The following is an 82,611-nucleotide window of genomic DNA, read 5'->3' on the forward strand; positions in this document are numbered from 1 at the left end:
AAAGAATCATTTGTATTTAAATAATGTTCAACGGCATTTCTTTTTAATTCGAATTTATATTTTCTAGACATAATAAAACCGCACCTCCAATTGTTAGTTATTTGTCTAACAAATTGGGTGCGGTTCAGTTTGAGGTGGTTTTTGTATTGTTAATCATGTTGAAACTTAGAAATAATAGAAGGTCTTCCTTGTCAAGTCTTCTAAAATTCTTGAATGATTTTTATATAGATAAAGGTGAGGGGAATTCATAATTAGAGAAAAGTTTAGTGTTTAAAGAGTATGTATATAGTTGATCTTTTAATTTAGTGGGGGGTATAATAAGAGAATCATAAAATTGAAAGGAGGAAGAGTGTTGAACTTTATGATTCTTTTGACCGGTATTTCAATTTTATTTCTTCTCTATTGGTGTGTTGTGAATCAATATATTGTTGTTAAATGGAATTTTATTGTTAAGAAATTTAATGAAAATATAGCGTTTGGGATGTTTATTACATGTATGTTATTTTGGCTGCAGTATGTATTTCAAATGTTTTTTGATAGATGATTAGTTTTTTATGAGGTAAATAGACACAATGGAGTATGTAAGATACTTCATTGTGTCTATTTTTTCAGAACTAATTATAGTTTATTTCTTGCACCTTCCCCAACGTCACCCCCTAACCTAAAGAAGACAAATCAAAAAGGGGGGACGAAACCACTTATGAAAACCACCACAAAAGAAAAAAGAAACACCATCATCATGCTATTACTCTCAGCTGTAATAGGAATCTTTTCACCACTACTCATGTACATCACACTGGCACGTAAAAATGAGGTGTACAAATATCATTGCCGAAAGGCGTTCAACTTTCATTTGTTAATCTTTCTTCTATTTAATATTAGTTCGCGTATTAGTGATGTTTTGTTTTGGATTGTATTTGTTCTTGAGGTCGTTCAAGTGATCATTATTGCGTGGAAAGTAATACGCGACGAACCATATCGTTATTTCATTCGAATTCCGTTATTTAAAGAGGATAAGTACACGGTGGAAGGAGAATAGGTGATGAAACAAGAAGTGGAGATAAGGAGAAAGCGAATTTTTATTATGATTGCCGTGTTGTTTATTGCTATTTATATTGTTTTACGAAGAAGAAAGTATGAGTACTTTTATGATGGTATTAGTGAGTATGAAAATCGTTATAGAGGGAATGTTTCTTTTGTATTATTTGTTGTAGGTTTGTTTCAATACTGTAGGCAGAATGAGATGAGTTTTTCTCATATGCTTCAGTACGTGAAAGAGAAGTTATCGGAGTAGGTGATGATATGGCTTGGATGATTAGTGAGTTTGCAAGTGTTGGGGATGTTACGGTGCGGACGCTTCGTTATTATGACAAGATTAATTTATTGAAGCCGAGCGATTATACTGAGGGAGGTCATCGGTTATATACGAAGGATGATTTGTATGTGCTACAGCAAATTCAATCGTTTAAGCATCTTGGTTTTTCGCTTGGGGAAATTCAAAATATTATATTGCAGCGTGATATAGAGAAGGAAGAATTTTTAAGACAAATGCATTTTCAAAGAGAGATGCTGTTGGCAGAGCAAGAAAGAATTGCGAAGGTGCTTTCGCATATGGATGAGATGACGAAGAAGTTTCAAAAGGAAGAAAGAGTAAATGTTGCTTTGTTTTCTTCTTTTCTGCAAACTTTTATTTGGGAGAAAGAAAATAAGGAATGGTTAGAGGAACATTTTTCAAAGGATAGTGTTCAGTCGTTTTATAATAATAAGGAACTAAAAGAGAAGTTTGATCGGCGCTTTATGGATGTGATAGGGAAGTTAAAAAAGTATAAGGAAGAAGAGAAGGATCCGAGTCATCATGAAGTTCAAGTTACTTTGAAGGAATTTTTCAATGTAATAGAAGAGGTAACGAACTATCTTGATACACCTCAAAGTGATATAGAGGATATAATCCAAAAATCAAACCTTCCACTATCCGAATTCCCAACCCTCTTCACAACTGAAGAAGAAAACTATATAAAAGAAGCAATGCAGCAGTTTAACAACTAGTTAAGCTGCTTTTCCATTATAATAGAAGAAAAACCAAACGGAGGAAAACCACATGCCAACCTACAACAAACTAATCCGAGACAAAATCCCACAAATAATAAAAGCGAACGGAAAAACACCCACAACAAGAATCCTACCCCAAGACGAATACATAAAAGAAATCTGCAAAAAAACACAAGAAGAATTAATCGAATACCTAGAAGCAACAACGAAAGAAGATAGGCTAGAAGAGCTATCCGACCTCCTAGAACTAATAAACGCCCTAGCCGAATACGAAGGCACGACACTAGGAGAAATAGATAAAATTCGTAGAAAGAAAGCAGAAGAGCGGGGCGGATTCCAAAATAGAATCTTCTTACAAGATGTTAAGTGATAGATTTAACTGGCTGTAAAAGCCTGATTGACTTAATTCACAATCCGTGAGTGATGGATACTCCGCACGGATTCAAGTTCCATTTTATTATTTAGAGGTTCTTTTATTTTGTATGGAAATGTTTTTCGTTTAATGTCCTTGGTGATTATAAGTGGAATTAATTGTAATTAAACTAAGTCAGGAGAGAATTTATATTGTATAATGTGTATAAAATGATAATCGAGATGAGGGGTTAAGTATGAATAAAAATTATAAGAAGTTAGCTGGAGTTGCAGCAACTGCTGTAATGGCGGTTACGATGGTAACAGGCGGAGTACAGGCACAAACAGTAGATACTATGCAGGTAAGCGAGGTTGCAAATGTACAAGGGATTAAGCTGTACAACGTACCTATTACGTTTGATAAGACAGAATATACAATGAAAAAGGGTACAACGGGTGTTTTAAATAATTTACTAGATTTACTTGGTGTGAAGGCAAAGGTACAGACTCCAGAGGGGCTTCGAAGTCTAGAATATTATGTAGATTATGAGTTTAGTTCTGTGGATGTAGACAAAGTAGGAGACTACCGTGTTGTGTTTGTCTTGGATAGAAAAGATGATGATGGGAAAGCAAGGTTTGTAGGTAAGGGAGAGGCTGTTATCCATGTTGTAGATAATAGAGTTCCTACTTTTACGTTTAAGAATGGAGAGATGGTTGCCCATGTAGGTGATACGTTCAATCCTTCTGATTACGTTACAGCTACAGATGTTGAGGATGGAGATATAACGAGTCGGATTAAGGTATTTGATTCTAAAACGGGTAAGCTATTGGGAGATTTAAATCAAGAAGGGACATACAAAGTACAATTTACGGTTAAAGATAGTGATGGAAATCTGACTGTGGAAGAGAGAACGTTAAAGGTGCTACCGAAGAAGGAAGATGGAAAACAATCCGTATTTAAAGATGTCCCGAAAGATCATTGGTCTGAAGACGCAATTAACGATTTAGCAAAAAAAGGTTTGGTTAACGGATACGGTGATGGAAGATTTGGACTTGGAGACAATGTAACGCGAGGTCAAGTGGCTTCATTAATTAGTCGTTATATGAATTTAGGGGACGTACAGGGTAGTTCAATGTTTACAGATACAAAAGGTGATATGTTCGAGAAGGATATTGAAAAAGTAGGTCGTATGGGAATCATGGTAGGTGACGGTACTGGGGAATTTAGACCGAAAGATACTTTAACGCGTTATGAAATGGCAGCTGTAATGAAGAAGGCGTTTAACTTAGAGACACAAAGTAATGAAAACTATGTAGATGTACCAAAAGGTCATTGGGCATATGACTACACTCGCATTTTATATGGAAACAAAATTTCGATAGGTGTAGGTAATGGTAAGTTCGCAGGAGATGCAGTTGTAAAACGTGAACAGTATGTACAATTCCTATATAACCAAATGATAAGAAAAGCTTAAGTTACATATTAGGAGAGAAGCGGGAGTAGAGATGCTCCCGTTTTTTTATTAGGCCATGTAAAGAGTGTTAATTCATAAATAAGAAAATGAGTATGTTTATAAAAACGAATGATGCTAACCCCTCCTAAGCCCCTTACAAGCCCCTACCAAGTAATAAATCACTAAGAAAAAACATAACAAAACAAAAACACCAACAAACACCGTAGTAGTAGTAGTAGTAGTAGTCAAAAAAATTTAAAATAACACGCCAAAAACTCAGCCCTCCTTCCTATATATAGTACAAAGAGGAAATTTTCATTTTTGAATTAGGACGGGAGGAATTAGGATGGCGGTGTATCGTACTGTACAGGTGAATTTTTGGCAGGATGATTTTGTTTTGGATTTGACGCCGGAGGAGCGGTATTTTTATGTGTACTTATTAACTTGTTCGAAGACGACGCAGTGTGGGATTTTTCCTTTTCCGAAGCGGTTAGCTGAGATGGAGACTGGTTATAATCGGGAGACTGTTGATAAGCTTGTGCAACGCTTTGTTGATTATGGAAAGATTCTTTATGATGCGGATACGCGGGAGTTATTCGTTTTGAATTGGCTTCGTTATAATCCGGTAACAAATACGAATGTGGAGAAGTGTGTGCTTCGTGAGCTTAAGGGTGTGAAGAATAAGGAATTTGTACATATGTTTCTTCAGAAGTGCGTAGAGGAGGAGCTGAATGTTCCGATGCTTTTAGCGCATTTCGGTATGCCGAGTGAATTGGCTGTGGATGATGTTGAGCCAGTTTGCGAGGAGACAGAGGCGGAAGGAGAGGTTATAGAGGAAGAGGCGGGAAGTCGCGTGTTTTCTTTTTATGAGCAACATTTCGGAAGTTTGTCTCCGCATACTGTGGAGGAACTGAGTGCGTGGATGGAAGATTTGTCAGAGGAGCTTGTGCTGAAGGCTCTTCAGATTGCGTTTGAGAATAATAAGCGGACGGTTGCTTATGTGAAGGGGATTTTGAGAGGGTGGCACGGGAAAGGGTTTACGAAAGTGTGTGAGGTTGAGGCGGATACGGCGAGCTTTAGGAAGAAGGAGTCGTCTGTTAGTACGGGGGAGACGGAGGAGTTTTTGGCGAGGTGTGAGGAGTGGGAGAAGAATGCACCGTCAGAGGAAGAATTGCAGCGCTTTTTAGCGGAGCGCGGGTGGCGTCCATGAGTATTCAAAATGTGGAGGCGGAGAAGACGGTGTTAGGTTCTCTACTACTTGATGGAGAGCTTATTAAGGAGTGCCGTTTGACGGAGCAGTATTTTTCTCTGTCGGTACACAAGTCTATATTTCAGTTAATGCGAAAAATGGAAGAAGAGGGGCAACCGATTGATCTTGTGACGTTCACTTCTAGAGTGGATCCGAATTTTTTGAAGGGGATCGGGGGACTGGAGTATTTTATAGGGTTAATGGATGGTGTGCCTACTACTAGAAACTTCCCGTATTATGAGGGGCTTGTTCGAGGTGCCTGGAAAATGTATCAGGCCGGTGTTCTCGGGCACAAGATGGGAGAGCGTCTTATTGCGGAGAAGAATGAGAAGATTATTGGTGAGACGATTACGGCACTTTGTGAGTTAGAGGAGAAGGACTGTGTATGTGAGTTTGATTTGAAGGATGCGCTAGTTGATTTATATGAAGAGCTGCATCAAGATGCGAAAGAGATTACTGGTATTGAGACTGGTTATACATCGCTAAATAAAATGACGTGCGGATTGCAGGAAGGTGATTTTGTTGTTCTTGGTGCGCGTCCTTCTATGGGGAAGACTGCGTTTGCGCTAAATGTTGGACTGCATGCGGCGAAATCTGGAGTAGCAGTTGGATTGTTTTCATTAGAGATGAGTAGTAAGCAATTGCTGAAAAGAATGGCATCTTGCTTAGGGGAAGTGTCAGGAGGCAGATTGAAAAATCCGAAGCACCGTTTTGCGATGGAAGACTGGGAAAGGGTGAGTAAGGCGTTTGCGGAGATTGGTGAGTTGCCACTTGAGATTTACGACAATGCAGGTGTTACGGTGCAAGATATTTGGATGCAAACTCGTAAGTTAAAGAGGAAGCATGGAGATAACAAGATTTTAATTATTGTAGATTACTTGCAGCTTATTACGGGCGATCCGAAGCATAAGGGCAATCGATTTCAAGAGATTAGTGAGATTTCTCGTAAGCTTAAGTTATTAGCACGTGATTTAAATGTTTGTGTAGTAGCGTTGTCGCAATTGTCTCGTTCTGTAGAGTCACGCCAAGATAAGCGACCTCTTTTATCTGATTTAAGAGAGACAGGACAAATTGAGCAAGATGCGGATGTCATTATGCTTATGTATCGCGAAGATTATTACGATAAGGAAACGAAGCAGAAAGAGATGACGGAGATTTACGTGGCGAAGCATCGGAATGGGCCTGTGGGGAGTTTTAAGCTGCGGTTTTTGAAGGAGTTTGGACGGTTTGTGGAGGGGAAATAGTGAAAAGACTTGAGTATTACTTTGCATATAAAATAAAGCATAAGTTTTCCATTGTATTCACTTATGCTTTATTTTTTGAATATGTTCCTTATTTCCCCATAAAGAAAGATTTTCTCTCCGCAGTAATCCATTGCTCCAAGTCATCTTGGCTACGTCGGACAAGTCGATTCACTAAAACATCATGCCATACATAATCCTCTAATAAGTATATATGAACGGGGTCATCTGTATAAAAAGCAACATTACGCTCTTCAAGTGATGGGCCATAAATCATTTCTTTAGAATCTATTGATAAAATAAACCAATGCTCTGTAGAGAGGGTTTCTGTATAAGTTGTTATACGATGGGCTTCTAGATTTTTAATAGGATTTTCAACATGCAAGGTAATGCCTTGTACTGTGACTTTATCAGCTACCTCAGCTAGGTCCTCTTTTAACGCTTCATACATTTCATCCCACATCGAAATGACAATACGTTTTTCTGCTTTTTTTATTAATGTTTGACAGTAGCTAATGATTGTTTGATTGTCTTTTAACGTAATTACTCGATTATCCGTTTTTTCCTCAGAAGTTTCTAGTTTTTTTAATGAATCACTAATTCCCTCATAAGTAGACTGCCATTCTGATTGAGCCTTCTGTAAAAAGATTTCAACAGGTAGAGGTGAATAGCGAGTAGTGTCATTTATTTCTTCTTTCATGACAATTCCTTTTTCTACAAGGTTACCTAAAATCTCATAAATTCGCGCTCTTGGGACACCCGAATCTTTACTCACTTGATAGGCTGTGACAGGCCCCTGTTTCACAAGAGATACATAAGATTTAGCTTCATATTCATTAAAACCAATTTTTTTAAGCTGTTGCACTATGTAGTCCACTTTTTTTGTCCTCCGATGTTTGCTTTTATCCCGCTTTAACGGGCAGTAAGACCCCCACCTCAAAATTCAGCGGAAGCAAAGAAGTTAGGTGGGGGTCGGGCTGCCCGTAAAAGCCCGATTGGTGAGGGCTGATAATCAGTGGGGATGAACAAAACCCCCACTGATTAAAATTTCACTTTATATTTCAACGTTACAATAACTCTTTACATTTAGCAAATTCGTAGTTACTATTACAATAGTGACTAAAGGGGAGGCTACTAGTATGGATTTTTATTTAGACCCATCTGTATTAATGATTTTGATTGTTTTTGGATTTGTAGCTGCATTTATTGATTCAGTTGTAGGTGGTGGTGGATTGATTGCCTTACCAGCTTTATTATTTACAGGATTGAATCCAGCAAGTGCAGTAGCCACAAATAAGTTAGCATCAACAATGGGAAGTGCAACTAGTAATATTGTGTTTTATCGTTCTGGTAACCTTGATTTGAAATCGGCTTTTAAATTATTTCCAATCACTTTTATAGGTTCCATAATAGGGGCATGGACCGTTCATTTAATGAATCCAGAAGTGCTGAAGCCATTAATGCTGATCATGCTTGGTGTGGTCGCTATTTATACGATATTCAAAAAGGATTGGGGTAGTATTTCCACTCATAAAAAATTGTCTGGTCGACACGTCATTATTTTTACCTTTTTTATTTTTGCTATTGGTTTTTATGATGGATTTCTAGGTCCTGGTACAGGTTCATTTTTAATGTTTTCTCTTTTATTTATTGGGTATGATTTTTTAAAAGCAGCAGGTACGGCGAAGTTTCTTAATTTAGGAAGTAACGTTGGTGCATTGTTGATGTTTATGTATGTAGGGCAAGTAAACTATGTGTATGGTTTTATAATGGGGATTGCTCAAATTGCTGGGGGAATCGCCGGCTCCAAATTTGCTATAAAAAAAGGCAGCGGGTATGTTCGCGCCCTTTTCATTACAGTAACTTGTTTGTTGTTAGCGAAAAATCTGTATGACTATGTGCAGTAAGTAATCAAAGGACGTAGAAAAGGTCAAATATGTAGATTACATAAAATATAAGAAGATATTAGGAGGAAATTCCTTTTAACATTTTTCATTTGAACGTTGTAGCCATCATATAGCTATAACGTTTCACATTTTTAAAACAAGTAATATTTTATTGGAAACTGCTGTAACCCTTAAGCATGTGGATCGATACATGTGAAAGCTCACCATATGTATTACATTTTTTATGAAGAAATAGAAATACTTCTAAATCAGCATTTGTAATACCGTATAGCTTATGTTTTCTGCCTTCGTTTTTATCAAATGCACTTATTTCATCTACAATTTTTTTCATTTTCAGTGAAACAGATGGCTTTGCTTTTGCAACAAATCCCTCTTCATCTGCAATTCGTTCTTCGTAGGACATTAACTTCACAATGTCTTCTAGGTAAGTATCTTTAAAATTGTAATACTTACCTTCTAAAGCGTCTACTAACCTTTGCCATGATTTAATTGTTACAATTACTGGTGTTGTTGTTTCACCATTCAAACTACATTTGTTCTTTATAATGAAAGATCTTGCCATCTTTTTCACCTCCTTTTATTTTGTTCACATAATATCTTTACAATTATTTGATAAAATAAAGTCAACTGCATATTGTGAGGGTGGGTGGTTATCCCTTCTTTCTATTTGGAAGGAAAGGAGGTGATAATATGGACTTTTTGTTTGATCTTGTAAAAGAGTTTGTCAAAGCGACTGTGCGCGAAGTTTCAGCGTATTTTTTGCGGAAGCAACTTCTAGATAAGGACAACAAAAAACCCACTCCGCGCCGTAGGAAGCAGAAGGGTGGGTTTCGTAAAAAGAAATAGCTTATAATAACTACCACCCATACGGTAGCAGTTAGGGAAGAGATGTTAGCGCATCTCTTCTTTTATTATATGCCATTTTAGTGGATGTCATACTTATATAGTACTCTACCGAAAATATATCATATTCCTATTTTATGGTCAATTTGATTGCATGATTGAAAAGGTGTAGTCCTATTCCTTTTCAAACTGAAAAATATCCCGATTAATAAGTTGATGGAAATACTTATCCATTTCAGCTGCAGGCAATTTCCTTTCATTTTGAAACCACCATGAGCTTAATGAGTTGATTACCCCTGAATAAAATTCCGTTATTAAATCGTTTGGCATCGTATGATTTTTACAAAGGCGATTTAGCGCTTCGGTTTCTTGTTTTCTTGTTTCGTGGCTTAAATACTGAATGCAGCTATTGAATTGTTCATCAGACATTTGTGTCTCTAATATTTTACCGATTTCTTCATGGTGAAGGAATTGTTCCATCACTTGAAATGGTTTGCTTAATCGATCTAAAAGAGGTATTTCGGCAACTATCTTGCTGTATCGTTTAAATCCAAATGTTAATAAAGCATCTTTATCTTCAAAGTGTTTATAAAAGGTTGTTCGGTGTACCATTGCGCGTTCACAAATTTGGTTAATCGTGATCGTACTATATTTCTGTTTTGATTGCGTCATTAATTCGAATAAGGAATCCCATAGTAATTTATGTGTACGTCTAATACGTAAATCAATTTGTTTTTCATTATCGTTCATCTACAATTCTCCCTTTTTGTAGATTAAGTATACAGTGGCTGAAAATTGATTCTCCCTTTTTAATCTACATATGTATATTATATTACATGTGTTTGGGTTTATATAAAGCTTTTTGATTAAGAAATAGGAGGAGAATCTGCAAATGAATATGACAACTAAGAGCCCTGCAAGTGGCAAAGTTGATACTTCTAATATGAAACATACCCCCATTTTAATCGCATTACTTTTAGGGGCAATGGTTGCATTATTAAACGAAACGTTACTTGGTAATGCATTAACAGTATTAATGAAAGAATTTGACGTAACAGCTTCAACGATTCAATGGCTTTCTACAGCTTACATGTTAGTAGTTGGGGTTTTAGTCCCAATTACAGCGTTACTTCAGCAATGGCTTACAACGAGGCAGATGTTTTTGATCGCTATGGTAACATTTTTAGTCGGTACATTAATTGCGGGATTCGCACCGACATTTTCCGTTTTATTAGTCGGCCGTATCGTCCAAGCTGTAGCGACCGGGTTAATTTCACCGTTATTAATGAATACGATTTTAATTATTTGTCCGCCTGAAAAACGTGGTGCCACAATGGGGTTGATCGCACTTGTGATGATGTCCGCTCCAGCAATTGGCCCTACATTATCTGGAGTAATTGTGGATTCATTAAATTGGCGCTGGTTATTCTATATTGTTATTCCTATCGTGATCATTTCAATTATGATTGGAATGAAGTACATTCAAAATGTTTCTGAGTTAACAAGACCAAAAGTAGATTATCCATCTATCCTTTTATCGACATTAGGATTTGGCGGGCTTGTGTATAGCTTTAGTGCATCAGGTGATTTAGGGTGGTCTGATACGAAAGTGTATGGTGCTTTAATTGTTGGGCTTATCTCATTAGGTATTTTTATCGTGCGACAATTAAAAATTGATAATCCAATTTTAGAATTACGAGCATTTAAAGTTCCGATGTTTACATTATCAGTCGGATTAATTGTCATTGTGATGATGTCGTTATTTTCAACGATGACTTTATTACCGATGTTCCTACAAACAGTTTTACTCGTTACAGCTTTTAAATCAGGAATCATCATGCTTCCAGGAAGTGTTATTAGCGCCATAATGGGACCAATCGCAGGTAAACTATTTGATAAATTTAGTCCGAAAGTTATTATCGTTCCCGGCATTGTGTTAGTAGGAATTGCAATGTTCTTATTTAAAGGCATTACTCCTGATACATCAATAGTACAAATTATTGTGATGCATAGCGTATTAATGGTTGGACTCATGTTTGTCATGACAGCACAGACATACGGCTTAAATCAATTAACACCAGATTTATATCCGCACGGAACAGCGTTGTTTAATACTCTGCAGCAAGTAGCTGGCGCAATTGGTACAGCTATCTTTATTTCGAAAATGTCTTCAGGAACAGCTAGCTATATGGAAAGCTCCGCAAATCCAATGGACCCAGTAGAGAAGTTAAACGGTTTAACATCAGGGTTCCAAGGTGCATTTGCACTTGGGTTAATCTTTATTGTTGTTGCTTTTATTGTATCCCTATTCTTAAAAGAAGAGAAAAAGGGAGTAGAAGTAAAGGGAGTTTTACAGAACGAAAATTAAGGTTTATATAAAAAGACATCTTTCAGAGGGAAAGATGTCTTTTACATTTCCTCCATAACATCATACCGAAGCAACTCTCCCTGATCATAAAACCTCTCAAAAATAATCCCCATTACATAGAAAAATACTAGCCCGAAACCAATATGAATGAGTGTAAAAGTTGCTCCAAATGAAGAATATTCATACACGAGAATTGGCAATTTCGCAGTTGTCCAAACGCCTAAGAAAAATACGATGTACCGAATGCTTGCACCTTTTTTTAAGAGTAGTGCTGCGATTGGAAAGGCGACATAGAGGGGACCAGCTGCAATGCCTCCTAATAATAGAGAAAATAAGATTCCGTATATACCTGATTTTTTGCCCATATATTTCATGAGCGTTTCTTTTTTCACCCACTGATCAAGTAGCCCTACAAATAGTAAGACAGGAGGGAGGAGAAACAGCATATCTAAAATGCTATTTCCAGTTAGTTGCAATGCAGTCCATCCTAAAGATTGATTTATAAACGTTAATATGAAGAGCCCGAGTAGTAAGATGAAAAAGAAGCGATATCTTTTTAATTCTTTCATACCATCACCATCCAAATGATATAGGAAAATAGAAGTGACATGAGTAATGCGGCTGCATTACGTGCATAAGCAAAGCTTCGCCCGAATATCTTTTGTTCCATTGGCAATGTTGTAATTCCTACTGACATGAGTGTAGACATAAGTGCCGCAACTTGAGGTAGGCCTGCACCGTGTTGGACTAACGTATGACCAAGAGGGAACACGACAAAGCTTGGAATAAGTGCAACGGAGCCGAGTATTGCTGAATACACAATGCCGATAAACCCTGATTGCTCCCCAATAATAGAAGAGATAAAGGACGGCGTTAATATAGAAAGCGATAAGCCAACGAAAAGCATGATGGAGAGCATCGCAGGGAGAAGGTTGCGAAACATTTTCCATGACTTCATTAAAGCATCTTTCGTTTTCCTGCGGTCCTTCATAAAAGAAATCCCAGTAAGGATAATGGCTAAAGTGTAAAGAATCACGCCGTTAATCATGATCGGATTCCTGTAAGTCTTTATATTTGCCCAGGAAAAAGGATAAGTTCTTCATTTTTTCTTCAATATCCATTTGAAAATCTGCCAGTTGTTCTTTTCCAGCAGGCGTAATTTTGTACATCTTTCTCGGTTTGTCTTGATAATCTGTACTTACATAAGATTCAATCGCACCTTCGTTTTCTAATTTTTTTAGCGTACGATATAAAATGGCACTATCGATTGGATTGATGGGAAGTTCTTCCTCGCACTTTTGCAGTAATTGCCCGCCATAGTTATCACCCTCAGCTAGAAATAACAAAAGAAATGCACCTGTGTGTCTTCCTGTATGTTTCATGGATCTTCCTCCTAGAATGAATTATAATTAATACTGTTAATGACAGTATACTGTTGTTAACAGTATATGGTGCATGATGTGTTATGTCAATTTTAAAAAGTTTAATTTTTCATAGTAGTTTTTAGCACTTGTAAGCTATTAATATGTATAGGGCCTGTACATCCAAAAACAAAAAAAGACACTCTCAAGAGTGCCTTCCTTTAGCAGCCGAATCCGCCGCCCCAACAGCTAGCGCCAACGATGATTAATAAGATAAAGAGTACAACAAGTAAAGCGAAACCGCCGCCGAAACCGCAGCCTCCACCACAAGTACCGCCATAGCCCATATTAACTCCTCCTTCCATAAAGACCATTAATTAATGGATTTAATTCACTTTATGTTTTTACAGATAATCTTGAGCAGGTCCTTTTGAAAAATAAAGGTGTTTGGAATTTTATAAGAGTTGACGACATTATTTTTGTCACCGCTATTCGGCTGATGACATATTGTATTTTATTCTGTGTATTGGGGGAAGGAGGATCTTTATGGCCAATTCTGAAATGATTTTACGATTACTTACGGATTTAAAGATTGAACAGCAAGCTTTAAAAGAGCAGTTGGAAAAAATACAAACAGCTGTGAATACTCTTGAAGAAAAATCAGCGATTGTGGAAGAAAAACCAAAGGTTATTAAAGAAAAACCAATGATTATTGAAGAAAAACCAGCTGTTGCTGCTGCAAAGCAAAGAGCTCATTCTGGACGCCCAACATCTTTTCGTGCTTGGAGAGCAGCTGCTCAAAAAAATTCATAAAACTATAAGAAAAGAAGACATCAATTAAGATGTCTTCTTTTACTTGTACAATCCAAATGATGTTAAGAAGGTATATCCATATTGCTTTAAAAATAAGAAGAAAATAACGATTGTCGACTCCTTTTTTAGTATAGCATGTAATAATAAAGATTTTTTATGAAATAATGCATATATATTAATTATAGGATTTTTTGTATATATTTTAGTTATCTTTTATTTCTCTTTACATATTACATGTAAAGGATTTCTTATGAAAAGAAAACTATTGAATAAAGAATCGGAAACGTATATTCAGGACAATACAGACAGTAGGTTATCAAAAGTTGTCTAGTGTTGAAACAAAACTTATCGGTTCATTGGCTATATTACTTGCTGAAAAAATTATCATCCTTATAATTAAGATGAAAGCATTCGTAATATATGGGGGAATAACAAGTAATGAATAAAAAGGCAACATTTAAAATAGGGGCAATGTTTACCATTTTATTAATGGCATGTTTGTTTTATGGATATAGGAGTTTAAATAGTTTTTTAGTCTGGAATGAACTCGGTGATATACAGATGATTTCAAGTGAAAAAGAGGCTGCAAATGGTATATATTTTGTAAGGGGAGAGATATATTCTGAACGTGTAACAGGAGATGAAACGCTACTTGCTGATGGATATGCGGTAGTGAATCGAATTCAAAAGAAAAAAACGACATACTATACACAGACTTCTGCACCAAATCGTTCGTTATGGAGTAACGGCCAAGTAACAGCTTTTTATAATGAACCAATACATATCGGAAATAAAGAATTAAAATTAATAAATAAAGAAAATGTGTCTTTGGAAACTCCCTTTATGGAATTAAATGATCAGAATGTAATTTCAACAAGAATAAATGATATTCAGGCGAATGCTACAAAGTTAGCAGATGGAAAAAAACGCTTTTATTCATTTAGAGCAGTAGAAAATAAAGAAAATGTAGTTGTACTTGGAACAGTAGATGGAAAAGTAATAAAAGAATTACCTAGTAGGTACGGGAAATTTGTTCATATAGGAAATACGAAGGAGCAAATTATAGATAGCTTAAAGACTGGTAATAACAAAAATTGGATATATTTCGCTGTGCTTATTATACTAACTAGTATTAGTGGATTCGTATTTTATATGTATGGGAAAGGAAAATGGACAAAAGATGTTTTTGTTTTTACATTTTTCGGACGGAAGATAAATTAAAGAGGATGCATCTTTGCATCCTCTTTAAAAATTCATATGAGTTCTTTTCGTAAGGAAAGTTCTTCTTCATTTTCGTATCCAGTAAATAAAATTTCTTCAATTTGTATATGATCGAAAAAAACATTATAATCTTTTGAAAGGTTACCATAAGGATAAAGACAACCAACATAATCCCAAATTTTTTTTTCGTTAGATTGTTGTTGTTTTCTTCCATAAATCATAACTTTTTGTTCTAGTCCATAAATTGTAATAACAGTGCCAATTGGAAGGAATTCTTTTGTATTCTCCATGATATATCTCCCTTAGTATTTTTTACGAATTTCATATTTTTTATAAATAAATGCAATTACTTTATAAAGGATAAACCAAATGATAAGGAATAAAATTAATACAAAAGCTATATTTTTAATTTTCGAACCAATATCTAAATCGGATAAAAATGAAATAGAAATAATATTGATTATACAAATTAATGTTCCAAAACCGATAAAAATTTTTTTTATAGTTTCAAATGAAATCATGAAAGTACCCCTTTTTTACATTAATTGTGTTTATTTACGCCTAACTTAAGTCCTAATCCAAAAGGACCTACTCCCAGGCTTCCGTGTGCTTCTCCGCCAGAATTACTTACTTTTCCTCCAGCTGCGATACCTAAACTACCGTAAGAGGCATCTCCACCAACAGTGATTTCCCAATTCCCCCATATAGGTATTTTGAATTCACCTTCTACTTTAGCTCCATCTATTTTTGCTGCTAGTTCTCCTCCGCCAGCACCTAATTCTGCTTTGGCTTCACCATGTAAAAATTCTGTACTTACACGCCCTTGTTCGCCATCATATGAAAAATCAATGAGGGATGCATCGGCAGATGCTTCAAATTTCCCCTGTTCCATAGCTAATTTAGCTTCGCCACTTACCAATTGTTCATGAAGTGTACTTTCCTCCGAAAATTTATATCCAGCATCTACTACAGCCCCTTTAGCTTCACCACCAATTTGTTCACCTGCTAGGATTTTAGAGGGGATTGAATCAAAATTTTTCGGGATTTCTCCAGTTACTTCATATGTTAAGGTGTCCCCATACAGTCCACTTTCTATATAATCTTTACTAGTTTTTAATAGATTAGAACTCTCTTCAAATATATAACTTTCATCTGTATCCCTAAATTTTTCGGCAATTTGCGCAAGTTTTTTTTCAATATATTCTAGCTTGTCTACGTATGTATCAAGTATGCCTTTTGAAAGATTGAAAGATATAAAAAAGTTTTGCGATGATAAACCATACCAACAGTTATATAGCATATCAATATCTTTTTTGAGATTTTCATGTTTCATTTTTGCTTCTATGCCTGCATGGTGAAAATTTTTTGAAATTCTTTCAAGTTCTTCAGGCGGAACTTTTATTTCATTTAGTAACATGTTTAATCCTCCCTTAATAGAAAAATAATAACATAATAAATTTTCGGAATCTATATATTGTTATGATAATTATTTTTGAATAGTAATAGATGAAAAATAAGGGAGTAGTGTGAAGTATATACGAACTAGTGAATTTATGTTTTAGCTCTTGAAAATTATGTGTTAAAAGGTTAAAAATGGTAGGGTTATTCAAAAAAACCTCTCCCCTCAATCATATTATTGAGGGGAGAGGTTTTTTTGAGAACGTTTCTAATGATGCGATTCATCTTCGTTTTAAACCGTTCCCCACAAATGATAAACCATACCGAAGACAAAAAATGCGAGTCCTACAAATAAAACGATTAAAGCAAGCATTCCATTTTTATTATGTTCCATACAGTCAGCTCCTTTTTAGTTATATAGAAAAAAGCCTTTAGTCGTAATTATGGCTAAAGGCTTTGATCTTCATACTGTGTATTTTATAAAAAAGTTGTACTTCTGTATTAATTTGGAATATGATTATTTAAAGAGTAGGTGATGAGTACATGCAGGAAACAAAACAATTCCCGCTTATATCTGGAAATCTCTCATTAGATTTAGTGAATACAGAGCTAGTTAGGCGTGGACAACGTTATGATTTATTAATAACAGATGAAGATGTATTAGAATGGCTACATGTAATAAAGGTTAATCTGCCTTTTTGGAATGAAAAAACACTTATAGGAATTCAAGAACGAATGGATCAAGTTACATCTAGCATATTAGAGGCAAGAGAAGTACTGAGAAAACAGTTTGAGACAATTGCTGATCAGCACGAAATTTCTAATGATTTTATTACGTATTTGGAAAAACAAGTTGAGAAGGCACCATTTACATATAAAGTAATTGAACAGAGTCTAGTACCTATCCCAGTTGGAGAAATTGAGGATGTACTCGTATCGATAATTGCATTTGATGCTTTAACCTTAGTAGCAGAAAATAAACTTATTTTCCTTAAAAGGTGTTCAAATCCCGACTGTGTTTTATTATTTATAGATAAAAGTGGGAAACGAAAATGGTGTTCTATGAAAATATGTGGGAACCGAAAAAAGGTAGCAAAATTCCAGGATCGAAAATGTGAAGAAGTTTAGGGGATCAACTTATAGCAGTTGATCTTTTTTTATGTATTTTAAAACTAACCCCTAAAATTAATATTGACCGGTTAGTTTGTTTGAAATATAATTGTTGGTAAATAAAGGAGGAGAACGATGGATAATATAACAGCAGCTAAGCAGAAAGAGGCTCCACCAATAAGTGTACGATATTTTGCAAAAATGAAAGGGAAAGGAAGAAGTCCGTTACAAGTGAACATAAAGGACTCTTTGACGGGACTATTAGGAGGGTTTTTAACAATTCTCACCTTAACATATTTAACGAGTATAACTTCTACAGAATTGTTAATGGCTCCATTTGGGGCGAGTTGTGTATTAGCGTTTGGAGTTTGGAATGCACCGTTATCACAGCCGCGTAATATTATTGGAGGACATTTAATTTCAACTTTTATTGGTCTATCAATATATCATTTGTTTGGGAATGAATATTGGACAATTGCTTTAGCAGTTGGGATGTCGATTGCTATTATGATGCTAACAAGAACAACGCATCCTCCGGCAGGGGCTGATCCAATTGTCGTTATTTTAGGGGCATACAGTTGGAGTTATTTAGTAACACCAGTTTTAGTTGGTTCTCTTGTTATTGTAGTTATTGCTCTATTCATTAATAATATGAGTAGTAAAAGAAGCTATCCAACATTTTGGATATAATTTGTAAAACGAAAAACAATTTGAGTAAGTATTCCGTTTTTACTATGTTTTAATTTTTATATAGAAAAAAGCCTTTAGTCGTAATTATGACTAAAGACTCCATTTCTCAAACTTTTTAATTTAAAGAGAAAAGACACCTTAAGGCGCCTTCCTCCGAATTGAACCATCTTAATTTTAATAATATGTATTGGACTCCCATCCGAATATTATTTTACCCCTAGAACGAAAAATTGTGCTTACTTGTAATAAAAATCTCATTTTTTCGTTTTGGGGTGTTATAAAATCTTGAAGTTGATGGGCATAGGGTGGGGCCCAAAAACAGTACGATTTTATTTCAAAGACACAACGATCTTACTACACACTTTTATTTATCCCACACTCTCATCTGCTAGTATTACTATTTTTTATTACTAATGTTGCCGTTTCACTCGGATGGCTAAGAGGAAAATGATGGCCATATGGAACAAAATCAACCTTACCAAGATGCGATGGAGCAGAATAGGCTCTGTCATAATCCCCCCAAATAATGTGAAGATTATACTTTGTTACTTCATTGAAATCACCTTGATCGTTTTTCAGTAGTAAACTGTTAAGCTGAACCGTAGTATTTAAAATTCTAGGAGAAGTAAAACTGTTACTTATTTTTTCAATATAATGCTCAGGGATGCTCTCCATACTTTCAAACAAACCATTACTTAATAAATAACGCCCTATCAAATTAGTAGTTGCTAATTTTAATGTCCATTTGTTCATAAATTGAGGAACATTTAGCGATTTAGCATTTTTTTTAGCAACAGGTGGCTGAAGTAAAGTGATTGAATACTTCTTATCTATGTACTCTTGTACCAATGCTTCCAGAAGAATAAACGCACCGAATGAATGTCCAATTAGATGTGCACCATTAGTAGCTTTCTCCAATAACCTTTTCACTACATTCAAATAGATATCTAGAAGATTTTTCTCTCGTTTAAAAGGAGAACGTCCCAAACCTGGAAGATCCAAGATCCATACAGGTTGACCAGTTTTTTCATGAAGCTCTTGTGCTAAAGGAAATAAATCCTCTCCATCACTCAATAAACCATGTAATAAAATAAACGGTTTACCCTTTCCTTGTAATTGGTAAAAGGTAGTGTTATCGCATAATGTTCGTTTAAATAAATGATTATGCCGGCCATTTTGATACATCATTCGATAATCCAGATCAGCTACTACGGCAGGGAAAAATTTCATTACACTCGTCTTCTTAAACCAATCTCCTCCCATAATTTTTTTCGCTGAAACATTTGAAAATTTTTGTTTTGTAATAAAAGTCAGTCCATCAGAAGGAATTTTTGTTATTTTACTTCCTCCACTATTCATAATTGCTTTCATAAATGGCATTGGAACAGAGATTTTTGGTGCCCTCATATTCATACTTTCCGACATAATACTTAATAATTCAGCAATGTTTTGATCGTGCTGTTTGTCTTCAACAAGTGTATATGTTTGAATAGTCGGTTGCTCCAATCTGAAAACCTGTACAATAAACTTCGCAAGCTCATCGTTTGAAATAAGTGGTAACCTATATCCCTTACCTCCAGGAATCACTGGCATGAGCCCTCTTCGCATACTCATCACCAGCAAACCTAATCCTGCTATCTGCTCTGTACTCCCTGTTTTACTACTACCGACCACAGTTGGCGGATTAATTACAGAAAGCGGATAACCTACTGCTGATGCCTGCTGACGGATATAAAGATCTGCTAAAAATTTTGTTCTCTCATATGGATTTTTTATTTTCAAATAATTGTTTCCTTCTTGAAACACATCAATTGCAATCTTACTATTTGTATCATCAAAGGGACTCATATAACCTACAACATGAATAAATTGTTGCAAGCCCTTCAATTGATGAATACTTTTAGCTAATTCATTAATATGTTTGGCGCCATTTAAAAATACGGAAGCTGCCTCTTTACTTGTTGCTTGAATATCCATGGGGCCTCCTGCGTGAATAATCACATCCGTTTTCAATACCCGCTCCTTATCTTCAGCGCTTAGACCTAAATCTATTTTCGTCAAATCACCTTCAATAAAGTGCATGAATGCCTTTTTTAAGCTGCCTCTTTCTTGAAAAATGCGTATTGCTTTGCTTTTCGACCTTACTAAAAGAAGAATTTTAACATCCTCTTTGGCTAATTCTTTCACTAATTGCTTTCCAATAAAGCCTGTTCCACCAGTTAAAAATACTGTTCTCATATAAAATCCCCCTTATAGTACTGTTTAGTACTAATTTGATGTAAAAAAAAAGCTTCTTTTATCGAAGCAATTTAAAAAAATGATCTGCTGTTTTCGTGATTACAGTTGCATCTTTCAATGTTTCTGAAATAAATAACGCTCCTTCAAGATTTGTAATAAAAAGTGATGCAACCTCATCAATATTAATCGTATTTCTGAATTCTCCATTCTCTACCCCTTGTTTAAGTAATAGAGAAACTTTCTCTTGTAATCCTGTAAAAAAAAGACCTATTTTTTCTTTTATTTGCGTGGCCTGTGTAGGACTTTGAATATAAAGAGTAATAAATGGACAGCCCCCCTTATACTCTCTCGACTGAACTCCTTGTGATAATTGCTTTAAAAACAGTTGGATACGATCTTCAACCAAAAATTGGTTCTGAGAAAGTACGTCATCAATTGCAGATTGATACATTTCAATCCAATAATCAACGACTCCTTCTAATAATTGTTCCTTATTAGAAAAGTGATAATACACATTAGACTTTGAAACTTTGCTTACACGTACTAATTCATCCATACTTGTATAAGCAAACCCTTTTTCTAAAAATAATGTTGCAGCTACTTCAATCACACGTTTTTGATTCATTAATTTTACCTTTGTCATAACTAGAACTATATAGTACTAATTTAAATATTGCAAGTATTTATGTTAATTTTTAAAAAAGTTTGATTAAAAAAGTTCCACCAACATTGATTTTACTGCAAAAAAATCTTATTTTGAATAAAGTTGAACTGAACCCCGAAATTGTTAATTTACTATCGTCTAATAGGGGTCACCATACATGTCCATCAACTTAAGAAAAAATGCCCGGCTTCTCAGAATAACTATCTTTAGAGAAAGAAAGTTTTAATTTAGGGGGATATGAAAATATTAGCTTGATGGTGATGGAGTATTACCAACGAGTCGCTTAGAATTGTAAATCTGTCTTTTCATAATCCTACTCCATAAAGAAAAGACACCCTAAAGTGCCTTTTATCAATTTGAATTATTTATTGTATATAATCAATATTCGTTAGCATAAAACTCTTTTATTAGTTTTATTTCATTTGTATCTGGATCAAACTTAAATATTTTAATTTGATTAGATTCGTCTTTGTATGCAAATGTATGATCGCCAACTTGGGTCATATTACTAGTGTTTAACATAGGATCGCTACTATGGTCAGTGATTTCTACAGGTTTCTCACGGTCCCAAAATGCGATGACGATAATTAAGATGATAAGGCATATACGTATGTTACGTAATTCTCTTGCAACAGGATGTTCCATTTGATCGTCTCCTTTGTCACGTAATAGATTTTGTTTGTAAAAGAGAGAGTTTATTGGAATAGAATATAAATAAAAAAGACACTTTAAAAAGTGTCTTTTTTATTTGAGTTATGCGCATTGCTTAATAAGACGCTAGTTCCTCAATCGGAATATGAGTAACTATGTAGGATGATTTCATTATAACATTTTAACCAGTAATGGGTCTATATGGGATTTTTGTAATTATTACGTTTATTTATTCGGAATGATAGATGTATAATCCGGAATTTGATCTATTAAAAGCAGTGGAAAAGCAAAGGGCATATTTTATTCCGTGTTATAGGAATGTATAGAGCTAGATTTCCCTTTACACAAACATAACGGTATAATATAGTTAAGTTAAGTGAACTTAACTATTGGACGAAACAAAATAACAGCATGGAGGAAGAGTGCTATGACGAGAACATATAAAGAAATAATTAATGAAATGAACCGAGCCTATAATGAATTCTACATTTTACTATTTCAGGAGTTGAAAGATGAGTACGGTCTTACAGGACAGCAAGAGAGTATGTTATTTCATATTCATTTAAATGAAAACACGACAGCAAATCACATCGCGACTACTTTTAATATATCGAAAAGTGCTGTGAGCCAAGTTTTATCGAAATTGGAAAAGCAGAAGATGATTTCAAAGCAAGTAAATCCTAATAATAAAAGGGAGTATTTCCTTACACTTGGTCCAAACGGTAGTAAGTATATGGAGCAGTTGTCTGAGTTAGATGATGTATTAATTGAGAAGTATTTTTCAAAAATCGATATCGGTGCTTTAGAACAAATGACGGATACGCTAAAGAAAATAAATAAAGTGATATTGGAAGAAAAACAGAAGGATCTTAATTGTAATGAGTAAAAAGGAGGGGAAGCATGTGATGAGTCACATACCAAATATGATTACGATAGCAAACTTTGTATGTGGACTTCTCGCTATTCACGCTGTTTTCGTTCACGATATGTATGGTGCAGTTATGTTCATTATTACAGGTATGGTATTTGATCTGTTTGATGGCATGGTTGCTCGGAAACTTGATTCTGTTTCGGAAATTGGCGGAGAGTTAGACTCATTTGCGGATTTAGTTACCTTTGGTGTGGCGCCGTCTATTCTTGCCTATAGTGTCGCTTTAAAAGATTTGCAATTTATCGGGATGATATGTGCGCTTGCATATAGTGTGTGCGGAATGCTTCGGCTTGCGAGATTTAACACGCAGCAAAGCAAACTCCCGACATTTATCGGCATGCCCATTCCATTCGCAGCAATTTGTCTTCTTATTTTATGCCTCCTGAATAATCCAGTTTCCGTGGCGTTTGGCACATGCGTACTCGCTTATTTAATGGTAAGCAAAATCAAATTCCCTCATTTTAAAAAAGATATATCTGAAAGCTTGAAGTCCGAAAGATGGGACTAATGAGAAAGATAAAGGAGCATAACATGATTCGTATGGCATTAAGATCATTCAACATACAAATGTATTGTTTGCTAGGCGTGATGTTATTAGGATGGCTTGTGACACCTTTTCGAGCCCAGTTTGTAGGGATGGGCATTGGCCTTTTAGTAAGTATGTACTGCGCCTGGATTTTAGGAAGGCGTATTGAAAAGTTCGGAGACAGCATTGTAAAAAAAGAAAAGGCACCGATGCTTGGCATGATGAATCGATTTGCAGCCGCAATACTTGGCGCAATTATTATGTATGAAATTGAACACCGTGAGTACATGTGGACATTTGCAGCTGGAATTATGGGTGGGTATTTCTTGATTATTATTAATTTGGGGTATTACAGTATGAGGGATGAGAAGAGATAGATGAGTAAACCCTCAAGTATAGAACGATATACTTGAGGGTTTTTATTATATAAAAAGTTTGCTCATTTTAAATTTATCTATTACTTGTTGCAACATATCCATTAGAAAAACCCCCATTTCAGTACTGTTTATCTTTTTTAGTACGTCTAACAATATAACATATATATTCATTATTTTCGGAAATCTTAATCTATTAAATGTCCCTTTTTCGGGGGTACTCCATTTATATAGAATTATTTTCTATATTTACCAATAATGAACAGTAATGTATAATTTAAATTCCATGAATGTAATAGGGAGGCAGTGAAATTTGAACAGGAAAATTTGGTATGTATTTACTTGTTTTGCTCTTTTAGTATCTAGTTATATTGTTGTCCAATATTTTATTATGAATGGATTTCAAACAGGACTTGTAAAAGCGAAACTTATGTATGGATCTAAATTAAGTGAGTTTTGGTATATGATGCTATTTATACATATTACAACGAGTATAGTAGCATTAGTAATTGGTCCGTTTACATTATCCACTAAATTTAGAGAAAGGAATATCAACCGTCATCGAATAGCTGGGAGAATCTATATGGTTGGTATATTATTAGGAGGCATTTCTGGACTATACCTATCCTTTTATGCTACAGGGGGATTGGTAGCGAAGCTAGGTTTCGGTTTGTTATCCGTATTTTGGCTAACATCAGCATATCAAGCGTTACATAGAGTTAAGAATAAAAAAATGAAAGACCATCGAAATTGGATGATCAGAAATTACTCTTTAACCTTTGCGGCAGTTACATTAAGAATTTGGCTACCGTTGTTTATCGTTCTATTTGGAATAGAGCGGTTTGAACTTAGTTACGCGGTTATTGCTTGGTTAGCGTGGGTACCCAATTTAATTGTTGCAGAATTATTCATAAGAAAAAGACTGAATAAAGGAAAATACGAGGGGAATGAGGATTTACATTTTTGATGTGAATCTGCTGTCATATTGAGGGCAGAATTTTTCAGTAGTTCAATGTTTTTATAGGTGTAAGCATGTTGCTATCTAACAACGAATAGCGGATTCCTAACGAGAGTAATAATAAAACCCAACATAAAATTTAAGAAAAATTTTATATTTACCCCACTTTTTATTTTAAAAGTTTTTCCTATCCTATAAACAAGTTACATCAAGGAGGAGACTGAAAATGAAGAAGTGGGGATTTTTTATTTTTAATATATTCCCTATATTCGAAGACAAAGTAGAAGATTAAATATATGAACAAAGTACCGATTCTTAAACTATGTTCTAAATAATAGATGAAAATGTAAAGTTAGGGGATTCCACATGCATACAGGAGTTTTAATGAGTTATTTGTATACTTATTTTTTTACAATTATGTTTTGTATTTTATTTCAAATTGGATTTTATTTTAAAGCGAAAAACAATATATCTATTCGACATTTTTTATGGGTATATGTTTTTCTATTCTACCTTTCGCTAGTGTATAAGGTGACGCAGATTGCGACTGTATGGGATATAAGTAGATATGAAACGTGGATTCGTGTAAATCAAATCAACTTGACTCTATTTGATACGGCAGGTAGTACTACGTATCTTTTGAATATTTTACTGTTTATGCCTTTAGGTTTTTTATTACCGACCATTTGGCCGCAATTTAGAAAAATAAAAAACACCGTATGCGCGGGATTCTTTTTTTCATTAGCAATTGAGTTAAATCAATTGTTAAATAATAGAATTACAGATGTTGATGATTTATTTACGAATACCCTCGGGGCGATTATTGGGTATGTATTATATACAGCGTTATTTAAATTAATATTGAAAAGAGAGGAAAAAAAGCTTGATAAGAACTCTTCACTAGTCATAAAATACGAGGCTATTTTTTGTTTAGTGTGTTCCTTTGTAGGTGCGATGTTAATTTATTATCCAGCTTTATTTGGAAGACCTGTCATCCTTCAGTGAGGTGATTACGAATTTCTTTTGAACGCTCGTGCGATATTTCAATTTGCAAAAAGCCTTTAACTTGTTATAGTTAAAGGCTTTTATCATCATAATTTTTACTTACCAACTACCCACTCGAGTATCCGCCTTTAACCACTTCACCCAATCCCAATCTTCTATCTTAAGCAAACTGAGTGAAACACCTTTCATATCTAAAGAAGTTAACAGTGTACCGACCTTTACGAATGTAATCTGTAATCCTTCCAGCTCACACAAACGGCGAATGTCATTTGCGAAAATGTATTGTTCCATTAATGGAGTGGCGCCGAGTCCATTAATGAGGATGGCGAAGTTGTCGCCTTTTCTCCAACGGTAAATACTTTTTAGTTTGTTCATCAGTTCAATCGCTAATATTTCAGAAGAGGATAGTGCTTCTTTACGGTAACCTTTTTCGCTGTGAATACCGACCCCGTAAAAGACTTCATCTTCGTTTAATGTGAAGGAAGCTTGTCCTTTCACTGGATTGTTGGCAGGTGAAAGGGCGACTCCTAATGTGTGTAAGTTTTCAGTGATAGAACGGCCAATTGTTGTTAGTTCTTCTAAAGAATGACCTTCAAGAGCAGCCGCACCAAGTATTTTTTGAACGAAAACAGTACCAGCAACACCGCGTCTTCTTTTATTAAACGAAGCATCATCTTCAATTGAAACGTCGTCATTTACGATGATGTGGTCAATTCGTCTTCCTTCTTCTTTAGCGATTTGCTTTGCCGCTAAAAAGTTCTGAACATCATCTTTAAAGTTTTTAATGATGAATAAAATGCTTTTCTCCTTCGGTATGAGGCGAGTTGCCGCCACAATTTGTTCTACTGTAGGCGGAGTGAAAATACTGCCGTTTACTGCCGCTGTAAGCATTCCTTTTCCTACATAACCAATATCAGCTGGTTCATGTCCACTACCACCGCCGCTTATTATAGCGACGTCTTGCTTCAGTTTTTCGATATCTTTTACATAAATGATGTTATTTATTTCGTCATAATTTACTTTGTCGTTATGTTCAAAATAAAAGCCATGCAGCATATCTTGAACGATATTTTGTACATCATTCATAATCTTTTTCATTGCTTTTGCCACCCTTTAATTACTTTGCTGATTGCTCCAGTAATAGTAGTAATTGATTGTTTATCATATTTTTCATGAGAGAAGACATAATGGAAGGATCTACTTTGCATTTGCTTTCAATCCAATCTTTTATCGTTCCAACGAAGCCGTGACTATAAAAGGAGGCAATCGTATTTTTTGTCTCATCAGAAAGGCTGAATCCACAGCTCACAGATAGTTCATCAATAATTTTCATATATAAGTTTTTCGTATGCTCAAATAAATAGTGATTAAACGAGTTTTGTTCAATGACTTTAAAAGCGTTTTGATAAAATTTTTGATTTTCGTAAAAGTAATCAAATAATAAATCAAAAATGTTTTCCCACGTTTCATAGTCGAGAAAGTCGATAATGTTCTCTTTCGTTTCTTCTCTATAGATCCAGCTTAATAGTTCAAATTTATCTTTAAAATGATAATAAAAAGTTTGCCTACGCATTTGACAGTGTAACATAATATCGCTCACTGATATTTTATGAAACGACTCTGTTTCCATTAAATACTTCAATGAATTCGCGATTATCTTTTTAGAAATTATAGAAGAGGTCATCTGAATCATCCCTAGAATGTTATTAATATAAAAATCCTATCTATAAATGAGAGCGGTGTCTTTAGACAGATTGTCCATTTTGTCCGTTTACTATAAAACGCTTTCATTTTAACATGAGTAGTAAGAAGAAGATTTCAAATATATCACAATATATTAAAGGAATTGAGGGAGAATCACAATGAAAAAGATTATAAACAAACCAGAAACATTAGTAATGGAAATGTGTAACGGAATGGTTATGGCTCATCCAGAGCTTGAGCTTTTGAAAAAATATAAAGTCATTAAGAAGAAAGAAATGAATGAAAATAAAGTAACGTTAATTAGTGGCGGTGGTAGTGGTCATGAGCCGGCACATGCAGGATTAGTCGGAAAAGGAATGTTAGATGCGGCAGTGTGCGGAGATGTGTTTGCGTCACCTTCACAAATTCAGGTATATCAAGCAATTAAAGCAACAGCTAGTAAAAAAGGTACGTTATTAATTATTAAAAATTATAGCGGCGATATTATGAATTTCAAAAACGGAGCTCATTTAGCGACGGAAGATGGAATTGAAGTCGACTACGTAAAAGTAGACGATGATATTGCGGTAGAAGATAGCCTGTACACAGTAGGACGCCGCGGCGTTGCGGGCGTTATTTTAGTTCATAAAATTGCCGGAGCAGCAGCGGAAGCAGGTATGGATTTAGGAGCGGTGAAAGCTGTAGCGGAAAAAGCAGCGGCTAACGTGCGCACAATCGGTTTAGCGTTAACGTCTTGTACAGTTCCAGCGAGCGGATCACCTACTTTCACACTTGCGGAAGATGAAATGGAATATGGCGTTGGTATTCACGGCGAACCAGGTATTAAACGTGAAAAAATGTTGTCAGCTGATGAATTAGCGAACCGTATGACAAATGATTTAATGAAAGATTTAGGAGTAAAAGATGGCGAGGAAATCGCACTTCTAGTTAACGGTTTTGGCGGAACACCACTACAAGAACTTTACTTATTTAACAACGCAGTTACGAGAGAATTAGCAGCTAGAAACATTAAAATCAATAGAGTATTTGTCGGTAACTATATGACGAGTATCGATATGGCAGGTATGTCTTTAACAGTGATGAAGCTAGATGATGAGCTAAAAACATTACTATCGAAAGAATGTAATACACCAGCGTTTAAAGTAGACGGGCCAGTTGAAAGTGTTGAGTATGTAAATGTACTTGAAGAGGCAGAAGAGAATGAAGTTTCCTTTGAACTAGAAACGGCGGAAGAGCACGCAGTTATTAAAAATAATGTCATCACATTAAACAACATGATCTATCTCGTTGATAAAATGAGCGATATTATTATTAAAAATGAAGTACCGTTCTGTGAGTTAGATACACATGCAGGTGACGGCGACTTCGGAATGAGTGTGGCAAAAGGATTTAAGCAATTAAAACGTGAGTGGCATTCTATCGTGGAGCAAGAAAACGTAACAATCGGATCATTCCTTGACGGTTGTTCGATGATTATTATGGAACATTGCGGCGGTGCATCTGGCCCAATTTGGGGCGGAGCATTCCGCGCAGCTAGTAAAGCAGCAGGCGAGAAGCGTGAGCTAACAGTGAAAGAATTCGCTGAAATGTTACAAGCAGCACTGCAAGGCATACAATCGATTGGTGAAAGATCATTCGGCAGAGGAGCGGTAGTTGGTGATAAAACGCTTGTTGACGCACTTGCTCCATGTGTAGACTCATGGTTAGCTAGCGCTTCAAACGAAGTAGACATGAAAACTGCCTTTGAAAAAGGAGCAGAAGCAGCGGTTAAAGGAGCAGAGTACACGAAAGAAATCGTAGCTCGCATGGGCCGCGCCGGTACAGTTGGTGAAAGAAGTTTAGGCTATCCTGATGCAGGTGCGCATGCGCTTGGAGTTATCTTTACGGAGATTGCGGGTAGTTTGAAATAGGAATTATGTTAGTGTGATAGAATCCCCTTCACGGTAAGTTGTTTACTGTGGAGGGGATTTTTTTAGTTGATATATATAATTTCATTAGATGTTCTCTCCACAAAGATATGTATTTTATAAATACTGAGATAAGAATTTTAAAAGAAGTAATATGAGTCCGTATTTTTTACAGTACTTGTTAATCTTTTTTCATCGTTGGCTTAGTAATACCGAGGGTTATTATAAATATATTAATTACATAATTTGTCCCTATCAAAAGGAACGTCTTTTGCATTTAATATATTGTAAATATATATTATTTCGAAAGGATGTGATGATATGGCTCATAAATCTACCGGAGTGTTTCGAGTTCCAGTTTCTGAAAATGGGATTATTCCAACTGCTCTCAACATTATGTTAAACAATGATTCACGCTGCCATACTAGTAATGTAACGGTAACTGTTAAGAGAAGTCCAAACACTTCTTTCCCAACTCAAAATGAATTAGTTGAAATCTCTCGTACTTTTGTTTCTTTAGGACCGAACAGAACAACTAAGATTGTGTTGTTTACTCCAGAATTCCAAATAGAAGATTTTCTTGATGTTATCATCAGTGGAAATAAAGATGATGTTAAGGATGTTCTTGTATATTCTTTCTTAGCAGATTCAGCAGGTCACAATCTGCCATCTACTGTTTTCAGAAATGCAGAATACACTTTTGCTTGCTGACAACGTAATGATGTATTCTTTACTATCATATCAGGGTGCCATCTTGCAGCTTGAATCAACTTAATTTTATTGTGTTGTTATTATATAAGAAAAGAAGACATCAATTAAGATGTCTTCTTTTACTTGTACACTTGGTGTTAAGAAGGTATCATATTGCTTAAAAACCATAAAAAAATATAACAATCATCGAGTAAGCCTATTATAGCATCAATAAACAGGTTTTAATATGTAATATTGCATATATATAGATTTATTTATATTTAATCTATATAGTTAAATTGTCTGTTATTTGTTTTAATTCATTTACTTATTTTATTTTTGAGCGCTCCAGCAATGGAGCCTTTTTTTATGAAATAAAACATTTTCTTTGCGTTATTTAGTTGATCTATATTAACTTTACCTCTTAAAAAAATATCCATATTTAACAAAAGTAGTGTATAGATAACTAGTTTTTTCAAGAATCTATTGGATTAATAGTTTTAATGATATTTTACTAAGTTGAGGTTGCGACACATCACCATTAATCTATCCCCTATAACGAAAGTTTTATGCATCGTTGACTATCGGCAATGAGACGCTATGTCTACTAATTTTGTATAGAGCAAGCATGTAAAAACTAAAAACTATTACTAAATCGAATCCTGTTCTTTATTAATAATTTTTTTGATTTTATTTCCATATAAAACTTTCTTTGGATTTATAACTATAAGTAAAATTGCAACTATTAAATAAAAAATTGCAGTATACATAATTAATTCAATTAATTGTCCATTTATTATGCCAATAAATAAATTAAAGAAAAAGTGGATGATGATTGGAACAATTAAATTTTGATTTAAATTATAAAATGTTGTCATGATAATTGTAGTAGATATAATTGCAATCATAAAAAATAAAATATATTTAATTAAATTACTGCCTGTAAAACCTGTAGTAAACCATATAGGTAGATGCCACATTCCCCACCAAAAACCAATAATGATTGAAGATTTTAATGGCGAGTATTTTTTCTGGAGCTCCATTAATGCAAAACCCCGCCACCCTAATTCTTCTCCTAGTGGTCCGGATACAATAGTTTTAACAACATAATAAAGTAATACGCCCCATGTAGTTCTATTAAAAATAGAGTTTGCTTCACTGTTAGTCGAAATGAGAAACAACATCGTCAAAAATATAATTATTTGAATCATACTTACAGTAAGAACTATAGAGTAGTTAAGTTTATTTTTAAATCTACCTTTTACGAATTGGATAAAACTCTGTCCAGGATAAATTCTTTTAAATAGAAACATAAAAGCAAAAGTGGAAGACCAAGCTGATATGCAGAGCATTACATCAAAAATCCAAGTTGGAAAATGTAATAATTTTGTAATTCCTACAAGAAGAAAAAGTGGCCAAAAAATAATGTTGGTTAGTAATATAAAACTTACCACCGGCTTTTTCAGTCTTTTACCTTCAGTCATATACAATCCCACCTTAAGCTAAATTTTTAACCTACTATAATGTACTTATTCAGCACACCAATATAATACACCGAATTTTCTATTTATATTTTCTATGAAAATATTATTTAGTCAATTAATAAATGATATTGGTGTAGATCATGAATATGGGAAATTAAACGGTAAACTTGGAGGTGCTGAACTGAGTGTTGTAGCTAAAGATGGTTATTACGATTTTAGTGCAAAAATTGATTTAGCTAAGGCTGAGGGAGAAGTTAAAGTACCATTACCTTTTACTGATTGGAAAGTAGTCGTTGGTGGAGAGGCTAAATTTGGATTAAAAAATGAATTAAGTGTCGGCCTTGGTATTGGATTAGAAATAAAGTTTGGCGTAGAGAAAGGTTAAATTGTTGTATTTATTAAGGAGGAAGAGTTTTGCTTTCATTACAGGTATTTAGGAAAATCTTAATTATTTTTGGTGTTATTGCTGTTCCTCTTAGTTTATTAGCCCTTTGGTTTGGAGCAGATGCTACATTTAAAGAGAAAATGATGTTATCTTTAGTTTTTGGTATAGTTATGCCATTAACTGGTTTTATTTTTTATAAAATTACGTCTTTATTTTTAAAGTAACAATTCTTTTTATTTAGGAGGAACTTCGTATGGAAAAAATATATATACCAAAATTACCGATTGGAAATGAATTATTACCTATTGTTCCTGTAGTTTTTGTAGAAGAAATTAATCAATCTCTTATGATTTATAGAAGAAAGCAATAACAATCTGATAATAAATTAGGGGATTATGTTGCTTGTCCAAATTCTCATGGTAATTTATCAAAAGAATATAATGTGTTTTTTAACCATAATCACATTGTTCATTTATTATTTAAGGGTTTTGAGACAGAGGATGAATTAAGAAAAAAATTATCCGAGCTTTAATGGAAATGGAGAATTATTATATGATTTTAGGGATTTCATATTTTGATATTTTTTGTATTGTAGTGATTGTCTTGTTTTTCTTTATTTTTTGGAGATTGCATGTATGGTATAACAAGAAACATAATGTTCCTAAGGTTTTTCAATGGTTTCCTAGAAAATGGGGTAAAAGAAAAGTGTCAGAGCATTTATCACAATTGAATGAAAAGCTAGCGGCTGAAGGTAAAGGTATTTGGGTTACAATCTATGCTATAGATTTATACATTGTAACTATTCCTTGTACAGTCAAAAAATATAAATCTTAATAAGTATATAAAAGAAAAGACCTTTTATTGATATTATCCCCTTTAGGTAGACAGTGTGAAAAAGACCATGTATACACATGGATGCTACACTATTACTTAGAGGGGATTTTTCATGGCCAAAAAAGGTACAACATTTAATACATACTCAAATGAGATAAAGTTATCAGCTGTTCAAAGTTATTTAAACGGTGAGGGAAGCTACGATTGAAGAAAATATTTACTTTTATAACTATAAACGTTTCCAAAAACGACTCAACCATCGAGCTCCGATAGAATATCGAATCTCGATGGCTGCTTAGTCTTTTTAATACTGTCTACTTGACAGGGATAAGACCAATCATGGGGCTTTTTTTTAGTGTCCATGATTTGGGGTACAGTTCAGTGCCTTCCGACTTGAACCACTTTAATTTTAATAATAGAGTGCTAAGTTTAAAAACTATAGGGACTTTTCTTGTGGGCTTTGTAAGTAGTTTTTACGAAATTATGAGTGTTTTTTATTCTGTATTTCAATAAGTTTTTCTTTAATCATTTGTATATAATGTTCTTTTTCTGTTAATTCAAATATAAATAATGCTTTTTTCATGTTATTAACAACAGCTTCTTCATTAGGGTGTTTAAGTTTTAATAAATTCGAAGCTTTAAAATAGCATAATTCACCTAATAGGTAGAGAGTATTTAGATTAATAGCTATTTTGATGCCCTTGTCACTGTATTTTATTGATTCTTGATATTGATCCATTAGATTAAAACATTTCGTTAAATTAAAAACGATTTTTAATTTAATTTCTTTATCTCTAGGGAAATCCAAATTATCAAAATTTCTTAAACATTTTTTTAATATATTAATAGATTTTTCATATTCTTTATTTTCCGCATATAATATAGCAATTGACTGCATAATATCTATTTCTCTTTCTGATAAACAATCAACATTCGTTACAGTTAGTTTTAATGCATTATTTAAAAGAGTTAAAGCCAATTTTGTTGCGTTATTCACACGATATATAGCAATTGCTTCATAAAATAGTAGAAATTGTTTATCCTCTCTTGATTGGAAATTATTTTCGTTTTTCTCTTTTTTGACTATTTCATAAAGTTCTTTATATTGTTTTTGCTTTGTACAATCAATCATTACATATTTTACATTTTGTACGTATTTTAATTTTTTGTTTTGAGTTAGTGCAAATATATTATTTGGATCAACACCAAGTCTTTCAGATAATTGATATAACAATATACTAGATGGATAAATCACACCTTTTTCGATCTTGCTAATTTGACTTTGTGAACATATGCCATGACATAATTCAGATTGTGATATATATTTTTTTATTCGAAGTTCTTTAATGGTAATACCCAAATCGTTAAATTCCATTTTCTCCACCTACTATTTAGCGCTTTATTAGTATAATATTATTTAACCTTAATGTAATGTAAAATTAATATAGTTGCAATTATTATTTGTTGGTGCTACCCCATGCCTATCAAGCTAAGAAAATACAACTTCAATTGTAGTAGAGGTTGTTTCTTTTTCTATAATCTTATTCATCTCTTTATACATTCCTATCATGGCGGTACCCCATTTATAGGTTATGAGAAAGGGTATTTTTTGCACTATTATCTATTCTTGGATATTATTAATAATATCTATATGAACTTATGTTTTTATTAAAAAGGTTTGGCGGTGTGTAAAATGATGAAAGGGATTAAAAATATTGAAACGAAAGAACCGATAAACATGTTTCTATTTATTCCCTGTAGTACTCTTTTGTTTGATAATATTTATCAACATTTTATTCTTGGAAAGGATTTTACACTAGAGAAGCTTTTATTTGAACTCGTATTTTTATTTATTTTCATTTCATTTTTTTTATGTAATAAGTGTTTACAAAAAATGAATAAACAAATGTTTACAAAATATATTTTTCTTGGTGTTAGTATTATTTATCTTTTGGCATATGATCTTATGTTTATACGTGATCCAGGTTCTTCTTTACATATCCCATATTTAGAGTGCTTCTTAGTAATTTCTGCTCCTTTATTTTTAAGTATTCATTATCTTCTAACGGTATCTATTTGTATGGTATGTAGATTTTTAATTGCTATTTATTATTTTGAAATTAATTATCCAATATCATTAATATTATTGTTTCTAATCATTTTTGTTACGTCATTTTTTGTATTTCTTTCATTAAAATTTTTAGTCCAAAAAATTAAAGCATCCTATGAAAAACAAATGAAAGAAACAGCTTTATCGATAATGAGGATAATGGAATTAAAGGATCAATATACGAAAGGACATAGTGAACGTGTAGCCAATTATGCTACGATTCTTGCTAAAGAAACAAATGAATATGATGATAATTCTTTAAAACAATTTCATTTTATTTGTTTATTACATGATATAGGAAAAATAGGTATTCCGGATGAGGTTTTAAAGAAAGCATCTTCTCTTACAGAAGAAGAATATAATCTTATTAAGACACACCCACAATTAGGATTAGAAGTTTTTAAAAATATATCTTTAATAAAAGGTAGCGAAGATATAATTCTTTCTCATCATGAAAGATGGGATGGAAAGGGCTATCCTCAAAAACTAAAAGGAAATCAAATACCATTATGCGCAAGAATTGTTGCAATAGCAGATGCATTCGATGCAATGACTTCTTCAAGAGCATATCGTTCGGCTCTATCTCCTGAAGAAGCTTATAGACGTATTATAGAAGGATCTGGTACACAATTTGATCCTTCGATGGTAGAGGTTTTCAAAAAGGTATTTCCTTTGTGGGAAAGAATGGTCCCGAATTCTTTTCGTTAAAAACGCATGTCTGAAATCGATTCTTATTTGAGGTGTGATGAATGCGAAAAATGAAAAACCAAATTCAATTTTGATAAAAGTTTGGAACTAGATCATGAATAAGGCACATAAAGAGAAGGTACCCATATAGGTACCTTTTCTAATAGTTTTTTAGCAGAAACAACTACATCCGATAATGATTAATAGAATAAATAATACAACTAATAAAGCAAATCCTCCAGCGAAACCGCAGCCTTCGCCGCAACTACCACCATATCCCATAACAATAGTGCCTCCTTTAGATAAAAGGGTAAAACTAGGGTTCATTCCATGGATTTTAATGGGTTCACTTTACCTTATGTTTTAAAGAATGAATGGAGCAGGTCCTTTTGAAAATAAAGAAAAGACGCCATTAGGCGCCTTCCTTTTAGGTAGATAAGACTTTAGTTTTCCAATCTAAAGAAATTTTGTATCAGTTCCTTGTGAGTATATCATAATATCTGATTGATTTATTATGCATTGTTACATACTTCTCTAAATCCCTCTATTTTTTATTTGATAAAATAAAATCCTAATATTACCAAAAGTTAAATAAATATTTCTACATATTCAAGATATTTACATAAATTACAAAAGTGATACATTTAAGTTGTAAGTTATAAAAACTATTAAAGGGGGATTTATTATGTTCAAGAAATTAGTAGTAGGGCTATTGGCAACTGGTATTGCATTAACAGGAGGAATTGGAGCGGCTTCAGCTGATACGCAAAAAGCTGTGAGTTCTCCGAAGCAAGCAACATGCTCAATTCCTTATGAGTATTCTAATGGTAAATTCAAAAGAACTCTGTATTACTCAAATGGAGTATATGCTAATAGTTTTACTGAAAATGTTTGTGGCGGGACGATTACATGGTATTTAAAACATGTTCAACATGGAGTTGCTTTTTACGAAGGTAATTTAAAATAGTGGATTTTTTGAACCTCATTTATTGAGGTTCTTTTATTTTTAGTTTTCAAACTGATTCTCTATAAAAAAGCTAGGATTTCTCTTAGCAAAAGAGTTATATGTCGTACAGAAAGGCAGTTGTATACAAACTGGATGTTCTTGATTTCATTATATAACGTTTATCGGGTGGAATGATTGAATTATAGCAATCTTTACGTAAGTTTTATGTGATATTAAAGTTTTTGAGAGAGGCTGAATTAGAATTTTGTACAAATAAGCAGGAAGTATGGGGATAATATTATAAATAAACGGCTCAATTCTCAAAAGGGAGAGAGTTGAGCCTGAGGATGTAATTACTAAGCTCTCGGGTTGATGAAAACTAGTAATTAAATAAAATCGCCCTAGGTTTAGGGGGTCTAGGGTTTCATGTTTTGGTATATCTCACACGACATTATAAAAAGAATAGAACGTACTGAAGATAACATATGAATGTTTCATAAATGTATCAAAAAAATGAACAAATTGTGATTGAAATAAAAAAGAGTTCTTACTATTATGTAAGAACCCCATAAACAAAGAAAAAAGTCGTATGTGCCTCAATATTATTGTAATGAAATTAAATGAAAACGTTATTTTAATATAAAGTGAAATTGAAAGTTAGTAAGCAATACTTAAAAAAGTACAAGCGGCAAATCCGTAAACTAATAAGCTACTAGTAGCAAGGAATTTTATAATTTCATTTGTAGAAATAATAGTTAAACATAGTGCTATAGATGCACCTATAAAGAATTGGTACTTCGTATGTATATTTGTAAGATTAATTATTACAAGTACAGTTAAGAAAAGTGAAATGAAGTTAAAATATCTTTTCATTGTCATATTTCCTTTCAGTGTTTGATCTGTATCTATTATACCAGATTGTACCAGTAATAACATACTTTGTAATGAAGCTTAATAAAAATCTCATTTTTCATAAATAAAAAGGCGGTTGTTTCCGCAACCACCTTTCAGCAAAATAAAGCACTTTTTCAGAAATAAAATATGGATAATTCCTGAAAATGTTATAGGATATAATCCCATTTTTATAATTCAAGTGACGAGCTTAATTTATAAGAAAGGAATGACTACATTATATGAAAGCTTGTCTAACAAGGTTACAAATAAAAGAGCAGCTAGCAAGTGCTAACTGCTCAATACAAGGAGATACAGAGAAAACGAAATGAGTTTTGGCATACAGCCTATCAACATTATGGACATAATATTGAGTTTTATTCGAAGGAATTCATATTTTATAAATTAGATTACGATAGTCGATATTCTCCATATTGACCAGACAAGAACCAAGAATTCTAGTGAAATTCCAAGTGTTCTTTTCCTAGTTTTTTGAAATTCTTTTATTAAATAGCCAATAGCACTAATTGCTATAAGAATGAAAAGAATAAGTTCTAGTGTAACTGGCATTTGATCCGCTCCTAATATGTTTATTTGTTATATAAAGATTATAGGATATTTTTGTGGTTAGTAGTGAAAAATTTAGTAAAACTATCTCTATATGAAAAAAGATTCTGCTGTCTCCAACAGAACCTTTTCTAAAATGGCAAAGAGTAACTCTTACCTTACTCTTTGTTTATATACTACAGGAGTGTTAATGAAAATCCAAGGTTTCTTATATTGAGAAATAAAGAAGAATTATTTTAAAGAATTTGATCATTGTTATAAATAAAGGAGCAGTTAGCAAAAACTAACTGCTCATCTCCAAGGGGAAACCAAGAACAAACAGCTATTATAGACGATTTAAAAAATCATACTATTGGTTTAGGATTAGTAAGGAAATACATTGCTCTCCAGAAATTAGAAAAGGCTATAGCTTGTATAATGAAATAAGTGATGATATGGAAAGGAAGCAAACGCGAGAGTCTCTTATTATCGTACTAGATAAAACGATAAATAAGTTTATAAAAATAAGGAATATAAGAAAGGACCCGCTGGAGTTTGGGTCCTTTTAGAAGTGATGATGTTTTCTCGGATTAGGAAACTGAGAAAATACAAAAATATAATACATCGAGATTTAGAGAATTTCAATACTAAATTAGAGATTACCATGAGGGAGTTATAACGAGTTACTACTTATATATTCGCAAGTAAAACAACATAAAATTAATACGGAAAAATATATTAATATGAGTTTTTGCATATTTCAAAACTTAGTGTATCCTTCAAAAAGTTTTAATTGTATAATATGTTTTGTCATATTCTTTTAGATTTTTCGACAAAAAATAATATAAATAGAAACGATATTGGGAGAAGGAATTATGTACACAAAACTACTAAAATCAATTACATCATTATCACTTATAGGCGGTGCTTTACTATATACAAATGGTAGTGATGTGAGAGCAGCTGAGGCAAGTATTTTTTCTGATGTGCCTACGTCGCATTGGTCGTATCCGGCGATTAAAGATTTATCGAGTAAAAATATTATTTCCGGTTATGGAAATGGGAAGTTTGGTTTCGGTGATGTTGCGACGAGAGAGCAAGTTGCAGCTTTAATTTATCGTGCGCTGTTACCGAATAAGCAAGGTGGTACGTTCAGTAACGAAGGTGCTCGTTATGTATTAAAAGATGGATCTACTTTAAACAATCCATATCGAGATATTCGCGCAGGATCTACATTGTTTCCAGAAGAGGTTTTAACATTAACGAAATTAGGAATTTTTAACGGGGATGGAAACGGAGGGTTTAGACCGAAAGATTCTGTTAGCCGTGCAGAAATGGCGCAAATTATTAAAAATGCTTTTCAAGTTTCAGCTAAGCAAAAGCATACATTTAATGATGTTCCGAATGGTTTTTGGGCAGAAGGCGCGATTAGTGCGGTGCAGTCAAACGGGATTGCATCTGGGACAGGCGACGGGAAATTTGAACCTGCTAAAACGGTAACGCGTGAACAGTATGCACAGTTTTTATATAATGCTTTGCAATATAAAAAGCCTGCGGTTGCGGTGCAAGATACAGGAGATGCGGCATTATTAGCAGCATTCAAAGATGAAGTGCAGAAGCGTATTAATACGTACGAAACGAATATTACACTTCCGTATAAAACGACAAATAGTAATACAAAAGAAGTGATGAATACACTTTTTAACGCCTATAAAGAAGTGGCAAGTAAAAATGAGTATACAAATAATAATAGATCGAATGTTTCATATGGACTTTCTGGATCACCTGGTAATTATACGTTTACGTTAAAGATTACATACCGTGAAACGAAGGAACAAACGGAATATGTAATGAAGCAAGCAAAGGCAATCGTTTCTTCAATTACGCAAGCTGGAATGGATGATCACGAAAAAGTGAAAGCGATTCATGATTATGTCGTAAAACACGTTTCTTATGATACGTCTTATAAAGCTTACACAGCATATGAAGCACTTGTAAATCGTTCTGCGGTTTGCCAAGGTTACGCACTATTAACCTATCAATTATTAAAAGAAGCTGGAATTGAGAATCATTTTGTAGTAGGAACTGGAGACGGACAGCCTCATGCTTGGAACTTAGTGAAAATCGAAAACAAATGGTATCACCTTGATACAACATTCGATGATCCTGTGCCAGATGAACAAGGCCGCGTAACATATTCTTATTTCAACTTATCAGATGAGCAAATCGCAAGAAATCATGAGTGGAACCGCGGGGACTATCCGCAAGCTACAACAAATTATTATAGTACATTAACAAATAAAATTGCGGCAGGTAGTACGAAAACTCCTGCATATCAGCAAATATTAAAAGATACAAAGCTAAACTATTTAGGAAATGAATACATCGCAAATAACTATAATGAATTCAAAAATAAAATGCAGCAACGTTATAACGAAAAGTCACCAAAGATTGAAATTCTTTATAAACAATCAATGGATGGTGCATTGCAAGATGTAAAAAAAGTAATTGGAGAAATCGGTTATCCGCAAGGAGCAAGCCGTGTTTCTTATAAAGCTGAGCCATATAATGCGAAAGAAGGATATTCTTTAGTGACGATTACGTTTATGTAAAAAGCAACCTAGATCCCATGTTGGATCTAGGTTGTTTTTTATAACTTAATTTGACATATACAGTATAACTGTATAAAATCAAAATATATAGTTGAACTATATAGTTTAGCTATATATTTATCGTTACATTGGAGGTCTTTATGAATAGAGATAAAAATTTACCATTAACGGAAACAACGTATTACGTTCTTTTAGCTTTATTAGAGCCAGCTCATGGTTATTTAATTATGCAAAAGGTGGAGGAACTGAGTAATCATCAAGTAAAGATCGCAGCGGGTACATTGTATGGTGCGGTTGAAAATTTATTAAAACAAGGGTTAATAGAATCGGTAAAAAGTGAAGATAAACGAAGAAAAGTGTATGTCATTACGGAACGCGGGAAAGAAGTATTGCACTTAGACTTTATGAGAATGCAGCACATTATTGAGGTTACAAAAAGTTTATTACATGTATAGTTAGGGGGAAACGATGATGTGGAGATTGAAATTCTTTTTAGACTTTGAGAAAGAGGAAAAATGGTTAGAAGAGATGGCTTGGAAAGGCTACCAACTAGAAAGCAATACATTTGGTTATACATTTAGATATACAGAACCAGAAGATGCAACGATTAGAATAGATCATAGAGTATTTAGTAGAAAAAGTGAATTTATTAATTACTGCACATTATTTGAAGATAGTGGCTGGGAGCATATAGCTGGTAATTGGTGGTCAGGTACGCACTATTTTAAAAAGGTAAATGAGGAAAGTGAAGATGATATTTTTTCAGATCAAATGTCACGAGCAGGGAAGTATAAACGCCTATCTAAAACATTTTTAGAATTAGCTATGTGCTCTATTCCGATATTAATCCTATTTATGTTTAATGACACGATTCATTTAGGAGCACTTGCAAATCCGAAAGAACTATATTTTACGCCAGGTCTATGGGATAAGCAAGGTGCATCATTTCTATGGTCATTCTTATTTGAAACACCATTTGCATTGATGAGAGGCTTAGCATGGTTATTTATCCCTGCAGCAATTGTTATGTATTTAGTTTGCTCGTATAAAGCAAATCGGTTGTATGAAGAGAGAAGATGATAGAAAGCATAAATTTTATTGGTATGTTACACCGGCTTAGCATGTGTTTTTCCCTTTAATTAATAGCTTGTTCTCTTGTTATTCGCTGCATGAACTACAAAAAGATCTAATACGGAAGACCAGCCTAAATAAACTATTGTATTTCTCAATAAACAAAACAATTTAATGTGGTAAAATAATAGTTGGATGGGAGTCCAATACATATTATTAAAATTAAGATGGTTCAAGTCGGAGGAAGGCACCTTAGGGTGTCTTTTCTTTTTTCATATGGTGCTCCCATCGCTATTAACTTAAGAAATTGATTCTCCCCCAAAACGAAAGAAACGGTTCTAACACATTAGATTTCGCATTTAATGCTTCTTGACAATACTACTATTTACTTTAATATTAATTGCACTTTCTTATTGTAATCTTACATTCTTGTAAGGTAAATGTAAGGCAATTCAATATGAAGACTATAACACTTTAGATTAAATTATAGATATCTAATAAACGAACAGGAGATAGCAACAATGAGTATATTAACAGTCCGTAACTTAAGTAAAATTTATAATACAGGAGAAGTATCTTATAAAGCTCTTTCCAATATTGATTTGACAATACAAAAAGGAGAATTTGTAGGGATTATGGGAGCATCAGGGAGTGGAAAATCAACTTTGCTGAATATGATTTCTACTATTGATGCACCAACATCTGGGGAAGTATTTATTAACGAAAAAAATCCCTATTGTTTATCTTCTAATGATTTAGCTCTATTTAGACGTCGTGAACTAGGATTTGTCTTTCAATCTTTTAACCTTATGAATACTCTAACTGTAAAAGAGAATATTGTTTTACCACTTACATTAGATAATGTAAGTTTGAATGATATGAATGAAAAGGTAGAAGTTATTTCTAAACAACTGGGGATTGAACAGATTTTAAATAAAAGAACCTATGAAATTTCAGGAGGTCAAGCCCAACGAACTGCCATTGCTCGTGCACTTATTCATTCTCCTCAATTAATTTTAGCAGATGAGCCAACAGGAAATTTAGATTCAAAAGCGGCAAATGATGTGATGGAACTTTTAAAGAAATTAAATAAAGAAGAACAAGTAACTATGATGCTAGTGACACATGACCCTGTAGCAGCGAGTTACTGTGACCGAGTAGTTTTCATTAAAGATGGATCTTTTTATAATGAAATTTATTACGGTGAAAATCGTTCAATATTTCACAAAAACATTATGGATGTAATATCTTTATTAGGAGGCAATCAACATGAATTTGCGTCAGTTCGCGCTTAATAACGTCATTCGTAATAAGCGATTATATTTAGGCCATTTTTTAAGTAGTACATTTGCCGTGATGATTCTATTCATTTATGAATTACTTGCATTTCATCCTAATTTCACTGGTAATCTTGTATCGACAAGTGCGGTCATAAGTGCCTTAAGTACACAAGGATTTAAAATTACTCAATATTTAATTATATTTTTCTCCTTCTTTTTCATTCTATATTCTATTACTATGTTTTTAAAAACAAGGAAAAAGGAATTTGGTATCTTAATACTCCATGGCATGTCTGATACACAATTAAAAAAGTTAATCTTCATGGAAAATATGTTAATTGGATGTTCTGCAATTATTGTAGGGATTGGAACTGGATTAGTCTTTGGGAAATTAATCTTACTGATATGTAGTTCACTTTTCCTATTAAAAGGTGGCCTGCCATTTTATTTTCCTACTAAGGCAATTTTAATGACATCTATTATGTTTTTTATTTTATTTATACTTGTCTCTTTTTTCACTTTACGAGTAATGAAAGTATCCCAGGTAATTGAACTCATGAAATCTGAAGAAAAACCAAAAACGGAACCAAAGTCATCTAAATGGCTAGCTTCCTTTTCAATTCTTTGTATTATCATTGGATATGCCTCAGCATTTTATTTAGATACAGCATTGGAAAAAGGAACCGATTATATATATGTTATGTTAATATGCGTTTTCTTATGTGTATTAGGAACATATTTTTTATTTACTCAGCTCAGCTTTTATGTCATTACAATATTGAAAAATCGTCAATACACTTTCTTTAAAAAAACAAATATGTTAACGATTTCGGAGTTAGCATATCGAATGACAGATAACGCAAGAACACTATTTCTAGTAAGTATACTTTCGGCAGTTGCCTTTACCTCTATTGGTGCTTGTCTTGCTATTGGAAATGGAGCATTAGCGGAAGTTGACAGCCCTTATGCGTTTGAGTATACATCATTTAAACGCAACAAGCAGGAGTCCTCTCATATTTCTCAAATCGAGAAACAATTACATGATGCTGGATTCTCATATAAGTTAGTAACTTCTACTGGTTTTAATACAGAAGGAGGTGCAACAATTATGAGCCTGACTGATTACAACGCAACTGCCAAAACACTGGGATACCCAGTAGAAACATTAAAAAAGGAAACGGATAGTCTGATTCTACCATCAAAAAAATATTTAAGAACAACTTCTCAAGAGGAATTAAAGAAAGTGTCTTCATCTCTTAAAATAAAACAGGGTAATATGAATTTTAATCTTTCGAGGAATAAGATATTAAGGGATAATATTATTGGCCCATCTTATCATTTTTCTGTTGTTGTTTCAGATTCAATATATGAAACAATACTAAATACAAAGCAATTAGCAGAAGGAAAGGCTGATCAGCATAAAGTCTATCGTTTTTTAATTAAAAATATGCATGAAACAGCAGATGTTGCTAAACAACTTGAGAAGGTAATTTTATATGATTATCAAAGTGGACAACCACCTTTTATGTTTGATTGCTCGGTCTTACAATGGTTAGAACGTAAACAAATGAATGCAATGCTATCTATTCTTAGCGTACTAGTGGGGGTTGTATTTTTTATATTTGCAATTAGCTTCTTATACTTCCGTTTATTCACAGATTTAGATCGAGATAAAAGCCAATTTCAAATGCTTTCTAAATTAGGGTTAACTAAAAGAGAGTTAAAAAAAATTGTAACCCAACAAATTAGCATATTATTTTTTGTGCCTATTGTGATTTCTGTTATTCACAGTAGCGTAGCCTTTTTGGCAATAAGGGCTTTAGCGCAGAGCAGGGTGGGCGTAGACTTACCTGTTGCAGGGAATTCTATTCTCATATTCACAACCTTTATTAGTGTACAAATAATTTACTACCTTATTATTAGAAGAAATTACTTGCGTCAAATACTTCATTTTATAAAATAAAGCAAAAAGTATTATATTAGTTAGATGGACAAAGAAATAGTATTTAAATTTATAAAACAATAATTTGATTTAATAGATTTTAGCGTATTGTTAAACGTGATAAAGAAATTCTCATATAAAAATAAGTACATCTGTTTTTTAACGAGATGTGCTTATTTTGATTTTAATAATTTATTCCTACTATTGATTCATACTTACCTGAAGTTCGTAACAGCTAGGGTAGAGACTTAGACGTAGTTTAGTTTTGCTTTGAACGATATAACCACACTGTTTACAAGTCCGTTGCTCCAAACTTACTTTTCTACCATTTGGTAGTGCAAATTTTTGCTTATCAGATAGTTGTTTTTTTCTGATTTTGAGCGTTTATATACCTATTATTTACTCCCTAGAATACATTAGCTACAGGGCTTCTAAAGGATTTAAACCTTCTTTACTGGGTTTTAGTTTTGTAAGTTCTAATGGAACCTCATTCTAATTTTTATAACTTATCATTTATCTTCACCCCATTGATTAAATTAGTTTTTGAAATAAATATGTGAATCTTTTTGGGTTTGTTATTAATCTTATATAAACTCTAACCTTATTCTAATTTATGGTAAAATTAAATGACATATAGGAAGAAAAAGGATAAATGGTAAGAGATTATTTGCATACCGGGGGAATAAAAATGTTAAACAATAATGTATTAGATGCACTATTTAATGAGGTAGCATATGAAGATGAATTGTATTTTTATTATTTTTACACTATGAAAATGGCAGCAACATCAGAATATCTTAAATTTGGACCTGGTGCATTTTTAGAAAATCAACATCAAGTGATTTGTTTTACTAATAAGAGGATAATGATGCTTGAATTGAATCCTTTAACTGGTAAGTTTAATGGTAATAAAATAATAATTAATATTGAAGATGTAGAGGATATAAAAGTAAAAAGAGGGCTAATAAAGTCTAAAGTTATTGTTACATTAAAAGGTAACAAAGGAGATATCGTTATGAATCCCAATAGTTTTACAATTGGATTATCAAATCATAAAAAAAACTTAGTGAAACTCCAAGAGATGTATAGCTAAAAAACAGTTTCTATAAAGTTAAAAAATTCATTTTGATTATGATCTTGATAAAAGACTAATTAGAATGGATTTTTTGTTTCTTTTGGAGGATGGATAACAATGAACTTGGCTAGATATAATTATGAGCATATTGCTACGGCTAGTTTATTGGACCCAGTTTTTGTATTTGCACAAATATCCATAAAGATGATTCTAGCATCTATTCCAGCTTCTATTCCTATTGTACCTAAGTTAATCGAGTCGGGTATGCGTAATTATAAACTGAAAACACGAGCACCTGATTTATTTAGTAAAGAAGACTTAAAAAATATCAATATTCCAGTGCTTGCATTAATGGCTGAAAAAAGTACAATGCATAATTCGGTAAAAGCAGTTGGAACTGGAAAAAATATGTGAAAGATATAGATATAGTGAACTGGAAAAATGCATCTCACGCAATTAATGGTGAGTTCTCTAACGAGGTTAATGCTAGAATTCTTGATTTTATAGAAAAACATTCTAGTGATACCTAAGATGAACACGGGAAATATGTTGTAATGACAATTTTACTTCTTCTATTTTCATGAATATGTATAATTACATAAAATTTCAGTGAAAAAGAGAGTATACTTTCTTATTGTGTAATAAAGATAAAGCTCGCCTACGGAAATAGGCGAGCTTTTTTAACATATAAAGAAAAGACAACTTTTCAAGTACCTTTCTTTGAGTTAAAACATTTTACTAGGTTAAGTTTTGTGATGATTATTTCTTTTCATTTAAATGAACTAGAGTAGTACATTACTTTATTTTTAAGCATCCTTCTCAACAAATATGAATATTTTCATTATTCTTTTCACTACAAAGGGTAGTAATTTAGAAGCTAAAAATGCAAGCATGAAAGCAATTGCCCATGTTTTCAGCCATGATTTGAGAAATAAAGCTGTATACCCAACGTTCATTGAAACCATGACGAAAGAGATAATACTAGATATACCTAAAATCATAAAGAGATTAAAAATGATTGGTTCAAATTTTTTATTGATTTTCAAAATTAACACCTATTTTCTATATATGCTTTGCTGCCCGATTTCACCAACATCTAATCTTACAGTTTGAAATCTAGGTTGTCCAGCTTGTTGTACTTTTCTGCAATAGTAACAATACGTATATAACTACAGCGTAAATAAACGTTATAATTAATAGTTTTGCTTTGAATGATAAGGAGTAGAACTTAATAGGCTGTATGAAGAGAAAAAGGATTTCCTTAAAGGAGATCCTTTTTACATTTTAAAAAAATCTTTCATCATTTTAGTATTTTTAATGTTCACCGTTACACCTTCAACTTTATCTTTTTTCTCATCTTTAGCAATTGTAATGTGTTCCTTATTATCAACCCACACAAGAAATTCTTCTTTTGCGTCATCTTTATATGTAACGGTTATAGTAGAATGTGCAGATTTTCGCTTTTTTTGATCTAGTGTAATTGTTTTAGGCGTGCCTTTTTGAACTGCTGAAACGATAGGTTGTATCATTTCTTTGTTGTCTGTTTGAGATTTAGAGGTAGTATTATTGGTTGTCTGAAGTATTTCGATATCTGTAATATTTGCGGAATTTAATTGAAAGGCATTTTGTTTCTGTTCTTGTTTAGCTTGTGGAGATTTGTCTGTAGCTGAGGTACTGGCACAGCCTATTAAAGTGAAAGATAGAGCGGTTAGAGCGCATATATAAGTGATTTTTTTCATTATATCCCCTCCTTAATTTAATTATAACAATTTTCTGTTAATTTAGGTAGTTATTGTAAGGAGAAGATGTTTTAAAGTGGTAAATGATGTTGTTCATTTTCTATTAAAATCAAAATTCACATAACTTTTTTCATATTTTATGTTTAACATTTCGAAAATAGGTGTACTACATATAATATAACAAATAATTCATTTTAAAGGAGGAAGTTAAAGATGGAAACGAAGTATAGTAAACCTTTTGTATATGAATTTATTACGGAGAAAGAGGTCATGAATGCGGCGAATGATCTAGTGAAGAAAGGAATAGACCAAAAAGATATTTACGTATTAACACACGAGAAAGAAAGGACAGATAGAATCGCAGACAATGCAGACGTAAATACAATTGGTATAAAAGAGGAGGGACTTGGGACAAGCATTATTAACGTTTTTCAAAACACGGGAGATCAGTTAAGAAATAAGATGCAAGAGTTAGGACTTAATGAAGAAGAAGCAAACTTCTACGAAGAAAAGCTGGATGAAGGGAAAATCTTGTTATTCGTTAAAGATTTAGAGAGAGTCGGTGAATGGTTACAAGAAAGAAGATGCATGTATTCTATTTAAGTTTGTATCCTGTAAATCTATAAATCTATTACGAAAAGGAGATGGGAAATATGAGTGAGAGCGGACTAAAAGAACAAATTACGGGTAAAGTGGAAAAGACAAAGGGACAAGTAAAAGAAGGAATTGGTGAGGTTACAGAAGATAGAAAGTTGAAAAATGAAGGGAAGTGGGACAAGACGAAGGGAACGATAAAAGAAAAAGTCGGAAAAGTGAAACAAAAGATAAGTGATGGGTTGGATAATAAAGAATAATACATGTTTATCAAGCTTTGGTTACATACCAAAGCTTGATAAATTCAATATAAAACGAATATAGGAGGGTTAATTGTGGGACTTATTATTACGTGTATTGTAGGTGGACTTATTGGTGCGTTAGCTGGAATGATTACGGGAAAAGACTTTCCTTTAGGTATAGTTGGTAATGTGATTGCCGGATTAATCGGATCTTGGGTAGGTAGTGCATTATTTGGTCATTGGGGTCCTGAATGGGGAGGCATTTTCGTTCTTCCAGCGTTATTAGGTGCAATCGTCTTTATTTTAATCGTTACATTCTTCTCTAGAATGCTACGGAAAGCGTAAGTATGATAATGAATAGTAATCTCAAGTTTATTATATATGGATATAAAGTTAAAAGAGTGATAAATATACATAAAAAAGCATCCAATTAAACTAATTTGGATGCTTTTTTATGTAATCTGCATAGGAATAAGCGGGGGATGAAGGCCCCCGCTTATTGAAATTACACTTTTTTATTATGTATTAAACCATCGTTGCTTTCTCACAATTATTTATTCTTACGACTTGCCTTGGTTCTATATGAGATACGTCTTCGTTATTACTTATATCAACTACGATTGTATTCGTTAGTATGTTAATAATGGAACCAACTAATTTTGTAGCATGATCGTGTCGATAAGAAAATTGAACGAAATCTCCCTTTTTAAAGTTGTGCTCTTCCATAGATAGATCCCCCTAAAAATAATGTTTATAGATTATATATACACAAATTTATAAGGTTTAAACATTTGGTAGTATTTTTTTAGTGTTAAGCTGAGAAAGATATAGAAAATTTATTTATAATAAAAATAAAAAAATATGTTTAAAACTAATTTTTATGGGTAATTAAGATAGTAGTAGTTTGAGATAAGGGGGCGGAAATGATGAATTTGGGAATAAATATTTTGCAAAATGATGTAGGTTATACGGTACAACTTAATGGTGAAATTGATGCATATACAGCATCAGATTTGAAAAATAAGATCATGCCTATTGCAAGCGAAAAAGAGGTTCATATTGTCGTAGATTTTAATAAGGTAGATTATATGGATAGTACTGGTTTAGGTGTTTTTATAGCGCTATTAAAAGCAGTTAAGAAAAATGATGGAAAACTAGAGTTTATTGGTGTATCTAAAAGGTTAAAAAGATTATTTGATATTACAGGGTTAACAGAAATATTAAATTTGAATTCCGATTTTGAAAAAGTAGAAAGAAGGTGACTAGGGATGATGGAGAGATTTGAAAAGATAGAAATGAAAATTCCTGCAAAGGCAGAATATGTGGCTATTATTCGTTTAACAATGGCTGGTGTTGCAAATCGAATGGGCTTTGCTTATGACGATATAGAAGATATGAAAATTGCTATTAGTGAAGCATGTACAAATATTGTACAACATGCATACAAAGAAGACGTTGGAGAAATTGCAATTGTCTTTGGGCTATATGAAAATCGATTAGAAATTATGGTTGCGGATAATGGGGTTAGCTTTGATTTTAATAACTTAAAAAGGAAAGTTGGTCCGTATGATATTAGTAAACCTGTAGAACATTTGCCGGAAAATGGTTTAGGTTTGTATTTAATCAATACGTTAATGGATGATATACAAATCATGCATGATGAGGGCATGACAGTTTTAATGACAAAATATATACAAAGAGAGCAGGTGGAGAATGATGGAAATCCAATCTCAACCTACGAATCTTACTAAAGAAGACGTTATTGAACTAATTGCAGAATTTCAGCAAAACCAATGTAATGAAGCGCAGGAAAGGTTAGTTGATCATTATAAAAATCTTGTATATTCCATTGCATATCGCTATTCAAAAGGCGGGCCGATGCATGAGGATATTATACAAGTAGGCATGTTAGGGCTCTTAGGCGCAATAAGAAGGTATGATTATTCGATAGGGAATGCTTTTGAGCCTTTTGCAATACCTACGATAGTAGGGGAAATAAAGAAGTATTTACGTGATAAAACTTGGGGCATTCACGTTCCAAGGCGAATTAAAGATTTAGGCGGGAAAATTAAACTTGCGATAGAGGAACTAACAGATCACCTGCAACGTTCACCGAAGATTATAGAAATCGCAAATCATTTAGGGCTATCCGAAGAGGAAGTGCTAGAAATTATGGATGCGAAAAATAATTATCGAGTATCTTCCTTAGATGATGTAGTTGAAAATGCATCTGATGGCAGTTCGGTAGCGAGAATTGAATCTGTAGGTGAAGTAGAGAAAGGATATGAAGAGACAGAAAGGCGTCTCGTTTTAAAGGATATTTTTAACGTATTAAATGAAACGGAAAAGAGTGTTATTCATTATATATTTGAAGAAAATTTAAATCAAAAAGATACAGGGGAACGGTTAGGTATTTCACAAATGCACGTTTCTCGTATTAAAAGACAAGCGATAAGTAAGTTGAAACAAGCCGCATTTTTAGATACATAAAAAATTTAAAATAATGATGTTTAAAACATGAGAAAAGGGGTACTTATTAAGTATAGGAGGAGATATGAAATGTCACACGATGTGAAAGAACTAATCGAAGGATTGAATGAAGATTTAGCAGGAGAATACTCAGCAATTATTATGTATAACCATAATGCAGCTACAGTTTCTGGTATATATAGACAAGTGTTAAAACCTTTCTTTGAATCTGAAATTAGTGATGAACAAGGACATGCCCTATATTTAGCGGAGAAAATTAAGACGCTAGGTGGTACACCTACTACGATCCCTTTACGAGTGAAACAAGCAGAAGATGTTAGAGAAATGTTAGAATATGCTAGAGAATCAGAATATGAAACAATTAAGCGTTATGAAAAGCGAAAAGAACAGGCTGCGAATTTAAATATGACAGAGTTAGTTGTAAAGTTAGAAGATATGATTGCAGATGAAACCAATCATATGGAAGAATTGGATCGTCTTTTAAATGATAAAGCAATGGTGCTAAATTAAAAGTGGAAATTTATAGAGTGAAAGAACAAACTCTCATTTCTGGGGGTTTGTTCTTTTGCTGTATAAAAAATAGGTATGAGTAGGAAATTTTCATTTTATAACTGAGTATGTAATACTAGAAAAATAGAAAATGATAACAGATTTACATTTTAAATAAGAAAAGGGGAAATCACTTGTGTCCATTTTAATTGTAGATGATAATCCGGTTAACATCTTTGTAATTGAAAAGATTTTAAAACAAGCCGGATATCAGGATCTTGTATCGCTGAATTCTGCACAAGAGCTTTTCGAATACATACAGTTTGGAAAAGATTCTTCCAGGCATAATGAAATTGATTTAATACTATTAGATATTATGATGCCTGAAATTGATGGACTTGAAGTTTGTAGGCGATTACAAAAAGAGGAGAAGTTTAAAGATATTCCTATTATTTTTGTTACAGCTTTAGAAGATGCAAATAAATTAGCTGAAGCTCTTGATATGGGGGCAATGGATTATATTACGAAACCTATAAATAAAGTTGAGTTGTTAGCGCGTATGCGTGTAGCATTACGCTTGAAATCGGAATTAAATTGGCATAAAGAACAGGAAGAAAATCTTCGGAATGAACTGGATTTAGCTACGCAAGTACAAAGAAACTTATTAAGTAGCCCATTAAGAGAAGAGCATATAAAAATTGAAGCAAGTTACTTACCTTCATTTAAACTAGCTGGAGATATGTATTACTGGTATAAAATCGATGAAAACCGCTACGGTATTATATTATTAGATGTGATGGGACATGGTGTATCTGCTTCCTTAGTTTGCATGTTCATTTCGTCTGTATTACGTGAAACGATTAAATGTTTAATCGATCCAGAACTTGTCATGAAAGATTTAAATAAATATATGACTCTTTTACATAATGAGAATGACAATATTCCATATTATTTTACAGCGATATACTTAGTAGTTAATACAGAAGATAGAACGATTGAATATGTAAATGCAGGACATCCTTCTGGATATGTTTTAGTTGATGAAACAAATGTAGTGGAACTAAATCGCGGGAGTTGTGCGGTAGGATTTTTTGATGAAATAAAAGTTGAAAAGACAGTTATACCTTTTGAGAAGAACGCTCAAATCGTATTGTTTACAGATGGTGTACTTGAAGCAATAGCAAATGATGAATTTGAGGCTGAAGAGAAATTACGTACTTTTACAGAAAGAAAATGGGGAGAGTTAGAAGAAGAGATAGAAGGGTTTTATAAGGAAGAACAGAAGGAAGCACAATCAGATGATATGTGTCTCATTATGATACAAATGAATGCGAAATAAAAAGCGTATGAAATCCAAATAGAGGATTTCATACGCTTTTATTGTATTTTTTGATAGATTTGTTCGTGTGGATTAAATTGCGTATAATGCGGCATGATATCCGAGAAACGAAGAGTTTCTTTATTCCCTAAACATAGGAATCCATTGTGACTTAAACTTTCATAAAAGAGTTGCTGTACTTGGTTTTGAAGTTTACTTGTAAAGTAAATTAAAACGTTACGGCAAAGTATAATATGAAATTCGTTAAAAGATTGATCAGTTACTAAATTATGTTGTGCAAAAATAATGTTTTGTAACAGTGAAGGATTAAAATAAGCAAAACGACTATCCGTTGAATAATAGTTAGAAAATGCTTGTGTACCGCCAGATTGTAAATAATTTTTCGTATAAGTTTGCATTTTATTTAATGGAAGAATTCCTTGTTTTGCTTTTTCTAACACATCTGTATTCATATCTGTTGCGTAAATAACAGCTTTTTCACTTAACCCTTCTTCGTGAAGTAAGATGGACATGGATAATACTTCTTCACCAGTTGCACATCCAGCATGCCAAATTCTAATTTCAGGATGCTTTCTTAATTCAGGAATAACATGCTCTCTTAGCGCCTTAAAAAAGATAGGGTTACGGAACATCTCAGTTACATTGATTGAGAAATCATTTAATAACTGTTCTAAAACCCCTTCCTCATGAATTACTTTTTCAATTAATTTTGAAATGGTAGGGATATTAGAAATCTGCATTCGATTACAAATTCTTCTATAAATAGATGTGCGAGCATATTGGCGAAAATCAAATCCTGATAGTTTAAATACCGCTTCTAATAGTAAGTCAATTTCTAAGTTCGTACGCTTATCCGTATCTACTGATGGATCAAAATTATAATACTTATTTTCCACTGAAACGAAACCTCACTTATTTTATTAACCATACACTCATTACCGAATAGAGTTGATGTAAATTTAATGGTTTACTTATATAATCTGAAGCGCCAGCAGATAAACATTTTTCCTTATCATTTGGCATTGCTTTAGCAGTTAATGCGATAATAGGTATTTCATGTAATCCTAAGTTCATTCGGATATGTTCCATCGTTTCATAACCGTCCATATTTGGCATCATAATATCCATTAAAATAAGGTCGATATTTGTATTGTTTTTTAGTATTTCTAAACACTCTAGGCCGTTTTGTGCAGTAATGATATTGGCATGTTGTTTTTTTAATGCATTTTGTAATGCAAATATATTTCGATGATCATCATCGACAATTAAAATAGTTTTCTCTTGGAAGACATTATTTGCTTCTGGGAGAACGATAGTTTCTTCAATAACTTCAGCAGGAATAACTTCATCTACCGTTGCTGCGACTTCTAAATTGGATAACTGTACATCATGTAATCCATTTGGAAGGTTGGGAATATATACGGTGAAAGTACTGCCTTCTCCTACATGACTCTGTAACGTAATCCAACCACCTAATAATCTAGCAAACTCTTTACAAATAGATAATCCTAAGCCTGTACCACCATACTTCCGAATCGTTGCGCCATCAGCCTGTTGAAAGGCTTCGAAAATAAGTTGATGTTGTTCTTTAGCAATACCAATACCAGTATCTTTTACTGAAATTGTAATCCAGTCTTTACTTATAGATTGCATATCATGACTTAAATTGCTTGTTTCGATTGAATCGAAATGTAAAGAGACGGATCCTTTTTCCGTGAATTTAAATGCATTGGATAATAAGTTTTTAATAATTTGTTCAATCCGTTTTGCATCTGTATAAAACAAATCAGGAATCGTATCACTGTCTTCAACAGTAAATTTAACATTTTTTTGTGCAGCGATATGTAAAAAGTTTTGCTGCATACTTGCAGCCATATCACTTATGTTCGTTGCTTCAAAAATGACATCTAGTTTTCCGGCTTCTACTTTAGATAAATCCAGTATGTCATTAATTAAAGTAAGCAAATCTTTCCCTGATGAATGAATGACGGTTGCTAATTCAATTTCATCATCGGATAAATGATTATCATGATTTTCTTTTAACATTTCAGATAATAGTAAAATACTATTTAACGGTGTGCGTAATTCATGCGACATATTTGCTAGGAACTCTGATTTGTATTTTGAGCTACGTAACAACTCACTTGCTTTTTCTTCTAATTCTAATTTAGTAATTTGTAAGTCAGCTGTCTTTTGTTCAGCCTCTTCCGTTCTAGATTCTAACTGTTCATTCGTTGTTCGCAATTCTTCGGCTTGCATTTGGAGTTCTTCCGCTTGTGTTTGCAATTCTTCTGATTGAACTTGCAACTCTTCTGTCATTGCTTGTGATTCATGTAAAAGAGTTTGGATTCGCATGCGTCCCATAATACTATGGATTGTTAAACCTAGATTATCAACAGTTTGGTGAATTAAATCTTGATGTAAATCTGAAATGTCAGTTACACTTACTAACTCCATTACTGCAATCACTTCATCCTCAAATAAGACAGGGATGACTAGTAAATTTTTAGGGCGTATTTCTAATAATCCAGTAGTAACGTAACGAAACTCTTCAGGTATGTCCCTAAGAATAAAACTTTTCTTTTCTAAAGCAGACTGTCCAATGAAACCTTCACCCATTTTAATAGATTGTTTTCCAATATCAACACCTTGATCGGCAAAAGAAGCTTTTTTCACATAGTAGACAGTTTCTTCAACTTCTTCACGTACATAGAATGCACCGCAAGAAGTTTGCGTTTTTTGTATAATGCCACTCAAAATTTTGTTACCTAACATCTCAATAGAAGATACACCTTGATACATTAAAATTAATTCTGCAATCTCCGTTTGTAACCACTCTCTTTTCGATATTTCGTCTAGCAGATGGTTCGTCGTATGAGCAAGATCTTTTATTTCATCATGTGTATTTACATGAATTCTTTCCGTAATTTTTTCTTTAGAAGAAATGGATTTAATAGCTTGAATTACATTTTTAATCGTTTTTGTAATGGAATTCGAAATATAAAGTGAAACGATAATAGAAATACAAGATAGTAAGAACAATAAACTGTATAACCAAAGCTCTAATTTATTATTTTTAGTATCTAATTGTGCAGCTCTTTTTTTCGTTAATTGCTCCTCAGTGCTGCGGAAGTCAGTTAGTTGTGATTGTAATGATTGGATTTCGGTAGTGTCGATTTCTTGTATTTTATTACTATTATGATTTGCAATTAACGGGTGAATCTCTTTATTCATCCAATTAGTAATGTTTCCGTTAATCTCTTTTAATTTTTCTTGCTGAGATGGATTGTCTTCTAATAAAGAAAAAAGATCATGGTAATGCTTTTCATAATCTCTTTCGGCAGAGTTAAGAGATTGCAAATAGTTCGCGTTATTAGAAGTGATAAAGCCTTTCGCTTTATTTTCAATTGTTAGCAAGTCTTTCTCCACTTGGTTCGTTAAATTGAGAACTTTAAAATCGTGATCAATAATAAAATTACGAGATTTTTGTAAATTGGAAATCTGATTGTTTAACATAATAAAAGAAATAAGTAAAAACAAAATGATAACTAAATAACCAGCCATAATTTTGTAGCGAATACTAAATTTTGCTTCCGATTTCATTAAAAATTCCTACCTTCAAGGTTATTAAAAGTTTTCTATTTTAAAGAATGAAAAACGTAATATATATTATATCAGTTTTCATAGGGCTAAACTAGAAATCCCCCTATTGTATTAGGGGGTCTCGTTTTGAATAGAGGAAATCATTTTGAAGTATAAAACTATGTATGAAAAGTAACAATCGAGGGAATAGGGGGTAATAAAACCTTTAAGAAGGAAAGAGTGTTCTTAAAGCTCTTTTTGCATCTATTCCTTCAAATATAAATAATACAAGCTCTCTCTTTTTTACAGTAAGGAAAAATGATACTAATGTGCTTAAGTTTTTAATAGAAGTAAGTGTTCCTTGTTTACTTATAAATACATTCGTTTGAAATGTTGTCATTAAAGCATAAAAATGATGAATCTGCGTTATTGTAGGTGTTTCATTATAAAGAATAGTAGTAGAGTGAATGGCGTTCATCGTAATTTTCCTTTCCATATAATAAGCATAACAATATAAACGTACCCGTTTTAAAAAATGTTAAACATATAAATAAGAAAAAATATAATTATAGTTTTTTTACGTTTAGAAAGGGTTAAGAAGGGTATACATATACCATAAAGAGATTGACCGAAGATGAATTGTAAAGTTCTAGTCTATAAAAATATACTTTTACTTTAAATAAAAAGGAGACTGTTACATATGGATAAAATGATAACGGATATTACATTTGATTTCATTTACTTGTTAAGTAGTTCTCTTGTAATCCTTTTATTGTTAGCGTTTTTCGTAAATGGTTATGTGAATAAAAAAATTAGTGTATATAAAAACGAAGAGTAATAAAGATGTATGATATAAAACTTTAGGAGGTTAATAGTTATGAATATGGATAGAAAAATAGTAGGTGTTTTTCCAACAATTGATGATGCGGCACTCGTTATTAATGAATTAAAGGAAAAAGGATACCCGGCAGATAACATTTCAGCTATTGCGAAAGATCAAAAGGAAATTGAACATCTGGAAGAAAAATCGGGTGAAAAAGTGAATAGCGAAACTGCACATAAAGCAGATATCTTTTCAGCAACAGGGCTTGTAGCAGGAGGAGTAGCAGGCGGACTCGGTGGTTTATTAACAGGTCTTGGTGTACTTGCCGTATCTGGAATGGGCCCAATTGTAGCCGCAGGACCGATCGCAGCAGCTATTGGGGGAGCTGGTATTGGCGGAGGAGCTGGAAGTTTAATAGGAGCATTTATAGGATTAGGAATCCCTGAAGAACATGCTAAAAAGTATGAAGAATATATTTACGATGGAAATATATTAATTTTAGTAGATGCAAAATTAGATGATAAGTTAGAAATCTACAAAATATTTGATAAGCATCATGCTTATAACTCTGATTTCTTTAAATAAAATGTAAACAAAGTAAATATCGTTTTTGGTCTTACAATTTTGGCGCGACCGAGGAGTCGTATGACTATAAGAGAGGAAGGGCTTATAGTAAAAGATCAAGTTCTATTCTATTATTTAAAAGGAAAGAGGTGTCTATTCGTGATTGTAAAAATATTAAAGGATAGTAGTAATAGCTTCCTTTGCACAGTCCAAAATAAAAATGGGGATCAGTATGTGAAGAAATGGTTTCGTAAACATGAAAACAATGAAGAATTAGGACGACCAACTTTTAAAGAAGTAGAATGCGACTGGAAAGAAAATAGGGAATCGTTTATGTATCCAAATGTTAAAGCGCTTTATTAAAATGAAACATAATGTGCGGTTCATTCTTACAAAACTGTCACATTCCTGTAAGGTAATTCAATAGATTCGTTGCTTGTTCCATGTCATAATAAAGACATAAGAAAGCTAATTAAAACTACAACTTATTAGGAGAGTGTCAGTCATGATTGTAACAACAACGTCTGGAATTCAAGGTAAAGAAATTATTGAGTATATCGATATTGTAAATGGTGAAGCTATTATGGGTGCAAATATTGTCCGCGATTTATTCGCTTCTGTTCGTGATGTTGTCGGTGGTCGTGCTGGTTCTTACGAAAGTAAGCTAAAAGAAGCTCGTGATATCGCAATGGATGAAATGAAAGAACTTGCAAAACAAAAAGGTGCGAACGCTATCGTTGGCGTTGACGTAGATTACGAAGTAGTTCGTGATGGAATGTTAATGGTTGCTGTAAGTGGTACAGCTGTACGTATATAAGTAAATAAAAAACAGGCTCACCCCTCGAAGATTATGCTTTGAGGGGGTTTTTTTTGTTCATAACTAAAGTTAAGAGGGAAAAGAGCTGATTACTAGCCTAATTATTTTAAGTGTAGTATATTATTTTTAAGATATAAAGTAATAATATGGAAAATTTGTATATATTTAATGAAGGTGTTAACTTTATGACAAATAATAAAATTGCTATTTGAGGTACGGAGAGAATTAGTGGTATGAATAATTTTAGAGAATGTATAGTTGATAGAAATAAACGATGAAGCATGTAAAGAGTTATATTACATAAAATTTATTATGAATGGAGGCGGTTACAATATGTTTTGGTTAGGATGTTTTTTAGGATACATTGTAGGTTCTGTTATTACATGTGCGCTACTTTACTTTGGATATAGATCCCATGAAAACAAAAAAGCGGATATACAACAGAGGGAGGAGAGGAAAATCAATAAAAAAGGTGTATAGGATGTGGAAGGTAGGGTGGTGATAACGTTGATGCAAAAATAAAGGGCAGTACATATTTTGATGACTACTATGTACTGTCCCGTTTATTCTTTTTGGATTATGAGAAGTTGTTTCCTGGCTTGCTATAAATTTCATAGGCGAAATAACCAAATAAATAGCCTATTCCAGATCCTAAACTAACTGAAAGCAGGGAGAAGTCCGGGAAAAACATACCGAAAATCAAACCGATTATACAGCCAACAAGCATTCCTATAGGTATGAGACTATCTAATAAGTTTTGAGCTTCTTTTGATTTTTTCTTACCTAATTTTCCGTTCTTATATTTATGTTCCAATCTTTTTATTACAAATACTACAATTCCCCCGACTAGTATAACAGGCCAAATTGCCGAAATTAACCACATGTGAAAATCTCCTTTCACCTTTTAATAGAATTATACCAGATACTTACAAATGTTCGCTCTTAAAGGTATTATCTAGTCTATTTAAAAGGCCAATCAAAAAGCCCACTTCAATTGTAGTTAATAACTAGTCAAAAATACTTTCCCTTTCGTTTTCTCAGCAGACTGCACAACATCAACTGCCGCTTTCACATCCGCTAAGTCATATGTAGAATGTACCGTCATAAAACGTAATTGCTTATTTTCTACTAAGCGAATTAAGTGACGAAACGTTTCTTGCCATTTATATGGTGATACCTCTTTATTCCAATGTCGTAAATGAAATATGTTCGCGTGTACTTTTGCTTTGGTGACAATCTCTGCCCAGTTCACTTGTATTCCTGATAGAAGGCCGATCGTTAAAAAGTGCCCGTTTGGACGTAAGGAGAAAGCTAATTCATTTCCATCCGGTCCTCCGATAGAATCAATCGCAGCGTCCGCACCGAGCCCGTTCGTTAATTCCATAACGGTTTCATAAAGCGGGGCAGTGGAAGTATCAATTACATATGCAGCACCAAGGCGCAGTAATTCTTCTGTATGCTTATTATTTCTTGTAACGGCAATTAATCGGAAGTTCAATATTTGTGATAACTGCGCAAATAGATGTCCAATAGCGGATCCGCAAGCATTCACTAATAAAACATCATTACTCTGTAAGTTTAGCGTTTCTGTACAAGTGACCCACGCCGTAAGAGGATTAATATACATTTGTGCCGCTGTGAAATCATCGATGGAATCGGGAATAGGAACTACAAAATCAGCTGATGTTTTCACATATTCTTGCCAAGTACCTTCTCCGCGTAACGGTAAAACACGTTTGCCGATAAGTTCTCTAGAAACAAAAGCCCCTACATCTTCTACAATGCCAACACCTTCATAACCAGGTATGTTAGGTAACGAAATTCTATGGGCATACGCTCCGGTAACAGGAATTAAGTCAGACGGATTAATCGGTCTAACTAACATACGAATTAGTACTTCATTCTCTTTTAATGGTTCTATATTTTTATATTCCACTTGTAATACATCTTTTGGGTTGCCGAACTTGTGAAATTGAATGCATGTTCCGTGCAACATAAATGTTCCCCCTTAGTTTGATTGGTATTATTATAACATTTGCAGTTCAATTGCTTGTTTCATTTACATGTAGGAGGGAAACATAAGCAAAATAAAAAGGAAGCAACCGTAGTCGCTTCCTACATCTATTAAGCTGAAGCTTTCTTCATTCTCTCAAGTAAACTAGATAACACATGCGTACGATACGATTCTAGTTTTTTACCTTCATAAGTACGGATACCTAATTTTTTAAGTTCTTTTACATACCAACCTTTGCTTCCGAAATACATGTAATCGCTCCCCTTCAACTTTGTTTTTATTTGTTCTGATTGCATATGGAGGTACAGGTAATATAATGAAGGAAATGAATTTCGCGCGAAAATGGTTAACTTTGTTGCAAAAGACATATATACTAAAGATAGTATACAACGAGGTGGACAAGACGTGATTATAGAGAAGCACGAAATTCAAATTGACCAAATTACGAGCGGTAAAGTGAATATCTTTACTTTCTATCGAAATAGAAAGCAAATTGATGATCAGTTTTTACGATTGCAAGAACCATCGCTTACAGCAAACTACTTCTTCCATTTTCATTTTGATGCAGAGAGTTTGCATCTACTGCAGAAAGAGTTTCCAAGCGTATATCCGTACGACGGTAGTGAAACGATTCACGACTGGACGGAAAAGATGAAAGCAGAATTGCAACATCAGATCCAAACAGGAAAATGGAATAAGCGCGTACGTATCGGTAATCGCATTCTAGATGTGGTGTTTACGTGGTGTGACGAAGATATAGTAGAGTGAAAAAGAAGCGGATGACGCTTCTTTTTTTAGCGCTGGAATAAAACGAGCTTACCTGCAGAAGATGTGCAGCGATGTGTTTTTTCATACAATCCTTTTTCTTGTAAAATAGATTCACCTTTTGCTTTCGCTTCTTTTTCAGTTGCCGCCTCGAATGATTCGTCTAATGCTTTTGAACCATCTTTTTCAAAGACTGTTAGAACGTATACTCCCATGAAAATTCCCTCCAATAATAAAAATCAGAATCTTATAACTATTTTGGCATAAATCAATAGAATATGCAAAGAAATATATGACATTGCGTGTTAAAATAGAGTGAAAGTTTTATGGACACTAGATTTACTATTTGTAGTAAAGTACGGAAAAAGAAAGGATCGTTATTTGTGAAACAAGTGAAGTTTATACATGCGGCTGATTTGCATTTGGATAGTCCGTTTAAAGGAATGGAGATGAATGTACCGCAGTCTGTTTGGGAGAGAATGAAGCAGAGTACGTTTGAATCGTTCGAACGTATTATTGATAAAGCGATTCAAGAGCGCGTTGATTTCGTATTACTAGCCGGGGATTTGTATGATGCGGAGACGAGAAGTTTGAGGGCGCAAGTGTTTGTGCGCGAGCAAATGAAGAGACTTTCGCAGTACGATATCCCTGTTTTTATTATTCACGGTAACCACGATCATTTAGGGGGAAGCTGGGCAGCAATTGAGTTTCCGGAAAATGTTCATGTGTTTACGGAGCCTTATGTAGAAGAGAAATCCTTTTATAAAAATGGTGAGCTATTCGCTTCTATTTACGGATTTAGTTATTTGCAGCAAGCGGTAACGGATAATATGACAGTGCAATATACGAAAATGAGTGATGCGCCTTTTCATATTGGCATGCTTCACGGAAGTGTGGAAGGCGATGCAGAGCATAATCGCTATGCACCGTTTCAAATTCGTGAGCTGAAAGAAAAGCAGTTTGATTATTGGGCTCTTGGCCATATACATAAACGTGAAATTTTATTAGAAGAGCCATACATCATTTATCCAGGTAATATACAAGGGCGTCATCGTAAGGAAACGGGCGAGAAGGGTGCATACCTAATTGAACTTACGAAACAAGGATCGCACTGTTCCTTTTTCCATACGGCGGATGTTGTGTGGGATGAGATAGAAGTGAATATTGATGGACTTGAAACTGTTGATGAACTTATGACAAGTGTGTCAACTGCGATGAATGAGTGCCGAAGAGAAGAAGAAGGTACGCTATTAACTGTCGTATTTACAGGGCAGGGACCAATTTCTCCTTATTTACGTGATGAAAAGCGTGTAGAAGAAATTTTTCATATTTTAGCATCTGGAGAAGAGCGAAAGGATTTCGTATATACGATGAAGTGGAAAAATGAGACGGTTTCTTTTGCAGAAATCGAGCGTTTGAAAGAAGAAAATCATTTCGTCGGTAGTGTGCTGAAGGAGTTAGAAGCTTTCGCCAATATGGACGGCGTGTTGCGCAGTATTTGGACATCTCCTATAGCGCGTAATAGTATTGAATCTTTTACAGAAGAAGAGAAGAAAGAGATTCAAAAGGAAGCGGAAAACATTATTTTAGAACAATTATTCCAGCAAGAGAGGGATAAGAAATGAGAATGGAAAAACTCCATATTTATGGATACGGAAAATTAGAAAATGTGGAAATGGATCTTTCAATGCTGACGGTGTTATACGGTGAAAATGAAGCAGGGAAATCAACAATTCGCTCGTTTATGAAAAGTATTTTATTCGGTTTTCCGACGAGAGGACAGCGCCGTTATGAGCCGAAAGAAGGCGGGAAGTATGGCGGTGCGATCACTGTGCAAACCGAGAAGTACGGCCGTTTAAAAATTGAACGATTGCCAAAGACGGCTGCTGGTGAGGTAACTGTTTATTTTGAAGACGGGAAAACGGGCGGCGAAGAAATTTTACACGATATATTAACCGGGATGAATGAAAGTTTATTTGAATCGGTCTTTTCTTTTGATATGCATGGTCTTCAAAACATTCATCAGCTAGGCGAAGCGGATATCGGCAATTATTTATTTTCGGCAAGTGCAGTCGGAAGTGATGCATTATTGCAGCTAGATAAAAAGCTAGAGAAAGAAATGGATCAGCGCTTTAAGCCGAGTGGGCGCAAACCAGAAATTAACGTGTCACTGCAAGAGATGAAGAAGCTGGAAGAGAAGATGAAAGAGTGGCAAGGGAAAATTGGCACGTATGAAAAACAGGTGAAGCAGTTAAAAGAAAGTGAAGAGAAATTGGCGTTTGTTCGCGCAGAAAAAGAGAGTGCAGAAAAACGAAAGCAAGATTATGAAATATTAGCAGCGCTTGAACCTCTCGTTATTGAAAAGCGTGCGCATGAGAAAGTGTTAGAAAAAGAGAGCGGGCAATTTCCGGTAAACGGAATGGCGCGTTATGAAGCGATTAAGGCAAAAATGGAGCCGCTTCAGTTACAAGTTGATTCCTTTCATAAAAAAATAGAAAACGTGCAATCGGAAATGGAATCGATTCAAATAGATGAAGAGTTTTTACAAAAAGAAAGTTATGTAGAAGAACTTCGAATGCAGCATATGTCTTACGAAAATGCACGTCAAGAAATGCGTGATATAACAGGAGCGATTACGAATATAAAAGAAGAGCTTGCAGAACTCGAGCAACAAATCGGCACTACTTTTGAAGAAGAAACAGTTCTTTCCTTTGATATGAGTTTGGCAACGAAAGAGTTAATTACGCAAACTGTGCAAAAGGCACGCGAATTAGAAACGCAAAAAGCGCAGCTTGATGACCGTTTTAAAGTAGCGCAGGAGCAATTAGAAGAACAAGAAGAAAACATAAGACAAATTCAGAAACAAATGTTAGCGGATGAAGAGCGAAATACGTTAGTTGAGAAAGAGAAGTCGTTCCAAGATGCGGCGTTTATCGGTATGGGCGCTGAGAGAATGAAGCGCAAGTACGAGGAAAAAGCAGGAGCAGCGATGCAAAAGAAAAAACAGTGGCAAAGAGTTTGTCTTCTGTTACTTCTTATTAACACAGGCGTTTTATTCACAAGTTTATTTATAGATAACCGCCTACTCTTATTTATTAGTGTCATTGTTTTTGTAGGGATTGTTCTTGCCTTCGTTTTATATAAAGATCCGTCAAGTGGATTACAAGAAGAACTTCTTACTCTTCAGCAAAGTGCTGGCGGGAGACAAAGTGAAGAAGCGATGACTGTACGCTACCAGTTAGAAAAAGACGAAGAGATTCGTAAGTTATTTGAGCGTGAGTCATATAAGTTACAGCAAATGGAGCGAGCGTATGATAAAGTCGTTTCATCGTATGAGGAATGGGAGAGGGAAACGTTCCGCACGAGCGAACAAGTAAATGTGTATAAAAAGCGCTATACGTTCCCTGAATTTTATACGTATGCGCACATATTGCCGGCGTTTGAGCGTATGGAAAAAATGCAGCAATTATATCGTGAATTAGAGAAACAAGGCACGCGAAAATCTTCATTATATGAAATGATTTCGCAATTTGAACATAAACTAGAAACTGTTATCGGTAGTGCAGAGTATAATAAGCTGCACGAGGCACAAAGCCGTATGCAAAATGAGAAAGAGAAGCGCCAAACTTGTAAGCAGTTAAAAGAAAAACTGGCGGAATGGCAAGAAGAATATGAGTTCATGCAAGAACAGTTGAAACAACTGTTAGTAGAACGAGACAGTTTATGGCATATCGCAGAGTCTACAAATGAAGAGATGTTTTTAGAGGCAGGTAAACTAGCGGAAAAACGTGAAGATGCAGAGAAACAAGTGGGGCGTTTATTGCCGCAAATTGATCTGTTAGAACAACGTTTAACGAGTTTATCATTAGCGGAACATTATGAAGCTGACGGTTATGATGAAAAATTAAAGCAAGAACTGACAGCCGCGCAAAACTGTCTGGCACAAGAAAAAGAACTGACAGAGCGTATTGCGAAACATCGTATGGAAATTGCGAATTTAGAAGAAGGTAGTACGTACGGTGATTTAATGCATGAATGGGAAATGAAAAAAGCGCAAGTGCGTGAACAAGTGAAGAAATGGGCTGCTTATGCGGCCGCAAAGACAGTGTTAACGAAAACGAAGCAATATTATCATGAAGTACATCTTCCTCGTATTTTACAAAAATCAGAAGAGTATTTCGTCTATTTAACAGGCGGACGATATAGTAAAATCTTTTCACCGTCAGAGGCAGAGCCGTTTATTGTGGAACGTAATGATGGTATGCGCTTTTATAGTCATGAACTAAGCCAAGCGACGGCGGAGCAGTTGTATTTATCGCTGAGATTTGCATTAGCGAAAACATTTGAGCATGATTATCCATTTATTATTGATGACAGTTTCGTGCACTTTGATGCGGTAAGGACGAATCGTACGATTGAACTTATAAAGGAAATTGCAAAGGATAGACAAGTCATATTCTTTACATGTCATGCGCATTTACTCGCGTATTTTACAGAAAAACAGATTATAAAATTAACGCATATGCGTAAAGAAAACGAGTTGTAGTGTGCTATACTAAAAGTAACTGATTTGGTGGAGGAATTCGAATGAAAAAGAAAATTGCAGAGTATGAAGTTGGTGAACAAGTCGATGTTTTCTTGTTAATTAAAACAGCGACAAAAGGTATCGCAAGCAATGGAAAGCCATTTTTAACAGTAATCTTACAAGATCCAAGTGGAGATATTGAAGCGAAATTGTGGGACGTATCACCAGAAGTTGAGAAACAATATGTAGCGGAAACAATCGTGAAAGTGGCTGGTGACATTCTAAACTACAAAGGCCGTATTCAATTACGTGTGAAACAAATCCGTGTTGCGAATGAAAATGAAGTAACGGACATCTCAGATTTCGTAGAAAAAGCACCAGTGAAAAAAGAAGATATGGTTGAAAAAATTACGCAATACATATTTGAAATGAGAAACCCAAACATTCAACGTTTAACAAGACATTTATTAAATAAGCATCAAAACGAATTTTTAGACTATCCAGCAGCGACTAAGAACCATCATGAGTTCGTATCTGGACTAGCTTATCACGTCGTATCGATGCTTGATTTAGCGAAAGCTATCTCAAATCTATATCCATCATTAGATAAAGACTTACTATATGCAGGCGTTATTTTACATGACCTTGGTAAAGTAATTGAATTATCTGGCCCAATTTCTACAACGTATACGTTAGAAGGGAATTTACTAGGTCACATTTCAATTATGGTGAACGAAATTGGTAAAGCAGCAGACGAGCTACAAATCGATGCAGAAGAAGTATTAATTCTTCAACACATCGTCCTTTCTCACCACGGAAAAGCAGAATGGGGTAGCCCAAAACCACCATTAGTAAAAGAAGCAGAAATTCTGCACTACATCGATAACTTAGATGCAAAAATGAACATGATGGACCGCGCATTAGGACGCACAAAACCAGGCGAATACACAGAGCGTGTCTTTGCTCTTGATAATCGTTCGTTCTATAAACCGTCGTTCCATAATTAATAATGTGAATAAAGTGGCCTCATTAAGTGTTAATACGCTTAGTGGGGCTGTTTTTTTTGTTGAAAATTAAATGAAATAGTTAAAAGATAGTACAGGATTTTCAGCTATTGAATACGCTAGAAAATTCCCATATAGATCAAGTTTAATTGAAGGGGTGAGAAAATATGGATAAAAAAGAGCCTATTGAATTTATTGAAAAAGCTGGGGCCTGTATTGTTTCAAAAAATATAATAAATGAAACAGGAAAATTGAAATGGATATTGAGAGAGCAATCAATAGATGCGGTAGATAATGGTTGGAGATTTTTTTCAGAAATTGATGATGATAATTACATTAATAATCATGATAATTTAGTAGTATGTGATTTTAATACTGTAGCAAATATTGAACCGGCTATTCTGGGAATATACGAACTACCAATAGGTAGTGATTTACAATTAGTTTCTGAAAATGGAAAAATAAGATTTATTGATAATTTAACTGGTAAAGAAGTTTGATGAGGATACGAAAATCTAAAGACAACGAGGTAAAACGGTTCGAGGAGATGTAAATTTACCAAGTGTGAGTTTATTAAATATCTTCGAAAAGAATGTAAAATATTATAGTGAGCGAGGGACAAAGAGTAATATTAAGATATTTAATTGTAAGACAGAAGCATGTGAATACTTCTATACTAGTTTAATTCATATGTTAAAAGAAATGGGTGTAATTTAAACCTTAGCTTTCGTGATGCCTTAGCTCATGATATTTTGGATGCTCGAAGAATTTATATAAAAGATGGTTTACATACTGCTGAGATAAGAGAAGGTTTAAGAGAAGTTATTAAAAGAAACAAAGAGCTGTATCCGCATTTATTTGATAAATAAAACATGGAAAGGATGATTACCTTTGGATATTAAGAGTCATCTAAAAAGACTATATGATAATCGTTTATTAGAAAATGAAAATGAGATACGAGATTTTAATGAGTCATTAATGGAAGTAATAGAGTACAACGACGTCTCTGTTATTACAGATTTATGTTTAGTTTTAGATGATGAGACTGAGCAATTTGAGGTTATGTTTGGTTTAATTCATGGAATAGAGAGCTTATATAAAAATAATATAGAAGAAGGACTTGTATGTATTGCTAAAGCTGTTCCGAAGATGATTAACTCAGCAAAAGAATGGGTAGAAATTTTACATTATAGAATTCTTAATCACCCTCAAGTAAGATTAGCATATGGAAAAGTACTTTCGGAATTTGATCCATCAATTACGATTAGTATTAAAGAATTATTGATCGATATAAAAAATGAAGACCCTGATATGTTTAGTGAATCTGTTAATGAGGTAATTAAGAGCATCTAATGTTTAAAGTTGAAAAGATATAAAAGCACATAAGGCAAGTCAACAAGAAAATAACTTATTATTGTAGTGGAAAGAAAAAGAATAGGTTGTTTAAAAGTACATACTCGATGATGGTTGTAATTTAAACCTGAAATAAAAGGGCATTTCCGTTTTGGGATGCCCTTTTATTTTATTAGCGTAATTGCACACACATAGGTTGTATTTGCAATTAAGCAGATTTTATTTTATATACACATTATTATACTAATCTAAAGTTTCTGTATTTACATTTTTTTCTTTTTATCTCATAATTTTAATTGGGGAAAGGGAGGAAAGAAATGGTTCAAATCAAAGTAACACCTGAAATGCTAGAAGAAGTCGCAAATCGTGCAAGTAATACCAGAATCGCATTAGAATCTATACATAATAATTTATGTAATGAAATTGATCATTTGTGTTTTCAATGGATTGGTGCCTCTAATCAACAGTTCATTCAAATGTTCAATGATGCGCGACCAAAAGCTTTTACATCTATCAATTCACTTGTACAAGTAGAAGAAGATTTGAAACGAATCGCTGAAAAATTTCGCAATGCGGATGATCAAGATGTTACAATAGAAGAAGGTGCAATGTGTGGTAAACCATCTTCTGAAGAGAAAGGCTTTGATGGTAAAAAATTAGCTAGAGATATTGCCGGTGAAGTCAGTGGTGAATACGATGTTCGTCGTGCTTGGGATGGTATTGATCCATCTACTGGCGAAAAACTTTCCACTTGGGATAGAATCTTTGCTGGTGGAATGGCGGTAGCTGGTCTTACACCAGTTGGAAAGATTGCCAAAGTAGGAAAAGGTGTTAAAATGACTGCAAAGGCGGCTGAGGCTGCTAATACAGCTAAAAAAGCAACTAAAATGGATCGTTCAATGTATATTAATTCTGGTGGAAGAAACGGTAGTATTTCTGTAGATGAATGGCTTAGACGAGATGCCCATGCTGTAAAAACATATGAAGAAATTAGAAATTCAACTTCAGATATTCAGTCTATAGCTAAAAATACAGGCATACACGAAAGACATGTAAGTAGAGCTAAAGAACATGTCTTTCACAAAAAACATGATTTAGGAGAACAAGGATTTAATAGATTTGATCCTGATTATCCAATAGCTCAAGGATGGAAACGCCTTGAAAATGGTAATTTCTTGAAAGAAGACATGGATTTACTTCGGCATGAGATTTTTGAATCAAGATTTGAAGGCATTTTCAAAACAGATTACAAAACGGCTCATAAGGCAACTGTAAGGTCAGGCCGTCCTTGGGAAATACCTAATATAGATAAAGAATAAACAGAAGAGGAGATAAATTATGGCGATTCATATCACAATGAATAAAGAATTTGAAGATGAGGAAATAGTTGTATATCAATTTTATCCCTCAGAATATCCAGATAAAATCGGAAAAATGTATTTTCACAAAAAAGAACAAATGTTTCATGAAATAGATCCAGTTCCGGTAAAATCAGCTGCAACAAGTGAACATTACTTTCATTGCGCATGTAGTAGATTAATGAAATGCATCAAGAGTGGTGGAGAATTTTTGGAGGAAATGACATATGGAGTATAGCCAAACAAACAAGGATATAAAAAATCGGCTCAAATAAAGAGCCGGTTTCTTTTTTATACTGTTACTAGGTTAATAGACTTATACATAGACTTCTTTTACAGTAACATCTTTACCCTGCCAAAAAAAGTATTATTGAAACATAGATTATTAATCTATAAACCCTGCTGATTAATAATAAGAAGAAAAAATATGAAATACAGGGCATATGTAGAAAAAACCGATGAGCTAATCGATGAGGAAGTTACAATAAATATTAATGGTGTAGTATTCACAGGATTCTCCACTGTTTGTTCATATAAAATTGAAGAAGGAAAAAGTTATCCTGTTATTTTCGATATTACAGTTTTCGATAATATTGAAATAAACGAAGGAATAGAGGGAGTTAAAAGTTTAAAAAGAATTGATAATTCTTTTAAGTATCGTATTAGTGGAATATTAAATCGTGGTTTTATTGATGCAGGGATTATTATTACAGACGAAGATGAAATATTCCTTGAACGCAGTGAATACTTTAACAAGTATGTTGAAATAGAAGTTGATAGAATCAACATTGAATTTGTAAAAGGAGGCTAGTCTCTTATCTTACTTAAACTCATACCACCAACATCTATGATCAAGGTATCCTTTCAATCCATTAAGTTGCTCATCTGGTGTTTCATAGGGTGAGCAAGCTCCTGATTTGATGATGTTTTGTTTTGGTGATGGCGTTGCAACTTTAATCTAGATTGACGGTTCTTTTCTCCACTCATGTTTTTAAGATTTACTAAACCATTCTCCAGTCCAAAATGTTATGCAATAAAAAAATATCTCGAATTTGAGATAAATCTCTTGCTTTTTAATCACTTGAGGTGTAAAGTGATAGTAACGAAAGCGATTGAGTCATATGAAAAACATACACTCACTTGCTTTCGACTTACAAAACAAAGTAACTTATTCAGTAAAAACTAAGATGAATTTACAAAAACATAATGAGAATAAATTGAAACGCTAAAAACCATATTAGTTGTGGGAAATGTTATTTTTTAGTTATCACTTGACTAGTAAAACGAAACGGAGGAATTACCAATGTATGAAATTAAAGGGCATCATCACATTTCAATGGTTACGAAAAATGCAAATGAAAATAATCACTTTTATAAAAATGTACTTGGTTTACGTCGTGTGAAAATGACAGTAAACCAAGATGATCCGTCAATGTATCACTTATTTTACGGAGATAAAACAGGAAGTCCGGGTACAGAATTATCATTTTTTGAAATTCCTTTAGTAGGGAAAACGTACCGCGGTACAAATGCCATTACTCGAATTGGATTACTCGTTCCTTCCGAGGATAGCTTGCATTACTGGAAAGAACGATTTGAGAAATTTGATGTGAAACATAGTGAAATAACAACATACGCAAATCGTCCTGCTTTGCAATTTGAGGATGCTGAAGGTCTTCGCTTAGTACTACTCGTTTCAAATGGAGAAAAAGTGGAGCACTGGGAAACTTGGGAGAAATCAGAAGTTCCTGCAGAGCATCAAATTCAAGGAATGGGTTCTGTGGAAATGACAGTTCGTAGACTTGATAAAATGGCAAGTACACTTACAGAGATGTTCGGTTATACAGAGGTTAGCCGCAGTGAAGAGGAAGCGATTTTTCAATCCATTAAAGGAGAGGCTTTTGGAGAAATCGTTGTGAAATATTTAGATGGTCCTACTGAAAAACCGGGCCGCGGTAGCATTCACCACCTAGCAATTCGTGTGAAAAACGATACAGAGCTTGCTTATTGGGAAGAACAGGTGATACAAAGAGGCTTCCAGTCTTCAGGAATCATCGACCGTTTCTATTTTAAAAGCTTATATTTCCGCGAATCAAACGGAATCCTATTTGAAATTGCGACAGATGGACCAGGATTTACAGTTGATGGAGATGTGGAACATTTAGGAGAAAAACTTGATTTACCACCGTTCTTAGAAGATCAGCGTGCAGAGATTGAAGCGAATTTAGCACCTATTGAAGAGAAGTAATAGAAGAGAAAATATAATTTTAAAACCATTGGAGGAATATAAAATGAACCAATTAAAAGGAATTCACCACGTTACAGCGATTACAAGTAGTGCAGAAAAGAACTATGAGTTTTTCACTCACGTTTTAGGAATGCGTTTAGTTAAAAAAACAGTAAACCAAGATGACATTCAAACGTATCATTTATTCTTTGCAGATGATAAAGGTAGTGCAGGAACAGACATGACATTCTTTGACTTCCCAGGTATTCCAAAAGGAGTACACGGTACAAATGAAATTTCAAAAACGTCATTCCGTGTTCCAACTGATGCAGCGTTAGCATATTGGGTGAAACGTTTTGACCGCCTGGAAGTCGAACATACAGGAATTAAAGAGCAATTTGGTAAGAAAACTCTATCTTTCGTTGATTTCGATGATCAACACTATCAATTAATTTCTGATGAATTAGATAAAGGAATTGAATCAGGTACACCATGGCAAAACGGACCAGTTCCATTAGAATATGCAATCACTGGTTTAGGTCCTGTATTTATCCGCATTGCAAACTTTAGCTTCTTCAAAGAAGTATTAGAAAAAGCTCTATTATTTAAAGAGGTTGCGCAAGAAGGAGAATTCTATTTATTTGAAGTGAATGAAGGTGGAAACGGTGCATCTGTTATTGTAGAACATAATACGGTTCTTCCAGAAGCACGACAAGGTTTTGGTACGGTTCACCATGCTGCATTCCGCGTAGAAGATCGCGCTGTATTAGAAGAATGGATTGAGAGAATCAGTAGCGTAGGGCTTCCTTCATCTGGTTATGTAGACCGTCACTTCTTCGAATCGTTATATGCAAGAGTTGCACCACAAATCTTATTTGAATTTGCAACAGACGGTCCAGGATTTATGGGAGATGAGCCATACGAAACACTTGGCGAAAAATTATCTTTACCTCCATTCCTAGAGCCAAAACGTGAAGAAATCGAAAAATTAGTTCGTCCAATTGATACAGTAAGAAGCACGAAGGAATTTATTAAAGAGTAAAAGTAGAGCAAGTAGTTTTAGCGGAGTGCTGGAACTGCTTGCTTTTTTATTTATTCTAGTGAGTTTTCTGATAATTGTTTTTCAATGCATAGAAAAGGAGTGGTAATATACAATTTTGATAATTGTATAAAAATACTAATTTTGGAGAAAAGGGGATGCGGAGTGTATGGGAGCAGATGTAGTAACGCGGGAGCAAATGAAACATTCTTTAGATGATTGGTATCGTGTAATGTTGCAGCAAAATATAGAGAAAGCTACGGAAATGAAAGAGGAAATTGAAAGTAAGATTAGTGGGTTGGATGTGGATCAGGAGGTATTGCTTTATCATACATTATTGAATTTTAGATATGATGCATTAGTTGATTGGATTGGGGTTAGAGAAGATAGTTTTGATAAAGTGGAATCTTTCGAAATTCCAACAGAGGGCTTTTTAGCTTATTATTATCACTTCTTTAAAGGGTTTCATTGTACATTAATTTCAAATTATAACGAAGCGAAAGAACAGTATGAGCAAGCTGAGAAGTTATTAAAATATATTGCAGATCCGATAGAGCATGCGGAGTTTAATTATCGGATGGGGAATTTCTATTATCATTCTTATCAACAAATCAATGCGATTGATTATTTGAAAAAGGCAAAAGAAGATTTTAAGAAGCAACCAGGATATGAGATTAATTTGGCTTTATGTGAGAATATATTGGGATTATGCTATGTTGATTTAAATCAATTTGAGTTAGCAGAGGAAATATTTAATCATTCACTAAATATTTTTCAACAAATTGACCATGAAAAATATATTTTAATGGTTAGAAATAACTTAGGGTTGCTATATGCAAATCAGAATTTATCAGAATTAGCAATTCGGCATTTATCCGAAGTAACAAAGAAAGCCCCTAATCATTTTAGAGCACTGTACTTGGAAGCTGATGAATATTTAAAAATAAATGAATTTGAAACAGCGAGTGTCATCATAAGTAAAGGATTACATATTTGTAATCAGTTGAAGAATCAAGAATATCAATACCGATTCATGGTTTTAAATGTAATGAATACAAATGTTGATGCATTAGAGGAGGCTGTTATAGCGGGAGTTTCTTACTTTGAAAGAGAAGAGTTGTTTGACTGTATTCAGGAATATACAGAACGCTTAGCAGATAAATTTTATAATATAAACAATCATGAAAAGGCTAGTAAATATTATCGCATGAGTAATGAATCAAGGAAAAAACAGGTGGCAAAAGGGGCGTTAAAATAATGAAAAAAATTGTATTAGCATTAATTGGATTTGCATTTACTTTTTCAGTTTTAGGTTCCCACGATTTTAATGCTATTGCTCTTAATAAGGGAGACACAGGCGGAGCGCCGGCAAGACCAGACTATGTTAGCTTTAATAAGGGAGACACGGGTGGAGCACCAGCAGATAATAGAGGAGACGGCGGCGGAGTAAGCCAACTATAATAACAAAGAAAGGGACTTCAACATGAAGTCCCTTTTTCTATTTTTAGACCATGTAGAGAAAAGAATTGACTTACTTTAAATATGTAACTATAATAGTTACAAAATAACCATTAGTAATAGAAATGAGTTATATTTTTTTAGTGCAATTGTAACTATAGTAGTTACAATTAAAATTAATTATAAAACAACCAAAAAATGTAAAAACTTTAAATAACAATTTGAGAAAGGAGACGGGAATGTTGAAACGGTTTAAGTTTTATATGACTAGCGGTATTGTGCTCGTTTTGCTTATCGTATGTAACTTCGTTGATAAGCCGATTGCGAAGGTTGGAGAAGTGAAAGATACTGTTATGATGAAGCTGAATACGAAAGAGAGTATGGCGCAAATTGACGGGCAGACGATTTATTTTAAGAAAATTGGTGAGGGGAAGCCTCCTTTACTTATGCTGCACGGGTTTGGTGGTTCTTCAGATGGTTTTAGTGATATTTATCCGGAACTAGCGCGGGACCATACGATTATTGCGGTGGATATTTTAGGGTTTGGGCGTTCTTCTAAGCCAGTTGATTTTGAGTATTCGTTTCCTGCGCAAGTGAATTTATATTATAAGTTAATGAAGAAGCTCGGATACGATCAGTTTGCGGTGCTCGGTCATTCAATGGGCGGAGAGATGTCCCTCAATTTAGCGTATTTATATCCGGACGCAGTGACGCATCTCATTTTAGCCGACTCTACAGGAATTGAATCTTTCCAGCAAAAAGAAAGTTATGAAGTGCCGCCACTATCGACAGACTTACAAACGGTAACAGAGATTACGGATTACAATAAAAATGAAGTGAAAAATAGTCGCGATGATAAAGGGCATTATGATCAGCTGACGAAAATGAGAGAGCGCCGCATTGCGATGGAAGCCGATAAAATTAAGGTGCCGACTTTAATTATATGGGGACGACACGATAAGAGCGTTTCTTGGAAAAATGGTGAACTGTATCATGGGCTATTTGCGAATAGCACGTTCCATATTATTGAAAAAGGATACCATGCACCGTTTCGCCAGGAACCAATCGAGTTTATGGAATATGTACAAGCGTTCTTCGCGAAGAATCCACAATGATAAAATTTTAAGCATAAATGTACTTCTTTCCTCATACAGTGAAACTAATAAGGCTTGTCTAAGGAAAGGAATGAAGTAGAGTGGAAACTTTACCATGGTGGGTGTATCTTGTAATCGTTGGGATCGTATTAAGTGGCTACATGGTTTTATATACTTCGAAAAAAGAGCAAGAGATGGATAATGAGTTTATTGAAAAAGAAGGCGAAGTGTATATGAAGCGTTTAGCAGAGGAACGCGAGAAACGTAATCAGGATAGTGATAAAGATTCTGTATTGCTTTAATAGAAATGTTGAAAGGCTATTATCTAGTAGAAGTTTACATCTAGGTGGTAGCCTTTTTCTTTTTTGGGAAGCATGTATACGAAATTCATTATGAACTTTTATTGAGGGCATTTATATATATGTTTCTTCATAAGAATGGAACTAGCGGGGTATTTTATTGGGGGGATTAACAATGCATAGGGATGAAACTTCATTACATCCGGATACAGGTGTTACATCTGTAATGTTTGTTGAGCGTTCATTAAATGAAATTCGTTTTTGGTCTAGAATCATGAAGGAGCATTCTCTTTTTCTTCGCTTAGGGTTTAGATGCGAGGATACGCAACTAATTGAAGAGGCGAATCAATTTTATCGATTGTTTGAACATATTGAACAAATAGCGCATTCCTACACAAATGAAACAGATCCTGAGCAAATCAAAAGATTTAATGCAGAAGTACAACAAGCCGCAACTAATATTTGGGGGTTTAAACGAAAAATTTTAGGGTTGATTCTCACATGTAAATTGCCAGGACAAAATAACTTTCCGCTGTTAGTTGACCATACGAGTAGGGAAGCTGATTATTTTAGAAAACGTTTAATGGAATTAAATGAAGGGAAATTAGATGCCCTTCCTGATGCTATTATTAAAGAAAATGTTTTCTTTTTGAGGATTATGGCAGACCATGCTAAATTTATTGGTCATCTTCTTGATCCATCGGAAAGAAAGCTTGTAGATACAGCTCGGAATTTTAGCAATGATTTTGATGCATTAATGTATCAAGCAATTGACTTAGAATCAATGAAACCACAATCCCAAACAGTCCCTCTTTTAGATCAATTTTTAGATCAAAATCGTGTGTCGGTTGTATCTCTTCGGGACTTTAAGAAAACAGCACGTGATTTAATTGAGCAATGTAAAATAAAGAGTATCATTCATCCATTATTAGCAGACCACGTTTTCCGTGAAGCTGATAGATTTCTTGAAATCATTGATATGTATGATGTTCATCTTACAAATATTCAATCACAACCTAGATATTAGAAGGTAAGGAAAGATACTATTTTGCTTTCAGTTGAGAAGTTAACAATTTATTGTTAGCTTCTTTTCTTTTTAATGAAAAGTTTTGAAAATGAAACTTTACGTTATTCTTTCTGGAGACTGATAAGAAAGGATAGCGTATTTTTTATGCCCCATTTAGTCTTTATTCGTATTAATTCTTTGTATTATTGTTCGGGAAATTATTATAGAAGAAAAATATCTGAAACCTACATCGTATAGCACATGAAATAGCACCATTATAAGCTGTAACGCACAAGTTGCACAGGCTACGCAACGACAACTCGCTTTACTCTACATCATGTATTTGTCCATACTAGATGTAGAGAGGTGATAAACACAGTATGATTTTTAGTGAACGCTTAAAAGAAGAACGAGAAAAACGAAATTGGTCGCAAAGTGATTTGGCTGAAAAAATTCATGTAAGTAGGCAGTCTGTTTCGAAATGGGAGACGGGAAAGAACTATCCGAGCATTGAAATTATTATTCATTTAAGCGATCTGTTCGGTATTACGATTGATGAATTGCTAAGGAGCGATGAAGAATTGACGCAAAAAGTAATTGAAGATAGTAAGCAATTAGCGTATCCAAAATGGAAGGTGTTTTTTGATAGTTTATTTATGGTCGGGGTATTTTTGTTTCTTACAAAAATAGTTGTATGGACATTAAATAAGTTTGCAGGAACGAGCATTACAATTTTAGCGGATGCACCATATGTAATGAGTTTTTTACCTTTCATATTAATGGTTATAGGTGGCACTGCTTCTGATAAGTTGAAGAAAATATATAAATAGAGGAAAGATTTGAAAGAAATCCCCTACACTAGCTGTTCTTTTCACTCAAATTGTGTACTATAAAGGATAGGATGACATAAAGAAGGGGACATTTAGAATGGAATTTCATGAACAAAAGATTTTGCCGGCAGTAAGGCAAATTAAAGATTTGGAAAAGCTATTACATAGTTCGTATGAGTATATCGTTATTTTAGATATTCATGTCGGTCAATTGAAGAGTGTTATATCACTTGCGAAGCAATATTGTAAAAAGGTGTTTTTACATGTGGATTTGATCCATGGATTGCAGAGTGATGGGCATGCGACGGAGTATTTATGTCAGGAGTTTAGACCGTACGGGTTACTTTCAACAAAGGCGAGCGTAATTATGAAGGCGAAGCAAAAAGGTGTTGTGGCAATTCAGCGTATCTTTTTAATCGATTCGAGTGCAATGGAGAAGAGTTGCAATCTTTTAGAAAAGACGAAGCCAGATTATATAGAGGTGCTTCCGGGAGCGTTAACGGATGTGATCGCTGAAGTGAAAGAGCGTACTGGTGTACCGATTTTAGCGGGTGGTTTTATTCGTACTGTTGATGATGTAGAGAGAGCTTTAAATGCTGGTGCGACAGCAATTACGACATCAAAACGTGAACTATGGAAACATTACCAAAAAAAGTGACGAAAATGTGAAATAATTCTGTTGACACCGCTTTCATTAACGGTTAACATTATAGACAAGTTAATAAACGTGACGGAGAAAAGTAGAGATCCACATTTCATTGTTTCTATATAAATTTATATAGAAGCGTGCAAAGCTGTGGGTCTTTTTCTTTTGACAAAAACGAATGGCCATTCATTTTACCTCTATCACATTTGAAAGCGTTTAAATTGATTGTGGAGGGATACTATGTCAGCATTTTTAGGAGAGTTAATAGGGACTGCGTTGTTAATCGTACTTGGTGGCGGCGTTTGTGCTGGGGTAAGTTTAAAGAAGTCGTTTGCGAAAGATTCTGGTTGGATTGTTATTACAATGGGCTGGGGCTTAGCGGTAGCGGTTGCAGCGTACGCGGTTGGATCAATTAGTGGGGCACATTTGAATCCAGCTTTGACGATAGGATTAGCATTTAAGGGAGCGTTCCCATGGGGTGACGTACCTGGTTATATCGCAGCACAAATGATTGGGGCAATTATCGGGGCAGTTATCGTATATTTACATTACTTACCACACTGGAAAGAAACAGAAGATCCAGGAACAAAGTTAGGTGTATTTGCAACAGGTCCAGCAATTCCGAACACATTTGCAAACCTTTTAAGTGAAATGATTGGGACATTCGTTTTAGTATTTGGTATATTAGCAATTGGTGCAAATAAATTTGCAGATGGATTAAATCCATTTATCGTAGGTTTCTTAATTGTAAGTATTGGTTTATCATTAGGTGGAACGACAGGATATGCAATCAACCCAGCACGTGATTTAGGTCCGCGTATCGCGCACTTCCTCCTTCCGATTGCAGGAAAAGGCGGTTCAAACTGGAAGTATGCATGGATTCCAGTAGTAGGTCCGATTTTAGGTGGATCACTTGCAGGATTATTCCATCAAGTTGTATTTGAAGGAAAACAAAATGCAGCACTTATTTATGTAATTATTGCAACTGTGATTGTACTAGCAATCTCTTATATGACAAGCAAAAAAAGTGGAAGCAATACAAATAGTAGAAAAGTAGCATAAGGGGGAAACCATTATGAAAAAATATATTCTTTCATTAGACCAAGGAACAACTAGCTCACGCGCAATTCTTTTCAATAAAAAAGGTGAAATTGTTCATTCAGCTCAAAAAGAATTTACACAACATTTTCCAAAGCCAGGCTGGGTAGAGCATAACGCGCAAGAAATTTGGGGATCTATTTTAGCGGTTATCGCAACTTGCTTAAGCGAAGCTGATGTAAAGCCAGAACAAATCGCTGGTATCGGTATTACGAACCAACGTGAAACAGCGGTTGTATGGGATAAAACGACTGGTAAACCAATTTATAACGCAATTGTATGGCAATCTCGCCAAACAGCTGAAATTTGTGATGAGTTAAAAGAAAAAGGTTATAGCGAAATGGTTCGCGAAAAAACAGGTCTTTTAATTGACGCATACTTCTCTGGTACGAAAGTAAAATGGATTTTAGATAACGTTGAAGGTGCAAGAGAGAAAGCAGAAAACGGCGATCTATTATTCGGAACAATTGATACGTGGCTTGTATGGAAACTATCTGGTGGTAAAGCGCACGTAACGGATTACTCAAATGCGTCACGTACATTAATGTTTAACATTCACGACTTACAGTGGGATGATGAACTTCTAGACATGTTAACAGTACCAAAGAGCATGCTTCCAGAAGTACGTCCATCATCTGAAGTGTATGGAGAAACAATTGACTATCACTTCTTCGGTCAAAATGTACCGATTGCAGGTGTAGCTGGTGATCAACAAGCGGCATTATTTGGACAAGCTTGTTTCGGTGAAGGTATGGCGAAAAATACTTACGGAACTGGTTGCTTCATGTTAATGAATACTGGTGAAAAAGCAGTAGCTTCTGAGCACGGCCTATTAACAACAATTGCATGGGGAATAGATGGTAAAGTAAACTACGCATTAGAAGGAAGTATTTTCGTAGCGGGTTCTGCAATTCAGTGGTTACGTGACGGAATGCGCATGTTTAAAGATGCAAGTGAGAGTGAAGTATATGCTTCTCGTGTTGAATCAACTGACGGTGTATACGTTGTACCAGCATTCGTAGGATTAGGTACGCCTTACTGGGATAGTGAAGTACGCGGCGCTATGTTTGGTGTAACGCGCGGTACGACGAAAGAACACTTCATTCGTGCAACATTAGAATCTTTAGCTTACCAAACAAAAGACGTATTATGCGCAATGGAAGCAGATTCAGGTATTGAACTAAAAACATTACGCGTTGATGGCGGAGCAGTTAAAAATAACTTCTTAATGAAGTTCCAAAGTGATATTTTAGACGTTCCTGTAGAGCGTCCAGTGATCAATGAAACAACAGCTTTAGGTGCAGCGTACTTAGCTGGTCTTGCGGTTGGATATTGGAAAAACCAAGATGAAATTAAAGAACAGTGGCATATGGACAAACGCTTTGAGCCAACGATGGAAGCGGAAACAAGCGAAGAGCTATATGCTGGATGGAAAAAAGCAATTGAAGCAACAAAAGCTTTCAAATAATCATAAACAGTGTTATAATGGTGACAAGTTAATAATTCGGTAGGAGATTTGGAGAGACCACAACACGCTATAGAGGCGAAATCTATAGCGGAGTTTGTGGTCTCTTTTTTCGTTATCAAAGGGAGGAATTACCATGAAATTTTCAAGTAAACAACGTAAAGACGTATTAAACGGAGTAAATAAACAAGAATTAGATGTGATCGTAATTGGTGGAGGTATTACTGGTTCTGGTATTGCATTAGATGGAGCAACACGCGGGTTATCAACAATTGTGTTTGAAATGCAGGACTTTGCAGCAGGTACATCAAGTCGTTCAACGAAGCTTGTACACGGTGGTCTACGTTATTTAAAACAACTTGAAGTGAAAATGGTAGCAGAGGTGGGTAAAGAGCGTGCGATCGTATATGAGAACGGTCCCCATGTAACAACACCAGAGTGGATGTTACTTCCGTTCCATACAGGAGGTACGTTCGGATCATTTAGTACATCAATTGGTCTTCGTGTATACGACTTCTTAGCAGGTGTAAAACGAAGCGAGCGCAGAAAAATGTTTAACCGTGAAGAAACGCTGAAGAAAGAGCCTCTTGTAAAACAAGAAGGATTAAAAGGCGGCGGTTACTACGTAGAATATCGTACAGACGATGCGCGTCTTACAATTGAAGTAATGAAAGAAGCAATTGAGCACGGCGCAAAAGCTGTTAACTACGCAAAAGTAGATAGTTTCTTATATAAAGATGGAAAAGTATGTGGTGTACGTGTAATCGATTTACTAGACGGAGAAGTATACGAAGTTTACGGTAAGAAAATTGTAAACGCAGCTGGCCCTTGGGTAGATACACTTCGTGAAAAAGATAACTCGAAAAAAGGAAAAGTACTTCAGTTATCAAAAGGTGTTCACTTAGTAATTGATCAAAAACGTTTCCCATTAGGTCAAGCGATTTACTTCGATACACCAGATAAACGTATGGTATTCGCGATTCCGCGCGGAGGAAAAACATATGTAGGTACAACAGATACGTTCTATGATAAAGACGCAGCTGTACCACAAATGACAACAGAAGATCGCACATACATCATTAATGCGATTAACTACATGTTCCCAAGCGTAAAAATTACGGAAAAAGACATCGAATCAAGCTGGGCTGGTGTACGTCCGTTAATTTACGAAGAAGGTAAGAGTGCATCTGAAATTTCTCGTAAAGATGAAATTTGGACTTCTGAATCTGGTTTAATTACAATCGCTGGTGGTAAATTAACAGGATACCGCAAAATGGCTGAAATGGTAGTAGACTACGTAACGAACTTACTACAAAAAGAAGGCCATAGTGCATATCCGAAGAGCTCAACGAAACATATGCCAATCTCTGGTGGACATGTAGATGGCTCTAAAGGATTACCAGCATTTATCGCGAAAAAAGCAGGTGAAGGTACGAAATACGGTTTAACAACAGCACAAGCAGAAGAATTCGCGAAATTCTACGGCTCTAACGTTGACGTACTATTTGACCTAGCGAAAAAACATAAAGACGAAGCGAAAGAATATAACATGCCGCTAGACGTTCTAATCCCACTTGTATACGCAATGGATTACGAAATGACAGCAAAACCAGTCGACTTCTTCGTACGCCGCAGAGGCGCTGTATTCTTCAACATCCACTGGGTATACGAGTGGAAAGAAGCAGTAATCAACTACATGGCTGCGAAACTAGGCTGGAGCAAAGAAGAACAAATGAAATACACAGCTGAATTAGAGAAAGCATTAACAGACGCTGTCATTCCTGTAGATCAACAAGAGCAGGCAGCTGCGTTAGCATAAAAAGAGAAACACCTGAAGGCGAGCCCTTTAGGTGTTTTTTCTCTTGACTAAAAATAATTAGAATGTGTTACAATGATGATAGAGTATGTAGTATGAGTTTTGCATAAAATAAAGAAGACAGAAGCCTGAGAAACTTCTGCCTTTGTAACCTAACTTGCTATTGTGGTGGTAGTAGGTGCGGTTATAAGACAATTACATTAACGTTTTAGCCGAGAACCGCCCTTACCTTTTCCACGAAGTGAACTGGACCCGAAAAGTTAGACATATATTTAAGCAGCTAATAAGGATTGAATTCTGTATTTTACAGGAGGCAATCCTTTTAATTTTGCCTTAATCCTTTTATTATTGTAATAATAAATATAATTC

Annotated in this window: 96 protein-coding genes and 3 pseudogenes; 68 read left to right on the top strand and 31 right to left on the bottom strand. The window is 34.2% G+C overall.

The genetic code is table 11. From position 1 onward, the window contains the following. Nucleotides 1–361 precede the first annotated feature (361 nt). The 8 genes from AC0L0O_RS28410 to dnaB all read left to right on the top strand — a co-directional run bounded on the left by AC0L0O_RS28410 (nucleotide 362) and on the right by dnaB (nucleotide 6,347). Nucleotides 362–544, top strand: coding sequence for a hypothetical protein (locus AC0L0O_RS28410; RefSeq protein WP_233462297.1), 183 nt, complete (start codon nucleotides 362–364; stop codon nucleotides 542–544). 156 nt (nucleotides 545–700) lie between these two features. Then, nucleotides 701–1,039, top strand: coding sequence for a magnetosome magnetite crystal formation protein family (locus AC0L0O_RS28415; RefSeq protein ID WP_437403407.1), 339 nt, complete (start codon nucleotides 701–703; stop codon nucleotides 1,037–1,039). Between the two features lie 3 nt (nucleotides 1,040–1,042). Beyond that, on the top strand, nucleotides 1,043–1,294 hold the full coding sequence (locus AC0L0O_RS28420) for a hypothetical protein (protein ID WP_000808330.1): 252 nt from the start codon (nucleotides 1,043–1,045) through the stop codon (nucleotides 1,292–1,294). Nucleotides 1,295–1,302: 8 nt separating this feature from the next. Beyond that, nucleotides 1,303–2,046, top strand: a complete 744-nt coding sequence (locus tag AC0L0O_RS28425) for a MerR family transcriptional regulator (protein ID WP_283730449.1) — start codon at nucleotides 1,303–1,305, stop codon at nucleotides 2,044–2,046. Nucleotides 2,047–2,098: 52 nt separating this feature from the next. Continuing rightward, a complete protein-coding gene (locus AC0L0O_RS28430) occupies nucleotides 2,099–2,419 on the top strand; it encodes a nucleoside triphosphate pyrophosphohydrolase (protein WP_437403410.1) in 321 nt (106 codons plus the stop codon). 238 nt (nucleotides 2,420–2,657) lie between these two features. Beyond that, nucleotides 2,658–3,875: an S-layer homology domain-containing protein gene (locus AC0L0O_RS28435; protein ID WP_473786216.1), complete on the top strand. Its 1,218-nt coding sequence runs from the start codon at nucleotides 2,658–2,660 to the stop codon at nucleotides 3,873–3,875. Nucleotides 3,876–4,200: 325 nt separating this feature from the next. Further along, the gene (locus AC0L0O_RS28440) at nucleotides 4,201–5,064 is read left to right on the top strand and encodes a DnaD domain-containing protein (protein ID WP_429778815.1); all 864 of its coding nucleotides are present in this window, start codon (nucleotides 4,201–4,203) and stop codon (nucleotides 5,062–5,064) included. Then, nucleotides 5,061–6,347 (top strand): replicative DNA helicase, encoded by a 1,287-nt coding sequence (gene dnaB, locus AC0L0O_RS28445; protein ID WP_473786217.1) that lies wholly within the window; start codon nucleotides 5,061–5,063, stop codon nucleotides 6,345–6,347. Before AC0L0O_RS28440 ends, dnaB begins: the two co-directional genes overlap by 4 nt. Nucleotides 6,348–6,435: 88 nt before the next feature. On the opposite strand, the gene AC0L0O_RS28450 is transcribed toward dnaB, so the two are convergent. Next, nucleotides 6,436–7,221: a TrmB family transcriptional regulator gene (locus AC0L0O_RS28450; RefSeq protein ID WP_473786218.1), complete on the bottom strand. Its 786-nt coding sequence runs from the start codon at nucleotides 7,219–7,221 to the stop codon at nucleotides 6,436–6,438. 262 nt (nucleotides 7,222–7,483) lie between these two features. Here AC0L0O_RS28450 and AC0L0O_RS28455 point away from each other — a divergent pair, with 262 nt between their 5' ends. Beyond that, nucleotides 7,484–8,251: a TSUP family transporter gene (locus tag AC0L0O_RS28455; RefSeq protein WP_070171243.1), complete on the top strand. Its 768-nt coding sequence runs from the start codon at nucleotides 7,484–7,486 to the stop codon at nucleotides 8,249–8,251. Between the two features lie 172 nt (nucleotides 8,252–8,423). On the opposite strand, the pseudogene AC0L0O_RS28460 reads toward AC0L0O_RS28455, so the two are convergent. Then, nucleotides 8,424–8,813, bottom strand: a pseudogene (locus AC0L0O_RS28460) (hypothetical protein); the annotation flags it as partial. Nucleotides 8,814–8,941: 128 nt separating this feature from the next. Between AC0L0O_RS28460 and AC0L0O_RS28465 the strand changes: the two are divergent. After that, the gene (locus tag AC0L0O_RS28465) at nucleotides 8,942–9,097 is read left to right on the top strand and encodes a hypothetical protein (RefSeq protein WP_000346676.1); all 156 of its coding nucleotides are present in this window, start codon (nucleotides 8,942–8,944) and stop codon (nucleotides 9,095–9,097) included. A gap of 171 nt (nucleotides 9,098–9,268) precedes the next feature. Here AC0L0O_RS28465 and AC0L0O_RS28470 read toward each other — a convergent pair whose 3' ends face one another. After that, nucleotides 9,269–9,844: a TetR/AcrR family transcriptional regulator gene (locus tag AC0L0O_RS28470; RefSeq protein WP_042511654.1), complete on the bottom strand. Its 576-nt coding sequence runs from the start codon at nucleotides 9,842–9,844 to the stop codon at nucleotides 9,269–9,271. A gap of 142 nt (nucleotides 9,845–9,986) precedes the next feature. On the opposite strand from AC0L0O_RS28470, the gene AC0L0O_RS28475 reads away from it, so the two are divergent. Continuing rightward, nucleotides 9,987–11,462 (top strand): MDR family MFS transporter, encoded by a 1,476-nt coding sequence (locus AC0L0O_RS28475; protein ID WP_473786219.1) that lies wholly within the window; start codon nucleotides 9,987–9,989, stop codon nucleotides 11,460–11,462. A gap of 41 nt (nucleotides 11,463–11,503) precedes the next feature. Here the strand turns inward: AC0L0O_RS28475 and AC0L0O_RS28480 are convergent, their stop codons facing one another. The 4 genes from AC0L0O_RS28480 to AC0L0O_RS28495 form a co-directional block, all read right to left on the bottom strand. Further along, nucleotides 11,504–12,031, bottom strand: a complete 528-nt coding sequence (locus tag AC0L0O_RS28480; protein ID WP_283729587.1) for a permease — start codon at nucleotides 12,029–12,031, stop codon at nucleotides 11,504–11,506. Next, the gene (locus AC0L0O_RS28485; RefSeq protein ID WP_000606996.1) at nucleotides 12,028–12,510 is read right to left on the bottom strand and encodes a hypothetical protein; all 483 of its coding nucleotides are present in this window, start codon (nucleotides 12,508–12,510) and stop codon (nucleotides 12,028–12,030) included. The genes AC0L0O_RS28480 and AC0L0O_RS28485 overlap by 4 nt, the downstream gene beginning before the upstream one ends. Further along, nucleotides 12,503–12,844, bottom strand: coding sequence for a PadR family transcriptional regulator (locus AC0L0O_RS28490; RefSeq protein ID WP_000683180.1), 342 nt, complete (start codon nucleotides 12,842–12,844; stop codon nucleotides 12,503–12,505). Before AC0L0O_RS28490 ends, AC0L0O_RS28485 begins: the two co-directional genes overlap by 8 nt. A gap of 200 nt (nucleotides 12,845–13,044) precedes the next feature. Continuing rightward, complete coding sequence (locus tag AC0L0O_RS28495; protein WP_000540385.1) at nucleotides 13,045–13,170, bottom strand: YjcZ family sporulation protein; 126 nt, start codon at nucleotides 13,168–13,170, stop codon at nucleotides 13,045–13,047. A gap of 199 nt (nucleotides 13,171–13,369) precedes the next feature. Here AC0L0O_RS28495 and AC0L0O_RS28500 point away from each other — a divergent pair, with 199 nt between their 5' ends. Continuing rightward, complete coding sequence (locus tag AC0L0O_RS28500) at nucleotides 13,370–13,636, top strand: hypothetical protein (RefSeq protein ID WP_000013666.1); 267 nt, start codon at nucleotides 13,370–13,372, stop codon at nucleotides 13,634–13,636. A 438-nt stretch (nucleotides 13,637–14,074) separates the two neighbouring features. Further along, on the top strand, nucleotides 14,075–14,857 hold the full coding sequence (locus AC0L0O_RS28505) for a hypothetical protein (RefSeq protein ID WP_001034150.1): 783 nt from the start codon (nucleotides 14,075–14,077) through the stop codon (nucleotides 14,855–14,857). Nucleotides 14,858–14,889: 32 nt separating this feature from the next. Here AC0L0O_RS28505 and AC0L0O_RS28510 read toward each other — a convergent pair whose 3' ends face one another. Genes AC0L0O_RS28510 through AC0L0O_RS28520 form a run of 3 tightly spaced genes read right to left on the bottom strand, consistent with a single transcriptional unit; the run spans nucleotide 14,890 to nucleotide 16,274 of the window. Then, entirely contained in the window at nucleotides 14,890–15,147 is a 258-nt protein-coding gene (locus AC0L0O_RS28510; protein ID WP_000432147.1) for a DUF4176 domain-containing protein, read from the bottom strand. A gap of 12 nt (nucleotides 15,148–15,159) precedes the next feature. Further along, a complete protein-coding gene (locus tag AC0L0O_RS28515; RefSeq protein ID WP_000622725.1) occupies nucleotides 15,160–15,378 on the bottom strand; it encodes a hypothetical protein in 219 nt (72 codons plus the stop codon). Between the two features lie 20 nt (nucleotides 15,379–15,398). Continuing rightward, nucleotides 15,399–16,274 carry a WXG100 family type VII secretion target gene (locus AC0L0O_RS28520; RefSeq protein WP_000925809.1) on the bottom strand — a complete coding sequence of 292 codons (876 nt, stop codon included), beginning with the start codon at nucleotides 16,272–16,274 and terminating at the stop codon, nucleotides 15,399–15,401. Nucleotides 16,275–16,798: 524 nt separating this feature from the next. On the opposite strand from AC0L0O_RS28520, the gene AC0L0O_RS28525 reads away from it, so the two are divergent. Both AC0L0O_RS28525 and AC0L0O_RS28530 read left to right on the top strand, forming a co-directional pair. Continuing rightward, nucleotides 16,799–17,383, top strand: coding sequence for a CGNR zinc finger domain-containing protein (locus AC0L0O_RS28525; protein WP_001158432.1), 585 nt, complete (start codon nucleotides 16,799–16,801; stop codon nucleotides 17,381–17,383). A gap of 117 nt (nucleotides 17,384–17,500) precedes the next feature. Next, on the top strand, nucleotides 17,501–18,055 hold the full coding sequence (locus AC0L0O_RS28530; RefSeq protein WP_000368835.1) for an HPP family protein: 555 nt from the start codon (nucleotides 17,501–17,503) through the stop codon (nucleotides 18,053–18,055). Between the two features lie 381 nt (nucleotides 18,056–18,436). Here the strand turns inward: AC0L0O_RS28530 and AC0L0O_RS28535 are convergent, their stop codons facing one another. From AC0L0O_RS28535 to AC0L0O_RS28545, 3 genes are all read right to left on the bottom strand, one after another. After that, nucleotides 18,437–20,293, bottom strand: a complete 1,857-nt coding sequence (locus AC0L0O_RS28535; protein WP_001261134.1) for an alpha/beta fold hydrolase — start codon at nucleotides 20,291–20,293, stop codon at nucleotides 18,437–18,439. Between the two features lie 58 nt (nucleotides 20,294–20,351). Then, nucleotides 20,352–20,918 carry a TetR/AcrR family transcriptional regulator gene (locus AC0L0O_RS28540; protein ID WP_001072297.1) on the bottom strand — a complete coding sequence of 189 codons (567 nt, stop codon included), beginning with the start codon at nucleotides 20,916–20,918 and terminating at the stop codon, nucleotides 20,352–20,354. Nucleotides 20,919–21,335: 417 nt separating this feature from the next. Next, nucleotides 21,336–21,602 (bottom strand): YmzC family protein, encoded by a 267-nt coding sequence (locus AC0L0O_RS28545; protein WP_000400978.1) that lies wholly within the window; start codon nucleotides 21,600–21,602, stop codon nucleotides 21,336–21,338. A 433-nt stretch (nucleotides 21,603–22,035) separates the two neighbouring features. Here AC0L0O_RS28545 and AC0L0O_RS28550 point away from each other — a divergent pair, with 433 nt between their 5' ends. The 5 genes from AC0L0O_RS28550 to AC0L0O_RS28570 all read left to right on the top strand — a co-directional run bounded on the left by AC0L0O_RS28550 (nucleotide 22,036) and on the right by AC0L0O_RS28570 (nucleotide 25,402). Further along, the gene (locus tag AC0L0O_RS28550; RefSeq protein ID WP_000198929.1) at nucleotides 22,036–22,494 is read left to right on the top strand and encodes a MarR family winged helix-turn-helix transcriptional regulator; all 459 of its coding nucleotides are present in this window, start codon (nucleotides 22,036–22,038) and stop codon (nucleotides 22,492–22,494) included. 19 nt (nucleotides 22,495–22,513) lie between these two features. After that, complete coding sequence (gene pssA, locus AC0L0O_RS28555; RefSeq protein WP_042988717.1) at nucleotides 22,514–23,047, top strand: CDP-diacylglycerol--serine O-phosphatidyltransferase; 534 nt, start codon at nucleotides 22,514–22,516, stop codon at nucleotides 23,045–23,047. A gap of 23 nt (nucleotides 23,048–23,070) precedes the next feature. Beyond that, nucleotides 23,071–23,442 (top strand): ATP synthase subunit I, encoded by a 372-nt coding sequence (locus AC0L0O_RS28560; RefSeq protein WP_000620603.1) that lies wholly within the window; start codon nucleotides 23,071–23,073, stop codon nucleotides 23,440–23,442. A 310-nt stretch (nucleotides 23,443–23,752) separates the two neighbouring features. Next, nucleotides 23,753–24,406 (top strand): DUF2306 domain-containing protein, encoded by a 654-nt coding sequence (locus AC0L0O_RS28565; protein ID WP_086421052.1) that lies wholly within the window; start codon nucleotides 23,753–23,755, stop codon nucleotides 24,404–24,406. Between the two features lie 357 nt (nucleotides 24,407–24,763). Continuing rightward, nucleotides 24,764–25,402 carry a VanZ family protein gene (locus AC0L0O_RS28570; RefSeq protein ID WP_000556860.1) on the top strand — a complete coding sequence of 213 codons (639 nt, stop codon included), beginning with the start codon at nucleotides 24,764–24,766 and terminating at the stop codon, nucleotides 25,400–25,402. 99 nt (nucleotides 25,403–25,501) lie between these two features. On the opposite strand, the gene dhaQ is transcribed toward AC0L0O_RS28570, so the two are convergent. Together dhaQ and dhaS are read right to left on the bottom strand one after the other, a co-directional pair. Continuing rightward, nucleotides 25,502–26,500: a DhaKLM operon coactivator DhaQ gene (gene dhaQ / locus AC0L0O_RS28575; RefSeq protein WP_473786220.1), complete on the bottom strand. Its 999-nt coding sequence runs from the start codon at nucleotides 26,498–26,500 to the stop codon at nucleotides 25,502–25,504. A gap of 19 nt (nucleotides 26,501–26,519) precedes the next feature. Beyond that, nucleotides 26,520–27,086, bottom strand: coding sequence for a dihydroxyacetone kinase transcriptional activator DhaS (dhaS, locus tag AC0L0O_RS28580; RefSeq protein ID WP_283729593.1), 567 nt, complete (start codon nucleotides 27,084–27,086; stop codon nucleotides 26,520–26,522). Nucleotides 27,087–27,264: 178 nt separating this feature from the next. On the opposite strand from dhaS, the gene dhaK reads away from it, so the two are divergent. Both dhaK and AC0L0O_RS28590 read left to right on the top strand, forming a co-directional pair. Then, nucleotides 27,265–29,016, top strand: a complete 1,752-nt coding sequence (dhaK, locus tag AC0L0O_RS28585; protein WP_473786221.1) for a dihydroxyacetone kinase subunit DhaK — start codon at nucleotides 27,265–27,267, stop codon at nucleotides 29,014–29,016. A gap of 318 nt (nucleotides 29,017–29,334) precedes the next feature. Further along, nucleotides 29,335–29,724 (top strand): hypothetical protein, encoded by a 390-nt coding sequence (locus tag AC0L0O_RS28590; RefSeq protein WP_264455790.1) that lies wholly within the window; start codon nucleotides 29,335–29,337, stop codon nucleotides 29,722–29,724. 629 nt (nucleotides 29,725–30,353) lie between these two features. Here the strand turns inward: AC0L0O_RS28590 and AC0L0O_RS28595 are convergent. Continuing rightward, the gene (locus AC0L0O_RS28595; protein WP_473786222.1) at nucleotides 30,354–31,187 is read right to left on the bottom strand and encodes a lysostaphin resistance A-like protein; all 834 of its coding nucleotides are present in this window, start codon (nucleotides 31,185–31,187) and stop codon (nucleotides 30,354–30,356) included. Between the two features lie 94 nt (nucleotides 31,188–31,281). On the opposite strand from AC0L0O_RS28595, the gene AC0L0O_RS28600 reads away from it, so the two are divergent. The 4 genes and pseudogenes from AC0L0O_RS28600 (at nucleotide 31,282) to AC0L0O_RS28615 (ending at nucleotide 32,406) form a co-directional block, all read left to right on the top strand. Beyond that, nucleotides 31,282–31,572, top strand: coding sequence for a hypothetical protein (locus AC0L0O_RS28600; RefSeq protein WP_000697262.1), 291 nt, complete (start codon nucleotides 31,282–31,284; stop codon nucleotides 31,570–31,572). Nucleotides 31,573–31,601: 29 nt separating this feature from the next. Continuing rightward, nucleotides 31,602–31,796 (top strand): hypothetical protein, encoded by a 195-nt coding sequence (locus AC0L0O_RS28605; protein WP_000950220.1) that lies wholly within the window; start codon nucleotides 31,602–31,604, stop codon nucleotides 31,794–31,796. A 29-nt stretch (nucleotides 31,797–31,825) separates the two neighbouring features. Beyond that, a pseudogene (locus AC0L0O_RS28610) lies at nucleotides 31,826–32,104 on the top strand (DUF4176 domain-containing protein). Nucleotides 32,105–32,124: 20 nt separating this feature from the next. Further along, on the top strand, nucleotides 32,125–32,406 hold the full coding sequence (locus tag AC0L0O_RS28615; protein ID WP_000600373.1) for a hypothetical protein: 282 nt from the start codon (nucleotides 32,125–32,127) through the stop codon (nucleotides 32,404–32,406). A gap of 481 nt (nucleotides 32,407–32,887) precedes the next feature. On the opposite strand, the gene AC0L0O_RS28620 is transcribed toward AC0L0O_RS28615, so the two are convergent. Further along, on the bottom strand, nucleotides 32,888–33,781 hold the full coding sequence (locus tag AC0L0O_RS28620) for a helix-turn-helix domain-containing protein (RefSeq protein ID WP_473786223.1): 894 nt from the start codon (nucleotides 33,779–33,781) through the stop codon (nucleotides 32,888–32,890). A 318-nt stretch (nucleotides 33,782–34,099) separates the two neighbouring features. On the opposite strand from AC0L0O_RS28620, the gene AC0L0O_RS28625 reads away from it, so the two are divergent. Continuing rightward, nucleotides 34,100–35,224: an HD-GYP domain-containing protein gene (locus AC0L0O_RS28625; RefSeq protein ID WP_000975381.1), complete on the top strand. Its 1,125-nt coding sequence runs from the start codon at nucleotides 34,100–34,102 to the stop codon at nucleotides 35,222–35,224. 150 nt (nucleotides 35,225–35,374) lie between these two features. On the opposite strand, the gene AC0L0O_RS28630 is transcribed toward AC0L0O_RS28625, so the two are convergent. Next, nucleotides 35,375–35,485 carry a YjcZ family sporulation protein gene (locus AC0L0O_RS28630; protein WP_000540371.1) on the bottom strand — a complete coding sequence of 37 codons (111 nt, stop codon included), beginning with the start codon at nucleotides 35,483–35,485 and terminating at the stop codon, nucleotides 35,375–35,377. A 403-nt stretch (nucleotides 35,486–35,888) separates the two neighbouring features. Here AC0L0O_RS28630 and AC0L0O_RS28635 point away from each other — a divergent pair, with 403 nt between their 5' ends. Next, on the top strand, nucleotides 35,889–36,170 hold the full coding sequence (locus tag AC0L0O_RS28635) for a hypothetical protein (protein ID WP_000473838.1): 282 nt from the start codon (nucleotides 35,889–35,891) through the stop codon (nucleotides 36,168–36,170). A gap of 636 nt (nucleotides 36,171–36,806) precedes the next feature. Here the strand turns inward: AC0L0O_RS28635 and AC0L0O_RS28640 are convergent. Further along, nucleotides 36,807–37,022: a hypothetical protein gene (locus tag AC0L0O_RS28640; RefSeq protein WP_001988694.1), complete on the bottom strand. Its 216-nt coding sequence runs from the start codon at nucleotides 37,020–37,022 to the stop codon at nucleotides 36,807–36,809. Nucleotides 37,023–38,461: 1,439 nt separating this feature from the next. Between AC0L0O_RS28640 and AC0L0O_RS28645 the strand changes: the two genes are divergently transcribed. The 7 genes and pseudogenes from AC0L0O_RS28645 to AC0L0O_RS28675 all read left to right on the top strand — a co-directional run. Further along, on the top strand, nucleotides 38,462–40,198 hold the full coding sequence (locus AC0L0O_RS28645) for an S-layer homology domain-containing protein (RefSeq protein ID WP_000288209.1): 1,737 nt from the start codon (nucleotides 38,462–38,464) through the stop codon (nucleotides 40,196–40,198). Between the two features lie 140 nt (nucleotides 40,199–40,338). Beyond that, nucleotides 40,339–40,653 carry a PadR family transcriptional regulator gene (locus tag AC0L0O_RS28650; RefSeq protein ID WP_001078066.1) on the top strand — a complete coding sequence of 105 codons (315 nt, stop codon included), beginning with the start codon at nucleotides 40,339–40,341 and terminating at the stop codon, nucleotides 40,651–40,653. A gap of 13 nt (nucleotides 40,654–40,666) precedes the next feature. After that, complete coding sequence (locus tag AC0L0O_RS28655; protein WP_072179696.1) at nucleotides 40,667–41,278, top strand: DUF2812 domain-containing protein; 612 nt, start codon at nucleotides 40,667–40,669, stop codon at nucleotides 41,276–41,278. A gap of 512 nt (nucleotides 41,279–41,790) precedes the next feature. Continuing rightward, on the top strand, nucleotides 41,791–42,564 hold the full coding sequence (locus AC0L0O_RS28660) for an ABC transporter ATP-binding protein (RefSeq protein ID WP_101195431.1): 774 nt from the start codon (nucleotides 41,791–41,793) through the stop codon (nucleotides 42,562–42,564). After that, nucleotides 42,539–44,512 carry an FtsX-like permease family protein gene (locus tag AC0L0O_RS28665; protein ID WP_168392811.1) on the top strand — a complete coding sequence of 658 codons (1,974 nt, stop codon included), beginning with the start codon at nucleotides 42,539–42,541 and terminating at the stop codon, nucleotides 44,510–44,512. The genes AC0L0O_RS28660 and AC0L0O_RS28665 overlap by 26 nt, the downstream gene beginning before the upstream one ends. A gap of 667 nt (nucleotides 44,513–45,179) precedes the next feature. Beyond that, nucleotides 45,180–45,584, top strand: a complete 405-nt coding sequence (locus AC0L0O_RS28670) for a PH domain-containing protein (protein ID WP_000933871.1) — start codon at nucleotides 45,180–45,182, stop codon at nucleotides 45,582–45,584. Between the two features lie 75 nt (nucleotides 45,585–45,659). Beyond that, nucleotides 45,660–46,096: pseudogene (locus tag AC0L0O_RS28675) on the top strand (alpha/beta fold hydrolase); the annotation flags it as partial. A 276-nt stretch (nucleotides 46,097–46,372) separates the two neighbouring features. On the opposite strand, the gene AC0L0O_RS28680 reads toward AC0L0O_RS28675, so the two are convergent. Further along, on the bottom strand, nucleotides 46,373–46,612 hold the full coding sequence (locus tag AC0L0O_RS28680; protein WP_000700218.1) for a DUF2798 domain-containing protein: 240 nt from the start codon (nucleotides 46,610–46,612) through the stop codon (nucleotides 46,373–46,375). A 231-nt stretch (nucleotides 46,613–46,843) separates the two neighbouring features. Next, nucleotides 46,844–47,305: a hypothetical protein gene (locus AC0L0O_RS28685; RefSeq protein WP_473786224.1), complete on the bottom strand. Its 462-nt coding sequence runs from the start codon at nucleotides 47,303–47,305 to the stop codon at nucleotides 46,844–46,846. Between the two features lie 213 nt (nucleotides 47,306–47,518). On the opposite strand from AC0L0O_RS28685, the gene AC0L0O_RS28690 reads away from it, so the two are divergent. The 3 genes from AC0L0O_RS28690 (at nucleotide 47,519) to AC0L0O_RS28700 (ending at nucleotide 48,486) form a co-directional block, all read left to right on the top strand. Then, nucleotides 47,519–47,908: a YflT domain-containing protein gene (locus AC0L0O_RS28690; protein ID WP_000448812.1), complete on the top strand. Its 390-nt coding sequence runs from the start codon at nucleotides 47,519–47,521 to the stop codon at nucleotides 47,906–47,908. A gap of 50 nt (nucleotides 47,909–47,958) precedes the next feature. Then, complete coding sequence (locus AC0L0O_RS28695) at nucleotides 47,959–48,159, top strand: CsbD family protein (protein WP_000004269.1); 201 nt, start codon at nucleotides 47,959–47,961, stop codon at nucleotides 48,157–48,159. Between the two features lie 75 nt (nucleotides 48,160–48,234). Beyond that, nucleotides 48,235–48,486 (top strand): GlsB/YeaQ/YmgE family stress response membrane protein, encoded by a 252-nt coding sequence (locus AC0L0O_RS28700; protein WP_000522903.1) that lies wholly within the window; start codon nucleotides 48,235–48,237, stop codon nucleotides 48,484–48,486. A 180-nt stretch (nucleotides 48,487–48,666) separates the two neighbouring features. Here AC0L0O_RS28700 and AC0L0O_RS28705 read toward each other — a convergent pair whose 3' ends face one another. Then, nucleotides 48,667–48,867, bottom strand: a complete 201-nt coding sequence (locus tag AC0L0O_RS28705) for a hypothetical protein (protein WP_000391010.1) — start codon at nucleotides 48,865–48,867, stop codon at nucleotides 48,667–48,669. Between the two features lie 197 nt (nucleotides 48,868–49,064). Between AC0L0O_RS28705 and rsbV the strand changes: the two genes are divergently transcribed. The 5 genes from rsbV (at nucleotide 49,065) to AC0L0O_RS28730 (ending at nucleotide 52,459) form a co-directional block, all read left to right on the top strand. Next, nucleotides 49,065–49,403: an anti sigma b factor antagonist RsbV gene (gene rsbV, locus AC0L0O_RS28710; protein WP_001984225.1), complete on the top strand. Its 339-nt coding sequence runs from the start codon at nucleotides 49,065–49,067 to the stop codon at nucleotides 49,401–49,403. Nucleotides 49,404–49,409: 6 nt separating this feature from the next. After that, nucleotides 49,410–49,892 carry an anti-sigma B factor RsbW gene (rsbW, locus tag AC0L0O_RS28715; protein WP_000970576.1) on the top strand — a complete coding sequence of 161 codons (483 nt, stop codon included), beginning with the start codon at nucleotides 49,410–49,412 and terminating at the stop codon, nucleotides 49,890–49,892. Then, entirely contained in the window at nucleotides 49,855–50,631 is a 777-nt protein-coding gene (gene sigB / locus AC0L0O_RS28720; RefSeq protein ID WP_072180641.1) for an RNA polymerase sigma factor SigB, read from the top strand. The genes rsbW and sigB overlap by 38 nt, the downstream gene beginning before the upstream one ends. A gap of 69 nt (nucleotides 50,632–50,700) precedes the next feature. Then, nucleotides 50,701–51,141, top strand: a complete 441-nt coding sequence (locus AC0L0O_RS28725) for a ferritin-like domain-containing protein (protein ID WP_000017761.1) — start codon at nucleotides 50,701–50,703, stop codon at nucleotides 51,139–51,141. A 175-nt stretch (nucleotides 51,142–51,316) separates the two neighbouring features. Beyond that, on the top strand, nucleotides 51,317–52,459 hold the full coding sequence (locus AC0L0O_RS28730; protein ID WP_149282341.1) for a fused response regulator/phosphatase: 1,143 nt from the start codon (nucleotides 51,317–51,319) through the stop codon (nucleotides 52,457–52,459). 38 nt (nucleotides 52,460–52,497) lie between these two features. Here AC0L0O_RS28730 and AC0L0O_RS28735 read toward each other — a convergent pair whose 3' ends face one another. The 3 genes from AC0L0O_RS28735 to AC0L0O_RS28745 form a co-directional block, all read right to left on the bottom strand. Then, on the bottom strand, nucleotides 52,498–53,355 hold the full coding sequence (locus AC0L0O_RS28735) for a CheR family methyltransferase (protein WP_000429055.1): 858 nt from the start codon (nucleotides 53,353–53,355) through the stop codon (nucleotides 52,498–52,500). Nucleotides 53,356–53,371: 16 nt separating this feature from the next. Then, nucleotides 53,372–56,062: an ATP-binding protein gene (locus AC0L0O_RS28740; RefSeq protein ID WP_473786225.1), complete on the bottom strand. Its 2,691-nt coding sequence runs from the start codon at nucleotides 56,060–56,062 to the stop codon at nucleotides 53,372–53,374. Nucleotides 56,063–56,267: 205 nt separating this feature from the next. Then, a complete protein-coding gene (locus AC0L0O_RS28745) occupies nucleotides 56,268–56,519 on the bottom strand; it encodes a hypothetical protein (RefSeq protein WP_000991339.1) in 252 nt (83 codons plus the stop codon). 222 nt (nucleotides 56,520–56,741) lie between these two features. On the opposite strand from AC0L0O_RS28745, the gene AC0L0O_RS28750 reads away from it, so the two are divergent. The 4 genes from AC0L0O_RS28750 (at nucleotide 56,742) to AC0L0O_RS28765 (ending at nucleotide 58,245) form a co-directional block, all read left to right on the top strand. Continuing rightward, nucleotides 56,742–56,879 carry a hypothetical protein gene (locus tag AC0L0O_RS28750; protein ID WP_000359813.1) on the top strand — a complete coding sequence of 46 codons (138 nt, stop codon included), beginning with the start codon at nucleotides 56,742–56,744 and terminating at the stop codon, nucleotides 56,877–56,879. A gap of 39 nt (nucleotides 56,880–56,918) precedes the next feature. After that, nucleotides 56,919–57,449 (top strand): general stress protein, encoded by a 531-nt coding sequence (locus tag AC0L0O_RS28755; protein ID WP_072180490.1) that lies wholly within the window; start codon nucleotides 56,919–56,921, stop codon nucleotides 57,447–57,449. 138 nt (nucleotides 57,450–57,587) lie between these two features. After that, complete coding sequence (locus AC0L0O_RS28760) at nucleotides 57,588–57,791, top strand: DUF4028 family protein (protein WP_473786226.1); 204 nt, start codon at nucleotides 57,588–57,590, stop codon at nucleotides 57,789–57,791. Between the two features lie 142 nt (nucleotides 57,792–57,933). Next, nucleotides 57,934–58,245: a YbjQ family protein gene (locus AC0L0O_RS28765; RefSeq protein ID WP_000637511.1), complete on the top strand. Its 312-nt coding sequence runs from the start codon at nucleotides 57,934–57,936 to the stop codon at nucleotides 58,243–58,245. Between the two features lie 577 nt (nucleotides 58,246–58,822). On the opposite strand, the gene AC0L0O_RS28770 is transcribed toward AC0L0O_RS28765, so the two are convergent. The 3 genes from AC0L0O_RS28770 to AC0L0O_RS28780 form a co-directional block, all read right to left on the bottom strand. Next, complete coding sequence (locus AC0L0O_RS28770; RefSeq protein ID WP_473786227.1) at nucleotides 58,823–59,128, bottom strand: hypothetical protein; 306 nt, start codon at nucleotides 59,126–59,128, stop codon at nucleotides 58,823–58,825. A gap of 117 nt (nucleotides 59,129–59,245) precedes the next feature. Next, nucleotides 59,246–60,241 carry a zinc-dependent alcohol dehydrogenase family protein gene (locus AC0L0O_RS28775; RefSeq protein ID WP_473786228.1) on the bottom strand — a complete coding sequence of 332 codons (996 nt, stop codon included), beginning with the start codon at nucleotides 60,239–60,241 and terminating at the stop codon, nucleotides 59,246–59,248. 128 nt (nucleotides 60,242–60,369) lie between these two features. Next, a complete protein-coding gene (locus tag AC0L0O_RS28780; RefSeq protein WP_000273536.1) occupies nucleotides 60,370–60,510 on the bottom strand; it encodes a YflJ family protein in 141 nt (46 codons plus the stop codon). A gap of 154 nt (nucleotides 60,511–60,664) precedes the next feature. Between AC0L0O_RS28780 and AC0L0O_RS28785 the strand changes: the two genes are divergently transcribed. After that, nucleotides 60,665–61,027, top strand: a complete 363-nt coding sequence (locus AC0L0O_RS28785) for a hypothetical protein (RefSeq protein WP_000582792.1) — start codon at nucleotides 60,665–60,667, stop codon at nucleotides 61,025–61,027. A 26-nt stretch (nucleotides 61,028–61,053) separates the two neighbouring features. Here the strand turns inward: AC0L0O_RS28785 and AC0L0O_RS28790 are convergent, their stop codons facing one another. Beyond that, on the bottom strand, nucleotides 61,054–61,239 hold the full coding sequence (locus AC0L0O_RS28790; protein WP_000539551.1) for a YhzD family protein: 186 nt from the start codon (nucleotides 61,237–61,239) through the stop codon (nucleotides 61,054–61,056). A 168-nt stretch (nucleotides 61,240–61,407) separates the two neighbouring features. Between AC0L0O_RS28790 and AC0L0O_RS28795 the strand changes: the two genes are divergently transcribed. The 8 genes from AC0L0O_RS28795 (at nucleotide 61,408) to AC0L0O_RS28830 (ending at nucleotide 70,075) form a co-directional block, all read left to right on the top strand. After that, nucleotides 61,408–62,649, top strand: a complete 1,242-nt coding sequence (locus tag AC0L0O_RS28795) for a metallophosphoesterase family protein (RefSeq protein ID WP_002035870.1) — start codon at nucleotides 61,408–61,410, stop codon at nucleotides 62,647–62,649. Then, nucleotides 62,646–65,570 carry an ATP-binding protein gene (locus tag AC0L0O_RS28800; protein ID WP_473786229.1) on the top strand — a complete coding sequence of 975 codons (2,925 nt, stop codon included), beginning with the start codon at nucleotides 62,646–62,648 and terminating at the stop codon, nucleotides 65,568–65,570. Before AC0L0O_RS28795 ends, AC0L0O_RS28800 begins: the two co-directional genes overlap by 4 nt. 41 nt (nucleotides 65,571–65,611) lie before the next feature. Further along, nucleotides 65,612–66,556 carry a 3'-5' exoribonuclease YhaM gene (gene yhaM / locus AC0L0O_RS28805; protein WP_000726642.1) on the top strand — a complete coding sequence of 315 codons (945 nt, stop codon included), beginning with the start codon at nucleotides 65,612–65,614 and terminating at the stop codon, nucleotides 66,554–66,556. A gap of 164 nt (nucleotides 66,557–66,720) precedes the next feature. Beyond that, entirely contained in the window at nucleotides 66,721–67,053 is a 333-nt protein-coding gene (locus tag AC0L0O_RS28810) for a DUF2185 domain-containing protein (protein WP_000358288.1), read from the top strand. Between the two features lie 391 nt (nucleotides 67,054–67,444). Then, entirely contained in the window at nucleotides 67,445–67,906 is a 462-nt protein-coding gene (locus tag AC0L0O_RS28815; RefSeq protein ID WP_000351978.1) for an Imm30 family immunity protein, read from the top strand. A gap of 317 nt (nucleotides 67,907–68,223) precedes the next feature. After that, the gene (locus tag AC0L0O_RS28820) at nucleotides 68,224–69,225 is read left to right on the top strand and encodes a WXG100 family type VII secretion target (protein ID WP_000249932.1); all 1,002 of its coding nucleotides are present in this window, start codon (nucleotides 68,224–68,226) and stop codon (nucleotides 69,223–69,225) included. 19 nt (nucleotides 69,226–69,244) lie between these two features. After that, a complete protein-coding gene (locus AC0L0O_RS28825) occupies nucleotides 69,245–69,502 on the top strand; it encodes a hypothetical protein (protein ID WP_000974348.1) in 258 nt (85 codons plus the stop codon). Nucleotides 69,503–69,691: 189 nt separating this feature from the next. Next, the gene (locus tag AC0L0O_RS28830) at nucleotides 69,692–70,075 is read left to right on the top strand and encodes a hypothetical protein (RefSeq protein ID WP_000877276.1); all 384 of its coding nucleotides are present in this window, start codon (nucleotides 69,692–69,694) and stop codon (nucleotides 70,073–70,075) included. Between the two features lie 9 nt (nucleotides 70,076–70,084). Here AC0L0O_RS28830 and AC0L0O_RS28835 read toward each other — a convergent pair whose 3' ends face one another. Further along, complete coding sequence (locus AC0L0O_RS28835; RefSeq protein WP_374703494.1) at nucleotides 70,085–70,222, bottom strand: N-acetylmuramoyl-L-alanine amidase C-terminal domain-containing protein; 138 nt, start codon at nucleotides 70,220–70,222, stop codon at nucleotides 70,085–70,087. 345 nt (nucleotides 70,223–70,567) lie between these two features. Between AC0L0O_RS28835 and AC0L0O_RS28840 the strand changes: the two genes are divergently transcribed. From AC0L0O_RS28840 to glpD, 12 genes are all read left to right on the top strand, one after another. Beyond that, nucleotides 70,568–71,512, top strand: coding sequence for a ring-cleaving dioxygenase (locus AC0L0O_RS28840; protein WP_000272960.1), 945 nt, complete (start codon nucleotides 70,568–70,570; stop codon nucleotides 71,510–71,512). A gap of 43 nt (nucleotides 71,513–71,555) precedes the next feature. After that, complete coding sequence (locus AC0L0O_RS28845) at nucleotides 71,556–72,533, top strand: ring-cleaving dioxygenase (protein WP_473786230.1); 978 nt, start codon at nucleotides 71,556–71,558, stop codon at nucleotides 72,531–72,533. A gap of 166 nt (nucleotides 72,534–72,699) precedes the next feature. Beyond that, nucleotides 72,700–73,788, top strand: a complete 1,089-nt coding sequence (locus AC0L0O_RS28850; protein WP_000500594.1) for a response regulator aspartate phosphatase — start codon at nucleotides 72,700–72,702, stop codon at nucleotides 73,786–73,788. Next, nucleotides 73,788–73,991: a hypothetical protein gene (locus tag AC0L0O_RS28855; protein WP_000724994.1), complete on the top strand. Its 204-nt coding sequence runs from the start codon at nucleotides 73,788–73,790 to the stop codon at nucleotides 73,989–73,991. Before AC0L0O_RS28850 ends, AC0L0O_RS28855 begins: the two co-directional genes overlap by 1 nt. 236 nt (nucleotides 73,992–74,227) lie before the next feature. After that, on the top strand, nucleotides 74,228–75,103 hold the full coding sequence (locus tag AC0L0O_RS28860; RefSeq protein WP_000919268.1) for an alpha/beta fold hydrolase: 876 nt from the start codon (nucleotides 74,228–74,230) through the stop codon (nucleotides 75,101–75,103). Nucleotides 75,104–75,183: 80 nt separating this feature from the next. Then, nucleotides 75,184–75,384, top strand: coding sequence for a sporulation YhaL family protein (locus tag AC0L0O_RS28865; protein ID WP_000449227.1), 201 nt, complete (start codon nucleotides 75,184–75,186; stop codon nucleotides 75,382–75,384). A 172-nt stretch (nucleotides 75,385–75,556) separates the two neighbouring features. Continuing rightward, entirely contained in the window at nucleotides 75,557–76,408 is an 852-nt protein-coding gene (locus AC0L0O_RS28870; protein WP_473786231.1) for a DUF2935 domain-containing protein, read from the top strand. 359 nt (nucleotides 76,409–76,767) lie between these two features. Beyond that, nucleotides 76,768–77,217, top strand: coding sequence for a helix-turn-helix domain-containing protein (locus AC0L0O_RS28875; RefSeq protein WP_000577667.1), 450 nt, complete (start codon nucleotides 76,768–76,770; stop codon nucleotides 77,215–77,217). A gap of 97 nt (nucleotides 77,218–77,314) precedes the next feature. After that, nucleotides 77,315–77,875 carry a glycerol uptake operon antiterminator GlpP gene (gene glpP, locus AC0L0O_RS28880; RefSeq protein ID WP_000394287.1) on the top strand — a complete coding sequence of 187 codons (561 nt, stop codon included), beginning with the start codon at nucleotides 77,315–77,317 and terminating at the stop codon, nucleotides 77,873–77,875. Nucleotides 77,876–78,103: 228 nt separating this feature from the next. Further along, nucleotides 78,104–78,925, top strand: a complete 822-nt coding sequence (gene glpF, locus AC0L0O_RS28885) for a glycerol uptake facilitator protein GlpF (RefSeq protein ID WP_001272189.1) — start codon at nucleotides 78,104–78,106, stop codon at nucleotides 78,923–78,925. Between the two features lie 13 nt (nucleotides 78,926–78,938). Then, nucleotides 78,939–80,429, top strand: coding sequence for a glycerol kinase GlpK (glpK, locus tag AC0L0O_RS28890; RefSeq protein WP_000759995.1), 1,491 nt, complete (start codon nucleotides 78,939–78,941; stop codon nucleotides 80,427–80,429). A gap of 133 nt (nucleotides 80,430–80,562) precedes the next feature. Next, the gene (gene glpD, locus AC0L0O_RS28895; RefSeq protein ID WP_000672808.1) at nucleotides 80,563–82,245 is read left to right on the top strand and encodes an aerobic glycerol-3-phosphate dehydrogenase; all 1,683 of its coding nucleotides are present in this window, start codon (nucleotides 80,563–80,565) and stop codon (nucleotides 82,243–82,245) included. A 269-nt stretch (nucleotides 82,246–82,514) separates the two neighbouring features. Here glpD and AC0L0O_RS28900 read toward each other — a convergent pair. Then, the coding region (locus AC0L0O_RS28900; RefSeq protein ID WP_134656395.1) for an IS3 family transposase at nucleotides 82,515–82,611 on the bottom strand (97 nt) is incomplete at its 5' end.

It is taken from the genome of Bacillus sp. GS3m_15504 (genome assembly GCF_055825275.1).

Excerpts from the sequence above, each read along its gene's own strand:
- AC0L0O_RS28535 (WP_001261134.1), bottom strand. The coding sequence starts at position 20,293 with ATGAGAACAGTATTTTTAACTGGTGGAACAGGCTTTATTGGAAAGCAA.
- AC0L0O_RS28840 (WP_000272960.1), top strand. The coding sequence starts at position 70,568 with ATGTATGAAATTAAAGGGCATCATCACATTTCAATGGTTACGAAAAAT.
- AC0L0O_RS28845 (WP_473786230.1), top strand. The coding sequence starts at position 71,556 with ATGAACCAATTAAAAGGAATTCACCACGTTACAGCGATTACAAGTAGT.
- AC0L0O_RS28620 (WP_473786223.1), bottom strand. The coding sequence starts at position 33,781 with ATGGAATTTAACGATTTGGGTATTACCATTAAAGAACTTCGAATAAAA.
- AC0L0O_RS28695 (WP_000004269.1), top strand. The coding sequence starts at position 47,959 with ATGAGTGAGAGCGGACTAAAAGAACAAATTACGGGTAAAGTGGAAAAG.
- AC0L0O_RS28875 (WP_000577667.1), top strand. The coding sequence starts at position 76,768 with ATGATTTTTAGTGAACGCTTAAAAGAAGAACGAGAAAAACGAAATTGG.
- AC0L0O_RS28480 (WP_283729587.1), bottom strand. The coding sequence starts at position 12,031 with ATGAAAGAATTAAAAAGATATCGCTTCTTTTTCATCTTACTACTCGGG.
- AC0L0O_RS28495 (WP_000540385.1), bottom strand. The coding sequence starts at position 13,170 with ATGGGCTATGGCGGTACTTGTGGTGGAGGCTGCGGTTTCGGCGGCGGT.
- dhaS (WP_283729593.1), bottom strand. The coding sequence starts at position 27,086 with ATGACCTCTTCTATAATTTCTAAAAAGATAATCGCGAATTCATTGAAG.
- AC0L0O_RS28765 (WP_000637511.1), top strand. The coding sequence starts at position 57,934 with ATGATTGTAACAACAACGTCTGGAATTCAAGGTAAAGAAATTATTGAG.
- rsbW (WP_000970576.1), top strand. The coding sequence starts at position 49,410 with ATGATGGAGAGATTTGAAAAGATAGAAATGAAAATTCCTGCAAAGGCA.
- AC0L0O_RS28615 (WP_000600373.1), top strand. The coding sequence starts at position 32,125 with ATGATTTTAGGGATTTCATATTTTGATATTTTTTGTATTGTAGTGATT.
- AC0L0O_RS28705 (WP_000391010.1), bottom strand. The coding sequence starts at position 48,867 with ATGGAAGAGCACAACTTTAAAAAGGGAGATTTCGTTCAATTTTCTTAT.
- AC0L0O_RS28595 (WP_473786222.1), bottom strand. The coding sequence starts at position 31,187 with ATGACTGAAGGTAAAAGACTGAAAAAGCCGGTGGTAAGTTTTATATTA.
- AC0L0O_RS28590 (WP_264455790.1), top strand. The coding sequence starts at position 29,335 with ATGGCTCATAAATCTACCGGAGTGTTTCGAGTTCCAGTTTCTGAAAAT.
- glpF (WP_001272189.1), top strand. The coding sequence starts at position 78,104 with ATGTCAGCATTTTTAGGAGAGTTAATAGGGACTGCGTTGTTAATCGTA.
- AC0L0O_RS28570 (WP_000556860.1), top strand. The coding sequence starts at position 24,764 with ATGCATACAGGAGTTTTAATGAGTTATTTGTATACTTATTTTTTTACA.
- AC0L0O_RS28440 (WP_429778815.1), top strand. The coding sequence starts at position 4,201 with ATGGCGGTGTATCGTACTGTACAGGTGAATTTTTGGCAGGATGATTTT.
- AC0L0O_RS28740 (WP_473786225.1), bottom strand. The coding sequence starts at position 56,062 with ATGAAATCGGAAGCAAAATTTAGTATTCGCTACAAAATTATGGCTGGT.
- dhaQ (WP_473786220.1), bottom strand. The coding sequence starts at position 26,500 with ATGAAAAAGATTATGAATGATGTACAAAATATCGTTCAAGATATGCTG.
- AC0L0O_RS28625 (WP_000975381.1), top strand. The coding sequence starts at position 34,100 with ATGATGAAAGGGATTAAAAATATTGAAACGAAAGAACCGATAAACATG.
- AC0L0O_RS28415 (WP_437403407.1), top strand. The coding sequence starts at position 701 with ATGAAAACCACCACAAAAGAAAAAAGAAACACCATCATCATGCTATTA.
- dhaK (WP_473786221.1), top strand. The coding sequence starts at position 27,265 with ATGAAAAAGATTATAAACAAACCAGAAACATTAGTAATGGAAATGTGT.
- AC0L0O_RS28725 (WP_000017761.1), top strand. The coding sequence starts at position 50,701 with ATGTCACACGATGTGAAAGAACTAATCGAAGGATTGAATGAAGATTTA.
- glpP (WP_000394287.1), top strand. The coding sequence starts at position 77,315 with ATGGAATTTCATGAACAAAAGATTTTGCCGGCAGTAAGGCAAATTAAA.
- AC0L0O_RS28810 (WP_000358288.1), top strand. The coding sequence starts at position 66,721 with ATGGATAAAAAAGAGCCTATTGAATTTATTGAAAAAGCTGGGGCCTGT.
- AC0L0O_RS28545 (WP_000400978.1), bottom strand. The coding sequence starts at position 21,602 with ATGGAACATCCTGTTGCAAGAGAATTACGTAACATACGTATATGCCTT.
- AC0L0O_RS28825 (WP_000974348.1), top strand. The coding sequence starts at position 69,245 with ATGGCGATTCATATCACAATGAATAAAGAATTTGAAGATGAGGAAATA.
- AC0L0O_RS28630 (WP_000540371.1), bottom strand. The coding sequence starts at position 35,485 with ATGGGATATGGTGGTAGTTGCGGCGAAGGCTGCGGTTTCGCTGGAGGA.
- AC0L0O_RS28455 (WP_070171243.1), top strand. The coding sequence starts at position 7,484 with ATGGATTTTTATTTAGACCCATCTGTATTAATGATTTTGATTGTTTTT.
- glpK (WP_000759995.1), top strand. The coding sequence starts at position 78,939 with ATGAAAAAATATATTCTTTCATTAGACCAAGGAACAACTAGCTCACGC.
- AC0L0O_RS28790 (WP_000539551.1), bottom strand. The coding sequence starts at position 61,239 with ATGGGAGTATACGTTCTAACAGTCTTTGAAAAAGATGGTTCAAAAGCA.
- sigB (WP_072180641.1), top strand. The coding sequence starts at position 49,855 with ATGATGGAAATCCAATCTCAACCTACGAATCTTACTAAAGAAGACGTT.
- AC0L0O_RS28550 (WP_000198929.1), top strand. The coding sequence starts at position 22,036 with ATGACGAGAACATATAAAGAAATAATTAATGAAATGAACCGAGCCTAT.
- AC0L0O_RS28775 (WP_473786228.1), bottom strand. The coding sequence starts at position 60,241 with ATGTTGCACGGAACATGCATTCAATTTCACAAGTTCGGCAACCCAAAA.
- AC0L0O_RS28820 (WP_000249932.1), top strand. The coding sequence starts at position 68,224 with ATGGTTCAAATCAAAGTAACACCTGAAATGCTAGAAGAAGTCGCAAAT.
- pssA (WP_042988717.1), top strand. The coding sequence starts at position 22,514 with ATGAGTCACATACCAAATATGATTACGATAGCAAACTTTGTATGTGGA.
- glpD (WP_000672808.1), top strand. The coding sequence starts at position 80,563 with ATGAAATTTTCAAGTAAACAACGTAAAGACGTATTAAACGGAGTAAAT.
- AC0L0O_RS28860 (WP_000919268.1), top strand. The coding sequence starts at position 74,228 with ATGTTGAAACGGTTTAAGTTTTATATGACTAGCGGTATTGTGCTCGTT.
- AC0L0O_RS28660 (WP_101195431.1), top strand. The coding sequence starts at position 41,791 with ATGAGTATATTAACAGTCCGTAACTTAAGTAAAATTTATAATACAGGA.
- AC0L0O_RS28530 (WP_000368835.1), top strand. The coding sequence starts at position 17,501 with ATGGATAATATAACAGCAGCTAAGCAGAAAGAGGCTCCACCAATAAGT.
- AC0L0O_RS28560 (WP_000620603.1), top strand. The coding sequence starts at position 23,071 with ATGATTCGTATGGCATTAAGATCATTCAACATACAAATGTATTGTTTG.
- AC0L0O_RS28690 (WP_000448812.1), top strand. The coding sequence starts at position 47,519 with ATGGAAACGAAGTATAGTAAACCTTTTGTATATGAATTTATTACGGAG.
- dnaB (WP_473786217.1), top strand. The coding sequence starts at position 5,061 with ATGAGTATTCAAAATGTGGAGGCGGAGAAGACGGTGTTAGGTTCTCTA.
- AC0L0O_RS28520 (WP_000925809.1), bottom strand. The coding sequence starts at position 16,274 with ATGTTACTAAATGAAATAAAAGTTCCGCCTGAAGAACTTGAAAGAATT.
- AC0L0O_RS28435 (WP_473786216.1), top strand. The coding sequence starts at position 2,658 with ATGAATAAAAATTATAAGAAGTTAGCTGGAGTTGCAGCAACTGCTGTA.
- AC0L0O_RS28655 (WP_072179696.1), top strand. The coding sequence starts at position 40,667 with ATGATGTGGAGATTGAAATTCTTTTTAGACTTTGAGAAAGAGGAAAAA.
- AC0L0O_RS28670 (WP_000933871.1), top strand. The coding sequence starts at position 45,180 with ATGTTAAACAATAATGTATTAGATGCACTATTTAATGAGGTAGCATAT.
- AC0L0O_RS28465 (WP_000346676.1), top strand. The coding sequence starts at position 8,942 with ATGGACTTTTTGTTTGATCTTGTAAAAGAGTTTGTCAAAGCGACTGTG.
- AC0L0O_RS28485 (WP_000606996.1), bottom strand. The coding sequence starts at position 12,510 with ATGATTAACGGCGTGATTCTTTACACTTTAGCCATTATCCTTACTGGG.
- AC0L0O_RS28750 (WP_000359813.1), top strand. The coding sequence starts at position 56,742 with ATGGATAAAATGATAACGGATATTACATTTGATTTCATTTACTTGTTA.
- AC0L0O_RS28850 (WP_000500594.1), top strand. The coding sequence starts at position 72,700 with ATGGGAGCAGATGTAGTAACGCGGGAGCAAATGAAACATTCTTTAGAT.
- AC0L0O_RS28855 (WP_000724994.1), top strand. The coding sequence starts at position 73,788 with ATGAAAAAAATTGTATTAGCATTAATTGGATTTGCATTTACTTTTTCA.
- AC0L0O_RS28770 (WP_473786227.1), bottom strand. The coding sequence starts at position 59,128 with ATGTGGTTAATTTCGGCAATTTGGCCTGTTATACTAGTCGGGGGAATT.
- AC0L0O_RS28515 (WP_000622725.1), bottom strand. The coding sequence starts at position 15,378 with ATGATTTCATTTGAAACTATAAAAAAAATTTTTATCGGTTTTGGAACA.
- AC0L0O_RS28430 (WP_437403410.1), top strand. The coding sequence starts at position 2,099 with ATGCCAACCTACAACAAACTAATCCGAGACAAAATCCCACAAATAATA.
- AC0L0O_RS28800 (WP_473786229.1), top strand. The coding sequence starts at position 62,646 with ATGAGAATGGAAAAACTCCATATTTATGGATACGGAAAATTAGAAAAT.
- AC0L0O_RS28425 (WP_283730449.1), top strand. The coding sequence starts at position 1,303 with ATGGCTTGGATGATTAGTGAGTTTGCAAGTGTTGGGGATGTTACGGTG.
- AC0L0O_RS28475 (WP_473786219.1), top strand. The coding sequence starts at position 9,987 with ATGAATATGACAACTAAGAGCCCTGCAAGTGGCAAAGTTGATACTTCT.
- AC0L0O_RS28635 (WP_000473838.1), top strand. The coding sequence starts at position 35,889 with ATGTTCAAGAAATTAGTAGTAGGGCTATTGGCAACTGGTATTGCATTA.
- AC0L0O_RS28510 (WP_000432147.1), bottom strand. The coding sequence starts at position 15,147 with ATGGAGAATACAAAAGAATTCCTTCCAATTGGCACTGTTATTACAATT.
- AC0L0O_RS28780 (WP_000273536.1), bottom strand. The coding sequence starts at position 60,510 with ATGTATTTCGGAAGCAAAGGTTGGTATGTAAAAGAACTTAAAAAATTA.
- AC0L0O_RS28650 (WP_001078066.1), top strand. The coding sequence starts at position 40,339 with ATGAATAGAGATAAAAATTTACCATTAACGGAAACAACGTATTACGTT.
- AC0L0O_RS28665 (WP_168392811.1), top strand. The coding sequence starts at position 42,539 with ATGAATTTGCGTCAGTTCGCGCTTAATAACGTCATTCGTAATAAGCGA.
- AC0L0O_RS28645 (WP_000288209.1), top strand. The coding sequence starts at position 38,462 with ATGTACACAAAACTACTAAAATCAATTACATCATTATCACTTATAGGC.
- AC0L0O_RS28870 (WP_473786231.1), top strand. The coding sequence starts at position 75,557 with ATGCATAGGGATGAAACTTCATTACATCCGGATACAGGTGTTACATCT.
- AC0L0O_RS28640 (WP_001988694.1), bottom strand. The coding sequence starts at position 37,022 with ATGAAAAGATATTTTAACTTCATTTCACTTTTCTTAACTGTACTTGTA.
- rsbV (WP_001984225.1), top strand. The coding sequence starts at position 49,065 with ATGATGAATTTGGGAATAAATATTTTGCAAAATGATGTAGGTTATACG.
- AC0L0O_RS28500 (WP_000013666.1), top strand. The coding sequence starts at position 13,370 with ATGGCCAATTCTGAAATGATTTTACGATTACTTACGGATTTAAAGATT.
- AC0L0O_RS28685 (WP_473786224.1), bottom strand. The coding sequence starts at position 47,305 with ATGAAAAAAATCACTTATATATGCGCTCTAACCGCTCTATCTTTCACT.
- yhaM (WP_000726642.1), top strand. The coding sequence starts at position 65,612 with ATGAAAAAGAAAATTGCAGAGTATGAAGTTGGTGAACAAGTCGATGTT.
- AC0L0O_RS28470 (WP_042511654.1), bottom strand. The coding sequence starts at position 9,844 with ATGAACGATAATGAAAAACAAATTGATTTACGTATTAGACGTACACAT.
- AC0L0O_RS28410 (WP_233462297.1), top strand. The coding sequence starts at position 362 with ATGATTCTTTTGACCGGTATTTCAATTTTATTTCTTCTCTATTGGTGT.
- AC0L0O_RS28525 (WP_001158432.1), top strand. The coding sequence starts at position 16,799 with ATGCAGGAAACAAAACAATTCCCGCTTATATCTGGAAATCTCTCATTA.
- AC0L0O_RS28490 (WP_000683180.1), bottom strand. The coding sequence starts at position 12,844 with ATGAAACATACAGGAAGACACACAGGTGCATTTCTTTTGTTATTTCTA.
- AC0L0O_RS28830 (WP_000877276.1), top strand. The coding sequence starts at position 69,692 with ATGAAATACAGGGCATATGTAGAAAAAACCGATGAGCTAATCGATGAG.
- AC0L0O_RS28540 (WP_001072297.1), bottom strand. The coding sequence starts at position 20,918 with ATGAATCAAAAACGTGTGATTGAAGTAGCTGCAACATTATTTTTAGAA.
- AC0L0O_RS28745 (WP_000991339.1), bottom strand. The coding sequence starts at position 56,519 with ATGAACGCCATTCACTCTACTACTATTCTTTATAATGAAACACCTACA.
- AC0L0O_RS28600 (WP_000697262.1), top strand. The coding sequence starts at position 31,282 with ATGAAAATATTATTTAGTCAATTAATAAATGATATTGGTGTAGATCAT.
- AC0L0O_RS28420 (WP_000808330.1), top strand. The coding sequence starts at position 1,043 with ATGAAACAAGAAGTGGAGATAAGGAGAAAGCGAATTTTTATTATGATT.
- AC0L0O_RS28755 (WP_072180490.1), top strand. The coding sequence starts at position 56,919 with ATGAATATGGATAGAAAAATAGTAGGTGTTTTTCCAACAATTGATGAT.
- AC0L0O_RS28505 (WP_001034150.1), top strand. The coding sequence starts at position 14,075 with ATGAATAAAAAGGCAACATTTAAAATAGGGGCAATGTTTACCATTTTA.